103 protein-coding genes, 3 pseudogenes and 2 other annotated features (2 of these 108 only partly in view) are annotated in these 115,343 nt (G+C 45.4%); of the genes and pseudogenes, 89 read left to right on the top strand and 17 right to left on the bottom strand.

Going from position 1 to position 115,343, the window contains the following annotated elements:
• The 28 genes from V6669_RS06295 to V6669_RS06430 form a co-directional block, all read left to right on the top strand.
• Positions 1-638, top strand: the 3' portion of a protein-coding gene (locus V6669_RS06295; RefSeq protein WP_338591848.1) for a tail fiber protein. The gene continues 601 nt to the left of window position 1, outside the view; only the last 638 of its 1,239 coding nucleotides appear in the window; its start codon lies beyond the left edge, outside the window; it ends in the stop codon at positions 636-638.
• Positions 639-803: 165 nt separating this feature from the next.
• Positions 804-1,235, top strand: coding sequence for a DUF6838 family protein (locus V6669_RS06300; protein ID WP_338591851.1), 432 nt, complete (start codon positions 804-806; stop codon positions 1,233-1,235).
• A gap of 49 nt (positions 1,236-1,284) precedes the next feature.
• A complete protein-coding gene (locus V6669_RS06305) occupies positions 1,285-1,494 on the top strand; it encodes a hypothetical protein (RefSeq protein WP_338591854.1) in 210 nt (69 codons plus the stop codon).
• A complete protein-coding gene (locus V6669_RS06310; protein ID WP_338591857.1) occupies positions 1,494-2,810 on the top strand; it encodes a phage tail sheath family protein in 1,317 nt (438 codons plus the stop codon). The genes V6669_RS06305 and V6669_RS06310 overlap by 1 nt, the downstream gene beginning before the upstream one ends.
• A gap of 1 nt (position 2,811) precedes the next feature.
• Positions 2,812-3,270: a phage tail tube protein gene (locus tag V6669_RS06315; RefSeq protein WP_017690162.1), complete on the top strand. Its 459-nt coding sequence runs from the start codon at positions 2,812-2,814 to the stop codon at positions 3,268-3,270.
• 170 nt (positions 3,271-3,440) lie between these two features.
• The gene (locus V6669_RS06320) at positions 3,441-3,863 is read left to right on the top strand and encodes a phage portal protein (RefSeq protein WP_036668857.1); all 423 of its coding nucleotides are present in this window, start codon (positions 3,441-3,443) and stop codon (positions 3,861-3,863) included.
• 201 nt (positions 3,864-4,064) lie between these two features.
• Positions 4,065-6,038, top strand: coding sequence for a hypothetical protein (locus V6669_RS06325; RefSeq protein ID WP_338591868.1), 1,974 nt, complete (start codon positions 4,065-4,067; stop codon positions 6,036-6,038).
• The gene (locus V6669_RS06330) at positions 6,039-6,734 is read left to right on the top strand and encodes a phage baseplate protein (RefSeq protein WP_036668863.1); all 696 of its coding nucleotides are present in this window, start codon (positions 6,039-6,041) and stop codon (positions 6,732-6,734) included.
• 13 nt (positions 6,735-6,747) lie between these two features.
• A complete protein-coding gene (locus tag V6669_RS06335) occupies positions 6,748-7,758 on the top strand; it encodes a hypothetical protein (protein ID WP_338591872.1) in 1,011 nt (336 codons plus the stop codon).
• Positions 7,759-7,764: 6 nt separating this feature from the next.
• Complete coding sequence (locus V6669_RS06340; RefSeq protein WP_338591875.1) at positions 7,765-8,022, top strand: DUF2577 family protein; 258 nt, start codon at positions 7,765-7,767, stop codon at positions 8,020-8,022.
• Complete coding sequence (locus V6669_RS06345; protein WP_338591877.1) at positions 8,019-8,432, top strand: DUF2634 domain-containing protein; 414 nt, start codon at positions 8,019-8,021, stop codon at positions 8,430-8,432. Before V6669_RS06340 ends, V6669_RS06345 begins: the two co-directional genes overlap by 4 nt.
• On the top strand, positions 8,425-9,483 hold the full coding sequence (locus V6669_RS06350; protein WP_338591879.1) for a baseplate J/gp47 family protein: 1,059 nt from the start codon (positions 8,425-8,427) through the stop codon (positions 9,481-9,483). The genes V6669_RS06345 and V6669_RS06350 overlap by 8 nt, the downstream gene beginning before the upstream one ends.
• On the top strand, positions 9,480-10,025 hold the full coding sequence (locus tag V6669_RS06355; protein WP_338591882.1) for a putative phage tail protein: 546 nt from the start codon (positions 9,480-9,482) through the stop codon (positions 10,023-10,025). Before V6669_RS06350 ends, V6669_RS06355 begins: the two co-directional genes overlap by 4 nt.
• Positions 10,026-12,359: a hypothetical protein gene (locus tag V6669_RS06360; protein WP_338591885.1), complete on the top strand. Its 2,334-nt coding sequence runs from the start codon at positions 10,026-10,028 to the stop codon at positions 12,357-12,359.
• Positions 12,359-12,967 carry a hypothetical protein gene (locus V6669_RS06365; RefSeq protein WP_338591887.1) on the top strand — a complete coding sequence of 203 codons (609 nt, stop codon included), beginning with the start codon at positions 12,359-12,361 and terminating at the stop codon, positions 12,965-12,967. The genes V6669_RS06360 and V6669_RS06365 overlap by 1 nt, the downstream gene beginning before the upstream one ends.
• Positions 12,968-13,387 carry a hypothetical protein gene (locus V6669_RS06370; protein ID WP_338591889.1) on the top strand — a complete coding sequence of 140 codons (420 nt, stop codon included), beginning with the start codon at positions 12,968-12,970 and terminating at the stop codon, positions 13,385-13,387.
• 78 nt (positions 13,388-13,465) lie between these two features.
• Positions 13,466-13,906: a hypothetical protein gene (locus tag V6669_RS06375; RefSeq protein ID WP_338591891.1), complete on the top strand. Its 441-nt coding sequence runs from the start codon at positions 13,466-13,468 to the stop codon at positions 13,904-13,906.
• 54 nt (positions 13,907-13,960) lie between these two features.
• Entirely contained in the window at positions 13,961-14,098 is a 138-nt protein-coding gene (locus V6669_RS06380; RefSeq protein WP_179088497.1) for a hypothetical protein, read from the top strand.
• Between the two features lie 78 nt (positions 14,099-14,176).
• Positions 14,177-14,677: a phage holin family protein gene (locus V6669_RS06385; protein ID WP_338591899.1), complete on the top strand. Its 501-nt coding sequence runs from the start codon at positions 14,177-14,179 to the stop codon at positions 14,675-14,677.
• Between the two features lie 505 nt (positions 14,678-15,182).
• Complete coding sequence (locus V6669_RS06390) at positions 15,183-16,130, top strand: glycoside hydrolase family 25 protein (protein WP_338591901.1); 948 nt, start codon at positions 15,183-15,185, stop codon at positions 16,128-16,130.
• Positions 16,131-17,055: 925 nt separating this feature from the next.
• Positions 17,056-18,702 carry an ABC transporter substrate-binding protein gene (locus V6669_RS06395; RefSeq protein ID WP_338594862.1) on the top strand — a complete coding sequence of 549 codons (1,647 nt, stop codon included), beginning with the start codon at positions 17,056-17,058 and terminating at the stop codon, positions 18,700-18,702.
• A gap of 207 nt (positions 18,703-18,909) precedes the next feature.
• Positions 18,910-19,914 (top strand): ABC transporter permease, encoded by a 1,005-nt coding sequence (locus V6669_RS06400; protein ID WP_017690144.1) that lies wholly within the window; start codon positions 18,910-18,912, stop codon positions 19,912-19,914.
• Positions 19,915-20,144: 230 nt separating this feature from the next.
• Positions 20,145-21,044: a nickel transporter permease gene (nikC, locus tag V6669_RS06405; protein WP_253431493.1), complete on the top strand. Its 900-nt coding sequence runs from the start codon at positions 20,145-20,147 to the stop codon at positions 21,042-21,044.
• 730 nt (positions 21,045-21,774) lie between these two features.
• Positions 21,775-23,655, top strand: coding sequence for a molecular chaperone HtpG (htpG, locus tag V6669_RS06410; protein ID WP_074093900.1), 1,881 nt, complete (start codon positions 21,775-21,777; stop codon positions 23,653-23,655).
• Between the two features lie 705 nt (positions 23,656-24,360).
• The gene (gene dgt, locus V6669_RS06415; protein ID WP_076209597.1) at positions 24,361-25,776 is read left to right on the top strand and encodes a dGTP triphosphohydrolase; all 1,416 of its coding nucleotides are present in this window, start codon (positions 24,361-24,363) and stop codon (positions 25,774-25,776) included.
• A 42-nt stretch (positions 25,777-25,818) separates the two neighbouring features.
• Entirely contained in the window at positions 25,819-26,823 is a 1,005-nt protein-coding gene (locus V6669_RS06420) for an MsnO8 family LLM class oxidoreductase (protein ID WP_338594864.1), read from the top strand.
• 287 nt (positions 26,824-27,110) lie between these two features.
• Positions 27,111-28,823 (top strand): methyl-accepting chemotaxis protein, encoded by a 1,713-nt coding sequence (locus tag V6669_RS06425; protein WP_338591911.1) that lies wholly within the window; start codon positions 27,111-27,113, stop codon positions 28,821-28,823.
• A gap of 341 nt (positions 28,824-29,164) precedes the next feature.
• Complete coding sequence (locus V6669_RS06430; protein WP_338591914.1) at positions 29,165-30,142, top strand: methyltransferase domain-containing protein; 978 nt, start codon at positions 29,165-29,167, stop codon at positions 30,140-30,142.
• A gap of 178 nt (positions 30,143-30,320) precedes the next feature.
• Here the strand turns inward: V6669_RS06430 and V6669_RS06435 are convergent, their stop codons facing one another.
• On the bottom strand, positions 30,321-31,277 hold the full coding sequence (locus V6669_RS06435) for a D-2-hydroxyacid dehydrogenase (protein ID WP_338591916.1): 957 nt from the start codon (positions 31,275-31,277) through the stop codon (positions 30,321-30,323).
• A 207-nt stretch (positions 31,278-31,484) separates the two neighbouring features.
• Between V6669_RS06435 and thpR the strand changes: the two genes are divergently transcribed.
• A complete protein-coding gene (gene thpR / locus V6669_RS06440) occupies positions 31,485-32,087 on the top strand; it encodes an RNA 2',3'-cyclic phosphodiesterase (protein ID WP_338591918.1) in 603 nt (200 codons plus the stop codon).
• 130 nt (positions 32,088-32,217) lie between these two features.
• Complete coding sequence (locus tag V6669_RS06445; RefSeq protein WP_338591920.1) at positions 32,218-33,075, top strand: cell wall hydrolase; 858 nt, start codon at positions 32,218-32,220, stop codon at positions 33,073-33,075.
• Between the two features lie 274 nt (positions 33,076-33,349).
• On the opposite strand, the gene V6669_RS06450 is transcribed toward V6669_RS06445, so the two are convergent.
• Positions 33,350-34,564: a glycosyltransferase gene (locus V6669_RS06450; protein ID WP_338591923.1), complete on the bottom strand. Its 1,215-nt coding sequence runs from the start codon at positions 34,562-34,564 to the stop codon at positions 33,350-33,352.
• A gap of 382 nt (positions 34,565-34,946) precedes the next feature.
• Between V6669_RS06450 and V6669_RS06455 the strand changes: the two genes are divergently transcribed.
• The 4 genes from V6669_RS06455 to V6669_RS06470 all read left to right on the top strand — a co-directional run bounded on the left by V6669_RS06455 (position 34,947) and on the right by V6669_RS06470 (position 43,673).
• Positions 34,947-35,528, top strand: coding sequence for a TetR/AcrR family transcriptional regulator (locus V6669_RS06455; protein WP_036611349.1), 582 nt, complete (start codon positions 34,947-34,949; stop codon positions 35,526-35,528).
• A 206-nt stretch (positions 35,529-35,734) separates the two neighbouring features.
• Positions 35,735-38,017, top strand: a complete 2,283-nt coding sequence (locus V6669_RS06460; protein WP_338591927.1) for a YhgE/Pip domain-containing protein — start codon at positions 35,735-35,737, stop codon at positions 38,015-38,017.
• A gap of 671 nt (positions 38,018-38,688) precedes the next feature.
• Positions 38,689-43,287, top strand: a complete 4,599-nt coding sequence (gene gltB / locus V6669_RS06465) for a glutamate synthase large subunit (protein WP_338591929.1) — start codon at positions 38,689-38,691, stop codon at positions 43,285-43,287.
• A gap of 230 nt (positions 43,288-43,517) precedes the next feature.
• Positions 43,518-43,673: a hypothetical protein gene (locus V6669_RS06470; RefSeq protein ID WP_221819112.1), complete on the top strand. Its 156-nt coding sequence runs from the start codon at positions 43,518-43,520 to the stop codon at positions 43,671-43,673.
• A 97-nt stretch (positions 43,674-43,770) separates the two neighbouring features.
• Here V6669_RS06470 and V6669_RS06475 read toward each other — a convergent pair whose 3' ends face one another.
• Positions 43,771-44,139 (bottom strand): helix-turn-helix transcriptional regulator, encoded by a 369-nt coding sequence (locus V6669_RS06475; protein ID WP_017690127.1) that lies wholly within the window; start codon positions 44,137-44,139, stop codon positions 43,771-43,773.
• Positions 44,140-44,517: 378 nt separating this feature from the next.
• Here V6669_RS06475 and V6669_RS06480 point away from each other — a divergent pair, with 378 nt between their 5' ends.
• The 28 genes from V6669_RS06480 (at position 44,518) to V6669_RS06615 (ending at position 71,782) form a co-directional block, all read left to right on the top strand.
• Entirely contained in the window at positions 44,518-44,922 is a 405-nt protein-coding gene (locus V6669_RS06480) for a hypothetical protein (protein WP_338591932.1), read from the top strand.
• A gap of 155 nt (positions 44,923-45,077) precedes the next feature.
• Positions 45,078-45,836: a CpsB/CapC family capsule biosynthesis tyrosine phosphatase gene (locus V6669_RS06485; RefSeq protein ID WP_105597655.1), complete on the top strand. Its 759-nt coding sequence runs from the start codon at positions 45,078-45,080 to the stop codon at positions 45,834-45,836.
• Positions 45,837-45,874: 38 nt separating this feature from the next.
• On the top strand, positions 45,875-46,624 hold the full coding sequence (locus tag V6669_RS06490; RefSeq protein WP_017690124.1) for a Wzz/FepE/Etk N-terminal domain-containing protein: 750 nt from the start codon (positions 45,875-45,877) through the stop codon (positions 46,622-46,624).
• On the top strand, positions 46,605-47,282 hold the full coding sequence (locus V6669_RS06495) for a CpsD/CapB family tyrosine-protein kinase (RefSeq protein ID WP_221819114.1): 678 nt from the start codon (positions 46,605-46,607) through the stop codon (positions 47,280-47,282). The genes V6669_RS06490 and V6669_RS06495 overlap by 20 nt, the downstream gene beginning before the upstream one ends.
• Before the next feature lie 187 nt (positions 47,283-47,469).
• Entirely contained in the window at positions 47,470-48,372 is a 903-nt protein-coding gene (galU, locus tag V6669_RS06500) for a UTP--glucose-1-phosphate uridylyltransferase GalU (RefSeq protein ID WP_338591940.1), read from the top strand.
• Positions 48,373-48,407: 35 nt separating this feature from the next.
• Complete coding sequence (locus V6669_RS06505) at positions 48,408-49,067, top strand: sugar transferase (RefSeq protein WP_047844154.1); 660 nt, start codon at positions 48,408-48,410, stop codon at positions 49,065-49,067.
• Between the two features lie 34 nt (positions 49,068-49,101).
• On the top strand, positions 49,102-50,478 hold the full coding sequence (locus V6669_RS06510; protein ID WP_338591943.1) for an O-antigen ligase family protein: 1,377 nt from the start codon (positions 49,102-49,104) through the stop codon (positions 50,476-50,478).
• The gene (gene pssD, locus V6669_RS06515) at positions 50,475-50,933 is read left to right on the top strand and encodes a PssD/Cps14F family polysaccharide biosynthesis glycosyltransferase (RefSeq protein ID WP_036668906.1); all 459 of its coding nucleotides are present in this window, start codon (positions 50,475-50,477) and stop codon (positions 50,931-50,933) included. Before V6669_RS06510 ends, pssD begins: the two co-directional genes overlap by 4 nt.
• A complete protein-coding gene (gene pssE / locus V6669_RS06520; protein WP_338591949.1) occupies positions 50,930-51,409 on the top strand; it encodes a PssE/Cps14G family polysaccharide biosynthesis glycosyltransferase in 480 nt (159 codons plus the stop codon). The genes pssD and pssE overlap by 4 nt, the downstream gene beginning before the upstream one ends.
• A gap of 37 nt (positions 51,410-51,446) precedes the next feature.
• Positions 51,447-52,514, top strand: a complete 1,068-nt coding sequence (locus V6669_RS06525; protein ID WP_338591952.1) for a glycosyltransferase family 4 protein — start codon at positions 51,447-51,449, stop codon at positions 52,512-52,514.
• Between the two features lie 21 nt (positions 52,515-52,535).
• A complete protein-coding gene (locus V6669_RS06530; RefSeq protein WP_338591954.1) occupies positions 52,536-53,480 on the top strand; it encodes a glycosyltransferase family 2 protein in 945 nt (314 codons plus the stop codon).
• Between the two features lie 11 nt (positions 53,481-53,491).
• The gene (locus V6669_RS06535; protein ID WP_338591956.1) at positions 53,492-54,514 is read left to right on the top strand and encodes a glycosyltransferase; all 1,023 of its coding nucleotides are present in this window, start codon (positions 53,492-53,494) and stop codon (positions 54,512-54,514) included.
• A gap of 43 nt (positions 54,515-54,557) precedes the next feature.
• A complete protein-coding gene (locus V6669_RS06540) occupies positions 54,558-55,463 on the top strand; it encodes a glycosyltransferase (protein ID WP_307539070.1) in 906 nt (301 codons plus the stop codon).
• An 8-nt stretch (positions 55,464-55,471) separates the two neighbouring features.
• Positions 55,472-56,848: an oligosaccharide flippase family protein gene (locus V6669_RS06545; RefSeq protein WP_338591963.1), complete on the top strand. Its 1,377-nt coding sequence runs from the start codon at positions 55,472-55,474 to the stop codon at positions 56,846-56,848.
• Entirely contained in the window at positions 56,835-57,863 is a 1,029-nt protein-coding gene (locus V6669_RS06550) for a polysaccharide pyruvyl transferase family protein (RefSeq protein ID WP_338591965.1), read from the top strand. The genes V6669_RS06545 and V6669_RS06550 overlap by 14 nt, the downstream gene beginning before the upstream one ends.
• On the top strand, positions 57,860-59,242 hold the full coding sequence (locus V6669_RS06555) for a sugar phosphate nucleotidyltransferase (protein WP_133386719.1): 1,383 nt from the start codon (positions 57,860-57,862) through the stop codon (positions 59,240-59,242). The genes V6669_RS06550 and V6669_RS06555 overlap by 4 nt, the downstream gene beginning before the upstream one ends.
• A 32-nt stretch (positions 59,243-59,274) precedes the next feature.
• A complete protein-coding gene (locus V6669_RS06560) occupies positions 59,275-60,606 on the top strand; it encodes a UDP-glucose/GDP-mannose dehydrogenase family protein (protein ID WP_338591969.1) in 1,332 nt (443 codons plus the stop codon).
• 13 nt (positions 60,607-60,619) lie between these two features.
• Positions 60,620-61,540: an LCP family protein gene (locus tag V6669_RS06565; RefSeq protein WP_338591972.1), complete on the top strand. Its 921-nt coding sequence runs from the start codon at positions 60,620-60,622 to the stop codon at positions 61,538-61,540.
• 21 nt (positions 61,541-61,561) lie between these two features.
• Entirely contained in the window at positions 61,562-63,721 is a 2,160-nt protein-coding gene (locus tag V6669_RS06570) for a hypothetical protein (protein WP_338591975.1), read from the top strand.
• Positions 63,722-63,737: 16 nt separating this feature from the next.
• Positions 63,738-64,316, top strand: a complete 579-nt coding sequence (locus V6669_RS06575) for a VanZ family protein (RefSeq protein WP_338591978.1) — start codon at positions 63,738-63,740, stop codon at positions 64,314-64,316.
• Positions 64,317-64,400: 84 nt separating this feature from the next.
• On the top strand, positions 64,401-64,922 hold the full coding sequence (locus V6669_RS06580) for a hypothetical protein (protein WP_338591981.1): 522 nt from the start codon (positions 64,401-64,403) through the stop codon (positions 64,920-64,922).
• 251 nt (positions 64,923-65,173) lie between these two features.
• Positions 65,174-65,425 carry a hypothetical protein gene (locus V6669_RS06585; protein ID WP_143023589.1) on the top strand — a complete coding sequence of 84 codons (252 nt, stop codon included), beginning with the start codon at positions 65,174-65,176 and terminating at the stop codon, positions 65,423-65,425.
• A 32-nt stretch (positions 65,426-65,457) separates the two neighbouring features.
• A complete protein-coding gene (locus tag V6669_RS06590; protein WP_047841976.1) occupies positions 65,458-66,366 on the top strand; it encodes an ABC transporter ATP-binding protein in 909 nt (302 codons plus the stop codon).
• Positions 66,359-67,150, top strand: a complete 792-nt coding sequence (locus V6669_RS06595; protein ID WP_338591987.1) for a DUF2705 family protein — start codon at positions 66,359-66,361, stop codon at positions 67,148-67,150. Before V6669_RS06590 ends, V6669_RS06595 begins: the two co-directional genes overlap by 8 nt.
• A 174-nt stretch (positions 67,151-67,324) precedes the next feature.
• Entirely contained in the window at positions 67,325-68,398 is a 1,074-nt protein-coding gene (locus tag V6669_RS06600; RefSeq protein ID WP_081745953.1) for an AI-2E family transporter, read from the top strand.
• 216 nt (positions 68,399-68,614) lie between these two features.
• Positions 68,615-69,010, top strand: coding sequence for a GntR family transcriptional regulator (locus V6669_RS06605; RefSeq protein ID WP_264931832.1), 396 nt, complete (start codon positions 68,615-68,617; stop codon positions 69,008-69,010).
• A gap of 23 nt (positions 69,011-69,033) precedes the next feature.
• Complete coding sequence (locus V6669_RS06610; RefSeq protein WP_338591993.1) at positions 69,034-70,134, top strand: DUF5808 domain-containing protein; 1,101 nt, start codon at positions 69,034-69,036, stop codon at positions 70,132-70,134.
• 58 nt (positions 70,135-70,192) lie between these two features.
• Entirely contained in the window at positions 70,193-71,782 is a 1,590-nt protein-coding gene (locus tag V6669_RS06615; RefSeq protein ID WP_338591995.1) for an alpha/beta fold hydrolase, read from the top strand.
• Between the two features lie 121 nt (positions 71,783-71,903).
• On the opposite strand, the gene V6669_RS06620 is transcribed toward V6669_RS06615, so the two are convergent.
• Positions 71,904-73,262 (bottom strand): hemolysin family protein, encoded by a 1,359-nt coding sequence (locus tag V6669_RS06620; RefSeq protein ID WP_091033797.1) that lies wholly within the window; start codon positions 73,260-73,262, stop codon positions 71,904-71,906.
• A 376-nt stretch (positions 73,263-73,638) separates the two neighbouring features.
• On the opposite strand from V6669_RS06620, the gene cls reads away from it, so the two are divergent.
• Both cls and V6669_RS06630 read left to right on the top strand, forming a co-directional pair.
• Complete coding sequence (cls, locus tag V6669_RS06625; RefSeq protein ID WP_047841979.1) at positions 73,639-75,078, top strand: cardiolipin synthase; 1,440 nt, start codon at positions 73,639-73,641, stop codon at positions 75,076-75,078.
• 348 nt (positions 75,079-75,426) lie between these two features.
• Positions 75,427-76,338, top strand: a complete 912-nt coding sequence (locus tag V6669_RS06630) for a YitT family protein (RefSeq protein ID WP_036611290.1) — start codon at positions 75,427-75,429, stop codon at positions 76,336-76,338.
• Between the two features lie 55 nt (positions 76,339-76,393).
• On the opposite strand, the gene ligD is transcribed toward V6669_RS06630, so the two are convergent.
• From ligD to V6669_RS06655, 5 genes are all read right to left on the bottom strand, one after another.
• Entirely contained in the window at positions 76,394-77,284 is an 891-nt protein-coding gene (gene ligD / locus V6669_RS06635) for a non-homologous end-joining DNA ligase (RefSeq protein WP_133386729.1), read from the bottom strand.
• A gap of 40 nt (positions 77,285-77,324) precedes the next feature.
• Positions 77,325-78,275 carry an RNA ligase family protein gene (locus tag V6669_RS06640; protein WP_338592001.1) on the bottom strand — a complete coding sequence of 317 codons (951 nt, stop codon included), beginning with the start codon at positions 78,273-78,275 and terminating at the stop codon, positions 77,325-77,327.
• Between the two features lie 35 nt (positions 78,276-78,310).
• Positions 78,311-79,423: an endospore germination permease gene (locus V6669_RS06645; protein WP_338592003.1), complete on the bottom strand. Its 1,113-nt coding sequence runs from the start codon at positions 79,421-79,423 to the stop codon at positions 78,311-78,313.
• 178 nt (positions 79,424-79,601) lie between these two features.
• Positions 79,602-80,471: a VOC family protein gene (locus tag V6669_RS06650; RefSeq protein WP_338592005.1), complete on the bottom strand. Its 870-nt coding sequence runs from the start codon at positions 80,469-80,471 to the stop codon at positions 79,602-79,604.
• A gap of 317 nt (positions 80,472-80,788) precedes the next feature.
• Positions 80,789-81,703, bottom strand: a complete 915-nt coding sequence (locus tag V6669_RS06655; RefSeq protein WP_338592007.1) for a Ku protein — start codon at positions 81,701-81,703, stop codon at positions 80,789-80,791.
• Between the two features lie 263 nt (positions 81,704-81,966).
• On the opposite strand from V6669_RS06655, the gene V6669_RS06660 reads away from it, so the two are divergent.
• From V6669_RS06660 to V6669_RS06690, 7 genes are all read left to right on the top strand, one after another.
• Complete coding sequence (locus tag V6669_RS06660; protein ID WP_338592010.1) at positions 81,967-82,263, top strand: hypothetical protein; 297 nt, start codon at positions 81,967-81,969, stop codon at positions 82,261-82,263.
• 4 nt (positions 82,264-82,267) lie between these two features.
• A complete protein-coding gene (locus V6669_RS06665) occupies positions 82,268-82,444 on the top strand; it encodes an H-type small acid-soluble spore protein (protein WP_026081228.1) in 177 nt (58 codons plus the stop codon).
• 270 nt (positions 82,445-82,714) lie between these two features.
• Positions 82,715-83,197, top strand: coding sequence for a tRNA (adenosine(37)-N6)-threonylcarbamoyltransferase complex ATPase subunit type 1 TsaE (tsaE, locus tag V6669_RS06670; RefSeq protein ID WP_338592012.1), 483 nt, complete (start codon positions 82,715-82,717; stop codon positions 83,195-83,197).
• Positions 83,198-83,199: 2 nt separating this feature from the next.
• Positions 83,200-84,048 (top strand): tRNA (adenosine(37)-N6)-threonylcarbamoyltransferase complex dimerization subunit type 1 TsaB, encoded by an 849-nt coding sequence (tsaB, locus tag V6669_RS06675; protein WP_338594867.1) that lies wholly within the window; start codon positions 83,200-83,202, stop codon positions 84,046-84,048.
• An 18-nt stretch (positions 84,049-84,066) separates the two neighbouring features.
• Positions 84,067-84,588, top strand: coding sequence for a ribosomal protein S18-alanine N-acetyltransferase (gene rimI / locus V6669_RS06680; RefSeq protein WP_036668955.1), 522 nt, complete (start codon positions 84,067-84,069; stop codon positions 84,586-84,588).
• Entirely contained in the window at positions 84,585-85,640 is a 1,056-nt protein-coding gene (tsaD, locus tag V6669_RS06685) for a tRNA (adenosine(37)-N6)-threonylcarbamoyltransferase complex transferase subunit TsaD (RefSeq protein ID WP_338592017.1), read from the top strand. The genes rimI and tsaD overlap by 4 nt, the downstream gene beginning before the upstream one ends.
• Positions 85,641-85,731: 91 nt before the next feature.
• Positions 85,732-86,090 (top strand) — a binding site (T-box leader).
• Positions 86,091-86,157: 67 nt separating this feature from the next.
• Positions 86,158-86,497: a binding site (T-box leader), on the top strand.
• 331 nt (positions 86,498-86,828) lie between these two features.
• Positions 86,829-88,388, top strand: coding sequence for a 2-isopropylmalate synthase (locus tag V6669_RS06690; RefSeq protein WP_338592020.1), 1,560 nt, complete (start codon positions 86,829-86,831; stop codon positions 88,386-88,388).
• Between the two features lie 650 nt (positions 88,389-89,038).
• Here V6669_RS06690 and V6669_RS06695 read toward each other — a convergent pair.
• On the bottom strand, positions 89,039-90,997 hold the full coding sequence (locus V6669_RS06695) for an ABC-F family ATP-binding cassette domain-containing protein (RefSeq protein WP_338592023.1): 1,959 nt from the start codon (positions 90,995-90,997) through the stop codon (positions 89,039-89,041).
• A 279-nt stretch (positions 90,998-91,276) separates the two neighbouring features.
• Between V6669_RS06695 and V6669_RS06700 the strand changes: the two genes are divergently transcribed.
• The 9 genes and pseudogenes from V6669_RS06700 to V6669_RS06740 all read left to right on the top strand — a co-directional run bounded on the left by V6669_RS06700 (position 91,277) and on the right by V6669_RS06740 (position 97,723).
• On the top strand, positions 91,277-91,915 hold the full coding sequence (locus V6669_RS06700) for a 5-formyltetrahydrofolate cyclo-ligase (protein WP_338592026.1): 639 nt from the start codon (positions 91,277-91,279) through the stop codon (positions 91,913-91,915).
• 15 nt (positions 91,916-91,930) lie between these two features.
• Entirely contained in the window at positions 91,931-92,434 is a 504-nt protein-coding gene (moaC, locus tag V6669_RS06705; protein ID WP_223869015.1) for a cyclic pyranopterin monophosphate synthase MoaC, read from the top strand.
• A gap of 37 nt (positions 92,435-92,471) precedes the next feature.
• Positions 92,472-92,957 (top strand): MogA/MoaB family molybdenum cofactor biosynthesis protein, encoded by a 486-nt coding sequence (locus V6669_RS06710; RefSeq protein WP_017690080.1) that lies wholly within the window; start codon positions 92,472-92,474, stop codon positions 92,955-92,957.
• 207 nt (positions 92,958-93,164) lie between these two features.
• Positions 93,165-93,413, top strand: coding sequence for a twin-arginine translocase TatA/TatE family subunit (gene tatA / locus V6669_RS06715; RefSeq protein ID WP_036668966.1), 249 nt, complete (start codon positions 93,165-93,167; stop codon positions 93,411-93,413).
• 78 nt (positions 93,414-93,491) lie between these two features.
• Entirely contained in the window at positions 93,492-94,274 is a 783-nt protein-coding gene (gene tatC / locus V6669_RS06720) for a twin-arginine translocase subunit TatC (protein ID WP_192133095.1), read from the top strand.
• A gap of 400 nt (positions 94,275-94,674) precedes the next feature.
• Positions 94,675-94,956 carry a co-chaperone GroES gene (gene groES, locus V6669_RS06725; protein WP_017690077.1) on the top strand — a complete coding sequence of 94 codons (282 nt, stop codon included), beginning with the start codon at positions 94,675-94,677 and terminating at the stop codon, positions 94,954-94,956.
• A gap of 73 nt (positions 94,957-95,029) precedes the next feature.
• A complete protein-coding gene (gene groL / locus V6669_RS06730; RefSeq protein WP_036611259.1) occupies positions 95,030-96,664 on the top strand; it encodes a chaperonin GroEL in 1,635 nt (544 codons plus the stop codon).
• A gap of 145 nt (positions 96,665-96,809) precedes the next feature.
• Positions 96,810-97,058, top strand: a complete 249-nt coding sequence (locus tag V6669_RS06735) for a site-specific integrase (RefSeq protein WP_338592045.1) — start codon at positions 96,810-96,812, stop codon at positions 97,056-97,058.
• Positions 97,059-97,228: 170 nt separating this feature from the next.
• A pseudogene (locus V6669_RS06740) lies at positions 97,229-97,723 on the top strand (site-specific integrase).
• A 142-nt stretch (positions 97,724-97,865) separates the two neighbouring features.
• Here V6669_RS06740 and V6669_RS06745 read toward each other — a convergent pair.
• Entirely contained in the window at positions 97,866-99,263 is a 1,398-nt protein-coding gene (locus V6669_RS06745; protein ID WP_338592047.1) for a HEPN domain-containing protein, read from the bottom strand.
• Between the two features lie 1,105 nt (positions 99,264-100,368).
• On the opposite strand from V6669_RS06745, the pseudogene V6669_RS06750 reads away from it, so the two are divergent.
• The 3 genes and pseudogenes from V6669_RS06750 to V6669_RS06760 form a co-directional block, all read left to right on the top strand.
• A pseudogene (locus V6669_RS06750) lies at positions 100,369-100,560 on the top strand (tyrosine-type recombinase/integrase); the annotation flags it as partial.
• Positions 100,561-100,808: 248 nt separating this feature from the next.
• Positions 100,809-101,609, top strand: a complete 801-nt coding sequence (locus tag V6669_RS06755) for a hypothetical protein (protein ID WP_338592050.1) — start codon at positions 100,809-100,811, stop codon at positions 101,607-101,609.
• A complete protein-coding gene (locus V6669_RS06760) occupies positions 101,579-101,944 on the top strand; it encodes a hypothetical protein (RefSeq protein WP_338592052.1) in 366 nt (121 codons plus the stop codon). The genes V6669_RS06755 and V6669_RS06760 overlap by 31 nt, the downstream gene beginning before the upstream one ends.
• A gap of 269 nt (positions 101,945-102,213) precedes the next feature.
• Here the strand turns inward: V6669_RS06760 and V6669_RS06765 are convergent, their stop codons facing one another.
• The gene (locus tag V6669_RS06765) at positions 102,214-102,576 is read right to left on the bottom strand and encodes a hypothetical protein (protein ID WP_338592054.1); all 363 of its coding nucleotides are present in this window, start codon (positions 102,574-102,576) and stop codon (positions 102,214-102,216) included.
• Positions 102,577-103,287: 711 nt separating this feature from the next.
• Complete coding sequence (locus V6669_RS06770; protein ID WP_338592057.1) at positions 103,288-103,644, bottom strand: helix-turn-helix transcriptional regulator; 357 nt, start codon at positions 103,642-103,644, stop codon at positions 103,288-103,290.
• A gap of 237 nt (positions 103,645-103,881) precedes the next feature.
• Between V6669_RS06770 and V6669_RS06775 the strand changes: the two genes are divergently transcribed.
• The 5 genes and pseudogenes from V6669_RS06775 to V6669_RS06795 all read left to right on the top strand — a co-directional run bounded on the left by V6669_RS06775 (position 103,882) and on the right by V6669_RS06795 (position 107,314).
• Positions 103,882-104,907 carry a DUF4062 domain-containing protein gene (locus V6669_RS06775; RefSeq protein ID WP_338592059.1) on the top strand — a complete coding sequence of 342 codons (1,026 nt, stop codon included), beginning with the start codon at positions 103,882-103,884 and terminating at the stop codon, positions 104,905-104,907.
• A gap of 89 nt (positions 104,908-104,996) precedes the next feature.
• Positions 104,997-105,203 (top strand): annotated as a pseudogene (locus tag V6669_RS06780) (TCP-1/cpn60 chaperonin family protein); the annotation flags it as partial.
• A gap of 170 nt (positions 105,204-105,373) precedes the next feature.
• Positions 105,374-105,610, top strand: a complete 237-nt coding sequence (locus tag V6669_RS06785) for a hypothetical protein (protein ID WP_017690072.1) — start codon at positions 105,374-105,376, stop codon at positions 105,608-105,610.
• Positions 105,611-105,826: 216 nt separating this feature from the next.
• Complete coding sequence (locus tag V6669_RS06790; protein WP_338592064.1) at positions 105,827-106,891, top strand: NAD(P)/FAD-dependent oxidoreductase; 1,065 nt, start codon at positions 105,827-105,829, stop codon at positions 106,889-106,891.
• Between the two features lie 75 nt (positions 106,892-106,966).
• Positions 106,967-107,314, top strand: a complete 348-nt coding sequence (locus tag V6669_RS06795; protein ID WP_338592066.1) for a hypothetical protein — start codon at positions 106,967-106,969, stop codon at positions 107,312-107,314.
• Between the two features lie 278 nt (positions 107,315-107,592).
• Here the strand turns inward: V6669_RS06795 and V6669_RS06800 are convergent, their stop codons facing one another.
• The 3 genes from V6669_RS06800 to V6669_RS06810 form a co-directional block, all read right to left on the bottom strand.
• A complete protein-coding gene (locus V6669_RS06800) occupies positions 107,593-108,279 on the bottom strand; it encodes a hypothetical protein (protein ID WP_338592068.1) in 687 nt (228 codons plus the stop codon).
• Between the two features lie 166 nt (positions 108,280-108,445).
• The gene (locus tag V6669_RS06805; protein ID WP_338592070.1) at positions 108,446-109,873 is read right to left on the bottom strand and encodes a VanZ family protein; all 1,428 of its coding nucleotides are present in this window, start codon (positions 109,871-109,873) and stop codon (positions 108,446-108,448) included.
• 174 nt (positions 109,874-110,047) lie between these two features.
• Positions 110,048-113,167 (bottom strand): glycoside hydrolase family 2 TIM barrel-domain containing protein, encoded by a 3,120-nt coding sequence (locus V6669_RS06810; protein WP_338592072.1) that lies wholly within the window; start codon positions 113,165-113,167, stop codon positions 110,048-110,050.
• Between the two features lie 105 nt (positions 113,168-113,272).
• On the opposite strand from V6669_RS06810, the gene V6669_RS06815 reads away from it, so the two are divergent.
• Positions 113,273-114,127 carry an AraC family transcriptional regulator gene (locus V6669_RS06815; protein WP_338592075.1) on the top strand — a complete coding sequence of 285 codons (855 nt, stop codon included), beginning with the start codon at positions 113,273-113,275 and terminating at the stop codon, positions 114,125-114,127.
• A gap of 5 nt (positions 114,128-114,132) precedes the next feature.
• Here the strand turns inward: V6669_RS06815 and V6669_RS06820 are convergent, their stop codons facing one another.
• Positions 114,133-115,343, bottom strand: the 3' portion of a protein-coding gene (locus tag V6669_RS06820; RefSeq protein WP_338592078.1) for a helix-turn-helix domain-containing protein. 844 nt of this gene lie beyond the right edge of the window; the window shows 1,211 of its 2,055 coding nt (coding positions 845-2,055); the start codon falls outside the window, past its right edge — the gene reads right to left on this strand; its stop codon occupies positions 114,133-114,135.

The following is a 115,343-nucleotide window of genomic DNA, read 5'->3' on the forward strand; positions in this document are numbered from 1 at the left end:
GTTGGGGAGGTTTTTCGTCCAATTCCTCTGGTTTAGCCTTGTATGGTAGTAATTGTTATTTAGATGGTCCCACTTATCGCTTTGAAAATACTCATGCAAACTTTGGTGCTCGCGGAATGGTTATGCGGTTTGCAGGTGGAAGTAATCCTGAAATTTATATTTTTGACACTGGGCTTATCGCTACCACTAACGGAGTTTCATTTACACCAACACTCAAACGGGTTCTAAATCAAACAGATTACGATACACTTTTTCAATCTGTCAGTAGCGGGAAAGCAAGTATTGCTGCCGCCATTACTGGCAAGGGAGTAGCAGCATTAGGCAGCGATACATTTCCTCAATTAGCGACGAAAATCGGGCAAATCAATACAAACAAGCGATTCTATGAAAGTTATCATACAGGAGAGGATGCTTATATTAATGTCAATTTTGGATTTACAGCAAGTATAGTTAAAATAGCCAATTCTTATGGTTCTCTTTGTATCGCTGGGAAATCTTATAATGGTGTCTATGGATACGTTGGTGGTGGTAACTATATGAGTTCTCCATATTACCCAAGTAGTTTTACAGGTGCAGGCTTAAAGGATTTTTATCTCTATAAAAACGGTGGAACGTATTCAATTCAGGCATGGGAATAACAAAAGATGTATTAAAATGATTAAAGTAAATTACGTCAAAATGAATTCCGTCTTCAGTATACAAGGTCTAAACGTATAGTGTGCGACCAATTAAACCTATTTATTCTGGAAAATACGAACTATAAAGAATTAATATGAATATCAAATTTCCAGAGGAGGTGAACCATGACCACAAATCAATCAACTATAGCCGTAGCAAACACGCTAACCCAGTATTTTCCTAACGTCCCAATATACGCGGAAACCGGTAGCAACAGCACCGGTCCTGACAGCGAAGGTATCACCTACCGCTTGCTATCCGCCCAACTTACCCGGGAACGCAGCGATCGCTTCGTGCAATCTCACGCCTTTGAAATCCGGTGGCTCGGTCCAAACGATATCCCGGCAACCCTTCCGGATGAACTGTTTGAAGCGTTGGAAACCATCGACGTGGAGGGCACACCCTATCGCGCAACGGAGATGCGTTGGGAGACGGAGAATGATACTCCGCGAATGCTGGTGTACTACACCATGCGAACCACCAAAGTGTCGGAGTCCGCCGCTACCATGCAACAACTGGAACAGCGACCTACCGCATTTAAAGCTACAAGAGAATAACTAACCAAATGAGGGGATCAGTATGAAAGGAATAGGAGGCGCATTGGCGATGTTTACGAAAAAAGAACCGGAACCTAGAACACCGGAAGCTCAACAGAAAACTAACCAAAAATACAGTAAAGCACAGTTCGCCGAATCCCGGCAACTCAGCCGAATTGAGAAAGATATTTTGGCAGCAGTTCTGCTGGAACAAGAAACATACACCTTGCAAGAAGCGCAAGAACACATCCAACAATTTATGAATGGGGAGGCACAATAATGGCTGGAGGAACATGGACAACACAAAACAAGGTACGCCCCGGCGTATATATGAATTTTGCATCAGAGGGCGCATTGCCAGGTACGGTAGGGGAGCGGGGAACGGTGGCATTGGCCCTTTCATTGTCATGGGGGCAAACAGGCTCAATCCTGACGGTACAAGCAGGTGAAGATGTACAAGCCAAATTGGGCTATGACTGGACAGCACCGCAATTGCTGCTGATCCGCGAAGCATTGAAACGGGCGCAGACCTTGCTTCTTTACCGACTCAATGCAGGTACCAAAGCCAAGGCAACCTTGGATAAACTGACAGTGACAGCCCAACACGGTGGTGTGCGTGGTAATGATCTGTCTGTTGTAATCTCCGCCAATATCAATGAACCGGAACAATTGGATGTCTCCACTTTGCTTGCGGGTAAAGAAGTGGACAAACAAACTTCGTCCACCATCGAAGCTCTGGAATCCAATGCATACGTTACATTTACTGGTGAAGGTGCACTCACAGCTACAGCGTCACTTCCACTAACAGGTGGATTAGATGGCACAGCAACGAACCAGGAGCATTCCGATTTCCTGACGAAGCTGGAAGTACTGGATTTTAACGCAGTCGGTCTGATTTCAGACGATGCCACACTCAAGTCAGTCTACACAGCTTACATCAAGCGTTTGCGTGATACCGAGGGCAAGAGGGTACAACTGGTTCTGTCGGATTATCCGGCTGCAGACCATGAAGGCATTATCAGTGTCAAAAATGGTGTTGTTCTCGCAGACGGTACCGTTCTTACGCCGAAACAAACCGTAGCATGGACTGCAGGCGCAACAGCGGGAGCTAACCTGAATGAATCCCTGACGTTCCGTGCCTATGACGATGCCGTGGATGTGAACGGACGACTGACGCATAGCGAGACAGAAGCGGCATTGCGTAATGGCGAGTTTGTGTTTACGGCGAGCAGCAACCGCGCAGTGGTGGAGCAGGATGTGAATACGTTCCGTTCGGTGACACCGGATAAGGCACGTCATTTTGCCAAAAACCGTGTTGTCCGTGTACTCGATGGCATCGCTAATGATATGAAACGGATTTTCGAATCCTATTATATCGGCAAAGTGAACAACAACGAAGATGGGCGCAGTCTTTTCCGTTCCCAATGTGTCACTTATCTGAAGCAACTTCAGGATATTGGTGCCATTCAAAATTTTGATTCCAAAACAGATATCACTGTTGCTCCGGGCAATGAAACTGACAGTATTCTGATCGAGATTCAGGTCCAACCTGTGGATTCCGTTGAAAAAGTATATATGAAAGTGAAGGTGGTTTAAGATGGCATTTTTGAAAGCAAGCGACACAATCTCCGGCCAGGAAGGCCGCGCATACGCAACGATTAACGGACAGACGGAAGAAATGTTCTATGTGAAGACGCTGGAAGCAACAGTGGAGAAACAAAAAGCAGAGGTCAAAACGTTGGGCCGTCGCGGTGTACAGCACAAAGCAACCGGTTGGTCTGGTTCGGGTTCCATGACGATCTTTTATACCACTTCCCGTTTCCGTGAGCTGATGCTCCAGTACATGCAGAATGGTGTGGACACGTACTTCGACATTGAAGTGACCAACGAAGATCCTTCCTCTACAATTGGCAAACAGACCGTGACCCTCAAAGGCGTCAACCTCGACAGTGTGATCATGGCATCCCTGGATACCGAGGCCGAGGCGTTGGAGGAAGAAGTGAGCTTTACCTTTGAAGATGTCGATATGCCTGTATCGTTCAATCTGCCGAAGTAATGTAGCGTGAAAACATAATGATTTGAGATTTATAAAGAGTATTAATTAGCAGCGGGTTTGTAAAAGAAACCTGTTCAACTTGCCTGTGTTACGGGCTATTTGGCGTGTCAAAATACTGTTCTTCGCCGCTTCGTGCGGCGGGGGACCTAACTTTAGAGGAGGAACAATACATGAGTGGATTGAGTATGTTTTTTGCCCAAAATGCAGCAACAGATACAACGGAGGAGTTTACCGTATCCCCCCGATTTAAAGATGAGAAAGGTGAACCAGTGGCATGGAAACTGCGCAGCATGACCGAGGACGAAAACCAGGAATGCCGTAAGGCAGCTACCCGCAAAATTAAGGGTAAGAACGGTGTCTACACACCCGACATCGATGCGAATGATTACATGGCTCGCCTGATGAGTGCAAGTGTAGTTTATCCCGATTTGAAAAACGCAGAACTCCAGCGGTCATACGGCGTGATGGGGGCGGAATCGCTTTTGCGGAAAATGCTGTTGCCTGGGGAATTTGCTTCGCTCGGTGAACAGGTTCAGAAGCTGAACGGCTTCAATCAGGATATGAACGAACTGGTGGATGACGTAAAAAACTAATTAAAGAGGGCGATTCCGAAGCCAATCTGGCTTATTACGCTCTCCACGAATTAAACATTTTGCCGCATGAGCTAATGGCCTTCTCCATGCGAGAACGAGCCGCTATCTATGCGATGATCTCCATCCGGGTGGAGGAAGAGAAGAAAGAGCGGTCCAAGAATCGCGCCCGGAAGAAATAAAAAGGAAAGGAGGGAGAAATGAATGTATGCCATGTTTGCAAGACTGTACCTTACTTCAACACGTATAGTAACGCAATTTCAACAATTACCTGCTGCTATAAGTACCATGTTTAATTCTGCTCGACTGAACAGTATTGCAATGGCATCCAAATTGCTACAGGGCGTATCCGAGGAACAAGCCAAAGTGAACGCGGCTTTTGCAGAAGGAGCCGGGCGTGTAAGAGCCTGGATCAGCATGATGAAATCAGCAGGACAAGCGGTTCTTGTTCCAGCAGCACAAGAAGAGGATTTGAAGCATCGCTATATGGCTGCTACGGGTGATGATGCTCAGGGGGAGACGATCTTCAATCGCTACCGTGCGGAAGCTTTCAAGAGCGGAAAGAATGTTTCGGATGCGTTGAAAGGTGCGCTATCGTTCATCCCGTATGCACAGAATACGGACCAGGTTGATCAGCTGAGAGACATGACTAAACGGTTGAGCATGCTTTCTCCAGACGGGAAAAGTATCTCGGATGCATCAGGTGCTTTGGTGGCCGCAATGAATGGTGATAACGGTGAACTGGCAAGCTCTTTTAATATTCCAGAAGAGATTTTGAATGGAGCAGGTCTGCAACAAAGTATTGATTCATCCAATCTGAATGCTTTTATACAAAAGCTTGATGTCATTTTACAAAAACAAGGCTATACCCAACAGGCTTTTGACACCATGTTGGATTCACCGTTGCAGAAGTGGAATGCACTGGTGAATCAGTTTAATGGGGTTCTCGGCCAGATTGGACAGGTAGCTCTTGTTGCCTTGACGCCTTTATTAGATCGATTAAATGAGGCTTTTGCCAATGGTGAATTCACTGGCATTATTGAATGGCTTAGCAATGCATTTACGGTTGCGGCAAACGCGCTGACGATGCTGGTAAATGGCATTCTGTATATAGCAAGTGTGATCCAACAAAACTGGGATATTATTCAGCCGATCCTTATGGCGCTTGCGCTTGTGGCTCTGGCTTTGGTCATTATCCAAGTTTACAGTTTGATTGCAGCCTGGTTATTACTGAATTGGCCTATTCTGCTCGTCATTGCTGCCATCGCAGCTGTTATCGGTGTTTTAAGCATGATGGGAATATCGGGAACTGAGATTTTGGGAGCAATTATCGGTACATTTATGCTGCTTGGAGAGATGGTAAGGGTTGTGATTGCCACGATGTGGAATCGATTTGCTATATTCGCAGAGTTCATAGCCAATGTCTTCAAAGACCCATTCTATGCATTCCAAAAATTGCTTTACGATTTGGGAATGTTCGGGATGCAGATATTTTACAATCTTATTGTAGGAATTGAGGACTTTCTGGGCAAAGCGATGGGGGCAATTGGGAAGGTAGCTTCCTTTATTAATGATATCTTTGGTACAAATTTAGCTGTCATGTCCGAAGCCGATATCAACATTGCTAGTAAAAACGTCAAGGGTTGGATGGATACATTGAAATCATTTGAGCCACAGAGTGACAAAGATGTATTCCACATGAATCGAATGGACGGAGAATTCGATCCAAAGGTTTCTGACAAGGGACAAGATGCAGCAAAAAAACTATTATCAAAAATACCTTCTCTGCCTGATCCAAATTCCAAAGAAACAAAATTACCCGGAAACTTCGGCGGCCCAACTCCCAAAACACCTTCCATGCCTTCGATGCCAACTGCACCTGCTCCCACCGTTGTTCCCAATAGCAACATGAGTAACATCAACAAAATCAACAATATCGGACAGGTGGACAAGATCGGTGACGTGGACGGCACAGTGGATGTAACGAGCGAGGATCTGAAACTGATGCGTGAGCTTGCAGAGATGCAGGCGATTCAGCGATTCGTCAGTCTGACGCCAACAGTTCAGGTCACCACAGGGGATATCAACAGCGGACATGATGTGGACAGCATCATCAGCAAAATCACCGATGGACTGAACAGTCAGATCGTCTCCAGTGCTCAGGGGGTGTATGGATAAGTGGAATATTATATTCAACTAAGCTTCAATAACCGCTCCGAATACATGTTTTTCCCGGTGACACCCGAGAGCATTGAGTTTTCGGATTCGGGAGACGGTAGTACGTTTAACGTTAGCGCTTTGGGTGAAATTAACGTGATCAAGTCGCCGAAGCTGCGCGAAGTCAGTTTCAGCGGAATTTTTCCGGCAGATTACAGCCCTTATCATCTGAACTACGATGCAAGACATCCGGCAATTCAGAAGCAGTTTTACCGTGATCCCTATGAATATGTGAAAAAGATCATCCGCTGGATGCAGACGGGCAGACCCGTCAGACTGTTCTTTTCCAGTGCGAGGTACACCATTAATATGGCAGTTTCCATTGAGAGTTTTGACTGGAAGGAGACTGCGGGTACGGTGGGGGATATCCAGTATGATATCAAGCTGAAGCAGTTCATTTTTTATGCCGCCAAAAAAGTAGTGCCACTCAAGGACAGCAAGGATACGGCTGCTTCGAAAACAAAAACCAAAGCCTCTCGGCCCAATGAAAAAATTCAGCCAAAGACCGTCACACTCAAAGCCGGAGACTCCTTGTGGTCTGTAGCTAAAGCCCATCTGGGAGATGGATCTCGCTGGAAAGAGTTGCAAAAGCTGAATAGCATCAAAGATGCACAACTGAAGAAGCTGCCGATTGGACTTGTGATCAAGCTTCCGTGAAAGGAGAGGGAATATGCAAGAGCAGATCAGGCTGGATGATAAGCTGGCAAACATGAAGGAACGGTTATTACTGGATGACAAGCAGGGTAACATCTGGGACATTAGCGAGATTGCCGGTGACATTACGTACAAAACCTCCCGCATCGGCAAGCCTTCCTCTCTGGAATTCACGTTGATCAAGGGCAGTCTGTACCAGAATAAGAAATTCACATATGAGAATGGATATGTCGTGAAATATATCAGCAACGAGGTAGGCATATTTTACGGATATATCTTCTCGGTGGATAGTGGCAAGGACGAAAGTGTCAAAATCAAAGCCTACGACCAGACTCGTTATCTAACCGCGAATCAGACGTACAAGTTCGTTAATGCCACTGCTGCGGATGTGATCAAACGAATTGCCAAAGACTTTCTGTTGAAAACAGGTGATCTGATTCAGCCAAAGTATGTTATTCCGCGCATGTTATTTGATAATAAAAAGCTGATTGACATGATCTGTGAGGCGTTGGACCGAACGTTGATCTATGGCGGAAAAAACTACATCTTCTACGATGATTTCGGCAAACTTGTGCTTCAGGATGTGGAAGAGATGCCTTACGGCTTTGTTATTGGGGATAACAGTCTGCTCACGGATTACAGTTATACGCGATCGATTGACGACCAGACGTATAACAAGATCAAGCTGTATCGGGATAACAAGGATACGGGAAAAAGAGAAACGTTTGTTCATCAGGATTCAGGCAGCATCCGTCAATGGGGGCTGCTTTTTTTGTACCAAAAAGCGGATGATGGCCTGAACGAAGGTCAGATTGATGCCATGCTGAAGACCCTGATGACCCTCCGTAACCGCGAGACGCAGACGTTGAAAGTGGATGCGCTTGGTGATTTCAAGGTAAGGGCAGGTAGTTTTGTCAACATCCAGATCGATGAACTGAAGATTAATCAATATTTTCTGGTAGACGAATGTACGCATAAGGTACAGGGGGGCGTGCATACGATGTCACTGGATTTGAAGGTGGTGTAACGATAAATGATGCTGGACGTGATTAAAAAGGCGGCGGTGGCCGCTGTAGATGCCAAGTCTCCCGTTCAGATAATGTACGGAAGCGTGACAAACACCCAGCCTTTGGAGATCACCGTTGAACAACGGCTGGCATTGGCTGAGCCTTTTCTGGTACTGCCGGAATCCGTAGTGAACAAAACTTGGACCGTGGGTGACCATGTTTTGTTGTTACGTGTTCAAGGTGGAGACAGCTTTGTTGTGCTGGATCGGCTGGTGAATCCATGATTCCACAGGGTGCGCAGATTAGCGCAGAAGATCAGGAAGAAGCTGCTGTGCTTCCGAGTCTAACTTATGTGTTTCAAGCTTCTGGACAGCGAATTGGAAGACTGCAACTGGATGGAAAAGATGCGGTAAAACAGGCGGTGTATAAAGCATTGTCCACACGCCGCTATGAGCATCTAATCTATTCCTCGGATTACGGTATGGAATGGTCCTGGGAAGGAATGGCCGGGAGATCCATGGTTGAATCGGAACTGGAACGCTGGATTCGCGAAGCGTTGCTTCCAGATGATCGCATTTCGGATGTAACCGAGTTCGATTTTGTCCACGGGGCTGACGGGGTACGGGTTTCTTTTACCGTGGAAACGGATTTTGGCAGCTTTAGGGAAGAGACGGAGGTGAACATGGATGTATGAAAAGCAGACGTTTGAAGTTATTTTAAACCGAATGCTGGACAGGGTACCAGATGGTGTGGATAAACGTGAAGGCAGCATTATCTATGATGCGCTTGCGCCAGCGGCAGTGGAAATGGCTCAGATGTATATAGAGCTGGATGTGAACGCCAATCTGAAGTTTGCGGATACAGCGTCTGGAGAGTATCTGGATCGTGCGGTGGCTTGGTCTGGCATTAGTCGGAAAGCGGCCACGAAGGCACGTTGGGTTGGCAGTTTCCGGGATAACGAAGGTAAGCCTGTTGAGGTTCCTTTGGAGATTCGTTTTTCCACGGGGGATCGGGTGTATGTTGTTGTGGAGCGCGTCGCGGCAGGGCGATATGTGTTGGAATGTGAAGTCGCGGGAGCGGAAGGTAATGAATATACGGGGGCACTGCTACCCATAGATTATATTGCCGGCCTGACGACGGCTGAATTGACAAAGTTGCTGGTTCCTGGCGAAGACGAGGAAACGGATCAGGCCTTATATGATCGCTATCAGGACAAAGTTTCTCGTCCGGTCACGAGTGCGAACAAATATCAGTATGAGCTATGGGCACGGGAAAACTCCGGGGTTGGCAAAGCGAAGGCTTTTCCACTGTGGGACGGGCCAGGTACAGTCAAAGTGGCATTGCTGAATAACGAAATGCAAACACCTGCTGAGGCGGTTATCGAGGCGGTGCAGGAATATATCGATCCATCCCAGGATGGAATGGGCGAAGGTGCTGCTCCAATTGGACCCGTGGTCACAGTAGTAGGAGCGCAAGAGATACCTATTGATGTGGAGGTACAGGTCACGCTTGCTTCTGGTTCGACGTACGAGGGCGTGAAGACACTGATTGAAACGGGAGTTACGGCGTATCTGAAAGAACTGGCTTTTGCCGATCCGTTGGTTCGTTGGACACGTATTGCCAATGTCATTCTGGATATCCCGCCCGTGATTGATTATAGCGATCTGCTGGTGAATGGTGGTATGTCCAATCTGGAGATCGCCCCCGGCGCAGTAGCCGTTCTCGGGACGGTGAAGGTGACATGAGTAAAGCAGAGATATTAATGACTCTTTTGCCCCCGTTGTATGAAAATGTGCTGGAGATGCAGCTTCTTACGGAGACCGAAGGTGTTGAGCTAGACAAGCTTACGGTGGGTTTGGAAAGTGTGCTGGATCAATTCTACCCGGAGTCAGCGACCTGGGCATTGGAACGTTATGAGCGGGATTTACAGATTCCAACGAATCAAGCCAAGCCAGACGACCAGCGAAGATCCGTAATCATTTCCAAAATGCGCGGCAGCGGCAAAGTCTCTGGCTCGATGCTCAAGAACGTGGCGCAGGCCTACGAAAGTGGCGGGATTGATGTATCCGTGTCACCTGAGGAATACTTGATCCGAATCCGCTTCATCGACACATGGGGCTTGCCGCCCAATCTGGACGACCTGAAGGCAGCGATTGAGGATATTAAACCGGCACATATGACCGTTGACTATCGTCTGCGGTATTTGACGATTGCGGAGGTTGAAAGCATGACGCTGGATGAGATCGAACAGACCCGACAGGATAAATTTGCAGGAGGTGGAGCTTAAATGAATGAACCAAAAACACCAAATTTGGGGTTGAATAAGATTGATCGTTCCTCGCCATCGACGACCTATTTTGATCTGGATAAATATTTGGATCAGAACTGGGAGAAGGTTGATGAAGGTGTAGGGCAAGTGGAAGAAAAGGCTGAGGAAACCGCAGCACAGGTGAGTAGTATTCAGGAGCGGTTGGATACCGAGAAGCGTAGATCGGTGACGTTGGAGCCTGGATTGCAGATTATCAATGCGGAGCGTGTCTCGGCGTTTAAGTTGGAAGCATTGAAGGGACGGACTCTCATGAATTTGTTGGGAAGGGATGGTGGGTGTGAGCGTATAGGTGCATTTTCTTCGTACCAAGCAACATTGTCTGCAGATACTTCAAAAAAGGCACAGGGCAGTCAATCTCTAAAAATAACGACAACCGCAACCCCTTCAGGATTAAGTACGTCTACCGTATTTACGTTGAAAGCAGGAAGCTACTACCTTATTGCTGCTGATGTAAAGCTAGTATCTGGGACGTCTCTAGGGGTGTACCTTAATGGAATAACATCTACAAAAGGTAATGTAAATTCTATAGATTCAACGAAATTTAATACTGTATGGAAGGCGTATAGCGTTTCAGCTACTGAAACCTCGTATGCCGTGGGTGAAGTTGTTGGCCCTGTTGGGAGTAATGGAAATGTTGATGCGCTTCGTGTTTACGAGATCAGCTCAGAAGATTACGTTGCATTGGACAACATGACGACGGAGCAGGTAAACGCTAAGTATCCTTACGTTGATAGCGTTCAACCCGTGCGAAATCCGTATGCGATTCGTTATGGGGAAAACTTATTACCGCCGTTTTATGATGAATGGCAAAATGCCCCTCGTAACGATTCTACAGGAAAAGGATCTATTTCAAGTCCTTACGAGTATACGGTGGTAGCCAACGCAGCAGAATCATGGATAGGCTCTCCGTGGATTCCTGCAATTCCGGGTAAGGCGTATACGTTTAGTGCCGAACATAATGGTCAAATACATCTTGTATTCGCTGATAAAGACAAGATAGCGATTAGCGGGACTGGATATGCCGCCGGACAAACTGCAACTCTCGTAGCCCCTGTCAATGCGGCATATGTTGTTGCCTATTTCAGAAATACAGGAAGCGCAGCGGGGACGTTCAGCATTAAAAACCCAATGCTCGTTCTCGGCACAACAGCCAAACCGTTCAAACCGCGTGAAGACGCTATACTCGCATTGCAAACGGATTTATACGCTAATCCACTAACTGGGGCGAATGCTGACGAAGTATTCGAGAAGGATGGGCAGTATTTCAAACTGGCGAAATGGAAAAAAGCTTCAATCATTCCTACAGATGATTATGGCGTTAATGCGTCGAGTTACACGGGATACAAACAAGTAACATTGTTCATGCCTAAAAATGTCGATACGTCAAATGTCGCCGCGTACATGACTAAGTATGACGGTAATTTACTTGAATTGGATAGAGTTAGCTCGCCTTTTCCTAAATCAGATTTATTTAACGTAGGCAACGAATCAAATAAGGGTTATGTATGGATGACAGTTTCCAACGCCGACAGCGGATGGGGAGACTCATACAATCCGACAGCAGCCGAGATTAAGGCGTATTTCATGGGTTGGCGTATGTACAGGGGCGAAGACGGCGCTGCCTTTACGCCTTACAACGGAACGGGTACTAAATACTGGGCGAGAATAAAATCGGATGGAACCTTCACTGGTGGGGAATTAACATTACCGACAACCCGCGCTGTCGATTACACGCCGTACCAACTCGTATATCAGCTTGCAACGCCTACTGTCGAACCGATCACGTCAGAAGGACAATTGACGTTAATCGAAGGCAATAACCAAGTTGAAGTGGGAACGGGTTTGGTGGTGCGCGAAGGAACAAAGCCTGCATTATCAACTCTTTACAATACGTATGAGATAAATTCAATTAATGCAGTCGGAACAGTGGCCTCTAATCCCCTGAAATACAAAGCCAAAAGAGTACTGACAATTTATAAGAACAATCGACAAGACAAATGGATGAGAATTTCAGACACGAATAGTTACGGATCAGAGCGCGCCTTTTTAGATTCGGCAATGTTCGATCCATCGGCAACTTATACCGTAACGTACCTCATGCTGGACACGTCTCCGGCTGCTCCATTCGTCGGATCGGTAGCCGAGAACGAAAAGGCGTTACTTACGGATATGAACGACGTCGTACGTCAGAACGCGGCAGCGGTATCCGTGGTCGAGATGGCGGTTAACGAGGCTGTTCGTCAATTGCTGCAACAAGAAAATAAACGAAACGTTTGGGGTGAAATTTTATAATGGCTGACACGATTAAATATATGTATGAAGATGCTGTACCTACAACGGCAACCGCCGTATATACGGTTCCTTCTGGTAAATGCGCGGTGGCAAAGTCGTTTGTTATATCTAATCCGGGAAGCGTAGCCCGTACGTTTAGATTAATCGTGGGCGGAATTGTCGTCGCGTATGACCACACAATAAAGGGATATGATACGATATTTATAGATGACTTAGATATCCCTCTATTACCCGGAGAAACGATAATCATTATGGGATCTACGGCAACTATTAAGGCGTATGTAACAGGGTTTGAACGAGATTACGTTACAAGCGAATATTCGTATCAAAAGATCAATCACCTTTTGAATGGAAGCATCATGACGCCCGCTAATACTTTTGACGCCATGATAAAGGCTATCGTGATCTGTAATCCTAACGCCGTCGATACGCAAGTGGGCGTTACTCTTAAAGATTATTTGATTGCTCCTCAAAAGGTAGTGAAGGCAAATGATTCGTTGATTATTCCAATGCCTAAATTATTTTTACCTAAAGGACGACAAATAACGCTCAGCGCATCAGGAAGTAACTGCCACGTCGGAATCATATTAGAAAAGGTGGTGCAGTAAATGCCGTTAATTGATAATTACTTGCTGAACAATTACGGGTTGGATGGGTTTGATAAGGATAAGGAATTGAAAATGATAGCCCAAGGCGCTTTAACATCATCCAATTCCGGGATTGCAGGCAATAGTTTTGACACAAGAGGATCAACCGCAAATAGTTATTATATAAATCTTGGATTCGCGTTCCCTGTATTACCAAAATTAGTGATCGTTAAAACTAACTCCGGTAGTCCGCAATGTGTGTTTGTTCAAGACCTCAAAAATTCATTTGGAGATTCAATTTGTTTTACTCCGAGTTCAGGAGGTCTTTTCCTTGCTGTATCAACGACTACGTCGGCGTTTTCTTTTTTTGTAACTACTTCCTTAATGAAATTACCTACTGCCTTAAGTAACACCAATCATACTTGGGAAGCTTACGCATGATAGAGAGATAGCAGGGGGGAAAGCTTATACCGCATTTTGGCACACCAAAAAAATTAATCAACGAAAGGTAGTGGAAAAATGAACGAACAAGAGCCGAAAAATAAAATCGGTATGAAGGTTTACTACGACTTGCAATCCGGTAACGTCATCGTTATTACGCCAGAGAGCGCCGGGATCGTCGTCGAAACCACGCGGGAACAGGATTTCAAGTTATACAAAGCGTTGGACGATAAAGTTCCCGATAGTGTCGGTATGATCCAACTGGAATACGGCGCGTACATGTTGGACCGTGCCGAAGGCGGTACGATTGCACGCGTTGATCTGGAAACATTGGAACCACTCTTTGACTACCCGCCAAAACCCGACGAAGAACCACAACCACCAATGATTTCGTTCACTTTTCAAATTGCCGAATTGGCGGCAGAAAATCAGCGATTACGGGAAGAAAACAACACGAATCAATTGGCGCTCATGGAATTACACATGATGCTGCTTAGTTTGATGCCTAATACGGGATAAACTTGCAAGATTGTTAATCCGTTGGGCTGTAACACTCACGAAAGGGGTGAGAATATGTTGGCTGTATATGTAATGATGATTCATAAAGGATTGATCGGTATTGACGATGTTCCGACTGCAAACGGTAATCGTGATAAAGTGAAGGCTGCTCTGGAAACAGCAGGGATGGACCAAAACGGAAGTATTGTGTAACAAGCGTTCCGAATACGGAGCGCTATTTTTATGCCTTCTGGAGCATTTAGTATTTCAATATTAAAAGGAGGTGAAACCATGGAAAGATGGGACACCCTATGGAAATGGGGAATTGCACTAATGAGCAGCTCAGTAACCTACTTCTTCGGTGGTTGGTCAGGCGTACTCGGCGTACTACTTGTGTTCGTCATCCTCGATTACCTAACGGGCATTGCGGCAGCAGGCATGAGTGGCAAGCTAGAAAGTAACGTTGGGATGTTCGGCATCGCACGAAAGGTATTTATATTTGCAATGGTATCGGTGGCTCATCTGGTGGACGGTGTTCTGGGAGACGGACATTTGTTCAGGGATGCGGTCGCCTTTTTTTATATCGCAAATGAGTTGTTGTCCATTATCGAGAATGGAGGCAAGTTGGGCGCTCCCATTCCTCCAGTGATCCGGCAAGCGATTGAAGTGCTAAAGGGCAAAGGGGGAACCGGGGAACTCCCCGGTAACTTCTCCCCGAGTGCCAAAGACTCTTTTTCACAGGCAGATCCGGATGACATAGATTCACCGACAACAGAAGATAACGTTAAGTAGCGTTTAATATTGCGAGTATATAGTTATATTGAACGTTTGTTGATCAGTATGAATGTCGGATTAAACAGAATTAATCTATAAGTAAGCAAAGCTATATAAGGCATCAATACAGATTGAAACTAAACATTCCACACAATAACGGAGAGGACAGAAAAAACCTGAAAAAGCGAAGCGGTCGCCTTTATCCCCGGATTTTCCCCTTTATAAAGAGAATCAAAAAAATCCGGGGATAACAGCGATTGGAAGGTTATTCTGTCATCGGAGTGTCCGTGTGAACAAGATTAAGTTGATCTCAAACACATCAGGGACACGCACACAAGCAACCCCTGATCCAACCGCATTAACTATAGGAGCATTTTGCATCAATCCAGAGAGTGACATCCAATCAGCAATGTATAGATCAGAATGCTCTAATCTGTCTATACTTGTACCCGGGAACGCTTGAATCGAATGATGTAAAATGCTGATACAAACGGCAATTTGCCGCATAAAGGGTGTGAGAAACATGCAAACGAGGAGTTCAGGCAACACACAGGGCATTGACGTCTCCCGGTATCAGGGCAATATTGACTGGGCGAAAGTGAAGGCAAGTGGCATGACATTTGTATTCATCAAGGCAACCGAGGGACAGACATATACCGATCCCAATTACCAGAAAAATGTAACCGGTGCACTTGCTGCGGGCATGCTGGTCGGAACGTATCACTTCTTCCGTGCGACATCGACCGATGGTGCCAAGGCAGAAGCGGTACATTATGCCAATACACTTAACAAAGTTGGAGGCGCCAAAGCGTTACAGCTGCCACCTGTTATGGACTACGAGAACAACCCCGGCAACCTGAGCAAAGCGCAGATGAATACAGTTGCCAAAGCTTTTTTAACCGAATTACAACGTCTGACAGGTGTAAAACCGATCATATACACGGGCAATTCATTTGCCGGGAATTTTGACACATCACTCAGCTCGTACGATCTTTGGATCGCGCGTTACAGCAACACCCGTGTACCGGAAGACCAACCGGCATGGAAGCGTTGGACGTTCTGGCAGTATACGGATTCAGGCAAGGTGAATGGCATTAGTGGCAACGTGGATATGAATGAATTCGAGGGAACAGCGGCACAGCTCAGAGCAAGATACGCAGCAGCCACTCCGAAACCCCCGGAGCCATCCAATCCGACGAATCCAAGTCATCCGAATCCACCAACTGAACCACCGAAAGGGGGCGAACCGATGACAGCCGAAGAGAAAGCAGCGTTTGATGCGCTCAAATCCCAGGTCGACAAACTGCAGGCGCGTCAGCAAATGGAAGTTCCAGTATGGGCGAAGGCAGCTGTGGATGCAGCACTGGCATATGACACCAAAAATCCATTGTTCAGCATCGATAATGGGGCGAGTTATGATTTTTACCGTTTTATTACCGTGATGCATCGCAGAGGTTTGTTTAAAAAGTGAGCTGATTCTTAGCAAATTAAAATATTGATCTTATCTGAATGTGGATTGAGAAGAGAAGGGACACGGGATGCTTTTTGTCGAACTGTGTTCCTTTTTTGTGTTTTGTGTAAGTGATATTAACACATATAATAAAGTTGAAGACTTATGTCTGTAAATCTCTTGTCTAATTGATTAATGTGATGTAAAGTAAGTTACACGAAATTGTTTTTCACCACAGTTTATTTACACAATCCTCCTCATCATGACAAAACCATAACATATGAAGTTATTGTAATGTCTCCCTGTTGTACAATCCAACATCTCAAGATGACTCGTTCATACATTTTACACATCCAATTTGCAAGAGAAAACCACCGTAATAAACAACTTACACATCCAAACAACCTAGCCTATGTTGAGTTTCTTTCATCCGTATTGCAAACGAACGGTACCTAGTCCGGTTCCCACATTCTATGCTCAAGACGACACGCTCAAGGAACAGACTTTATTGCGTAGCCAGCAGCGTAGTATCCATATGCCCATCTGTATTTTTAATCTACTGACTTAAACTTGCTCTTACCGGTCCGTAACCATGTGCTTTTGCTTATTGACCTTAGTTCAAATAAAACGCAACAATCTCATTCAATTTCATAGATTCATCTCACAAGATACGTTGTTGAACCTTTTTCTTTTTCTATAAAAGTAGTCAATCCATGTCCTGACTCAATGTGCACGATCTGATATTTACCTGTATCCCATACGTGTCCCATGCTGTTTTTACATTTCATATACATGCCGTACTTACCCCAGAACTTTAATTCAGGTATCGCAGGCATCTAAAGCCTTTTATATGATACATAGCACCAAACCGATTGCCAACATTGGAGATCTTTCATGCCAGCATCACACACATTATGAGACAGGGAAGGGTGTTGTACGTATGCGAATGAGAAAAAAATGGATGTCCGGTGTTCTAACGATGGCTTTGAGTACCGTATTGGTGTTGTCCGGTTGCTCCAGTAACGAGAGTGGAGAGACTACGCCTGCTCCGGCGGAAGGAACCGACCCTCCAACCGAAACGGTAGCACAGGATACGATGATTATGGGCCGTGGTGGGGATTCCGTAGCGCTCGACCCGGCGATTGTAACAGATGGGGAGTCGCTGAAGATTGGGCATCAGGTGTTTGATTCTTTGCTGGACTACAAGGAAGGCGGAACAGAGGTCGTTCCTGGACTGGCAGAGAGCTGGGAGATTTCGGCAGATGGGCTGAAGTATGTGTTTAAGCTGAAGTCCGGTGTGAAATTCCATGATGGAACGGACTTCAACGCGGAGGCTGTTGTGTTCAACTTCAACCGCTGGGGCGATCCGGCGAGTGAATATAAATTCGAAGGAGATTCCTTCGATTATTACGACTCCATGTTTGGTCCAGAGGACGGACGTGTGATCAAGGAAGTGAAGGCGACGGACGAGACTACGGTGGAGTTCACATTGAACCAGCCACAAGCGCCTTTCCTGCAAAATATTGCGATGACGCCATTTGGCATTGCCAGCCCAACCGCGATTCAGGAGAAAAAAGAAAACTTTAAGAGCGAGCCTGTGGGCACCGGCCCATTTGTATTCAAAGAGTGGAAGCGTAACGACTCCATCACCCTGGAGAAAAACGCGGATTATTGGAAAGAAGGACTGCCAAAGCTGAACAAAGTAATCGTTCGTTCCATTCCGGATAATACCGCTCGCTTCAATGCCCTGCAAAACGGCGAGATTGATGTCATGGAAGACCTGAACCCAGACGATCTGTCCATCCTTGAAGGCAATAGCGAGTTGCAGAAGATCGAGCGTCCACCGTTCAACGTGGCGTATATCGGCTTTAACTTCAAGAAGAAACCATTTGATAATGTCAAAGTCAGACAAGCCCTCAACCATGCGGTGAACAAGCAGGCCCTGATTGATGCATTCTTTGCTGGACAAGCTGAGCCTGCTGTCAACCCTATGCCGCCAACGCTGTGGGGATACAACGATACCATTGAGGATTACCCATATGATCTGGAAAAAGCAAAAGCTCTACTGGCCGAAGCAGGCTTCCCTGACGGGTTGCCTGATCCGATAACCATCTATGCGATGCCGGTATCCCGCCCGTATATGCCTGATGGCAAGAAGGTTGCGGAAGCGATCCAGGCCGATTTTGAGAAAATCGGAGTGACCGTCACCATCGAATCACCGGAGTGGGCAACGTATCTCGAAGATACAAAGGCCGGGGAGAAGGACGACATTTACATGCTCGGATGGACAGGTGACAATGGTGACCCAGATAACTTCCTGTATACACTGCTGGATAAAGATGCCATTCCAAGCAACAACCGCAGTTATTATGTAAACGAAGAGTTGCATGTGTTGCTGACGGATGCGCAGAAAGAAACAGATCAGGAGAAACGTGCGGAGCTTTACAAACAAGCGCAGGCAATTATCAAGGAAGATGCACCGTGGATTCCTCTGGTACACACGACGCCAATTCTGGCAGGTAAAGCCAACCTGAAAGGTTTCGTCCCTTCTCCACTGGGCACCGAATCCTATGCCGGTGCTTATTTCGAGTAAGCTGTAAGCTGAACTTATCCATTTCAGGATAACTGTGATCTGAAGATGGCACTACAGTTCGGAGTGATTACGTTTTAATTCTTTCTCTCAAAGCGCTGGTGAGACGCAATGCTTGGCAGAACCCACATCCGGACGTAACTATCCAAAGCATGCGTGTCTGCCGGCGCTTTTTATTTTGCACGATATGTCGAAGGCAGGTGAACAGGATTGAACAGCTATATTGTCAAACGTGTGCTTGTGTTGCTACCCGTACTGCTGGGCATGACCCTGATTGTTTTTTCCATCATCCACGCCATTCCGGGTGACCCGGCCGAGACCATACTTGGGCAAAAGGCAACCGAACAATCCAAGCAGGCCCTTCGTGACCAGCTAGGTCTGGATAAACCCTGGTTCCAGCAATATTTCGCCTACTTGGGCGATTTGCTCAAAGGCGACCTGGGAACATCCATCCGCACCAAGGTGCCTATTGCCCAGGAAATTGTCCCTTATCTGACAGCAACCCTTGAATTAACGATGGCGAGTATGTTGTTTGCTGTCATTATTGGGGTGAATGCCGGGATTGTCAGTGCATGGAAGCACAACTCTTGGTTTGATTATTGCTGTATGGTCATTGCTTTGGTGGGTGTATCGATGCCGATCTTCTGGCTCGGTCTGATGGAACAATGGTTGTTTGCGAACAAGTTACAGTGGTTGCCATCCATTGGACGCATGAATGCGCGTGATCCGGTGGAAGCCATTACGGGTTTATATGTGCTGGATACGATGATTGCTGGACAATGGAATCAGTTGTGGACCGTAACGAAACATTTGATTCTGCCAAGTGTTGCACTGGGAACGATTCCAATGGCTGTTATTGCCCGGATGACCCGTTCCAGCATGCTGGAAGTGATGAGTTCCGATTACATTCGTACAGCAAAGGCGAAGGGACTGGGTCCGTTTTTTGTCGTATATGGACATGCGCTCAAAAATGCGTTTATACCCGTGCTTACGGTTATCGGCATCCAGACCGGATCGTTGCTCGGGGGTGCGGTGTTGACCGAAACGATCTTTGCTTGGCCGGGTGTGGGACGGTATATATATGAAGCGATTAGTTCGCGGGACTATCCGGTGATCCAGAGTGGCATTCTGATCGTGGCGTTCTTTTTTGTGGTGATCAATCTGATTGTAGATTTGCTCTATGCCGTGTTTGATCCTCGTATTAGTTATAAATAGTTACTCCATAAAGAACCAATCTGCAGAATCGAAGCTAAAAGCTTTCTGAAAGAAAGCTACATTGGAAGCATAGGCTGCGCATTTATCACTGAATTTTCACCTTTAAATAGGGGGATCAATAAAATCTGGGGATAACAGCGATCGGAAGATGGTACTGCAATCGCAGTGCTTGAGTGTAATAGAACTCGTTGATCTTGTATTTCAATCATATCCAGGAAAGGGGACGCCGCATGGCCAAATTATCGACCAATACCGGACCATCCATTGATGCTGCAACAGCGAGTACATCCGGTCCATGGCGGGAAGCGTGGAGAACGTTTCGGAAAAATCGGCTTGCGCTTGCTGGTCTGATTATTATCGTATTTTTTATACTGTTGGCCTTCCTCGCGCCATACATCGCACCTTACGATTACAAGGAACAGGTGCTGGTGGATCGGCTTCAGGCCCCTTCGGCAGAGCATTGGTTTGGTACCGATGATCTGGGGCGTGACGTTTTTTCCAGAGTGCTGCATGGGGCGCGTATTTCCTTGTGGGTGGGCTTTTTCTCCGTCATTGGTTCCATTATTGCGGGCACGCTGCTGGGTCTGATTGCCGGATTTTATGGAAAATGGGCGGACATGCTCATCTCGCGTTTATTTGATATCTTGCTCGCATTTCCCGGGATTTTGCTAGCCATCGCCATTGTGGCGATATTGGGCCCGTCGTTGCAAAATGCACTGCTCGCCATCGCCATCGTGAACATCCCGACCTACGGAAGGTTGGTGCGTTCACGGGTACTTAGCTTGAGACAGGAGGAATTCATAACGTCGGCACGGACACTTGGAGCGGGCAACGGGCGAATCTTGTTTCGTCACATCTTGCCCAACAGCCTTACTCCGCTGATCGTGCAGGGTACACTTGGAATTGGGACGGCGATCATCGAGGCCGCTGCACTCGGATTTCTAGGCATGGGTGCGCAACCACCCGACCCGGAATGGGGCAAAATGCTGTCGGACTCCCGTCAGTTTATACAAAAAGCCCCGTGGACGCTGATTTTCCCCGGCGTTTCCATCATGTTGACCGTGCTTGGCTTCAACCTCATGGGTGATGGACTACGCGATACCCTTGATCCAAAAATGGCCAAAAAGTAGTAGTTTCTAACTCTAATCGTAAATGTCTTTCACCATGCCGGTTCGAACTTTGGTTCGAGGCGGCTTTTGTTTTACCTCCGGGATTACGTTAAAATGATTGGTGATGTGCAAAAGTTGAAGGGGTATTCAATCTTTTTGTTAAAATAACCGCCTGCGTATTGACACCCAATTTTCCCATATGTTATATAAAAGGAAGGGTTTAGCACTCCGATCATTAGAGTGCTAACAAATGATGTTTTTACTATACGCCTACATATGGAATGATTCTGTTTTTGAAAATAGATATTGAACCTGAGTCAGACATGCGAATTCCAAAGGGGCACAACAGACCTGAAGCGGCATTCCACGTTTAATAAAAGATATCACTTCATTGATGATCTCTATCCTAAAAAATCAGTCGCTGATCAGATGCAAAAATAGTGCAGGGGACGAAATCGATTTGGAGGAAGCAGAGCGTTCGCCTTTATCACCGGATTTCTCCCTTTTTAAAAAGGGAATTAAAGAAATACGGGGATAACAGCGATCCGAAAAACGATTCGTAATCGGAACGGCTATATTGCAGAACGTCATGCACTTATTTTTTATAATGAGCCATTAGAGTGAATCACATATCTGTGGACTAGAGCGATCAAGGTTTTTGAGTCTACTAATGGCCGCAGGATTATCTCAGTTACTTCCTATTTTCAACTCAATCATTCGATATCCCAATTTGAAAGGAGTCCAACCATTCATGGCTAAAAAAGAATTCCAGGCAGAATCCAAACGTTTGCTGGATATGATGATCAACTCCATTTACACCCAAAGAGAAATCTTTTTGAGAGAATTGATCTCCAACTCCAGTGACGCCATTGATAAAATTTATTACAGAGCACTAACTGACGATTCACTCGTTTTCAACAAAGAGGACTACTTCATCAAGCTGACAATCGATAAAGAAAACCGCACGCTCACACTGACGGATACCGGAATCGGGATGACGCAGGAAGAGCTGGAGAACAACCTGGGGGTTATCGCGAAGAGTGGTTCCCTGGCGTTCAAGAAAGAAAATGAAGCAAAAGACGGCCACAACATCATCGGACAATTCGGGGTTGGTTTCTACTCGGCATTTATGGTGGCGGACAAGCTGACCGTAACAAGTAAAACGCTGGGCAGCGACGAGGCTTGGAAATGGGAGTCCGAAGGCGCGGATGGTTACACGATCACACCAGCTGAGAAAGATTCCGTAGGTACAGAGATCGTCCTGACGATCAAAGAAAATACCGAAGAAGATTCGTATGACGAATTTTTGGAAGAGTACCGCCTGAGATCCATCATCAAAAAATACTCCGACTTCATTCGCTACCCAATCAAGATGGATGTAACGGGTCAACGTCCGAAAGAGGGCACGGAGAACGAGTTCGAGGAATACCAAGAAGAACAAACCGTGAACAGCATGGTGCCGATCTGGCGTAAAAATAAAAGCGAATTGACTGAAGAAGACTACAATAACTTCTATATGGAAAAACGCTACGGTTTTGACAAACCGCTCAAACACCTGCACATCAGCGCAGATGGCGCGGTGGTATACAATGCAATCCTGTTTATTCCGGAGAATACGCCGTTTGACTACTATACGAAAGAGTATGAAAAAGGCCTTGAGCTATACTCCAACGGTGTACTGATCATGGATAAATGTGGGGATCTGTTGCCAGATTACTTCGGATTTGTCAAAGGTATGGTGGATTCCGAAGACCTGTCCCTGAACATTTCCCGTGAGATGTTGCAACATGACCGTCAGCTTAGCCTGATCGCGAAGAACATTAAGAACAAAATCAAGAGCCAACTGCAAAGCCTGTTGAAGGACGAGCGTGAGAACTACGAGAAGTTCTACCAAGCGTTTGGACGTCAGTTGAAATATGGCGTATACAGCGACTATGGTGTGAACAAGGATACATTGCAGGATCTGCTGTTGTTCACGTCTTCCAAAGAGAGCAAACTTGTGAGCCTGGACGAATACGTCTCCAGAATGCCGGAAGATCAGAAGTACATCTACTATGCATCCGGTGAATCCATTAGCCGTATTGAGAAGCTGCCACAGATCGAGGGTGTTCTTGAGAAAGGGTACGAAGTATTGTACTTTACCGATGACATCGATGAGTTTGCCATCAAGATGATCACGAACTACAAGGAGAAAGAATTCAAATCCATCTCCAGTGGTGACCTGGGTATCGAAGATAGCGCGGACAAAGAAGAAACGGACGCTCAGGACAATGACAACAAAGAGTTGTTTGAAGCAATGCAAGCTCAATTGGCTGGTAAAGTCAAAGCGGTTAAAGCTTCCAAACGCCTCAGAAGCCACCCGGTATGTTTGTCCACTGAGGGTGAGCTGACGATTGAAATGGAGAAAATCCTGAAAGCTATGCCAAACAGCGAAAACGTACAAGCCGACAAAGTGCTGGAAATCAACGTGAATCACGATGTTTTCAAATCGTTGAAAGACGCTTTCGCGCAGGATCAGGAAAAGCTGAACCTTTACACAAGCCTGCTGTATCATCAAGCATTGCTGATCGAAGGATTGCCAATTCAGGACCCAGTAGAGTTCACCAACGATATCTGTAAGGTTATGGTTTAAACTTTCGCAATATCGCAGTGATATAATAACGGTGCACTGAATCAAAGTGATTGAATGTTCCATGCGGTTTCCGGGTGAAAGGCTCAGAGCTTATATAGCCTGGAAACTACAAAATACGGTTGCACCCACTATCTCCACCCCGACAGGGCGTTTCAGTCCTGTCGGTTTTTTTTGTTTTTACCTACAACGGGGAGGGAGCGGGGAGGCAGACTATCATTGAAGCGATGGATGAACATCGTAATGAAATTCTTTAGCCTTTCAAAGTTTTGAAGAATTCCTCCTTTATAGGGAATGTGATGTCATTTAAATTGGGAGTGAATCAAACAGCAAAAGTAGTGAGGGGGACGGAATCGATTCTGAAGAAGCGAAGCGTTCGCCTTTGTCTCCGGGTTTTTGCCTTAGTGAAGGGAATTCAGAAAACCTGGAGACAACAGCGATCATAAGAACGATCCGTAACCGGAACGGCTACGCAAACTGTATAAGTCACTTTTTTTCATCATTAGTCACGATAGTGTGAGTTTAATATGAATCATTGTCATTTAGATGCACGGATGATAGTCTGGCAGGGTATAATAAGAGAAGATGACTGTTCATTACAAGTTGATGTAAGAAGAGATGACAATCGCAGACAGGTTTTACTTTTCGAAACCACAGATGTTGTGTATAATCACTCAAAATAGAGACAGTCGGCTAGGAGTGATCCCCATGCAATGGAACGATCTGAGAGAACATAGACAATATCCTGAATTAACCAAATTGGATGGATCTCGTGCAGCGTATGAACGGGACTATTCCAGACTCATTCATTCACCGACCTTCCGTCGGTTACAAGGCAAATCGCAGGTGTTTGGCGCAGGAACGGGTGATTATTATCGTACTCGTTTGACCCATTCCCTGGAGGTGGCACAGATTGCACGAGAGGCTGCCCGAAGTCTGATTCGCCGTTTTCCCGAGGTGGACTGGGACCGCGCGGACAACCCCGGCCTTATTATTGATTCAGAAGTGGTGGAGTGCGCTGCAATCGCACATGATTTTGGTCACCCGCCGTTTGGACATAAAGGTGAAGAAGTATTGGATGGCATTCTGGATGACCTCATTAACACCGAGGCTAAGAAAATCATGAAAAAAAGCCGCAGCGCCAAAGTTCCCAAGGTCGAGTCTGAAGTACGTGCCGAGTTAAAACGGAAATACGAGCATTTTGAAGGCAATGCGCATAACTTCCGTCTCATTATGCACTTGGAGAAGCGTGAAGATATCGACGGACTGAATCTGTCTGATGCGGTATTACTAGGAATCAACAAGTATCCGTACCCTGGGACAGAGAGCAAAAAAGGCATGTATCATCATGAGTGGCAATATATTCGGGAGATCCGTGATCGCTGGAACGTGCCGGCAGGCAAGAAGACGCTGGAAGCACAGCTGATGGACCTTTGCGACGATATAGCGTACTCCTCACATGACCTGGAGGATGGCATCAAAGCAGGCAAAATTGAAGTACATGAGCATTTCCTGCAAGATCCGCATGTGAATCGACTGATTGTGGATAAAATTACAACGCTGGAGGATCTGTTCTGGAACGGATGGACCCGAGAAGCGATTGGGCAAAAGGTAGAAGAGGTACTCGCTTCGTTCCTGCGCATCTGGAATGAAAAGATGCCGTTCTGCGAACATGATTACTCGCGTACCCGTCGTGAAGTGAAAGCCTATTGGGTGAGCTTTTTTGTAGGCAGCCTGGGCGTTATTGACGATGGCGACTGGAAGAAGGTAACTTTTGTCCGTGAAGGGGCTGAAGACCTTGATATGCTGCGTACGGTGAGTGTGCTCAAGAGTTTTGCCTGGGTGACCATGATTCGTGACCTGCGTGTACAGCGGCTACAGAAGCGCAGTGAGTGGATGATTAAGCGATTATGGGATGCATTCCTCGATCCGGAAACGTCCAAATCCATTATTCCATCCGACTGGCTGCAGCGGTATGAGAAGGATCAAGCCAAAGCCCAGCCGATCTGGACTTGGGAGCACATGGTGATCGATTATATCGCAGGAATGACGGATGCATTTGCCGAGAAAATATATAATGAACTCTACGGTCTGAAGGTGGGTTCGATCTACGATCTGGATTAAAACTAACCGATATAAAGGGAGATGAGACGCGTGGCTAAGCGAATGAGTGAGACGTTCAGTCTGGGCGTACTTGACCTTGTTCCAAGGTTAAACGATGCCACAGCGGAACAGGCACTTCAACAATCGGTGACACTTGCACAACATGCTGAGGCATGGGGATATGCCCGATACTGGACATCAGAGCATCATGATATGGCTGAACTGGCATCGGCCTCTCCCGAAGTACTGTTATCCCATATCGGAGCAAGGACAACAACAATTCAACTTGGCTCTGGTGCGGTCTTGTTGCCGCATTATAGCCCGCTCAAGGTTGCGGAGTCGTTCCGCCTGCTGGCTGCGCTCTATCCGGGGCGCATTGAGCTTGGGCTCGGACGTGCTCCTGGCGGTGGACCTCATGCCACGATGGCACTCAGTGGCAATTACTTGCAGCATGTGTCCAAGCTGCCTGAATCGCTCGCAGCACTCACGGAACTGCTCGAAGACCGCTACATGTACGAGGATCATCCCGTGACAGCTCGTCCGATTCCCAAGCTTCCGTTATCACTCTGGATGTTGGGAACTAACGTGAAGAGTGCAGAATTTGCGGCACGGTTTGGCATGGGATATGTCTTTGGTCAATTCATGAGTGATGCCGATGGTACAGAGGCTGTAAGGCGATACCGAGAAGGATTTATTCCCAGTGCAACGATGAAGGAGCCTGAGGTTATGGTGGCAGTCAGCGTATTGTGTGCCGAGTCAGAGACGGATGCTTTGGACTGGAGTCGTGACATGGCGGAGAGGCGCAAGCTGGATGGGAAAGAACGTTCAACGGAGCCGAATTCAAGTGGTATCGAGGTCTCTAACACGAGTGATGAAGCCGTTAGTGATCAAAATGAATCGGTACGGCACTATGCAGGTACACCTGAGCAGGTATGGGCTCGATTGCAACAGGTGAGTCGCAGGCTGGATTCGGAGAGGTTGCTTCTGGTTACGGCAGGACCAGATTATGAGCGCAGGTTGGATTCATATCGATTGCTGGCTGAGCATAAGACAGCAATACTGAACTAGGCTGATCGCTTTATGATGTTAGCCGTTGGAATCCGAACAACCCGAAGAGCTGCAGATCGGGGGACTTTACCTTATGCTGCAGCTCTTCGGGTTGGACTTTGTCAAGATTCAACAATGTTTTACAAATCCAAGCATCTCAATGACAAAATAATGTTATAATACTTTACGTCTATTTTCCTATCGATATAATATAGATAAGCTCTTTTGACAAGAGGTCAAAAGAAGGGGAAAACAATGACAAAAGCACCTGAATTCGGGATGACCGAAGAGGTCAAGGGGGAAATCATATGTTCAGCAGATTTAAGATCAAGAGTATCGGTCTGCGTATCAGCATCGCGTTCTACTTGTTAATCCTCTGTTTAATTATTTTGAGTGTCACGATTGTCACCCGGATGAATTCAATTGAAACCAACACTAATGAAATTACGAACAATTGGATGCCATCAATCCAGCAAATTAACCGGTTAAATTATACCACAGAGCATGTCCTGTCACTAAGTTATCGTCACTTTGACGCGGAAGAAACAGACAAGGCATCCTTGTCAGAAGAGCGTACCAAGTATATTCGTGAAACGACGCAGGCGATTAAAATCTATGATCAGCAGGAGAAGTCTCCGGAAGAGCTCGAACACTGGACTGCGTTCAAGAACAAGTGGGAAGCATATCTCAAGATTAATACGCAATCGATTAAGCTGAGTGATGAGGGTCAGACACAGCTGGCGAAGGAAGTAGCTGATAAAGGTGCTGATTCCTTTGACACCATGCAAGTCGATCTCGATTATCTCGTGGAATACAATCAGGAACAGTCCAATCTTGCGGCGGCCCAAACGATCAGATCGGTGCAGGATGGTAGGTTAAGCATCATTATCGGTGTTCTTGTCATGATTGTCATTACAGCGATCAGCATTCCGATTATTCGTTCACAAGTCGTGAAACCACTGCTACGTGTCATTAGTGCGGTGAAACTGATTGCAGAAGGCCAATTGAATGTTCAGGACATACATACCAAACATGAGGATGAAGTCGGTGTTCTGGCCAAAGCGGTGAATGACATGAAAGGTAACCTGACTTCCATGGTTCTGAGCGTCAGACGAATTGCGGAAGCTGTCAATCTGCAAAGTGGGGAACTGGCAATATCCTCAGAAGAGGTTAAGATTGGTAGTCGCCAAATTGCTGTGACCATGGAAGAGTCAGCCAAGGCCGCAGAGAGCCAGGCAGAGACAGCCGTGGAATCAGCCCGGACGGTTGAAGCGTTGAATGATCACATTCAAAATCATACGGAACAAGGCAGCCAGTTGCGCGTCATGTCGGATCTTGTTCTGGAACAAGGGCTGAATGGTCGCAAGGCGATGGAACAGTCGGTGCAGCAGATGCAACAGATTTCCGGTTCGGTCTCGGCTTCCATGAACAAGATGGAACGGTTGAATCGTAAAAATGAAGATATTTCCAAACTGGTTCAGGTCATACATGACATTGCACGCCAAACCAATCTGCTTGCATTGAATGCCTCTATTGAGGCAGCACGTGCGGGAGAGAGTGGACGTGGATTCGCTGTAGTTGCATCAGAAGTGCGGAAGTTATCTGAGGCTGTGCAGACTTCGGTCGAAGAGATCACGGCGATTACCGAGGATATTCAGCAAGAGTCACAAGGGGTGGTTTCGGAATTACGTACGGGCGTTCAGGAGACCGAACTGGGTCAGGAACATGTGCTTGCTTCAGGTCAACTCTTCCGTACAATTAACGAATCGGTGGAAGGCATGGTTGGTGTCATCAGCACGATGACAGATGGACTGGCAGGCATGCAGGAAGCAAGCGGACGAATGAATGATTTCAGTCAGCAGATTTCCGCTGTTTCGGAACAATCGGCAGCGAGTGTGGAAGAAGTTTCTGCATCGGCGGAAGAGCAAGTAAGTTCCATGGAAACGATTAGCGGCAATATTCAAAGTCTGAAAGAATTATCGGAAGATTTGCTTACATCCATTGAAAAATTAAAAATATAACCTTCTTCTTATAATAGAAGAAGCTGGAATCACGCAGGCGGCGATTGGTGAGAAATCAGTATGATATATGAGCTGTTGGCCTATAACGTTTGCTGGCAAGAACGATTAGATTTCCAATGTTATAATCTCAAAATAAAGTAAGGCGTTCCTCAATAATGGGAACACCTTATTTTTTTCTTTCCAAATAGATACGTGCAAGGAAATGGATAGTTGTCTAGCGGTCTAACATTGTATACAATGACTACCTGAAGCTTTCGTAACAGCCGATATTTGATATGTCTTCAATGAGCTTACTATTTATATAGAAGAAACATGATTAATGAAGGAAGGGGAGGAGGATTTTGCCTGATGAAACACTGGGTACACACGGTACTTCTGGGAAACACCTCTACACCTTTGCTTGCCACGAGAACGAGCGCGAATTATGCATGCTGGAGCTGAATACGCTGCTTGAACCGAGTTCAGAGATCCGTATGGATATGGGGTCGTATGTGTGGTCTGAACGATGTATTCCACCTGGACGCAGTCCTTTTATCCACGGCAGACTGGACGTGATCGGCGAAGGGGGCAGCGTGACTGATCTGCTTCCTCTTGCCAAAGAGATTCATCTGTTGCCAGAAGAGACATTTAAGGTAGTTTGTCTGAAAGAAGGCGATCATGCCCCTGATTATGAACAGTCTCGCCAACTGGAAAAAGAAGTTGGTATGTGCATTAAAGGCAAGGCACAGATGAAGCAACCTAAGGTGACTTTCGGCCTAATCCGAACAGGAGAAAAATGGATCTTGGGCCAGTGGACAGAAGCTGATCGATCATGGCAGGTTCATCGGCAGAAGCCGCAAAATTACTCAACTGGATTTGGCATCACGCTTGCGAGAGCGCTGGTTAATATTGCTGTTCCGAACGTGGAAAACAACCGATTACTTGATCCGTGCTGCGGTATGGGAACGGTTGTCATTGAGGCTTTATCCATGGGAATTGATGCAAAAGGTAACGATCTCAATCCTCTGGCTGTCCGAGGTGCGCGAATTAATCTGCCGCATTATGGATATGATTCGAATCGAATCACACTGGGGGATATGAATGAACTGCAAGATCTGTATGATGCAGCAATTCTGGACATGCCTTATAATCTCTGCTCTGTACTTCCAGATGCTGAGCAACGAGCCATGCTGGAGAGTTTGCGCAGATTGGCAAAACGGGCAGTGGTTGTTTCCACAGAGTGGGTAGAAGAGCACTTGTTGGAAGCGGGATGGACTGTAAAAGAGTACCGAACAGTACACAAAGGCACGTTTATACGTCATATTTGGCTGTGTATGTAAGCGCAAAAAAACAAAAACTCTACCTCTGAGGAAATTTCCAGAGGTAGAGTTTTTTTATTGCTTACAATATCCTTTGACTAACTGTTTAGACGAGAACGTAGAGGACAGAAATATTCTTTAGTTCAATGTATATCGTTGATCTGATTTGCACAATATTGCATGGGAACGGGTGTTTGTGTTAATATTTATGACTATAATCCACAAGGTTCACCGGCAGGGTCTTGCCAGCGACGTAAGCTTCCAGATTTTTGACGAAAATATCGACTGCTCGATCCGCGTATTGCTCTGTACTTCCTGCGATATGAGGCGTAATTAACACGTTATCCATGCCCCATAGCGGGTGGTCTGCAGGAAGAGGTTCTTCTTCGAACACGTCCAGTGCGGCGAAGGCAACTTGGCCGCTTTGGAGTACATTCAGCAACGCTTCCGTATTCACACTGGGGCCACGGCCGACATTGACGAAGCAGGCACCGGATCGGAACTGCTCAAATGCAGTTTGATCATATATATGTTTGGTTTCATCAGTTAGCGGTAAAATGTTAATTACATAATCGCCCTGGCTCAAGGCTTCATGTAAACCGGTCATGTCGTACATTTTGTCCACATTGGGGACATCCTTACCTGAGCGGCGAACTCCGATCGTACGCATGCCAAGGGCTTTGAGAATACGGGCTGTTTCCGTGCCAATCTCACCTACACCAACGATGACTGCTGTTTTGCCATGCAGTTCCGGCAGTGGTTTGGCAGGAGCTTTCCATTCGGCCTGCTGTTGATGCAGCATAGCTTGTCTCAGCCAGCGACTGTGGGATAACATCATGCCCAGAATAATTTCGGTGATTGGAATCGCGTGAACTCCATTTGCACTGGTGACCTGAACGTTCTTTTGTTGCAAATCTGCGAAGGGGAGATTGTCCACACCGGCAGACCAGACCTGAACCCACTTCAACAGGCTGTCCTGTTTCAATGCATGTTCTGTGACGAGTGGGGACCAGCCGAGAATAATCTCAGCTTCTTTCAACTCAGCAGGGTCCAATTCCTTGGCTTTTCCGAATTTCAGGGTGTATCCCGGTGCAGCATGCTGAATGCGTTGTTGCTGTTCTTCGGATAGAGATGGAAAACATACAATTTTACCCATAATGTGTGGTCCTCCTGAGATAAATAGTTTGATGAGTTTGATAATTAAAGTGTATCAGATTTGGTGTTGGATGTGCATTAAGGTGGGAAATGCAGGAATCTAGCCTTATTTGCAAATGGTTATATTTGTGTCACTCTATACTTACCCAACTTGAAACGATATGTATAGTCATGAAATAATAGAGCGAACTTTAGAGAGGTGTATGCAATGAATAACCAATCACATCAGGATCATTCATCCCGACGGGAAAGATTGTTTGTGGCAATTCGTCTTCCTGTTGCTGTTCAGCAGTCTCTTCAGATGGATGCAAGGCTTGTACAGAACAAGCTAGATTTTCGTAAATGGACAGATCATAGAGATTATCATATAACCTTGCAATTTCTGGGGGATACGTTAGTTAGTGACATCGGGCACCTGCGAAAAGCATTGCGCTCAGCAGCAAGCGGATTGCAGCGGTTTGAACTTCAGCTTTCCGATTGGGGCACATTTGGACTTGAAGAAGCACCTAAGGTGCTTTGGAAGGGTGTTAGCGGAGAGATAGAGCACTTGTTTTCATTGCAAAAACAAATCGTGCAGGCGACTTCGCCCCTTGGGTATGAAGCTGAATTAAGACCTTATGCTCCCCACATTACCATTGCCAGAAAATATCTGGGACAGCTTCCAGGTAATGATAATAAAGGGGTATCTGGAGTGCTTCCGGAACATTCCACAGGTGCTAATTCATGGATGGTGGAGGACATTGTACTTTATGTGACAAGGCTGGGCCAATCGCCAATGTATGAGGTCGTGGATACGTTCGCTTTTTCCTGATAATCATTTTTATGCCATAAAATCACATTGACATAACGTTTATCCCTATGTAATATTAGCCATCGTTATTCAAATTCTTTTTTTTGGGTTACTTAGTTAAGGGAATTGTTTCGACAGGAGGAATCTTCGAATGAACATTATAAGCAAAAATCGTTGGGTAGCACCGATGTTATCAGTGCTGCTTGTATGTATAGTGGGGGTAAATGTCGTTCAGGCGACGGGGAAGTGGAATGAAGCTAGTGATAGTAAACAGATGACCGAACTTGCGGCTTCTGTGCAAAATAACCAAACATCTACGCAAGAAGAGAGGCGCATGATGGAAGATGGGACAAGTCTGTCTTCTAATCTGTCTGCCAAAACCGTAGCGTGGACTGAATCTCTGCCAGCGAAGAACTGGCTTACGACTGCTCAAGAAGAGCAGGAACTGCAAGAAGCCAAGGCCAAGAACAAAGCTAGAGCGGTAGCTGCGGCCAAAGCCAAAAAAGAAGCTGCACTGAAATTGGCCAAAGTGAAACGTGCCAAAGAAGTCGCTGCTGTAACAACTCCCCCCCAAAAACTATACTTTACACGGACCAAACTTCTGAACCAGGAAGACTCGAAACTCGCAACCTGGTCATACAGTGTGTCCGATAAAGAACTGCATCTGCTGCAAAAAATCGTCATGGCAGAAGCGGAAGGTGAACCGTACGAAGGCAAAGTGGCAGTTGCCAATGTTGTCTTAAACCGGCTGCGGTCAGCCAATTTTCCCGATACCATTTACAAGGTCATCTATCAGAAATCCCAGTTTAGTCCTGTAGCGAACGGACGTATGAAACGTGTGGTTCCCAACGAGGACAGCATCAAAGCAGTGAATGCTGCATTGAACGGGAAGAAGGAAGTTGCTGATGATACGTATTATTTCTTATCATTGACGCTTGCCGACGATCTGACAGTTGCCCGCTCGCAGAAAAAAGTAAAAACGATCGGTCATCATACTTTTTACAAGTAATCGACCCGTAAATTCTGCAAACAGGCAGGGTAGTTAACTGTGTGTGCATCACACGGCCCTTTAAAAAGCCTGAATCGTAGTTTTATTTCGTTATTTAAAATATCGTTATACTCTAAATTACCCTTTTTTCTGCCAAATCATACGGTGGAATTAGTGAAAATAAAAGAAGGTTCCCTTCCAAAAATTCGGAAGGGAACCTTCTTTGTATATCGTGAGCAATTGTCTTGTCCCCTATAACACCTCCTGAGAGCTGTTCTATAGGTCCATAGAGGCATCAGAATGGTATTCTGGTACCTGACAAGGACGTGGAAGCAATTCCGGCTGTGAAGCGCTCCACGGAGGTTGTTGTGACTTCGGCCGTAGTCGGGAACAATAAGTTATGAACAGCTTGAGCACAGCACTTCGGATCATAGGCCGAATGGTTACCTGAAATATGTGCTACGTTCAGCGGGCTTTCAGTTTGAGTAGATGCCTGTTCCACTAATTGTCTGAAACGATTGGTGATCACATCGGCAGAGTGAATGACCTGGCCGTATCCGGCTTGTACAAAGTATTCACAGTTCTCTTCCTCTTGACCTGCAATCGGAGGAATGAACAACATCGGTAGACCCTTGGCCAGCGCTTCAGTGCATGTCATGCCACCTGGCTTGGTGATCAGCACATCGGATACATCCATCAGTTTGCTTACTTCCCGTGTATATCCCAGAATACGAATATTCGGATGCTGGAAGCAAGGCATTTCCTTCATTTTTGCGATCATTTTTTCATTGCTTCCTAGACAGAAGACCAATTGAACACGATCTGCCCAGGACGTGAGAGCTTTCATATGATCCTCATCAAACGAAAGTCCCCATCCACCACCCATAAGAAGCGCCGTAGGCATGTTCTGAAGCCCCATCTCTTCCCGTAGCTTCACCTTATCTCCTGCTTCCCAGAAGTCTGGATGCACAGGGATTCCCGTGATCTGAATATGGGAGGGATCGACACCCCGGATCTCAAGCAAAGCTTTGACCTGAGGGGTAGAGACCAGATATTTGTTCACTTCCGGATTAATCCATGTTCCGTGCACGTCATAATCCGTCACAACGGTATAGAGTGGGATATTCAGACCCTGGCGTTTGAGCCGGGAGATGACAGCATTCGGAAAAGGATGGGTACAGATCACCGCATCGGGTTTCAGTTGGGATACTACCTGTGCCGTCTGTGTATAGAAAATTCGGTGCAACGCCAGCTTGGTAAAACCATTTAATGATTTGTTGTACTGTGTGCGGTACAACAGGCTGACCAGTTTGGGTTGAACCGATAGTGTCTTTCGATATGCAGAGAAAATTAGTGGAGCTACGGTTGGGTTCAAAAATTTGCCTAGTTCAATGACACGACTGTGAACATGTGGACTGACTTTTTTGATGCCATGTGCCAGCGCATGAGCGGCCTGAGTGTGACCGGTACCGAAACCTTCCGATAATAAGAGCACTCTTGGTTTTCGCATGAGTTCACCTTTATTCATAAGTTTTAATTCAAAATGAAGATATTCATTGTTTATTCTAGCTATGGAATGCGTTACTACATGAATATACATTGAAGCGCAAAATCATGTTTCTTCTATGAATATTTACACCATATATCTTACAATGAGACAACCTAAACTTCATTATATATACGTATTATCTGAGTCATCTTACACTATAGACGACGACAGAAGGAGTTTCCACTGCATTTAGGTTAAAAAATATTAACACAATTTTTAAAATGTTAGGGTTGCAATCTGTTTTCGAAGGTGGTATTGTAGTTTTTGACCGAATGACTGAATTGTATTTTTGGTCATTTATGTAGAGCGATTGAACAATGAGTGCGATTAAAGGAGGGATTAGATGGCTCCGATTGACAGGAGACAGCAGGTTATTCATGCAGCAGCCCAGTCGTTTGCCATGTTTGGATACAAAGCAACGACGATGGATCAGGTCGCCAAGATTGCGAACGTTGGCAAAGGAACGATCTATACGTTTTTCACCAATAAGGAACAATTGTTTGATCAGATCCTGGTAGAAGTGATTCAGGAAATGAAGAACATCGCGCATCGTGAAGTGCATCAGGAAAGTGCATTTTTCGATAATCTGTTTCGAGTATTGGATGCCTTGTTAGAGTTTCGTCGTGATCACGATCTGCTTGTTAAGTTATCTCAGGAGCTGAAGGACTTTGGAACGCTGCAGGCCAAGGAAGGTTTGGACAAGGTGGAGAAAGTAATCTCCGACTTTCTGGCTAAGGAGCTTGAGAAAGCAAAAGACAATGGAGAGATTCGAGATTGTGATCCGCAAGTCGTCGCATTTATGATGATTCGCCTGTATATTGCATTAACCTCAGACTGGAGCAAACAACATCAACCGCTGAGCAAAGAGGAAATTAAGACTTACTTTCGCCTTTTCTTAATGGAAGGAATTGCTGCTGTAACGTAATCCGAATTTAATCTACTATAATATAAGGATTTTTACGCGTATCAAGCAGGGAGGCTTGTCGGAAGACAGGTTGTTTTTTTGCCCTGAAGTGACCGTTTGAGGAAAGTGGTCACTTCGTGTTTCAGTATGTTTTCTGGAATGCGACATTGTATTTCATTATGGTTATTCCTGCTCATGGAGCAGAGAGATTAAGGGGAGAAAATGACATGAAATCTTTATCCGTGTTTTTCAAGGATGTGGGATCGGCCGTGAGAAACCCGAAGGTGTTGATCCCTGTTATTGCAATTATGTTTATACCGATCCTGTATAGTGGCATCTATCTGGCGGCATATTGGGACCCGTATGGTCATGTGGATGAGATGCCGGTTGCCGTTGTCAATCTGGATAAAGGTGCTGAGCTGGAGGGCAAATCCCTCCATGTAGGTAGTGATCTGGTGGATGAACTGAAGAAAAATGCCGATTTCAAATGGGATTTTGTCAGTGCAAGCCAAGCCAAAGAAGGCATGAGTAATGACAAATATTATATGCAAATTACGATTCCGGAGAACTTCTCATCCCAAGCAACAACATTGCTCGACGACAAGCCGGAGCCGGCTGATCTGATCTATGAACCGAATGGCAATTACAGCTTTGTCGGTGCACAGATCGGTAAGACCGCTATTAAGGACCTGAAGGCAAAAGTCTCAGCCAAAGTAACGGAATCCTATGCAGAGACATTGCTCGACAAGTTCTCCGAAGTATCGGATGGCTTGGCTGAGGCAGGCGATGGGGCAGGTGAACTGAATACCGGCGCAGGCAAACTGGATGATGGTGCTGTTAAGCTCAAGGATAACCTGGCGAAGCTTGCATCCGGAACGCTTGAACTTCAGGAAGGACTTTCTCCGTTAAGTGATGGTGTTAACGCGCTGCACACAGGGGCAACCAAGCTTGAAAGTGGAACATCGAATCTTGTATCCGGTCTTCAACAGCTTCAGGCAGCTGCTTCGAGCCAGCTTCAGAGCGGGGCAGATCAGTTGAAGGATGGCAGCGCCAAGTTGGAAACCGGACTCCAGTCTTCACTGGATGGCACAAGTAAGTTGCAGTCTGGCCTGAAATCGTCAGAACAGGGCAGTGCGAAGCTGTCGGATGGTCTGCAAAGTGCTGTTCAGGGCAGCGGTACACTTGCAACAGGCTTGCAATCGGCTGTAGATGGCAGCTCCAAGGTTGCTGATGGTGCACAGGGCGTAGCCGCCGGATTGAAACAGCTTGCTGCATCGAACCCCGAACTGGCCGAAAATGCGGATGTACAGAAGCTGCTTGCGGCAAGTGAGGCTGTCGCTGATGGCAGTGCACAACTGCATGAGAGCGAGCAGAAGCTGGCGCAAGGTGCAGATCAGCTGCATCAGGGCAACCAGCAACTGGCTGCGGGTGCAACCGAGCTTCATGGAGGCCAGGAGCAACTTCTTGCTGGTGCGAACCAACTGGTGGATGGTCAGAAGCAATTGCTGGCTGGTGCCGGACAGCTTAGTCAAGGAGGAGCGAAGCTCTCCGATGGCCTGAAGCAGTTCAGCGGCAAGCTGGGCGATGCTGCAAGTGGCGGTACATTGCTTGCAGATGGTGCCAAGCAGCTGGGCTCAGGGACAACAGCTTTGCAAACGGGTGTAGGTAAACTAAGTGGTGGCGTTAGTTCACTAACCGATGGTTCCAAGCAACTGGGTGATGGCGCGGGCAAACTGGCTGACGGTCTTACTGAACTAAAAGATGGCTCAAGTGAACTGGAAACCAAGCTGAATGATGCCGCACAGAAAACATCCGAAGTTAAGAAAACGGATGATGTAGTGAACATGTTCGCTGAACCGGTGAACTCCTCGGAGAACACAGCAGAGAACGTAAGCAATTATGGTACAGGATTGACACCGTTCTTCCTGTCGATCGGTCTGTTTGTAGGATCGTTGATTTCCACGATTGTATTGAAAATGCGGGAAACGTCCGTACCTGGTGCAACAGGCTGGAATCGTTTTGTCAGCCGGACACTGGTATTTGGCTCGGTGAGCATTTTCCAATCGGTTATCGTGGCAAGCTTCATGTTATATGGTCTTGGACTGGAGACGCACAGCGTAGGGCTGTTCTATCTGTTTACCATTATTACGGGGCTGACCTTCATGTTGATCGTTCAGGCGCTTGTAACCTGGCTGGATCTGCCTGGACGGTATGTTGTCATTCTGCTGCTGGTCTTCCAACTTGCGGCGAGTGCAGGAACCTTCCCGGTAGAACTGATTCCATCATGGCTTCAGGCATTTAGCCCTTGGTTGCCAATGACACACAGCATTATGGGCTTCAAAGCCGTGGTATCGAGTGGTAATCTGGATGTGATGTGGCATCAGGCAGGAATTCTCAGCATCTATGCAGGTGTATCCATTCTGCTGACGCTTGCTTACTTCCTCTGGAATGGCAGACGTCCGAAAAAAGAAGTCGAACAGGCTGATTCTGGTCAAGTTGTGACGGCATAAGTCGAACCTGATCTTCAGCAGGGTCATATTTTTGAAAAAAACTTTATTTTCTTGTAGTGGAATTATGCAATATAGTAGTCAAATAGTGCAAATAGCCTGTGGCCCCAAAAAGGGGTTGCAGGCTATTTTGTATACAAATGCATAGAGAAGTAAAGTTTCGCTGGCTTAAGCAGTGAAAATTTGGTGGAATTATGGATAAACCTAGGCCGCACATGGAACGATTTTCTTCTGTCAGCAATTTAATTCAGTTGTACTCTGGCATAAAAAGTGTATAATTATTCGAAAAAGAGATGAATTTAAACGTCACTACTGTAAAGCTGTACTGCAAAACATTTCTTATCAGAGGTATTAAAAAGTTTAAATTGCGCTGATGTTAGGTCGGTGTTAAAATAATAGAACTATATCAAAAAAACGTCGCTCCATTTCAGTAGCCGTGCCAGCGGCTGCGTGTTGATTTATACATGCTGTTTGCCGGATCGTCCGGATCAGCTCATCTCATTCAATTGCTTCTGCCCAATAGCAGGCATTATTTTTGACAGTCTCATACTGTCACCTCTTCTATCTAGCAGGCTCTATCGCAAGCGAAAGGCCAGCTCCTCCCGTTTCATTGTTGCCTGTTGCCTATGTTCTTGATCTTTCCGAAATACTTCATTATAGAAAGGTTGCGTTCCATGAGACACATCGGATTACCTCCAAAACAGGGTCTGTATGACCCGCAGTTCGAAAAAGACGCATGCGGAATGGGTTTTGTTGCCAACATCAAAGGAGTACCTTCACACGATATCGTTAGTCAGGCGCTCACCATGCTCAGTAACATGGAGCACCGTGGAGGACAGGGAAGTGAACCGAATTCCGGCGACGGAGCAGGTATCCTGATTCAGATTCCACATCGCTATTTTGCACAGGAAGCGGAACGTCTTGGTTTTGCATTGCCAGAACAGGGGTTCTATGGCGTAGGGATGTTGTTCCTTTCCCAAGACCCTGCCATTCGTAGTGCACATGAAGAGAGCCTTAAGAAGATTATTGAAGAAGAAGGACAGACGTTCCTGGGTTTCCGGGATGTTCCTACTTTTGATGAAATGCTTGGCCGTTCTGCGCTTGCAGCGAAACCTTATGTACGTCAGGTGTTCATTGGAAGATCCGCAGATGTGAAAGATGAGCTTGGATTCGAGCGTAAGCTGTATGTTATTCGCAGACGCGCTGAGCTGGCTATTCGTTATTCGGCAGATGAAGCAGAAGGCGGTTCATTCTACCTTCCAAGCTTGTCTTGTCGCAAAATTGTATATAAAGGCATGCTGACAACGGAACAGGTAGGAGAGTTCTATCTGGATCTGCAGCAAGACCTTGTTGAATCGGCTATTGCACTTGTGCATTCCCGTTTCAGTACAAACACCTTCCCAAGCTGGGAACGTGCCCACCCGTATCGCTTCATGATCCACAACGGTGAGATCAACACGATGCGTGGTAACGTGAACTGGATGCATGCTAGACAGTCCTTGTTCGAGAGTGAATTGTTTGGTGACGACATCGCCAAAGTAAAACCGGTCATCAATCCGGACGGTTCGGATACAGCCATGTTTGATAACACACTGGAGTTCCTGTATCTGAGCGGCCGTTCTCTGCCACACGTGGCCATGATGATGGTTCCTGAACCTTGGAGCACAGATGAAGGCATGGACCCTGCCAAAAAAGCATTTTATGAATATCACAGCACAATGATGGAGCCTTGGGATGGACCAGCAGCAATGGCCTTCACAGATGGTTTGCAAATTGGTGCAACACTTGACCGTAACGGTTTGCGTCCAGCTCGTTATTATGTAACCAAGGATGACCGTATTATCCTGTCCTCCGAAGTTGGGGTACTTGATATCGCACCGGAAGAGATCCTGTATAAAGATCGTCTGCGTCCAGGTCGGATGTTGCTTGTGGATACACAAGAAGGCCGCATCATCGCGGATGAGGAAGTAAAAGCAATCATTGCAGCCGAGAATCCGTATCAGGATTGGCTTGATGAGCATTTGATGGATCTGAGCGAGTTGCCGGAAGCACCGGAACTTCCTGATCCAAAACATGATAACGTGACCCAGCTTCAGCTGGCATATGGTTATACATTTGAAGAACTGCGTAAAATCCTGGAGCCCATGGCAACAACAGGTATGGAAGCTACGGGTTCGATGGGTTATGATGCACCGCTGGCTGTGCTGTCGGATCGTCCGCAGCGTCTGTACAACTACTTTAAACAGATGTTTGCCCAGGTAACCAACCCGCCAATCGATGCAATCCGTGAAGAGATTGTGACGTCTACGGCAACAACCATTGGACCTGAGCGCAACTTGTTGAATCCAGAACCGGAGAGCTGTCGCCAGATCCGTCTGGATACACCGGTATTGTCCAATGAAGACTTTGCGAAGATTCGCCATGTGCGTCGCCCAGGCTTCCGCTCCATGACGATTCCAATCTTCTTCACCGCTGCGGAAGGAGCAGAAGGACTTCGCAAAGCGATGGATTTGCTCTTCGAAGCTGCGGATCGTGTCATCGACAAAGGTCATAACATTCTGATCCTGTCTGACCGCGGTGTGGACGCAGAGAATGCTGCCATTCCTGCATTGCTTGCTGTAGCAGGTCTGCATCACCATCTGATTCGCCAGGGAACCAGAACCAAAGTCAGCATTATGCTCGAATCGGCAGAACCGCGTGATATTCACCACTACGCGTTGCTGCTGGGTTACGGTGTAAGTGCCGTGAACCCTTATCTGGCTTTTGAAACGCTGGATGACATGATTCAGCAAGGGTTGCTGCGTGGTATCTCGCATGAGAAAGCAGTGAAAAACTACATTAAAGCAGCTACCAAAGGCGTTACTAAAGTGTTGTCCAAAATGGGGATTTCTACGATTCAATCGTATCGTGGAGCTCAAATCTTCGAAGCGGTAGGTCTGAAATCAGACTTCGTTGACCGTTACTTTACCTGGACACCTTCCCGTATCGGTGGAATTGGGCTGGAAGAAGTGGCAGCCGAAGCGTTGACACATCATAACCGTGCCTTTACGGAAAAAGACGGTAACGATAAAGTATTGGATTCCGGTGGGGATTATCAATGGCGTAACGACGGAGAAGAGCATCTGTTCAATCCGCAAACCATTCATACCCTGCAACATGCGGTACGCACTGGGGATTACAAGCTGTATAAAAAATATTCCAAACTTGTACAAGGTGAGAATGATCAATTGTTGACCATTCGCTCCATGCTGAAACTGAAACCGGTGGGAGCTTCCATTCCACTCGAAGAAGTTGAATCCGTAGAAGATATCATGCGTCGTTTCAAAACAGGTGCAATGTCCTTCGGTTCGATCAGTAAAGAGGCGCATGAAGATCTTGCCATCGCTATGAACCGTGTTGGAGGTAAATCCAATACTGGTGAAGGTGGAGAAGATCCGGCTCGCTTCATTAAAGATAGCAACGGGGATTCCCGTCGCAGTGCGATTAAACAGGTAGCATCCGGACGTTTTGGTGTTACATCCAACTACTTGGTTAATGCCGACGAGATTCAGATCAAAATGGCTCAGGGAGCTAAACCAGGTGAAGGTGGACAACTGCCAGGACGTAAAGTGTATCCTTGGGTTGCTGAAGTTCGTGGATCTACACCGGGTGTAGGTCTGATCTCGCCACCACCGCATCACGATATCTACTCAATCGAAGATTTGGCAGAGTTGATCTATGACTTGAAAAATGCCAATCCGCGTGCTGAGATTAACGTGAAGCTTGTATCGGAAGTGGGCGTGGGTACCATTGCAGCTGGTGTAGCCAAAGGCCGTGCCGATATTATCCTCGTCAGCGGTTATGACGGTGGTACAGGTGCATCACCGCAAGGTTCGATTCGCCACGCAGGTATGCCTTGGGAACTAGGTCTTGCAGAGACACATCAAACGCTGATGCTGAACAATCTGCGTGACCGTGTTGTCCTCGAAACAGACGGCAAAATGCTTAACGGCCGTGACCTGGCGATTGCTGCCTTGCTTGGAGCAGAAGAGTATGGATTCTCTACAGCACCGCTCGTTGCACTTGGCTGTATCATGATGCGTGTCTGTCAGATGGATACCTGTCCGGTTGGTGTAGCGACACAGAATCCGGAATTGCGTAAAAATTATATGGGTGATCCAGCTCATGTGGTTAACTTCATGCGATTTGTTGCTGAAGATGTGCGTGAGATCATGGCTGATCTTGGGTTCCGTACCATTCAGGAGATGGTTGGACGTACAGATTGCCTCGAAACGGTAGAAGCCGTAGATCACTGGAAGAAAAAAGGTGTGGATCTGTGTGTATTGCTGCACGTGCCTGAAATGCCGGAAGGCTCTGCACGTTACCGCACACAGCATCAGAACCACCAATTGGAAGAAACGCTGGATATGCAGCAATTGCTGCCACTGGCACAGTCTGCTATTGAATCGGGTCAACCGGTTGAAGCGGTACTTCCAATTACAAACGTTAACCGTGCAGTAGGTACCATTTTGGGTAGTGAGATCACACGTAAATATGGACTCGCAGGATTGCCTGAAGATACGGTTAAATTCAAATTTGTCGGCTCTGCCGGACAAAGCTTTGGGGCCTTTGTACCTAAAGGTATGACCTTGACCGTTGAAGGGGATTCCAATGACTACGTAGGTAAAGGACTGTCCGGAGGTAAACTGATCGTGATGCCTTCTCCGAAAGCAACGTTTGAGGCGGAAGATAACATCATTATCGGTAACACGGCTCTCTACGGAGCAACAAGCGGCGAAGCGTATATCCGTGGTATTGCGGGTGAGCGATTTGCTGTACGTAACTCGGGCGCCAAAGTCGTCGTTGAAGGTGTAGGCGACCATGGTTGTGAGTATATGACAGGTGGACGTGTCGTTGTACTGGGCGATACAGGTCGTAACTTTGCAGCAGGGATGTCCGGAGGTATTGCCTATGTGTATGATCCGGAAGGCACATTCCTGAAACGTTGTAATCTGGAAATGGTTCTTTTGGAGCGTATCGAAGATGTGGCCGAAAGTGCAGATCTGCGAGGCATGATTCAACGTCATGTTGCCAATACAGGAAGTGCTGTCGGTCAGCGCGTTCTGGATAACTGGCAAGATGCGCTGAATCAGTTCGTTCGGGTTATTCCGAAGGACTTCAAACGTATGACAGAACAAATCGAACGGATTCAGGCAACAGGTTTGACGGGAGAAGCAGCGCTGCTTGCAGCATTTGAAGCGAATATGCGTGAACTTGCACGTACTGGAGGTTAATAACTTCCTTGTTCAAAGGTATAAGTGCATGAACAGGTTGTATTAAGAATAATAGGAGCAATGTGGTTGCCATTCCGGCACCATATTGCTCCTATTTTGCTTTCGACAAAATTAGAACCCCTTCAAAAAACGTTATCGCCATGAGACGACAACATCGAAGAACGTTCTCAAGTATAATAAGGCTAGTTTTGGAGGGCAGGGAAAGTATAAAGATAAGAGAGGTTAGCGGAATGAATATGAAGCATCCAAACAGGGACGATCGTAGGCCGACAGGTAAACCAGTCGAAGCAACCCAGATGGACATCATGAAAGTTTTACTGCAATGCGGAATCGACCCGGAGCGTTGGACCCATTTCGTATCCTCCGTCAACAACAAGCGTCCTTGACACAATAGACAAGCATGGAATGAAAGGGAATTAAGACACAAAAAAAGCCCAGAAGCCAGAGAGGTTATCTCTCAGGAACTGGGTCCTCTTTTCGGGTTTAGTCCATACTGCGTTCCATTCGGACAAACGCAATAAAACGACGTGCCTCTTCTTCTGTTAAGGACTTCCCATCAATCATCAAATCGAAGCGTTCCAACACTTCCTTATCCGATAACTCCAAGGTATCAACGAATTCACGTACGTCTTCATCCATCACGACATCGCTTTGCTTTGTACGTCCTATAAGATAATCAATAGACACCTCAAAGATGTCAGCAAGTCTCGTTAACACTTCGAAATCCGGTTTACGACGGTTCTTCTCGTAGTGGGAGAGAGCAGCTCTGGTGATATGAATGGAGCTCGCAAGTTCTTCTTGAGTAAGTCCCCGCTGTTCCCGTAATTCAGCAATGCGATTTCCGTAGCTCATAAGCTATTTCCCCCTGAACGACATCAAATATATATTGAAACAATCCTGAGCCAAGTGTTTGATCAGGGCAGCTTTCCTGCAAAAGAGTAACTCCTCATGTGTTTCCTTTAACCCATTTCCATTTGTAAATAGGTCTGTCTAAGGACATCTCAAATTGTCGTAAATCAAAAGAACCATGTCCAAATACCGCTTGACATGATACGTATTGTATCGTAAATTGGACGTATGGAGTTACAAAATGTATCATTTGGAATATTTTAAGTATCTCCTTGTTGCCTGGACCATATACCTGTGAGAAGGAAGTAGAGGCAGTCCATGTAGGCTAATCCATTCTAAAGGAATGAAACCATGTATTCAATAATTCAGGAATGGGCTGATATGAAATTAAATGTCCATATGTACATTCAGGAGTTTCATGGGAAAATGGTAGACCGCAAAAGACGCCCTGTTCTGTTACTTGGAATGGACACTCAAGCAATCACCTTCCTGAGCGACCTGAACTTGCCAGTATCATCAGAAATGCTCATTGGTTTGGATGTTGAAGATCATCATGTATGTGTAAGACTTCACGCAAGGTTGCAATGGAAACAGCCCTTCGGAGAACTCACAATGTATCATTCAAACTTGCATATTCAGCACGAACAGAAACTATATATAACTGGACAGTTAAACACAATGCTTACTGAAGTTCAGTTTCCCGCGGTTTCCCGTTTTCAGTATGAAAAGGCAACAGAGCAAAAGACTCAGCAGGAACCCTATCATTACATTGATTTCACCATATAATTCCAAGTCGATTCTTAACATTTTCTGAACAAAACATGTACTTAACGCCATTTTACTATATTTCATAGCGTTATGCATTAGTTCTTTAACACCAAAAGCATTTGCGCAATGAATAAAGGGGCGAGGGGGCTCATACTATTTCAGGAAGTTTGGATATGGTTGAAATGCACTGCCACATATTATCCGGCCTGGATGATGGTCCTGTTCGAATGGAGCAGTCCGTTGCGATGGCTGAGAAGGCGGCAGCCTCAGGAATTACCTCCATTATTGCTACTCCGCATCACCTGAACGGGCAATACAACAATGAACCGATGGTGGTCAATCAGGCGGTGAACCTGCTTCATGCAGAACTTCGCAAACGTAACATTCGCCTGGAGATCCGTCCCGGACAGGAGATCAGGGTGCATGACAACCTGATTGGAGACTTATATGCAGGAAAGTGCTGCACACTCGCCGGAAGTCGTTACATGTTGCTGGAACTGCCCTTTGGTCATATTCCCTCACAGTTCCCCAGGATACTGCATGAATTACGAATAGCGGGAATTACCCCTATTATTGCTCATCCGGAACGCAATCGTGTCATTTTGAAGAAGCCAAGGTTGTTGGCTGATTACTTGAGTCAGGGCGGACTATGTCAGCTCACAGCTCAATCTTTCACTGGGCTTTTCGGACGGAAAGTTCGGCAGTGGTGTTTTCATTTTTGTAAAGAAAACGGGTTTCATTTCATTTCATCAGATGCACATGATACGTGCAAAAGGACATTTGCCATAAGTGAAGGGGAGCGGGCCATCGAGCGTCGTTTTGGAGCTGAAGCCGTTAAGCGGCTGGCAGAGAATGCGTCGCACATTCTATCGAATTCGTGTCTGGTCACTGAACGCTGGAAACCTCGCAAATGGCTACTGTCCATCTGGTAGTTACATAGGATAGATCACAACGTATAGGAGGAATGAAAGTGGAACTGAAAGGATATTTTCGACTCTTACAAAAGAAACTGTGGTTGATTGTTGCAATTGCTTTGATAGCCGGTGTGGGTGCAGGGGTCAAAAGCATTTTCTTCACCCAGCCCATCTATGAGGCAAGTTCCAAACTGATCGTGAACCAGACCTCTAACGTTCAAGGCCAGGCGATGATGGACTTTAGCATGATTCAAACCAATATCAAACTCATTAACTCATACAGAGAAATTATTAAATCTTCGGCCATTATGGATAAAGTCGCTACTACGTATCCGGACTTAGGCTTAACCTCTGCTCAACTCATGAATAGCACCTCCGTCTCTACAGCCAGCGAATCCCAAGTGATGAGCATAACTGTACAAGGGACTACCTACGAAAAAGCCGCCAAAACGGTCAATGCCATCTCCAACGTGTTCCAATCTCAAATCCCCCTAATTATGAAAATCGATAATGTGGCTATCCTCAGTGAAGCAAAAGTGGATAGTAACGCATCTCCAATCAATATGAAAACCACATTAAGCATCATTGTCAGTCTGTTCGCAGGTCTTGTGCTCGCGATTGCACTCGTATTCTTGCTGGATTATCTGGATGACACATTCAAATCCGAAACTGAACTTGAAAAAGAGCTGGGCCTGCCTGTGCTTACCGTGATATCCAAAATGAAAAAAGATGATCTGAAAAATACGAAAAATTACGTGTCTCAACAGAAAGTGGGGGATGGCAAATATGTCGCGGCAAACCAATGAAAATAACAGTCTGGTGACCTATTTTAACTCCAAATCTCAAATCTCGGAGGGATACCGTAAATTACGGACGAACATCCAGTTCTCCTCAATCGACAGTCATATCAAAAAAATCATGGTGGCTTCCGCTGAATCCGGCGAAGGCAAGACCACAACCATTAGCAACCTGGCGGTAACCTATGCCCAGGAAGGCAAAAAAGTTCTGCTGATCGATGCGGATCTGCGCAATCCTTCCTTGCACCAGGTGTTTTCCGTACCGAATCATATCGGTCTGAGTAGTGTGCTGTCTAATCAGTACAGTGTGGAAGACGTGCTTAGAGAGAGCTACATCGACAATCTCCAATTATTCACTTCTGGCCCAATTCCGCCGAACCCTTCCGAGATGATCGGTTCCAACCGGATGAAAAGGCTGATTGAGAAGTTAGAGGATCAATATGATGTCATCATGTTTGATACACCGCCGGTGCTCGCTGTAACGGATGCACTCATTGTGAGTTCGCTGTGTGATGGTGTGCTGCTGGTCGTGAACTCGGGCAAGGTCAAGAAGGAACTGGTGAAGAAGACCAAGGCTGCTCTGGAGCATGTGAATGCTCGAATCCTGGGCGCAATCCTGAACAATATCAAAAACGTTGCAGTTCCGGTGGGTTACGGAGAGAAGTAAATCTTCCATCCAATGCTCCCAAGTAAACAGGTAATGTCTACTGCACCTTTATCACTGTAGGCACTCGGTCATGCTGTGGGTTCAATGAACCTTAGACGTTAATCGTCGAAGGTATGACGTGAGGACGGGTTAGATGCCCTGGTTCAACTTTTATCAAACTAAAAAAAAAGAGGATAGGGTGGTATTTATGAAAAAAGTGAGAAAAGCAATCATTCCTGCAGCTGGACTAGGTACACGATTTTTGCCAGCCACAAAAGCGATGCCCAAAGAAATGCTCCCTATTGTGGACAAACCAACTATACAGTATATCGTTGAGGAAGCCATTGCCTCTGGAATTGAAGACATCATCATCGTAACCGGTAAAGGGAAACGGGCAATTGAAGATCATTTCGACAACGCTTTTGAACTGGAGCACAACTTGCTGGAAAAAGGGAAACTGGGCTTGCTTGAAGAGGTCCGCAAATCTTCTAACGTGGATATCCACTACATAAGACAAAAAGAGGCCAAAGGACTTGGTCATGCTGTCTGGTGTGCACGTAACTTTATCGGTGACGAACCTTTTGCCGTGTTGCTCGGAGATGACATCGTCGTATCGGAAGTGCCATGCACCAAACAATTGATTGATCAATATGATCAGGTTCAACATTCCATTGTTGGCGTACAAACCGTACTTGCTGAACAAACAGACAGATACGGCATTGTGGACCCGCTTCAATCGGATGGCCGTTTGACAGAGGTTCTCAGGTTCGTAGAGAAACCTGCCCAAGGCACAGCGCCTTCCAACCTGGCGATTATGGGGAGATACGTACTGAGTCCAGAGATTTTTGATCATCTGGAGCAACAAGAGATTGGTCAAGGGGGAGAGATTCAATTAACAGATGCGATTCAGCGCTTAAATGAGACACAAGGAGTGTATGCTTACGATTTCGAGGGAGTACGTTATGACGTGGGCGAGAAACTGGGATTCATTTTGACAACCATCGATTTCGCTCTGCAAAAACAGGAACTTAGAATTCCAATGCTGCAAGCTCTGCAACAGATTCTGGAAAAAGAGTCGGTAGAACATGTAGCCGGGGGGGAGTTTGAATGAGTCCATCTCCCCAAACGAAGGAAGCGGAGATTGTTATGGACCCAAGTCTGGGGTACAATGCATCAACGATGTCAGGACAAAATGCGGATAAAGTGTATCTATTTATGAAAAGAATGCTCGATTTGCTGGGTTCTTTCATAGGTTTGATCATTTTGTGCCCCTTGTTTGCGGTCATCGGATTACTGATCAAAATCGAGGCCCCGCAGGGGTCTGTTTTTTTTCGTCAGGTACGGGTCGGACAGAATGGAAAAGAGTTTCATATGTACAAATTCAGGTCCATGGTTGCGAATGCAGAAGATCTGCTGGAACAATTGATTGATCAGAATGAAGTGAATGGAAATATGTTCAAAATGAAAAATGATCCCCGCATTACCCGGATTGGCAAGTTCATTCGGAAAACCAGCCTGGATGAACTGCCTCAGTTGTGGAACGTATTCAGAGGAGAGATGAGTCTCGTTGGACCCAGACCGGCTCTGCCCAGAGAAGTGAAGAACTACACTTCCTATGACAGACAACGCCTTCAGATGATCCCGGGATGTACGGGATTATGGCAAGTTAGCGGTCGAAATAGTGTTGGTTTTGAGGAAATGGTGGAGCTGGATCTGACGTATGCCCGTGAGCGCAGCATGATGGTGGATATCAAAATTATCTTCAGAACGTTCAAGGTGCTGGTAGGTTCGAAGGATGCGTTTTGAAACACGATTCTGGCTTTGAGGTGGCATAGCAGATATGCAAAAGACCGGTATACTTGCTGCATTAAATATGAAGTCGTTTAATATCATTCTTTTTTCGCTGGTAATTGTCTTCGCAGCAATCTATCTTCCGCTAGTCTCGGTTGTTGCACTCATAGCTGTGATTCTGCTGGGCGTTTATATTAAACAGCCCAGCTGGATTTTTATGATTCTCATTGTAAGTTTCTCATTGTCCATTGATAAAATATTTAGCATTCATCTGGCAGGACTGGATTCGCTGTCCTTCTACAAGCTGGCGATTCTGGGTTTTGTCGTCTCTCTTTTTTTACGCTTTGGTATTCGCAAAGAGTTGATATATCCTGCACTGGCGATTGGTTTTTTATTTGTAGAGAGTTATTTTCTATCTGATCTGCCCAGCAAGGTTAGTCCGCTCGATCCATTCAAGGCCTTTCTGGGAGTCATTGTTCCTTTTTTGTTGCTGATGCCCCATTTTTCAAGAGAGATCAGTCAACGAATTATACGTGTACTCGCATGGTTGCCGCTGTTCAGTCTTGCTGGTGGTTATATTCTGCAACTCGCCGGCATATTGTCCATTACTAACCTGGAGATGTCGGGTGTAACCCGGTTACAAGGAGCTAACATCGCCGCGCATCTGGCCATGTTGTGTTTTATCTCCATCTGTGTCTGTCTGATTCAGATCAAGCAAGGCCATCAGGTTGTTCTGTATTACATGCTTACCTTGACACATCTGGTTATTCTGGTCCAGACGGGAACAAGGGGGCCGCTTATTGCGCTTATTCCGATTATACTGGTCTATCTTTTTGATCAACTGAAAGCCTTCATCAAAGGCAGAGTCAGTGCCATTATTCCTCTCATTCTGTTCGTTGTCGCTGTGGCCTATATGGTGATTGCGCAGTGGGACAATTATGAGATGAGGTCAGAGAGCAAAGGCTTGTCGGGAAGGGATGTAGCCTGGAATTATTTTATTGGCAAAGCAAATGAGTATCCGATATTTGGACGTGGACTCGGCTCAACTCTCGTAGCGAATGATGGAAGTATCTTTTCTGGATTCGTCGTTCCGCATAATGAATACATTCGTTTTTATTACGATGGCGGTTTAGTTGGAGCCATCCTGTTGTTTCTAGCGCTGCTGCTGGTGTTCCGGGCCGTGTACTTCCGGTTGAGCGGCATGATCCGGTTGTATTTTGCCGGAATGATTATCGGTTTCCTGACCTATTCCTTTTTTGACAATACCCTGTCCACGGTTCATCTGATTGCTCCATTCTGTATCTTCCTGAACGCGTTATATGCTACGGGAAATGGAGTTCATTCCAAGTCAGGGGCTGAAGCAGAAGTGGATATACAGATACAGCGAGCCAAGGACGTATCCTTTTCAAAGGAGATTAGAACATGAAGGTCTGTTTGATCAGTTCTACAGGCGGTCATTTTGATGAATTAACCAAAATTATTCCTGCGGTTGAAGAACATGATTATTTCCTGATTACCGAGAAGAATAAAAGCAGAAAAGTAGAATCGTCTCAGGGCAAAGTATACTTCTTAATGCAGCAAGAGCGTAAAAATGCGATGTTCTTGCTAATCTTTGTGGCTAATATTATCAAGTCGTTCTTTCTATATCTGCGTGAGCGTCCAAAGGTGATCATTACAACAGGGGCGGGAGCTACCTATCCTTTTTGCCTCATCGGTAAAATCTTCGGTGCCAAGCTGATTTATATCGAAAGTTATGCCAAGATCTATTCCTCCAGCGCAACCGGGAGATTGATGTACAAAATCTCGGATGAGTTCTTCATCCAATGGGAAACGTTGCAGGATAGCTATCCCAATGCGAAGTACAGGGGGGCTTTGTTTTGATATTTGCTATCGTTGGAACCCAGCGTTTCCCCTTCAATCGGATGTTTGAGCTTATTGATGAGGCGATTGAGGCAGGAATAATTGAAGAAGAGGTTGTTGCCCAATCCGGATATACCGAGTATCAGCCGCGAAATTTCACTATGATTCCTTTCCTCACGCAGGAAGAGATGAATGAATATGTGGAGCGCAGCAGATGCATTATCTCTCATGCGGGTGTTGGCTCCATTACGAATTCGCTCGAACGTGGCAAGCCGGTGATCGTCATTCCACGCCGGAAAGAATGGGGCGAGCATGTGGATGACCATCAGCTTGAGATCTCCAAGGTTTTTCAGGATAACGGCTATGTGGCCGTCGCGGAGAGTCAGGCTGATTTGCAAAAGCTAATTCCTTGCATAGAGGAGCTGACGTTCCAGCCCTATATAAGAAAACAGTCTGATCTGATCTCATCCATTAAAAATTACGTGAATAGTCTGTAAGTGGTCTGAAGATTAACGATGAAAAAAGGAGTCTATCATGAAACCAAAAGTATTGGTTGTTGGATCATCCTTGAAGGATATGGGCGGAATTGTGAGTGTCATCAAAAACATTGAGGATTCCTCCATCTCGGAAATGTACGCCATGCAGCGGGTCGAAACGTATATCACGGGCAGCGTGTTCTCACGACTGCTTATTTTTATACGGGGATTCATTCAATTCTGGATGAAGCTGTACACGTTTAAGCCGGATATCGTGCATATTCATATGGCGAACAACGGGAGCTTTTATCGGAAGTCTCTATTTCTGCTAACGGCACGAAAGTTGTTTCGAAAGTCAGTCATTCTGCATATTCATGCGGCCAGCTTTGATGATTTCTACAATCAATTTGCTCTGCAGCGCAAGTATTGTCACTACATTCTGAATCAGGCAGACAAGTTGATTGTCTTGTCCCAGACGTGGAAAGAATACTTTGCTACGATTGTGCCGGAGACAGCGATTGAGGTTCTTTATAACGGGGTCTTTGTCAAAGAACCGTTTGCGAGAGAACAACAGGCAGCCGTTAATGCTCTCTTCATGGGCAGACTGGGTGAGCGAAAAGGAGTCTACGATCTGCTTCAGTCCATTCAGCAATTGAAGGCGCTGGGCGTTACTGCCACCTTTAATCTGGCAGGGGATGGTGAAGTCGAAGAAGTCAAAGCAATCGTGCAGCAGTATGGAATAGAGGATCGTGTCAATGTACTCGGCTGGATTAACGGAGAGCAAAAGGAAAAGCTGATGCGGGAAGCGGATCTACTGGTCCTGCCTTCTTATCATGAGGGATTACCTATGGCCATACTTGAAGCAATGAATTGTGGCTTGCCCATTATATCGACCACCGTCGGAGGCATCCCCGAAGTGATTACATCCGGTCATAATGGGCTGTTAATCGAGCCGGGAGATGTGCACGGGCTGACATCAGCGCTGGAATATCTCATCATGGATGAAGAGGTTAGAGCAAGAATGGGTTCACATAACAGAGCGATTATATCGGATAAGTTCGATATGAATCTTCTCGTGGGCAGATTGTCAGGAATATATGATGCACTTCAAGTGAAGGTATCCTAGTGAACAGGAAAAGGTGATGAAATGAACCCCTTGGTATCTTGCATCATTACGACCCATAACCGGGCCGAGTTATTGAAAAATGCGTTGAGAAGTGTACGGGAGCAAACACATCCGTATCTGGAGATTTTCATTGTGGATGATGGTTCAGAAGATCAGACGCCAGAAATCTGTCAGGCGTGGACCCGGGAAGATTCACGGATTCGGTACATCCGGGTTCCATATCCCAAAGGAGCCAACCATGCACGGAATGTAGGGATATCCCAAGCCAATGGCAAGTACATTGCCTTCCTGGATGATGATGATGAATGGATGCCTGACAAAATAAAAAACCAGGCGGAAGTGCTGGAGCGTACACAGGAATCATTCACCTTTTGCAGCAAGTATCTCGCATACACGAATGAGCAGCATCAGGTGGTCAAACGGAAATTGTCGGTGGAACCTCGCGATGTTATTCGGTATGAGGATCTGCTTACATTCAACTGGATCGGGGAAACGTCCAAAATCATGGTACTTACCTCACTGGCCCGTGAAGTTCGATTCGATGAAAATCTGACATCCGCTCAGGATTATGACTTTTATCTGCGCATATTGAAACGAGGCTACATCGCCGTGAATGTGAAAGAACCGCTGGTGGATATCAACATCCACAGTGGACCACGAATTTCAACCTCTACAACGGCCAAGTACAAGGGCCAACGCAAGATTATTTTGAAATACTACAATGACATGTCCAAGGAACAGAAGCGCCGTCAGTTACACCATTATCGAATGCTGGAATGGTCGAGAAATACGCTTCGCAATAACGTTTATTTGAAAAAAGCACTGTCGCTGTATCCCTGGTGGAAAGATTGGGTACTGCTCAAGCGTAACACCAAAATTATGCTGCAAGGATTTCTAATGAGATTTCATGCAAGGCGCGCAGTTGGAACGTATACAGAGGAACCTGTGCGAATGAAACTAAAGTAAGAGGTGCCTGGATGGAAAATCCGACGGTGTATATGCTGCCCAAGATGATTGAGAACAATAAATTCAATGAGCTGTTATCCGATTCCATTGAGAACAAAGGATGGGAAGTGAAACAGTTTACCAAAAGAGATCTACTCAAACTGAAAAAAAATGATGTGCTGCATTTTCATTGGCCCAGCTTCTATTACAAAGGTTCTTCACTGCTGACAACAGTGATCAAGTCCATTCTGTATGTATTGATGATTTGTTTTGCGCGCTTGCGTGGGGCCAAATTGTTCTGGACGGTGCATAACATCTGGCCTCACAACAGCGGCAAGACGCGGTTTGATTATTGGATGAGAAAAATACTGGTCCAAAATTGCTCCAAGCTGATTGTCATGGGTAAACCCCTGATCTCTGAGATCTGTTCGACGTTTGGGATTGACTCCAGCCGGATCGAGGTTATTCCGCATGGACATTACAAGGGAGTGTATCAGGGGAAAGGCGTGAATATCCGCTCCCGGTTTGGCATCCCGGAGGATAGTTATGTGTATGCGTTCTTCGGTCAGGTGTCGCCGTATAAGGGCGTGGATGATTTGCTGGAGGCATTCAAGGATCTGGATTCCGAACAAGCCCATCTGTTGATTGCCGGTAAAAAGGTAAAGGATTATGACCTTGGAGATGAATTTCTCAAGAGTGGACATATTCATACCCATTTTCATTTCATCGAAGATGATGAATATTCGGATTATTTTGATGCAGTCGATTCGATCATTCTTCCATACAAGCAAATTGCGACTTCAGGCAGTGCAATTCTGGCATTGACCTTCTGTAAACCTGTGGTGGCACCACGGATTGGCTTGTTGGAGGAATACCTGCCCGAAGATTGTGCGGTCCTCTACGAACCTTCTGATCCGGATGGATTGCTTAAAGCGATGAATATGATCCGATTAAAACAATCGGAGTTTCAGGAAGGCAGTGGTTTTGTCAAAGCGTTGGAGCGGCTGGATTGGCCAGTGATTGCCCAAAGGACACTTACCCTGTACTCCAGTTAGTGCAGAAGAATGGGTGGACCTAATTGAAAAATATGGGGATGAAATGATGAAGGTAACCGTCGCGATCTGTACGTATAACCGTGCACATGATGCGGTAGAGGCCATACGAAGTGCAATACAACAGAATTACGCAAGCAGCGACTATGAGATCATACTCATTGATAACAATTCGAAAGACAACACACGGGAAATCGTGCTTCAAACCATCTTGCAGCATGAGAACCATTCGATCCGGTATGTGTTGGAAGAAAAGCAAGGCTTGTCTGTAGCCCGTAACCGGGCCATTCACGAGGCGCGCGGCGAGTATATCCTGTTCCTTGACGATGATGCCTTTGCTTGCAGGGATTGGATTCGCCAGATCGTTAGCGTGTTTGAGATGAATGAAAACATCGGTTGTGTCGGAGGCAAGATTGACCCGATCTGGGAAGTACCTGAGCCAATGTGGATTCCACCGGAGAACAGGTCGCTGTTCACCATTCTGGATTTTGCAGATGAAGTCACTGAAATGAAAAGTCCTTATATTCCATTTGGTGCAAATGTGGCTTTTCGCTTATCCGTCTTTGATCAACTGGCTCCCTTCCGTGAGGACCTTGGAAGAGTGGGAAATAATCTTCTCTCTAGTGAAGAGAGTGAGTTAATTGCAAGAATACGGACAAAGTTCAAGGTTTATTACACGCCGTATGGTGCGGTACAACATAAAGTAGCCAAAGAGCGAACAACGAAGAACTGGTTTCTGCGCCGAATCTATTGGCAGGGTGTGAGTGATGCTATTCGGGATCAGGATCGTGGTGTTGTGCGTACAGCCAAACATGGCATCAAGCTTGCCCAGGGGATCACAACCTCTCTGATCTACATTTATAATGCAGATCGGTTCACACGTCAGCTTGCCAAAGTATGTTACCGAAACGGCATGATCGTTGGGTCGCTTCGTCAAAACAGTAAGGGATGAGGATCGCTATGGCGCAAGTTGCACTTCGCAAAGTATTCAGAGGAAACGGCTTAATGAGTGCCATATTCCAGACAAGTGGAACCAATCTGCTGGTCATGACACTGACGATGTTGTCTTCCATTTTGACGTCACGCATGTTCGGGGTAGAGGGAAAGGGTGCGTTTTCGGCCATTCTATTCTGGCCTGCGCTCTTAACCGGATTGGTCGGATTTGGACTACCAACTTCTATTATTTATAACATCAAACAGAGCGCAACCGAGAAGAGTGCACAGTATGTTCGGTTAAGCTTTCTTTTTCAAGTTCCGGTGTGCATCATCATTGGTGTTGTGGCCTGGTTTGGATTACCTTTCTGGCTCTCCAGCTTTCCGCCGGAGGTCGTGCAGATATCCAGATGGTATACGATTGCTACCGTTCCTGTACTTATTGTCATCAATCTCATATCAGCGCTCTCGCAGAGTCGGGAGAAATTCGCTGTATATAATGGTATCCGGTTAATGATCCCCCTGTTTAATGTAGGCGGGCTTTTTGTGTTATGGGGCCTGGGCATGCTGAGCATTCAGCTCGCGGCTGCGATCTATTTTGTAACCAGCTTCTCCGTGGTGGCGTGGGCTATCTATGCCAACCGTAATGAATTGAGACTGAGATGGTTCAAGGATCGGGTGGACCAGAGTTCAGCCAAGAAGCTTTTTGGTTATGGCAGCAAGGTGTATGGTGTTGAATTGTTAGGAACGCTGTATACCCAGTTTGATAAAATCATTATTTTGGCGTTGCTCACCCCGCGTGATTTTGGACTGTATTCCGTCGTATTTGCGTTATCCCGAATCTACAATGCCGTTCAGACGGCGATTAGCAATGTTGTTTTTCCAAAAGTGACCGGATTGCCCCAAGAGCAGATTATTCGAACGGTTGGCAGAGCCTTCCGCATCTCGCTCATGGTCATGATGATCATAGTAATACCCACCATGTTTGTGGGGAACTACCTGATGGGTCTTCTGTTTGGCTCCGAATTTTTGGAAGCAAGCGTAGCGTTTTATATTTTGGCTGTGGAATGCATCATTGGTGGTGGCTCCTGGATTCTGGCATCCGCATTTAATGCACTTGGTCGGCCAGGGCTTGTGATGATCAGACAGCTCATTGCACTCTCGGTGACGGTGGCTTTGTTCTTTGTATTCACCCCGCTGTGGGGGCTCAACGGCATTGCAATTGCCTTATTGATCGGGTCCATTGTACGAATGGTGGTTACTGTGGCTGCGATGAAGATTGTATTTAAGGTGAAGTTTGCCGCCATGTTCTATGACAAGGAAGATATACCGTTTCTCTATGAACGGTTAAACAAAAAAAGAAGAAGAGTCACCCAAGGAGGAGATGGAGATGCTGGGCACTAACAATATTCATCCAATGGAAGAGTTGAAGGGACATTTACGTCAGATTTTGAAGGTCATTCCACCGCGTACCGAAATCTATTATTTGGATTACCCGGTGCATAGCAATGGTGGCGACTTGTTGATTATGAAAGGTACTGAGGCTTTCTTCCGAGACAATGATATTCATGTACGTGCCAGATACAGCATTCTGGATTGCCCTTTGTCCCTCAAGGTACCGGAAGGTATCACGATTGTGTTGCACGGGGGAGGTAACTTTGGTGATCTGTACCCTGCCCATCAGAAATTGAGAGAACGAATGATTGCTCAGCATCCCAATCACCGGATTGTCATTCTGCCACAGACGATGTTTTACAAGAGTGATATTGAATTGAAAAAGACAGCCCAAGTATTCAATCGTCATAAGGATGTACACTTTTTTGTCCGGGACACCTTATCTTATGAGATAGCCAGTAAAGAATTTCAACAAACCAATGTGTATCTCTCTCCCGATATGGCGCATCAGTTGTGGCCTTTGAAGTCCAAGAGCAAGCCTACGGCAGAGATGTTGTATTTCTTCCGTAAAGACATTGAGAAGACTCAGAATCAGGTGCATTACGAATCCGTCAGTGGACCCAAGGCTACGTTTAAAGACTGGGAGACATTGTACAACCGGGTAGACCGGAAGATCATTCGCATGATTACATCCCGGTTGAAGTCAGGGAAAGGCAGCTCTTTTGCCCGCTGGTTGTGGTACAAATACTCTGATCGGATGGTACATACGGCCATTAAGGAATTCAATCAATACCAGACCATCACGACATCCCGTCTGCATGGACATATTCTGGCCTGTCTCCTGGATCAACCGAACATCCTGCTGGATAATTCATACGGCAAGAACTCGAATTATTATGCAGCTTGGACCAAGAGCAATCCGGCAGGCAGACTGGAATCCAATCAGACCAGCACATATAACAAGCCAACCGAGACCAGCAAGGGAGCGAGTACGGTTGTGCTGTCGGATGGTGCAGCGCTATGAGAAGTATTCTGTTATCCGGCGGTTCTGGCAAGCGTCTCTGGCCGTTATCCAACGATTCCAGATCCAAGCAATTTCTTAAAGTTCTTCATGGGCCTGAGGGGAATCCGGAATCCATGGTACAGCGGGTATGGCGACAGCTGAATCATGCCGGACTTGCATCAAAGGCGCTTATCGCAACCAGTTTGCCACAGGTTGAGATTCTGACTTCTCAGCTGGGAGACGATGTGAGACTGGTTGTGGAGCCTGAGCGCAGAGATACGTTTCCTGCGATTGCGCTGGCAGCCTCCTATCTGTATTCCGTAGAGAGTGTGAGTCTGAATGAGACGATTGCAGTGTTGCCGGTAGATCCCTTTGTTGAAAAAGAATTCTTCGAAGTGCTGGCAACCTTACCGGAGATGCTTGATAAGTCTGGTGCTGATCTGGCCTTGATGGGAGTTGTGCCGACATACCCGTCAGAGAAATACGGATACATCATTCCGCAATCCCTATCTTCCAGTGAAAATAACAATGAATACGTGAATGTAGCGAAGTTCCAGGAGAAACCCTGCGAATCCGATGCGGTCCTTATGATGGAGCAGGCCGCATTATGGAATTGCGGGGTTTTTGCTTTTAAGCTGGGTTATTTGATTAATCTGCTCATTGAGATGGAGCTGCCGATCCAGTATGACGAAATGCTGAAGCAATACGGAAGATTGAACAAGATCAGTTTTGATTACCAGGTTGTCGAGAAGGCGAATCAGATTATCGCTATTCCGTATAACGGCTTCTGGAAAGACCTAGGCACGTGGAACACACTCACGGAAGAGATGGGAAGCTCAGTAGTAGGAAAAGGGTGGATTACGGGAGATTCCCTGAATACGCACCTGGTCAATGAATTGAACATTCCGGTTGCCATATTGGGATTGTCGGATGTGGTGGTCGCCGTGAGTCCGGATGGCATTCTGGTCAGTGACAAAGAAGCCAGCCCACGTATCAAGGAAATCTTGAAGAATGAGGATCAACGCCCCATGTATGAGGAGCGTAGGTGGGGGTGCTACAGGGTTCTGGATTACACAAGAAACGAAGCTGGCGGCGAGGTTCTCACCAAACGAATCTGCATCAGTGCCGGGAAAAACCTGAGTTATCAATACCATTTGCTTCGCAATGAGGTATGGACGGTTGTATCGGGAACAGGGGAATTGATTCTGGATGGGCAGAGCCGAATGATCGGGCAAGGAGATACGGTGATCATTGACCGGAGTATGCTTCATTCTGTCAGAGCCGTTACGGAACTGGAGATCATCGAAGTACAGATCGGCAGTCAGCTGATTGAGGAAGATATCGTTAGAGTGTCTACCGAATGGCAGGACATTGTTCAGACATATGTGAAGCACGCGTAACCAACACATTAGGACATGGGGGAGATTATGGAATGAATATTACGGTGATTGGCACAGGGTATGTGGGTTTGGTATCGGGCGTATGTTTTTCGGAACTGGGAAATAACGTGATCTGTGTCGACAACAATGTGGAAAAAGTGAATATGTTAATGGACGGTCATGTTCCGATCTATGAACCGGGTCTGAAGGATATCATGAATGCCAATATGAAAGCAGGAAGGCTGTCCTTCACCACCAACATTCAGGATGCCATCAGTCGTTCGGATATCATCATTATCGCGGTGGGTACGCCATCCCTGCCTAATGGCGAAGCAAATCTGAGCTTTATTGAGCTTGTCGCGCGAGAAATAGGTTCTTATATGGATAATTATAAAATAATAATGACTAAAAGCACTGTTCCTGTCGGAACCAACGATCGTATTCAGGAATGGATCAGCAGTCTGACGAATCATCCATTCGACATGGCATCGGTACCGGAGTTCCTGCGAGAAGGTACTGCTGTCCAGGATACGCTCTATCCTGACCGGATAGTCATTGGGACACATAGTGAGCGGGCAGTCGCCACGTTGAAAGAGCTGCATCAGCCATTAACCGATCAGATTATTGTTACGGATATTCGCTCGGCCGAAATGATTAAATATGCATCCAACGCTTTTCTGGCAACCAAGATCTCATTTATCAACGAAATCTCTAACATCTGTGAAAAAGTAGGAGCAGATGTCAGCCGCGTTGCCGAAGGCATGGGCTATGACAGACGAATCGGTGCCTCCTTTCTCAAGGCAGGCATTGGTTACGGAGGTTCCTGTTTCCCTAAGGATACACAGGCTCTGATACAAATTGCAGGTAATGTGGATTATGACTTCAAACTGCTGAAGTCCGTGGTGGAAGTGAACAAAGATCAACGCTTCAACGTCATTCGTAAACTGGAAGATGCACTAGGCTCACTCGAAGGGAAGGAGATTGCCATCTGGGGGCTTGCTTTCAAACCGGATACCGATGACGTTCGTGATGCTCCGGCGATTGAGATCATTCAGCGTTTGCTTGAGCAGGGAGCAGTGATTCGGGCATATGACCCCATCGCTACCGAGAACTTCCGCAAAGAGGTGGATTCCCCATCCATTACGTGGGAGGATCGTGCCATGAACGCGGCGGAAGGTGCTGATGCACTCTGCGTTCTGACGGAATGGAAAGAGTTCATGGAGGTTAATCTGACTGATTTGGCAGCGCATATGAATCAACCCATCCTGATTGATGGAAGAAACATCTACGGAGCAGATCAGATTAAAGATACGTCCTTCCAATACTACTCCGTTGGTCGTCCAGGTCTAACCAATATCGATGGAAGAAAAACGGCAGTCATCTAACGGAGGCCATAACATGAGACGCGGGATCAAAATAACATTAGGTGCCCTTTCCCTTGTTGCAGTTGTCATGATTGGATATTCGGTGTATCTGTATCTGCATGTTAAATCTGCGGCGGATCAAATGTATGAACCCCGGGAACCCATCAAGCAGGTATCTATTGTTGACCAGCGGGGTGGGGGAGATTTCCCTGTGGACATGGAGAATGAAGAACCTTTTAATGCTTTGATCCTGGGTGTGGATGAACGTTCCAATGATCGGGGGCGCTCCGACACCATGATTGTATTAAGTATTAATCCTGCGAAACAATCCGCACTTATGTTTAACATCCCCCGAGATACCAGAACGAATATTGTTGGTCACGGCACGGAGGATAAGATCAACCATGCCTATGCTTTTGGGGGCGTTAACATGTCTGTGCAAACGGTGGAACAATTGCTTGATGTTCCCATACATTACTACATGAAAGTGAATATGGAGGGCTTTGCACAGGTCATCGACATGGTGGGTGGGGTGGATGTGAATAACCCGTTTGCATTTGACTATGAAGGTTATCGGTTCGAGCAAGGAAATATTCATCTGGATGGTGCAGCAGCTTTGGGATTTTCGCGAATGCGTTATGATGATCCGAAGGGGGATCTCGGGCGGAATGACCGTCAGCGGGAGATTATCAAACAAGTGCTGAAGAATACGGTTCAGGTATCCAACGTGTTGCAACTGGAGACGTTGCTGGATGAAGTGAGTGCTCACGTGAGAACTGACGTTACCTTTGATGAAATGAAGCAGATGTTCTCCAATTACCGCCCGGTGCTGAATCATATCGAGTCTGTTGAGATCAAAGGCACGGGCAAGAAAATAGACGGAGTGTATTACTATATCGTGGAACAGTCAGAGCGAGACAGAATACATCAGATGATTGAAGAACATTTAAAATGATCGGATAGGGCGGTGAACCAGATGCGTATCTCCAGGCTATTGAAATTATCTCTGATTGTGCTCCTAATGTATATGCTCATGATACCTGCAAGTACAAACGTTGTTCAATCAGCTCAAAACTATCAATGGAAGAATATACCTATTGGTGGTGGGGGGTACGTTACAGGTGTGGTTATTCATCCGACTGAGCCTGATCTGGTTTACGCTCGAACTGACGTTGGAGGAGCCTATCGGTTGGATGCAGCCTCAGGAGATTGGGTCCCGCTACTGGATCATTTCGGAGATGAGGACAGCAATCTGTACGGTGTGGATGGGATTGCACTGGATCAGCAAAACCCTAATATCGTGTATATCGCTGCTGGGAAGTACGGGAATGTGGGGCCGAGCGATATTCTGAAATCTACAGACCGGGGAGAAACCTGGATTCGAACCGGACTTAATCTTCGGAATGAATCGAATGGAAATATCCATCGCGCCATGGGAGAGAGCATCGCCGTCAATCCCACGAACTCCAATTACCTGCATGTTGGTACACGATATGATGGATTGTACACTTCCAGTGACGGGGCAGCAACATGGAGCAAGGTATGGGATGTACCTAGCGGGCTGTCCGGTGAGGGAATACGAAGTGTAGCTTATGGATTGAATCCCGTCACGAAGCAAGGTCAAGTTGTGTATGCGGGGGTTCGCGGCATTGGTGTGTATAGCAAAGCACCAAGAAGCAATGGGCAGACCACCTGGCAACTTACCGGAAGAAGTCCCGAATATCCTGCACGTATGACTGTGGCGAAGAACGGGACGTTGTATGTGACCACGGATAATCAGGGCGTCTACAAGTTCAATGGTGTGCAGTGGACGAATATAACACCGAGCCCCAGTTACTCATCTTATTATGGAATCACGATTGATCCCAATAATGATAATCACATCCTGGCAGCCGTTCGAACAGGCGGAGATAATCTGCCACTGTATCGTTCCGTTAATGGCGGACAGAGTTGGACAACAGTGAGCAAAACGCTGGTATCCAAACCGTCATGGTGGACACCCAACATGTTTTTCTCAGCGACATCCAGTATCAAGTTTGACCCACATAACCCGGGCACGGTATACGCTACAGACTGGTTTGGCGTGTACAAGACGGAAAATATCAATGGTACCAATGGATTGACCGGTAGTACTGCGAGTACTTGGGAAGCCATTACCGATGGTCATGAAGAAGTCGTCGCACTCACTGCATCCACACCACCTCAGGGTGTTTCATTCTTTAGTGGTTTAACGGATCAAGTCGGATTTAGACATGAAAATGTAAACGATGTTCCTCTTAATAAAATCCCGCTCGCAGGTATGCGAGAAATTGTGAGTATTGACTATCATGAGGCAAATCCGAACTACATGATATTTCTGGGAAGCAGTGACTGGTATGGTACGACCACACGTTTATTTGTTTCTTCCAATAACGGAGTTACGGTAACGCCGGTAAACGTTCCAGCAGGTTCTACACTGGGGCGGGTGGCCTATTCAGCCATTAATCCAAATGTAATTGTTTATTACCCCCAGACAGGTAATCCGGTCAGAAGCACGAATCGTGGCGCAACATGGCAAAATATGAATGGTGCCCCTTTTCAGGCTATCGGGGGAAATATGGTCTTCGCCTATAATCATCCACTGGCTGCCGATCGCATCAATGGATATAAATTTTATATGTATGCTGCTGGTTATATGTATCGCTCAACGGATGCTGGTGCCAACTGGTCCAAAGCCAATACGGTTCGCCTTCCTATTAATACGGATATTAATACGAGCTTCATTAAAGTCGAGGCTGCACCTGGTGTGGCAAATAATGTATGGGTGAGTCTGGGAACCGATGGATTATTTGCATCCACGAACTCAGGAACTACATTTTCCAAAATCCAAGGCGTACAAAACTCCAAATTATTTGCCTTTGGTAAAGCTCAGCCCGGCAGATTGGTTCCAGCTGTTTATGTATATGGCACCGTAAATAACGTGAATGGATTCTTCCGTTCAGATGATATGGGGGTAACCTGGAACAATATAGGTCCTTTAGGTAATGGAATCGGGCTGGGCAATGAACCGCAAATTATGGCGGCAGATCGTCAAATCTATGGTCAGGTATATGTAGGTACAAATGGCAGAGGTATGTACGTTGGATCAATAGAATAACAAGAGAGATATGAAAGTGGTGAAGATCAAAATGATGGAGGAGGGCTCCGGGCGCACGAGACAAAAGCATGTACGAAGAACGTACGGATTTCTCATTGCTCTGCTGCTGATTGTGATCTGGATTCTGGTTATCTGGTCCATGTCCACACAATCCTCTCAACAGCAAGACATTCAGCCTTGGCTTCATAAATGGTCTCAAAAATTGCACATCGGTTTTACGCTTCCTGATGTGCAATTCACTTACGGGGAGTATGAGTATTCGCTGAAGCAGAGGCCGTATGATTTTGCAGAGTTCATCTTTCGCAAGAGTGCGCACTTATTTGTATACGCTGTGCTCGCCGTGCTTGTGTACGGCGGGCTGCGGTACAGAAGAACAGCCCTTGTGACCAGTATCGTTTCTGCTCTGGCTGTGGTGTTTGTTATAGCCTCCATTGATGAGTATATTCAGCAGTTCAGCCCGGACCGGACAAGCTCGATACGTGATGTTGGAGTAGACTTGCTCGGCGGCTGCTGTGGGATTGCCATATATGCAGGACTTCAGTCCATTATACGAAGGATCAGAAAGGGAAAGCGTACTTCCATTCACAGTGAGTGATTTCCCAGGAAATTAGATGTATCGTTCAACTTCTACTTGTCTGCCATCCATCATAAGTATGGAGTAGGACAAGGAGGACTGGACATGCTGCGAAGAAGGAACCGGAATGCTTTGCTCAAAAAGATCGGGTTCATCGCGATCATTGTATTATTGCTGTGGTTGATTGCCAGAACCATTCCGTATCTGTTTCAGGCAGATACATCGGATGAAGCTGCTGCTGTTGCCGAAGAGTTTTACAAATATGAGCAGACGGGTGACTTCGGCAGTTCATGGGAACTCTTTCATCCCCTGATGAAAGAGCGGTTTCCCAAGAGTGCTTACGTACAGAACAGAGCACATATATTTATGCAGCACTTTGGCGTGGAAACGTTTGAGCTGGAGATGGAAAAGCCGGAGCGCGAGTTTGATGTAACCGTGATCGATGGCGTTAAGCCATTTTCTGAAGCCTACAGAATCCGGGTCACCCAGAAGTACACAGGTACCTTTGGCCAATTCGATATTGTGCAGACCTGTTATCTTGTAGAGGATGGCGATGTGTGGACATTACTCTGGTATTATCCAAATCAGAAAAATGAGGATACCTCGCAGGTCGACAATAGTGACTGATCAGGAAATAATATTAACCCATACGTTGCACCGAATTGTATCATTTACCTTACATGAAGCTCTGTAAATGCGAGACTTTTGTCGCATTTATGGAGCTTTTTTTGTGTTTTTCTTGTTTTTATGCCTGTAAAGCCTTGACAATAGTCCCGGTGTCAAGTAAATTACGAGATAGATACAAAATGTATCAATTTTCAGCGTCTAACGACAAATAACAAGGACTTCTAAGCTCCTTGTGAGGGGAAGGAATATCATTGATCGAAACGGGCCGCTTTTACTGTGTCAGTTGTGGGATGATTGTGTCGGTCGCTAGAAGCTCTGTCGAAATGAAGGAAGAGGGCAATGGAGGCAATCACGTATTTCGCACCGGATTCTACCGGAGTGAAATGCCGCTTGGATGCTGTGAAGCGTGTGTAGTTGAAGCGAAACGTCAGGGGAAATCCCAGTTTGCGGGACAATATACTAAAGATTATGATACACTATGTGCATATGAGAAACGGGCATGAAGTATATGCTCGTCCATGAAGGAGGGGATTGAATGCAGCAGGAGCCGGTCGTCCGGATTCAGGGCGTCAGCAAAATCATATCCTCCCGATCATTGGTCAGCGACCTGACTCTGGATATTTCTCCGGGGCAGGTTTTTGGTTTTTTAGGACCTAATGGCGCGGGGAAAACAACAACGATTCGGATGATGGTTGGACTGATGTCCATCAGTAAAGGTGATATTTTCATCTCGGGACACAGTGTGAAGAATGAATTTGAGAAGGCGGTAGCCCAGGTAGGAGCTATTGTGGAAAATCCGGAAATGTACAAGTTTCTGACCGGGTACCAGAATCTCGTTCACTTTGCCCGCATGTCGCCGGGAGTTACGAAGGAACGTATTGCTGAGACGATTGAGCGTGTGGGGCTTACGGCCCGTATTCACGATAAGGTCAAAACCTATTCACTGGGCATGCGCCAGCGTCTGGGTGTCGCGCAAGCGATATTACATAAACCGAAGCTGCTTGTACTGGATGAGCCGACTAATGGTCTGGACCCACAGGGTATACGGGAACTGAGAGATTATTTGCGTCAGCTTACCCAAGAGGAAGGTATTACAGTCTTTGTATCCAGTCATTTGTTGTCAGAGATGGAGCTGATGTGTGATACGGTGGCCATCATCCAGAATGGCAAGTTAATCGATGTAAGAAACCTTCGGGCTGAAGCCGGTTCGGATGCATTAATCGAAGTTGCTTTTGAGCTGAATGATGCAGATCGTGCTGCGGATCTGATTCAGGGTGCTGTCGTACAGGGCAATGTCCTGGTGATGCGGGTGTCTCGTGAGCAGATTCCGGATATCAATGCCAAGCTGGTTAGCGAAGGGTTTCAGGTATACGGTATTCGTAACGTGACTCACACCCTGGAAGAACAATTCTTGCAAGTCACTGGGGGTGGAGGCATTGGGTAGTTTTGGTAATCTGATATTGAATGAGAATATGAAAATTTTCCGTCGTCCCCGTACCTGGATCATGTTATCGATTCTGGCGCTGATCTCGCTATTAATGCCAGTGTTACTGCGAGAAGGCATGGGGTCCAATGAAGTGTTGTACTGGGAAGCGGCTGTAACGACCATCCAGATTACGTTTTTCCTGAACACGATCTTCTGTGTCGTGATTGCAGCGGAATCGGTTGCGGGCGAATTTACGTGGGGAACCATTAAGCTATTGCTGATCCGTCCATGGTCACGAAGCAAAGTTCTCGCTTCCAAATATCTAACCGTCATTGGCTTCAGTATTGTCAGTACATTGCTGGTCATCGTGATGGCCATGCTAACGTCTTATATCCTTTTCTCGCATGATGCGCCGGGAGGAAGCAGTAGTCCGGCTACGAATGCTCTGACGTTATGGGGATATTTGTACGTTGATCTGTTCATTACGCTTGCGATTGCCTTTATGGTGTCCTCCGTATTTCGTTCAGGTGCACTTGCGATTGGATTATCCCTGTTCATTATGTTCTCACAGAGTATCTTCTCACTCATATTCAATCCGGTCCGTTATGAATGGGCCAAGTATGTTCTATTCAACAACATGGATCTTAGCAAATACATGACCTCCGGGGCGGATTTTGCGTTAATGGGTGGTCCAAGTGCAGGAATGACACTGGGATTCTCTATTGCAGTTCTGGCGGTGTATTACGTTATTTTCATGGTGATTTCCTGGGTTGTATTCAGCAAAAGAGATGTGGCAGGCTAACGCCTGCTTTTTTTTTTGCTCCAATGCTGTTTTGGAAAGAAAAAAGGGTATATTCAACATCGCCTGTGGCATGACTGTCATTTAAGGGTACTTAGTATCATAAGTAAATGACTAGATATACATATGAACGCCGCAGTCACTTTGGCAGAGCAGCGCATGGAGGGATCACGTTTCTTGATAAATAACAAGTTCTACCGCATATGCACAGCGATTATTCTGCTGCTGCTCATCGTGTATCTGGGGGAAAAAGTGAACTTTATTTTCAGCCCCCTGACCTCACTGATTCACATCATCATCATTCCGCTGCTGATTGCCGGTTTCTTCTATTATCTGTTGCGTCCGCTCGTCGATTATATGGAAAGGCATAAGATCAAACGTGCATTGTCAGTTCTGATTATTTATGTCGTAATTGCATTAATACTTGCAGGTTTTAGTGTGCTTGTATGGCCTTCCCTGCGTGAACAATTGATGAATTTCGTGGAGAATGCTCCAGCGTTGGTTACTTCACTCAGCGATCAGTTGAATGCACTTGAAAAGAGCAATGTTGTATCCAGATACCTGCCTGATGATTCCAATCTATTCTCACGATTATCCGATGTTCTGAGCCAAGGGATCACTCAGGTAACCAATTATGTCTCCGGGTTATTCTCCGTGGTATCCAATCTGGTTATTATTCTGGCAACGTTCCCGATCATGTTGTATTACATGCTCAAGGAAGGCAGCAAGTTTGGAACGAATCTGACCTTATTGTTGCCAAGGCATTATCGAAAGGATGGGGAAGAAACCGTCCATGAGATTGATGAAGCACTAAGCAACTATATTGTTGGCCGGGTTATTGTTAATGTAGCCCTGGGGATTCTGATGTACATCGGTTTTCTCATCTTAGGTTTGCCTTACGCATTGCTGCTGACTGTTGTATCGATTATTCTGAACTTCATCCCTTATGTGGGTGCTTTGCTGGCAGCTATTCCGGTTGTCATTGTTGCGTTTATCGAATCACCTTCGATGGCGATCTGGTCACTGGTCATCATTGTAATCGCACAGCAAATTCAGGATAACCTGATCTCACCTTATGTCTATGGCAAACAGCTCGATATTCATCCACTGACTACCGTTATCCTTTTGCTCGTGGGTGCTGACCTGGGAAATATCTTGGGTATGATCATCGTGATTCCCCTATATATGATTCTGAAAATTATAGTTCGCAAAATCCATTATCGGATTGTCGAAGATAAGACTGAAACTTAAATGGAATTTGAAATACAACGCTATCATGTGTAACTACTAATGTTTGTTCTTGAATCACATCGATAAGCTCAACAGGATAAGCCGCATATCAATGGTGAAGGGTCAGGTAAGTTTGCCCTCGCCATTGTTATGCGGCTTTTTTCTCATACATATTGCTCACTTATGTTATACCTGTTATACTTGATATATAACAGATAACAAAAAGAAGGTGAACTCTTGATTATTCAACTGGATATGCAATCCGAACTTCCTATCTATTCGCAACTTGTTTATCAAATTATTGAAGGCATTGCTAGTGGTGAGTTACAGCTAGGTGAGGCGTTACCTTCAGTTCGGAATTTGGCCGCAGATATCGGTGTTAACCTTCACACCGTCAACAAGGCTTATACATTACTCAAGCAAGATGGATACATCCTGGTTCATAGACAAAAGGGAGTTGTAGTGAACCCTGATGGAATGCCTGGTTTAACGGATGATTTTTTGAAAAAGCAGCAAAGCGAATTAAGACCGATTATTGCCGAAGCGATCTGTCGCGGAATGACCAAAGAGGAACTATCTGCGGTGTTAGACCAAATGTATGATGATGTGAAGATGGGTCACAACAGAGAATAACGAATCAAGGGAGTGTGTTATGTATGCAACTATTTAGTATATTACCTATCATTTTAATCTTTGCTCCATTAGCCTTACTTCTATCCTTTACACCATATGTGACAAGGGAAACCATTAGCTTTGGGGTTACGGTAAGTCAATATAATTACTACACACCCATCTTACGTAAGCTAAGAAGTACGTTTGCTACAGTAAGTCTGATCGGAAACGGGATGATTATACTTGTCTGTCTGTATTTTCTCCGATCTGCTAATGAAGATTCTACCGCAATGATTACCGGTGTTAGCACAATGATATTTATTGTGTACTGGGCAGCACTACACATATTATTTCATTTCAAGATGAAAAAGATAAAAGGATCACTTACAACTGTAGAAGCACCTCAAAGAGTTAAAATCGATACCACCTTCCGCCAAAATAAACTCACCTATTCCAACTATTGGTTTCTCATTCACATTGCTATTATTGCAGCCGTTGCGATCATTTCGATCCTGAATTATAAGGCACTCCCTAACGTCATTCCAATAAAATATGATCTTCAGGGTCATGTCACTTCCAGTGTGCCTAAAACCTACCTCTCGGTACTGGCTATTAATCTTGTACAGCTAGGAATCATTGCACTTATGATGTTGGTTAACTGGAGTATTAAATCAAGCAAACAACAGCTTACTACGTCTAATCCGGGCCAATTTGCTGCTGAAAATATTCAATTCCGCCGTAAATGGTCCCTATTTACGCTTGTAACAGGCTTACTTCTTACCATTTTATTTGCCTTCATTCAGATCAATATGTTCGTCCCTAATCTGGTCTTGTTAACAGCTATTAGCTTCATCACTCCTGTGGTGATCGTGTTAGGTGTTGTATGGCTGTCTCTCACAGGCAGACAAGGCGGTGGGAAAATTCGGAATCATCAGGAAGATCGCGAACGATCCAAAGAACAGCCTGTGAATGACGATGATTATTGGAAGCTTGGGTTTATTTACTTCAATGCCAACGATCCTTCTTTAACCATAGAAAAGCGTTATGGAATAGGCTGGACGATTAACTTCGCTCGTCCACTATCTTGGGTCCTGCTGTTATTCATCATTGCTATTGTTGTTATAAGCATAGTCCTAAGCCAATAAAGGCTCATAATGCTATGCATATAATAGATGAAATTAATTATTAGGAGGAGTTATTACAATGAACAATTGGAAAAAGCTATTACTTTCTCTTACTTTCGTAGGTCTCATCCTTCCGGTAACATCCATCTCAGAAGCTGCTGAAAAATCCGCTGGTAGTGAAAATCTTGTTCCTATTCGTGAGATTGCAGAAAAGAATGGGGCAGAGGTATCTTGGCAACAAAAGACAGGAGAAATCACAATACGAAAAAGTGAGCTTACGATTGTAGTTAAGGTAGGAGAGAAACAGGCGATGGTGAATGGGCAAGCCATATCCTTAGACAGTCCTGTTCAGTTAACGAAAGGAGTTACCTATATGGATGGGACATTTCTTTCCGAGACGTTGAAGGCAGAACCTGAGGATATATTCATTTCCCTTATTAGTGAGGGCGATGGCAAGGAGGCTGCCAAGTATGTTCATACCTCTGTGAGTGGCGTGTTGTCACCCACGTTGTTGAGTCAGCTGTGGGGAGCTTTAGAAGGACAAAATGGCAAAATTACAAGTGAAGCCATAGCTAAACACGTAGAAAATAACACAGTGCATCGCAATGTCACCTATACGTTCAAAACAGAGCTGACTCGTATAAATATTACGGTCAGAATGAATCATAACGGACTTGTGGATGATTTGCATATTGCTGCCGCTACGCCAGATGTGTATCAAAAACCAAGCTACGACGACCCATCTGCCTATACAGAACAAGACATTACGGTTGGTCAGGGTGATTTAGCTTTGCCAGGGACATTAACTTTGCCCAAGGGAGAGGGACCTTTCCCGGTTGTCGTTCTGGTACACGGATCCGGGCCTAGCAATCAAGATGCTGCCATTGGTGGTGCAAAGCCGTTTCGCGATCTTGCGGTAGGTTTGGCTTCACAAGGAGTTGCTGTATTAAGATACGATAAGGTCACGTATGAGCATACCTATAAGGTGGCTTCACAGCCTAAATTCACATTAAAACAAGAGAGCGTAGATCAGGTAAACGATGCAGTGGAATTGCTTAAAAAGAATGCACATATTGATTCTACAGCGATTTTTGTAGCTGGACATAGTCAAGGCGGGTTTGCAATGCCGTTAATTATTGCTGAGGATAAACAACATGATATTGCAGGAAGTATTCTGCTTGCTGCACCGAGTAGTAGCTTTGTGGATGTGCTTACCGAGCAGCAGGACGAATTGGTAGAGCGGATGAAGCAGCTTGGTTTAGACACGGATGTCATTCAAGGGCAAGCTGATTTTTATAAAAATGTGGCTGCGATGGTTAAAGATCCAAAATATTCTGTAGATCATCTTCCTGAGGCGTTTCCACTTCAACCTGCTTATTGGTGGTTTGAGCAGAGAGATTATGTACCTGCGGAACTGGCTAAAACACAAAATACACCTATGCTTGTTATACAAGGCGAAAACGATGTGCAAGTGTCTATGAATCAATTCCAAACCTGGAAATCGTCTCTTCAAGGTCATTCCAATGTAACGTACAATAGCTATCCAAAGGTAAATCATCTGTTATCCAGCTATGATGGACTTTCAATCGGTCAAGAGTACGCTGAGCCATCTAATGTCTCCAAAGCCATTATCGATGATATTGCGAAGTGGGTATTAAAATCAAACTAAAACGGGAGTTCCATTCTTTGGTCGAGTGATAACATGGGGAAGTGACACATGGGGCGAGAAATAAGAAAAGGAGCACTTACCATTATAGGCAAGTGCTCCTCTTCTTATTTCTAAATTTGCTTTATTTAGACCAATTGGACTCTTTCTCGTCTTCATCGGTATAATCAGACATGGTCAGTGGTTCCTTGGGAACAACGGCCACTTTGTAGAACCGATTCTTGTCTTTTTCCAGCAAAACAAAGATTAGATTCTCGAACTCATATTCTTCCTGTTCATTCATCTCGGGACGATGGCTGTAGAGCCATCCACCAATGGTGTCCCACTCATCTGCATCCAGGCTGGACATAAACATGTCGTTCACCTTCGATAAGGAAACCTTGCCATCCATAATGACATAGTTCTCATTGATGACTTGAATATCTTCCACTTCGTCTGCGTCGAACTCGTCGCGAATCTCACCAACAATCTGCTCAAGCACATCCTCAATGGTTACAATTCCGGAAGTTCCTCCATATTCGTCGACAAGTACGGCGATATGTACGCCATCCTTCTGCATTTTCTTGAGCAAGTCCTTCACAGGAGTTGTTTCGTGAACAGCCGATACAGGCTGAATCAGGGAGGATAGATCGACAGGTTCATCGTTTCCGTATAGTTCCAGGAAGAATTGTTTCGTATTAATGATACCGATGATATCGTCTTTACTCTCATTCACTACTGGAAAACGTGTATATTGTTCTTCACGAATGATCTCCAGGTTTTCCTCGTTTGTTCTATTCACATAAAGGCAGACCATATCGGTCCGGGGTACCATAATTTCTTTGGCTAACATCTCATCAAAAGCAAAGATCCGGCTTACATAACCGAACTCGGCTTGGTTGATTTTACCACTTTCAAAGCTTTCATTAATGATGATCTGCAACTCTTCTTCGGAGTGTGCATCTTCATGTTCAGAAGCAGGTTTGATTCCGAACAGTTTTACCAGTTGGTTCGCTGAGCCGTTTAACAGCCAGATAAAAGGATACATAATTCGGTTAAACCAGATGATAGGTGTAGACGTCAGCAGTGCAACAGTCTCGGCTTTCCGGATTGCAATCGTTTTTGGAGCGAGTTCACCAACCACAACATGCAGATACGTGATGGAAGCAAACGCAATAACAAACGATAAGAATGAAGAAACCGCCTCAGGAATTTGCATGCTTTCGAACACAGGGTGGAGAATCTTCTCTACCGTTGGTTCTCCCAGCCAGCCCAGTCCCAGAGATGTGATCGTGATTCCAAGCTGGCAGGCAGACAAATATCCGTCCAGATTGGCAACGGCTTGTTTAACAGCCAGCGCACGCTTGTTTCCTTCTGCAATCATTTGGTCGATCCGGCTCGGTCTAACCCGTACCAGAGCGAATTCCACTGCGACAAAAAACGCCGAAAGTCCTATCAAAATCGCAACCAATACTAAATTTAACGCATACCTCTCACTGTCCATTCACTACTGTTCTCCTTTAAGTAATAAGTTTTTAACGATTATTATATCTAATTTTACGTAAGAAGACCACCTCCAGACAAAGAAATGAGGAAGAGTCTGGAAGGCGGAATGAGCAGATTGGCGTCACAATGCGAATCTGCTCCATCATTAAACTGATATGTAGAAGGTAACACAGTCAGAATATACAATGAACAAAGTAGAAATTTGAATTTCCAGAATGAAGTATTCCGTCTGCTTATGTAAAGTTTTATCTAAGCAAACGTTACGAATAGGGGGTACATTGGGTATCTATGATTAGCTGTATACATAATCGTCAAAGATGTGTAGGTGAGAGAAAGGCAAGGTCATGAAGCTTGCCACTTGAGGAGGAAGCCGAATGTTCTGGCTGGTCATTATATTACTCGTATTTATTTTCCAGGCAGCCACAATTCTTTTGCTGGAATTTCGTAATCCGGCTAAAGCTGTGGCTTGGCTGTTTATTTTGTTCTGCGTGCCTTTGATCGGTTTTGTAGTGTACTATTTTGTGGCGCAGGATTATAACAAACGAAAAAAGCTCCGCAAGGGTGGATCGCGCATCTTCCGTGAAATGAAGGAAACGATCTGGGAACAAGCCCACATCATTGGAGATGTCGAACAGATGCCGGGCGATCGTTTCAGTCACCAGCATCGATTGTTTAACCTGTTATCTCATCTGTCGGAGAGCCCGATTACAGGTTGTAACCACAGTACGGTGCTCACAAATGGTGAAGAGGCATTTGCGGCAATGCTGAGGGAAATGGAAAAAGCAAAGCACCATCTGCATGTGGAATTTTACATTTTCCGTGATGATGTGATCAGTACGAAGTTTCAGGATGTCATGATTCGCAAGGCACAGGAGGGCGTGAAGGTTCGGTTTATATGTGACGGTCTCGGCAGTCACAAGATGAGCTGGAGTTTTATCCGCAAACTGCAGGATGCAGGTGTGGAGTTTCATTATTTTCTACCGCCACTGATTGCCACGATTGACCGAAGAGTCAACTACCGGAATCACCGTAAAATAGTCGTTGTGGATGGACAGGTTGGCTTCGTGGGTGGCATCAATGTAGGCGATGATTACCTTGGACAATATCCGGAGGTGGGTTTCTGGCGGGATACACATGTGCAGATCGAGGGAGATGCTGTATATTTCCTGCAAAGTACGTTTCTTAACGACTGGAAATTGGCTTCCGGTGAGCGAATTACCGAACCCCAGCTTGCGGAATTGTTTCCACCTCATATCTGTAGCGGGGAAGAACGAATTCAGATTCTGGCCAGTGGGCCGGATCAGGACTGGGATGCGATTCAGGAAATGTGTTTTGGGGCCATTTCGGTAGCCTGTGACCGGATTTACATTACCACCCCTTATTTTATTCCTGATCCTGCCCTGTATGAGGCACTCAAAACAGCTGCTGTCAGTGGCGTTGATGTGAAAATTATCATTCCGTATCAATCCGATTCAAAGCTTGTTCATTTGGCGTCCCTTTCATACGTAGAGGAGTTACTGCGAGCAGGTGTTGAGTTTTTCCAATATCGCAAAGGTTTTGTACATGCCAAAGTGATGATTGTGGATGAGTTGCTTGCAACGGTAGGCACGGCCAATATGGATATGCGCAGTTTTTTTTGCAATTTTGAGTTAACGGCTGTCCTGTTCGAGTCCTCTCCGATTCGTCGTTTGATCACTGACTTTGAACGTGATCTCGGGGAATGCAGTCAGATCGATGGGGAGGTATTTCAGAAGCGTTCACGACGGCAAAAAGGTGCAGAAATGCTTTCTCGGATGCTTTCTCCGCTTCTTTAGCCGATTTAGGGCAGATTTCTGAAGATAAGTTCACTTTTTGTGAATTTATCTTCTTTTTGCTAAGTATTTTGCGCAAATTTGATCTTTTATGATATAATAGATATATAAATCATGTCTTGGCGAAGGAGGGGAGTCTGCGGGAAAACAGGCTCCCTTTTGCTCTCTTTTGAAAGTGCAAACCGGGATGAATAACATTTTGAATCCATTTTATATCGCCTTTAGATGCTTGCGCTGTATAGCCAGGGTACATATAGAACGCAGTTTGCTGTTCTCCATATGTAGATTCACCCTGAGTATTTAAATGATTTATAAAATGGATTCACACACTGATTTAACGGGGGGGATACCATGTCTAATGTAACGGTGAAAGAACTAACAGCCAAGCAAGCTGACCGCGGGGTCAAAAGCTCGGTGTTTACATTAAAGCTGCTGCAACGTATTGTGATGATTCTGATCGGTGCTGCACTAATGGCTGTATCGCTTGAAGTGTTTCTCGTACCGAATGGTGTTATTGATGGTGGGATTACGGGGATTTCAATTATGGTGTCAGAACTTACAAATTTGCCACTCGGAGTATTCCTGACCTTGCTCAACTTGCCTTTCCTGATTCTGGGTTACAAGCAGATTGGTAAAACATTTGCGTTATCCACGTTGCTGGGGATTGTGGTCATGTCCATCGGGACATCATTATTGCACCATGTTCCTGCATTAACACCAGGGGAGCCTTTGCTCGGAGCTGTATTTGGCGGATTGATCCTGGGTGTGGGTGTTGGACTTGTCATTCGGTCTGGCGGTTCACTGGATGGTACGGAGATTGTGGCCATCTTGCTTAGTGAGAAGTCACCTTTGTCTGTAGGACAGATCGTATTGTTCATTAACGTGTTTATTTTCGCAGGTGCAGGATTTGTATTCGGCTGGCCGAATGCCCTGTATTCCATGATTGCATATTATATTGCGATGAAGATGATTGATATTGTGAATGAAGGACTTGACCAGTCCAAATCGGTATGGATCATTAGTGAGAAATATCGTGATATCGGTTCAGCCCTGACAGACCGTCTTGGTCGTGGTGTAACTTTCCTCGATGGAGAGGGCGGATTCAGCGGGGACGAGAAAAAGATCATTTTTGTCGTGATCACCCGTTTGGAAGAAGCGAAGCTGAAGACCATCGTTGAAGATTGGGACCCGCAAGCCTTTGTGGCTATCGGTAACATTCATGACGTGAAGGGCGGACGTTTCAAGAAAAAAGGTATCCATTAGCGAATTATATACGCATGAATGATAATAGCCGACACCCTTGTGATGAGGGAGTCGGCTATTTTTTCTTCAAATGTTTGAGAATGAGCTCTACCGGTTGGGGTTCAACAGCTGCGATTAAATCACCGGTTTTGTTCAAACGTTCAATAATGTTCATCAGATGGTAATCCTGGATGGAGACGTTACTTCTAACCTCTTCCCAGGTAAGGGGTGTGGAGACAGTGGCGCCGGATTTGGCACGTGGTGTATAGGGAGCGGCAAGGGTCTTGCCACCATAATGCTGGAGGTAGTCAAAATAAATGCGATCTCCACGGTCCTTTTTAAGTCGTTCCAGTGTGAACAGATCCGGGTGCTTTTGAGTGACATATTTGCCCACAAAATAACCGATATCTCGTAATTCATCAAAGGTTACACCTTGAATAATCGGAACGATGATCTGAACGCCTGTTGCGCCCGAAGTTTTGGGAATCGACCTCAGACCAAGGGAAGTCAGGGTTTCGCCAACGATGAGTGCAGCTTGCATGATCCGGGGTTCATGTTCCTGAGAGGGGTCCAGATCAATCATCCATTCACTGGGAAGATGGCTCCCCACAGCATGCAGTGAAGGATGAAATTCAAGTGCGGCCAGATTGCCAAGCCATAACAATTCGGGAAGTCCATTCATGACTACATAGCGGATGCCGTCGTGAACTTCAGTCCGCACATAATCTGGTACAGGCTCAGGGGCATTCTTTTGATAGAAAAATGTCCCTCCAGCACCGTGAGGATACCTTATTGTGGTCAGAAGTCGATTGCTCGTATACGTGAGCAGATAAGGAGCCAGAGCGGCCAGCTTTTGCAGATAGATGGCTTTGGTGACACCTGCATCCGGCCATAACAGCTTGTCTGGGTTCGTGACCGTCAGTTCTATGCCTTCTATTATGATGGTTCCCTGGATCTTGGGGGCCATATGGAATACCTCCTATACGTGTAATCAATCTTGGACTGACTCATTGAAGAAGCTGGTTCGCCAGACAATCCTCACGGGTTACATCCGCGAAGGTCTGAATACTGGGATGGCGTAGAGTATTATGATGAGTTAGCTCCATATATTGCACTTTGACTCCTATTCGCGGTTCGACCCAGGTGGTCTCTGCACTGCGCTCGGGTACATTATGGAACGGCCTGTCCTGCCTGATCAGAGGCTCGACTTGATGTGTGAGTTCCCGCCACGTATTGGAGTTCAGTTTGCCAGTCCCAACATGACCAATATAGACAAAATCAGGCCCATCATATACACCAACCGCGACGGCATTTACAATACCGCTCCGGTACGTGACTCCCCCGATCATGGCGTATACATCATGCATAATTTTGACCTTCTGCCAGCGCTGGTCCTTGCCCTGTATGCCATAACTGCTGGTGAGATCCTTGCAGACAATGCCTTCCATCTGATGTTGTCTCATGACCGTAAGCAGGGAAGAGGCATCAAGTGTATTGGTGACCTCCTGAACATGGGGAGCGGTGTTAAGGACCTCGTGCAACAGGCGCTGTCGATCTGCCAAAGGCTGATCCGTCACCCATTTCCCCTCATAAAACAGGATATCAAATACCATATATGTGACTGGAATCTGATGTATGGCTTGGGAGATACCTTCGGGTCTGCTCATCCGATCCCGCCGCAGAACGTGATAAAACGAAGGTTTTCCGGTGTCCGGGTCCAGCGCAATAACTTCTCCATCCAAGATATAAGAGGTTCCTGAACATAAATTGCGTGGTGTTACCAGCTCGGGATACTGTGCGGTTCGATCATGTAATCTGCGATTCACCAGGCGCAGCTCATGCCCGTCCTCATAGGCAAGCATGCGGACTCCATCCCACTTGACCTGGGCAATCCATTGCGGACCTGTGGGCAAAGTATCTCTGGAGATAGGTTCGAACGGAATCAACGGTTTGAACATGGGGAACTCCTCTCTCGTACACCAATTAGCGCAGGTTAATTCGGAATTTTACTATATTTTTTGAAGCGGGATCTCATATGTTGCACCAGAATTAGAAGTAACGGAAGTGCTATGCCACAGGTCAGATCCCAATCAATCCAATAGGGAATAACGACCTTGAGATAAAAGTTCTCGTTCGGAGAGATTAGAATAGACATGGCGAGAATAAGCATGGCACCCGGCAGGATCAGAGAACGGTGACTGGACAAGCGAAACAGGTGAGCGACGCCCAGGACAAAACCATAGAAGAACAGAGCGGCTTTGAAGAAAACAGCGATAATCCAGACCGATGCTATGAAGGCTTCGATGCGTTGCATAAAGTTTCCGATATTGATTTTCTGTGAAAGAATGAATGAAGCGAACCAGTGATGCTGGGTCATCCATGGTCCCATAACGAGCAGACACATACTGAGCGTCAGTGTGAGTAACAATCCGCCAATCATCCCTGCTAACAGGATGTCCTTCTCCAGATGGGGCTCTTTTTTTGTGTAGGGAAAAAGCATCATGAAGATGCATAGTTCACAGTAGGGATATGTAAGTACAGCAACAAAACCTTTGAATGGATCAAGAAATCCTTGTGCAAGCACAGGTTGGATGTTGGCCAAATGTACATGGGGGATTAGACATACCGTCAGAATAAGCAGAAACAACACGATCAGAGGAAGAAAGACCTCAGCAGTTTTACCAATGCTCTCCAGACCCGACAGAAGCCCCCAGACAAGCGCACACATAAAAACCAAATGCAGAATCAGTAATGGAGATTCCGGCAAGATCTGGGTAGACATAAAATCGCCAATCTCCCTAATGAACGTCGAGGTACTGAGCAGGAAATAAAAGAGATAAAAAGAGCCAAACAAGGTTCCGATCCAGGGTCCCAGTGTTCGAAGGGCATTTTGAATCAGATTTAACCGGGGATGCAGTTTGTAGGCAACAAGCATAATGAAGAGTATGCCAAGGCCCCCTGCGACTCCCAACAAGGCTGATAACCAGGCATCCTGATGAGCGTAGGATGTGATCATGGAAGGGAAGACCAGAATCTGCTCCCCAATTGTGCACAGGAACATGAGTGAAGCGAGCTGTCTAACAGTCAAACGTCCCTTTTCGATCATGAGGTATCTCCTTAACATATCTTGTCTATGTATTGGTTAGAATGCACCAATTGTGCCAGTTTTATAAAAGCCAACTCAAAAAGCCCGTGCTACCGATCTCTCTGTGATGCAGAGAAATCAGTTACCCGGGCTTAATAAAATGAGGTTAAGCAAACATATTCTAACGCCTAAACAAAATTCAGTTCGCAGTTGTCAGACGGATACGAATATTTTGTGGGTCTACCGTAAACCAGGTACCCTCCACTTGTGTAACGACTGCACCGGATTGACGCAATTGTTCAAGTGCCTGATCCAATTGTTCGTTTGTGGCGTACACAATGGTGAAGTAGTCAATTCCTGTAGCGTTATCTGGATTAACAGGTGCATTCACTCCTGCCCAGATATTAAGTCCCAGATGATGATGATAACCGCCTGCGGATACAAATAGTGCTGACATGTTCGCGAAGTTACCCACGATATCAAAACCGAGTATGCCGGTGTAATAGTTGCGGGCTTCTTCCAGGCTGCGGACGTGGAAATGTACGTGACCAATAACGGTGCCAGCAGGCAGACCCTGCCAAGGTTCATTCTCCGATATGGCAAACAAGCTTTCCACATCAACAGGATCACTTGCCATCACGTAGTTATTGTCGCTATCCCGTTTCCACGTATCACGTGCACGGTCAGCGTAGATCTCAATCCCGTTCTGATCGGGATCGGAGATATAGAAGGCTTCGCTGACCAAGTGATCGCCTTGGCCGATATCGATACCGGATGCAGCCAGATTACGAAGAGATAGACCCAGGGACTTGCGGTCAGGCAGCAGAATGGCGAAATGATACAAGCCAGCGTGTGAGCGTTCCGGCAGGGTAATTCCATCGGTGAGCTCTTCCAATCGCAGCAGGGACTGTTTTCCGTCGGCTGTCAACGTTGCGACTTTGCCGCTACGCTCCAGTAATTTCAATCCAACGACATCGGTATAGAACTTAATTGAACGCTCTAGGTTCATAATTCGTAGACTCACTTCACCCAGATGGGTTGTCGCAGGGATTTGATACGTTGTATTCATGATTGTTTCCTCCTGAGAATAGATAATATGGGTTCTCGTTTGATTGTGTATATGCGTTGAAAACGGATTATTTAATTGCATATTGTTGAAGCAGAAGTACAGGGTGACTGTATATTCATAAATAAGTTACTTTTCATAAGTTAATATAAAATATAAATCAGCTTTCGTCAATCGTATTCTGCAATTATAGCTGTAGTTGTATTGACAAGAACTGCTTCGATAGTTCTGTAAAACAAAAAAATCCGACTGTGAAGCCGGATCGGAGTAAACATCATTACATGAGTTATATAACGGAAACGGTCTTGCCTGGGTGACAGTCAAACTTTTGGTTTGGATGTGGCCTTTTTTCTTTTGGCTGGTGCAGCAGGTGTATCGGATTCTCCTCCGGCAACCGCTTGAGCAGGCGTTTTTCGCGGTGCACGTTTCTTAGGCTTGGCCGTTGTTGTTCCAGGGTCAGCCGGAATAGGCTTCACGGCCTCGATGCTTGCCTGCAAGGCAGCCATCAAATCCATCACATTGGCTTCAGGTTTGGCTGGAGCAATCTTAATTTCTTCGCCTGCCACTTTGTGCTGGATAAGATCCAGCAGTTTGCTGCGATAGTCATCGGTGTATTTAACGGGTTCAAAAGGCGTGGACAATTGATCAATCAGCAACTTTGCCATCGTAAGTTCCTTTTCATTCACGTTCTGAACTTCCGGCAAGTTGGGCACCTGGGAGACAGGACGAATCTCGTCCGGATAGAAAATTGTCTCCATGGAGAGGCAATCTTCCAGCACGCGTATGGCAGCCAGACTGCTCTTCGAGCGAATGGAGATTTTGGCGATGCCAATTTTGCCGGTATCCCGCATCGCGTTCATCAACAGTTGGTAGGCATTTCCCCCAGCCTGATCGGGCGATAGGTAATATGTTTTCTGAAAATAGATCGGGTCAATCTCAGTCAAGTCGACAAAATCCAGTATGGTAATGGTTTTGCTGGTGGAATCATTTAACGCTTCCAATTCATCTTTCTCGAAGAGTACAAACTTTCCTTTTTCATATTCATAGCCTTTGGTAATCTCTTCCCACTTGACGTCCACTTCACAGGATGGACATTGACGAACATAAGCGAGCGGGCTGCCGCAGACTTTATGGATGTATCGCATGGAGATGTCTTTGTCTTCGGTAGCCGAGAACATTTTGACAGGGACATGCACAAGGCCAAAACTGATTGCACCTTTCCAGACGGTATGCATAGATCGGCTCCTTTCATTGAGGTACCTTTTAGAGGTTGTTCAAAAATTCCATCTTCTCGGTACTGAAACCGGACTTTTTGAACACGGATTTATATTTAATAGTATGGGCATCTGGCGCAAGGGATAATCGTCTAATGGACGAACGAATTCGTATGGTTCGGCGAGACTCGGGGATGATAACAGAAACATGCTTGGATTCCGACAGGATGACGAGCATGGGACAGGTAGTTATTCTCGCAGCACATATGCCGGGAGGTGCAATATTGAAAAACAGACGTGATGAAGAAGAAGCACACAAGCATGCATTTTCTCCGTACCCTCTTGGGGAAGCCGAAAGCGCTGAAGAATTTTATACACCAGCAACAGATGTGAATTGGGAAGCGGTCACTTCTGAAGAATTGCCCCTTGATCGGGAGTCGTTCATGCTCGACATTGACCGGATGGTGAATGAAGGGTTAGGCGGGGGACAGGTTACGGAAGATAACGGTTATATTGGTGAAAGTACAACAGATAGCATGGTTCGAGAATCACATGATGATCCGGAAGGGGAGTATGAATAAGATGATGGATGCAAAGCGCGCCAAAGCGATCTATGATTCCAAGGATACCATTGCCGTTACATTGGAGGGAGATCCAGTCTGGATCGAGAACGTTGATGAAGCCAACGGCATGGCGACCGTTCAGGTTGGCAGCAGACCCGGAAATACTCAGACGGTACGTGTGGATCGTTTGGAGGAGTAGATAGAGGTAACATGTAGTAGTGATTGAGAATTCGGAGAATGAATAAAAGCTGAAATATGTGCATAACACGGCCGGTACCGAGAGGTGCCGGTTTTTGGTTTTTCCTAATAGGTGTCTGAAACTTCGAAGGAAGCGAGTTTTGAGACACGTCTAATCATGCATGTTTATATTTCGGCTTGCCTCCTTGGATGTTGCGGGGGAAGAAAGGGACCGATATAATAAGGTTCAAAGTGAACTCAGGCGGCTAGACCGCCAAAGGTGGGGCGAATATTGAATCAGACGCACGAGCAGTGGGTGTATCACTCCCATGGCATTGCAGATACAGAAGCACTTGCTTCCGCACTCGCCAGACAGGCAAACGCCGGTATGGTGATTGCTTTGGATGGTGATTTGGGCGCGGGAAAAACGGCATTTTCACAGAAATTTGCCTGGCATTTGGGTGTACGTGATGTGGTAAGCAGTCCCACATTCACGCTAATCAAGGAGTACGAAGGGCACCTGCCTTTATATCACATGGATGTATATCGCATTTCGCTGGAAGAAGCGGATGAGCTTGGACTTGATGAATATTTCTATGGAGCCGGAGTCAGTCTGGTGGAGTGGTCAAGTATCATTCCCGAATTGCTGCCGCAAGAGCATTTGCATGTGCAGATTGAAACAACGGGCCTGGAGGATCGAACGATTACACTGGATGGGTACGGCGAGATTTATGCAGCCATGTGCCGACAGTTCAGACAGAATGGAGTCAAATGATGATGGAAGATTTACAAAAAGAGCCGCGTCAGCGGTTTTTGGCGTTGGATACATCCACCGCAGTGATGGCAGCAGCGATGATGGAAGGTCATGCGCTACTGGAAGAACGCAATGAACGGGCTGAGCGCAACCATTCGGTACATGTTGTACCGGTGATGGAGCAGCTGCTGGCCGCCAGCAACACACAGCCTGAGCAACTTGACGGCATTGCCGTTGGCGTTGGCCCAGGCTCGTACACGGGCATCCGCATTGCGGTGACCGCGGCGAAGACACTGGCCTGGGCATGGGACATCCCCGTAGCCGGGGTGTCCAGCCTTCAGGCCATCGCCTGGGGCGGCTGGCACAGCGGCCTCGCCGCCAAGGCGGAAGCTGCGGCAGAGGATGCCGCAGCAGGGGCTGGCGGAACGCCATCCGCGGACCAGGGCAGCACAGGTGCTGCCCCTGTCCACTGGATCGTTCCGCTTGTGGATGCACGGCGCGGTCAAGCGTGCACCGCGCTGTTTGCCTCCGCCGGGAGCGATGCGCCCCGGCGTCTGGCGCCTGATGCCATCCGCAAGATGGACGGATGGCTGGAAGCCCTCGCCGCCCGCATGGCGGAGGCGGCGCCGGAAGAGCGGCCCGCAGCCGTCTGGATCGTCGGCGAGACGGGCCCTCATGCTGCGGCAGCGGCGGAGCTTCGCTGCCCCGCAGGAACGGCGCTCCAGCTCGTACCTTATGAGCTGGAAGGCCGCTGGGTTGGGCGCCTTGGCGCCGCCGCGCTGCTTGCAGGTCAGCGTGATGACGTGCATGCGCTGGTGCCGAACTACACTCAGCTCTCTGAAGCGGAAGCCAATCTTCTGCGCAAAAGCTGAAGGGGGAGGGGAAAGCAGATGGACAACGTGGCGAATAATAAGCAGGAAGCAACGCTTCAGTTCAGGTTCATGACACTCGCGGATATTCCCGATGTGATGGAGATTGAACATGAGGCCTTTACCCTGCCCTGGACGGAAGAAGCATTTCAAAATGAATTGACACACAATCATTTTGCTAAATATATGGTGATGGAATTGGAAGGCAAAGCCATTGGTTATGCCGGGATGTGGACGATTATGGATGAAGCCCATATTACCAATATTGCAGTCAGAGGCGCGTATCGTGGACGCAAGCTTGGTGAAAAGTTACTGGATGAATTAATGAGTACAGCGGCTTATCTCGGGATGGAACGAATGACGCTGGAGGTCAGAGTTTCGAACAGCATAGCTCAGCGTTTATATCAGAAAAAAGGGTTTGAATCGGCAGGTCTTCGTAAAGGGTATTACTCCGATAATGGGGAAGATGCGATGATTATGTGGGCGAACTTGCCGTCTGCAGGCCGGAGCGGCGAAGAGGAAGGAAGCGTACTGGATTCATGAACGAACTCAATGAAAAAATAAATTCTGCACCATCATACATTTTGGCGGTGGAGACAAGCTGTGATGAGACATCGGTAGCTGTAGTTAAGGACGGACGGGAAGTGCTGTCCAATCTGATCTCAAGTCAGATCGAGACGCACAAGGCATTCGGCGGCGTTGTACCTGAAGTGGCTTCACGCAAACACGTTGAAGTCATTACGTTGATGCTGGAACAGGCGATCGAGCAGTCCGGCATTCGTCCGCGTGATCTGAGTGCGATTGCTGTGACGCAAGGCCCGGGACTGGTTGGGGCATTGCTGGTAGGCATCGTTGCGGCCAAAACGCTGGCGATGGCACTGGGCAAACCGCTTATTGGTACACATCATATTGCCGGGCATATCTATGCCAACCGACTTACTCATGAACTGAAATATCCAGCGATGGCATTAGTCGTATCCGGTGGACATACAGAACTCGTGCATATGGAATCCGAAGGCAAGTTCAAACTGATTGGTCGTACGCGAGATGATGCCGTAGGTGAGGCGTATGACAAAGTAGCACGTGCACTGGGTTGTCCTTATCCGGGAGGTCCGCATGTGGACCGGATGGCGTCTGAAGCGGAGAACGTGGTGCCACTACCACGGGTATGGCTGGAAGCAGGTTCGTATGATTTCAGTCTCAGTGGCCTGAAGTCTGCTGTACTGAATGCGCTCAATCAGGCTAAAATGCGCGGAGAAACCTTGGAGCCGTCTGCGGTTGCACGTGGTTTCCAGGAATCTGTCGTAGAAGTGCTGGTGGAGAAAGCGGTAAGAGCAGTTCGTGAGTATGGTTCACGTCAACTGTTATTATGCGGTGGTGTTGCAGCTAACCGGGGGTTACGCTCGGCATTACAGGAGCGATGTACGAAGGAAGGGCTTGAACTGTTAATCCCGCCAATGGAATATTGTACAGATAATGCGGCCATGATTGGAGCGGCTGCGTATCTGAAATGGCAGCGGGGAGAAATTGCTGAATTTGATGCCAAAGCTGATCCTGGACTTTCTCTGGAGGAATGGTCCGTTCAATCTGTATAGTAAGGCAGTTTGAGATTAAGAGTTGACAGCTGGGATGTAAAGAATGTATATTTAGTTACAAATTTAAACAGGAATTCAGATTCCTGAACTGATAAACGCGATGAACAGGAATAGTAAGGTCAATCCCGGTCTTAGAGAGCTGCGGTATGGTGCAACGCAGTCGAAGGAAACCTGAAACTCACCTGGAAGCGGAACGATGGAACACGGTGACTCCCCGGGAGAATCCGAAGGCCGATTATGGCCCAAAGTACATGGTTACGGGTTGCCTCCGTGAATGGGCCGTTGTCGGTAGGACCGTTATTATAAGGATCAACTGACGATAACTGAGGGGGCTTTCAGGCTGCTTCAAGTGATCCGGATATGCGAAAGCATTCAGGGGTTGTCTTGAATGAACAGGAAGGAAGTCAACAAGAGTGGTACCGCGAAGGTGAACAGCCTGTCGTCTCTTGCATTATTGCATGAGGTGGCAGGCTTTTTTTGATTTTCAAAATAAGGATGAATGAAGTTAGGTCATATTATAAATGTGATGAACGGGAGCAGTAGAACGATAAAGCGCTCAGAGAGCTGCGGGGTGGTGCGACGCAGTGGCTGGAATCATTCGAATCTCGCCCGGGAACGGAGCTGTGGAAGCGTGGGGACGATATCAATCGCCCAGTTGTCCTGATGGACAACAACATGTGTTACATAGCAACGGTTAACCCCCGTTATAGGGTGTTTCTCCGAATTCCAGTGGTGTCGTGTGCACATGCACAATCCATTGGATCTCGGAGACGACGAGGTGGATGGAGTCTGGCGCAAGCCTGGCCCATCAAGCAAGAGTGGTACCGCGGAGGGGATAATAACCCGCCGTCTCTTATATGAGATGGCGGGTTATTTGTGTTTGCTGCCGGCAGCAGGGTGGGCATGGGAAGAACCATATGGAGATTGAAAAGTCAGAAGGTCAGGGTGTAAGTCGACGTACACTCTGTTATGAGGGTAAGCAGTATATGCAACGAGTAATGAACATCGAACATCAAGTATAGGCACTAAAAATTCAACAGGCTTTAATGATTACCAAGGACTAAGCTACAAACAACATACGCGTTTACAAACAAAATATATAACAACAGTGACGGCGATTAGCGGGTGTTCTGTGGCTCATGGATCGTAACGAAAATATTTATAAAAATTTGATGGAGGTTGATGGACATGACAACAACTAATAACAAACGCATGATTGAGATTTTTGATACAACGCTGCGCGATGGAGAACAGGCACCAGGAGCAAGTCTGCAACCCGAGCAAAAGATTGAACTGGCACACCAACTGGCTTCTCTGGGTATCGACGTCATTGAGCCTGGATTCCCGATCTCCAGTCCAGGTGAGTTCGCGGCGGTTCAGGCGATTTCGAGACAGTTGCAGAACGTGGAGATCTGTGGATTCGCGCGGGCGGTCAAAGGGGATATCGATGCTGCAGTTCAAGCAACAGCGGATGCAGCACGGCGCCGAATTCACCTGTTTATCTCTTCTTCGGATATTCATATTGAGCATCAGCTGCGTCGTCCACGTAGTGAAGTAGTGGCTACGGCCCGTGAGATGGTGTCTTATGCACGACAGTTCACGGACATCGTAGAGTTCACAGCCATGGACGCTGCTCGCACCAAGATGGATGATCTGATTGAAATGGTTGAAGTCGCCATTGAAGCAGGGGCCACCATTATCAATCTGCCGGATACCGTTGGTTATGCTCTGCCACATGAGTATGGCGAGATGTTCCGCCGGGTACGTGAGGGTGCAAGAGGTGGCGATCAGGTTCGCTATAGTGCCCACTGTCACAATGATCTGGGCCTGGCCGTAGCCAATAGCTTGGCTGCGATTGCCAATGGAGCTACCCAGATTGAAGTGACCATCAATGGTATCGGAGAACGGACGGGGAACTGTGCACTGGAAGAGCTGATTATGGCGCTGGAGACTCGGGGAGACGCAATTGGTGCAACGACGAACATTAAGCTGAATCAGCTGTATGAGACTTCACGTCAGATTAGCCGGGCGATGCACTTCCCGATTGCGTACAACAAACCGGTGGTGGGACGTAATGCGTTCCAGCATGAATCTGGCATCCATCAGGATGGCCTGCTGAAGAATCGGAGCACCTATGAGATTATGGACCCGGAAGCGCTGGGTATCCCGCGCAGCATGATTATTCTGGGCAAACACTCCGGTCGTCACGCCCTGAAGGATCGGGTTCGCAAATATGGTTTTGAGCCGGATGAGCAACAGATGGAGCAATTGTATGAGGTGTTCAAAGAAACCGCAGACCAGCAAAAAGTGGTCAGTGATGACCAGTTATTACAGATGGTTAGCCAGACCATGAATATTCCTGCACAGGACTATGAACTGGTTGAATTGCAGGTGACGGCGGGCAGCATGACGGATCGAATGGCCGCTGTACGTATTCGCACAAGCGCTGGAGAACAATCTTACTCCGCTGTTGGCGGTGGACCCGTGGATGCGACCATTCGTGCGATTGGTCAGAGCATTTCCGATGATATTGCATTTGTTGATATGGAGATGCATGCATTGAGTGGGGGAGAAGGTGCAAGTGCAGAAGCTGTAGTTACCGTGGAGCGTGCAGGGCGTGAGTTCCGGGGGACGGCAACACATAATGATATCGTCATGGCTGCCGGTCTTGCTTATGTAGCGGCTTGTAATGCTGCTGGGCTGAAGGCGGAATCTTCCGAACATCATGAACAAGAAGCACATGCGTAAAACATCTTTGCCAGATCGCATCTACAGCGACAATAGTAGCAATTGCAATTCGATGTAAATATGCATGGCATATAGTAAATAAATGACGGGCAGGCCTTGAACAACAAAGGTCTGCTTTTGTCTTATTATGGAGGTGCATTGAGTAGCAGGAGAATACATTTGTCAAGGTGTGACTATAGTTATCCACATATCCAGTGTAATTTGTGGGTAACTACCGCAAAGTCAAACCAGTATAGTTTTCGAAAGGAAAAGGGTTTAGGGGATAGAATGACTCCTTACTATCCACAAAGTTGTGGATAAAGTGGATAACTTGGTGGATAAATATGGTTTTTGTGTGTAAAAGGCTATTCTACCGCTGTATAATTAAGCTTATTAATGTGCTTGCTATCTTGCTTTCTTGTGGATAAGTGTGAGGAAAAGGGGGATAAAAATATTTCTCTTCATTCGAGTAAATTTGACAAAAGCCAAAACAGCTTCCTAACCTTCGTAGGTTAGAGTTCAATCTCAAGGAACATACAGAACATAAGGTGCATGGCTTCAATACTCGTCCTCAACAAACAAAAAGCTGATCCCAATAAGGAATCAGCCGGTGGTACAACTATACTTGTATTGGAGTGATCAAGCCATGGTCTGAGTCTGTACTATTCGTACTATTCCATAGCTAGTTCTTCCCAGTCCTCGTATGCCTTGGTGAGTTCTGCTTTGTGTTCCTCCGATTGTTGCTGGAGTTCTTGCAGCTTCATGTAATCCTGATAGATTTCAGGCAGAGCCATCTGTGACTCAAGCTCTGTAATCTTCGTTTCCAACTCCGCAATCTGTTGTTCCAGAGCTTCTTGCTTGCGTTGCCGGTTACGCTCTTCACGCTTCGCCTGTTTTTCCGCTTCGAATGAAGCCGCTCCGGATTTTTCGGTTGTGACTGTGTTCAGATCGGATTTGGACGAGTTCTTGGCTGAAGCCTGACGTGCCTCAGCAGCTTCACGTGCGATGTCCTCAAGCTCCTGTTTTTTCTCCACATAATCATCATAATTACCGAGATAGTGCTCCGTGCCGCCTGGATGAAGCTCGACTATCCGTTCAGCCATTTTATTGAGGAAGTACCGGTCATGGGAGATGAACAGCAGGGTGCCTTCATAATCCATTAATGCCGCTTCCAGCACTTCTTTGGCAAACAGGTCGAGATGGTTCGTAGGCTCATCCAGAATGAGCATGTTGGCTTCCTTCAGCATCAGCTTGGAGAGAGACACACGTGCCTTCTCACCCCCGCTGAGGGAGGAGATCTTCTTGAGTACATCGTCACCGCTGAACAAAAAGTTCCCCAGTACGGTCCGAATGCGTGCTTCTTCCATCCCGGGATAGGCACTCCACAGTTCTTCCAGAACCGTGTTGGACGGATTGAGGCCAGTCTGTTCCTGATCATAATAGCCAATCTGCACTTTTGTTCCCCATTGGATATCTCCATGTACCGGACGTAAACTTCCGGTCAGACACTTCAGCATGGTGGATTTACCAATACCGTTTGGTCCAATCAGAGCAACGGTTTCCCCGCGCCGCAGATCGAAGGATACGTTGCGGAACAATGGAGAAGCCTCATCATAAGCGACAGACAGCTGATCCACTCGAAGCACTTCCTTGCCGGACATAACGGCGGTTTCGAAGGAGAAATGGGCTTTTTTCAGATCTCCCATCGGTTTATCAAGCCGCTCCATTTTGTCGAGGGCTTTGCGGCGGCTTTGCGCCCGTTTGGTTGTCGAAGCACGTACGATATTTTTCTGAACAAAATCTTCCATCTTGGAGATTTCGCCCTGTTGTTTCTCATATTGCTTCATCTGAGTTTCATATTCGGCAGCTTTGAGTTCCATATAACGGCTGTAATTGCCCGTATATTTTTTGGAGCGGTGCCGTTCGATCTCAACGATGGTCGTTACGAGTCGATCAAGGAAGTACCGGTCATGGGATACCACGAGCAGTGCGCCTGAATAACCCCTTAGATAATCTTCCAACCAAGTAAGGGTGGCGATATCGAGATAGTTGGTAGGCTCGTCCAGCATGAGCAGATCAGGTGCCTGAAGCAAAATACGAGCTAGCGCAAGGCGTGTCTTCTGCCCGCCGCTCAGAGTAGCTATGGGGGTGTCTGGCGAAAATTCGCCGAATCCCATCCCGTGCAGTACGCTGCGAATGCGGGTTTCCATCTCATAACCGCCATGGTCCTTGAACCAGTCGGAGCGTTTCGCATAACGTTCCAGCAGGTCCGCGTACTTTTTCTCGTCATCCATCTGGGCAGGGTCGGCAATGTCGCGTTCCATCTGACGCAAATCGGCTTCAGCCTGTGTCAGGTGAGCAAACACGTTCATCATTTCTTCCCAGATGGTGCGGTCGGATTGCAGCCCGCTGTTCTGAGCCAGGTAACCGAGCGTCGTTTCTTTGGATTTGAAAATCTGTCCCCCGTCATAGGACATTTCACCCGCCACAATTTTGAGCAAAGTGGATTTTCCTGCACCGTTTACACCAACGAGGCCGATGCGCTCGCGTTCTAATATTTGTAAGTTCACGCCGTCCAGGATTGGATCGACACCAAAACGTTTGATAATTCCGGATACTTGCAGCAGCATAAAATTAAGTTCCTCCATAGGTCCAGTTCTTGATATGACAACTATATCCCAGTTTACATGAAATACAGAGCAATTGCACCGATTGGGAACGCATGGGGCATGTAGTCTTTTTGATCAATCAATGATAAACTGAAAGAAGGCATGTTATTACATGAGGATTTTGCAGAAAATGAATCATTTTAACCATTTCAACAAGATGACAACTGGTCATAACATATAAATTGTTTTTAATGAGAGCTTTTTTCTACCTTCCCTATCAACAGGAGGTTATTCAAGGATATGCAGGATCATGCGGAACTGAAAAGTCAGCTTCGATCCAGACTCAGACAGAGCCGTGATTTGATGGATGCAAGCATGCGTCAGCAGGCAATGACTAAGATTAACGCTGGAGTGAAGCGGGAGCTGGAGCGCCTTAGACAGGCCAAGAGTAAGGTCGTGAACAGACCACTCGTTATATTCAGTTATTTGTCCTATGGAAGCGAAGCATCTACAGCTTTTCTGTTTCAAGAGGGCTGGAAACATGGAGATGTGATGCTTGCACCAAAAGTATTGGCGAATCCACCCCGAATGGAGCTACGGCGAGTGACCGGAGAACGTGATCTGGAGCCAGGCATATGGGGGATACCGGAACCCAAGGATTCCTGTGAAGTCCTGACGCCTGAAGATTGGCCGGATATCGATCTCATTCTGGTACCTGGGCTTGGTTATGATCTTCATGGAGGGCGTATTGGTTATGGTGGCGGTTATTATGATCGTTTTGCCGAGACGCTTGCAGCAACATGTGCGATGACGGGTAAGAAACCGTTGATGGCTGCGATGGTATTGCCGGGTCAGCTACAAGAGGAGATCCCGATGGACCTGCTCGATCTGCGGATTGATCTGTTGATAACAACCGAAGGTATATTACATATCGAATAAAGGGTTGTGATGTGATTGAGTTCAGAAGTGAACAACGGCCAGGCTTCCGGTGGCAAACTGACCCATTTTAATGAACAGGGGCGGGCCCGGATGGTTGATATTTCGGGTAAGGAAATTACCGTACGTACGGCTGTGGCCGTAACCAAAGTGACGATGAATCCAGATACACTGGAAGCGATTCGGGAGGGCCGAATCGGCAAAGGTGATGTTCTGGCTGTGGCTCAGATTGCCGGGATTCAAGGCGCGAAGAAAACGTCGGACTGGATTCCGATGTGCCATCCGCTGGCACTGACGGGTGTGGATATTCGTTTTCATGATAACGGAGTGGATGAATTACACATTGAAGTTACTGTCAAAACCGAAGGCAAAACGGGTGTTGAGATGGAGGCGCTCACGGCTGCCTCAGCTGCAGCACTGACGGTCTATGACATGTGCAAGGCCATGCAAAAAGATATGATTATCGGTCCAACCATGCTGAATTCCAAGAGTGGTGGCAAAAACGGTGATTACAGCCGATAGGCAATATTTATTTTCATAGAGGAGAAGGGTGATCTTTATGGTGTGGAGAACAGCAATCCTGACAGCCAGTGACAAAGGAGCCCGCGGGGAACGTGAGGATACGAGTGCACAAGTCATTCGGGAGCTGGTGGAAGAAGAGCTGGGTGGTCAAATCGTGGAGTACCGTATCGTTCCGGATGAACCCGATGAGATTATTGCGGCTTTGATTGAGATGACGGATTATTTTCACGCCGATCTGGTGCTGACTACCGGTGGCACGGAGCTGGCCATTCGTGATATTACTCCGGAAGCGACCCGGCGCGTAATTGAGCGGGAAGTTCCCGGGATGGCAGAGGCCATGCGGTACAGTGTAATGAGCAAAAACCGTTCTGCAATGCTGTTCCGTGGGGTATGTGGCATTCGTGGACGCACGCTGATTGTTAATCTGCCAGGTACACCAAAGGGTGTGCACGAACATCTGGCTGCCATTATGGATCAGCTTCCGGAAGCGCTGCTGATGGTTACGGGTCAGTTCAAGCAATAATCGAGCATGGACTCTGGGCAAGATATCCGATTCGCCATGACTGTTGTTAGATTGTTCTAGTGACATCTCTTATTTGTGAATTTTGCGGGTTATGTAAGTGGTTACATCTATGGTATGATGGGCTTAAATTAAGAACGCAGCAGAGACATCTATGAACATCTGGCCGAGTATGCGCATCTTCGAAGCTTGAGACGAGGAGGAATATCAATGTTTAGTTCCATTGGACCAACGGGTTTTATTTTGCTGGCCGTGATTGCATTGTTGTTGTTTGGACCCAACAAACTTCCGGAACTGGGACGTGCAGTTGGGCGTACCTTCCGTGAATTCAAAGAGGGCGCTCGCGAGATTATCTCTGAGGATGACTCGTCCAATCGCAAAGAGCAGGAGAAGGCGAAACCGCTGGCGGCTGAGAGCACACCTGCAGACAAGCCTGCTGATAAACGCCTGCCGGAATAATCTTGACGGCAATGAAAGAGAAATCCCTTCCTGCCGGAAGGGTTTTGTATTTTAAGCTGGCAATAATGGGGGGCAGGCATGACGCAGCAAATGGAAGAAATGTCGATTACGGAACATCTGAGTGAGCTGCGGAAGCGGCTGATCTACGTATTAAGTATTTTTGTGCTGGGACTGATTGCAGGATTTTTTGTGGCGGACCCGGTATACCAATATCTGACCAAGGCAGAGTCGGCAAAAGGTTTTGTGTTACATGCCTTCTCGTTCTGGGACGGGATTGGCATCTACATGAAGATTGCCGGTTTGTTTTCACTTATTATTACGCTGCCGTTTACGGTGTATCAGATCTGGAAGTTTGTTAGCCCAGGGCTGAAACCGCGTGAGCGAAAAGCAACGCTGAAGTATGTGCCCTATGTGTTTCTTTTATTTCTGACAGGTATGGCTTTCTCGTATTATGTTATTTTTCCGATGGCACTCGCCTTCACAACAGCGATAACGGAGAAGATGGGACTTGTGGAGACCTACGGGATGAAGCAGTATTTCAGCTTCCTGTTTGGCATTGTGCTGCCTGTGTCCCTGTTATTTGAACTTCCTTTACTTATTATGTTTCTGACAGGACTGCGGATTCTGAATCCAATTCGTCTTCGCAAGATGCGCAGAGTTGCTTATTTTGTTCTGATCTTCATTGCAGTGGTCATTACACCTCCAGACTTTATATCTGATCTGCTGGTGATGATTCCTTTGCTCCTGTTATATGAGATCAGTGTGTTATTATCCGCAATCGTATATCGCAAGCAGCTTGCAGCCGATGAAGAGATCGAATCCCGCTACGTTCGTGCCGAGGATAAGAAACATGTGGGCTGAATGAGGATAAGCTGTAATGTGCCCGGAGAAGACGGTATGTTCTTATCCGGGCTATTTCTGTAGACTGCCGACCAACACGACAGGACAAGCAGGCATATTATGTTCAACAATGGATACAATGGGGAAGGGACTGTCCGCTAACGTTGCAGAAGGGCTAAACAATTTCGTAGAATAAGATTAGTGAATTGCAACATATAACCAGGCGCAGCGGGTGTAATTTGGTTATGTTCGTGTAAATTCAACGTAAATTCTCGCAGGAATTCGTCAAAAGGACTTGAAATCATGCTTCAAGTTGAGTATCATAAAGTTGGTTGTTAGCACTGAACACTGTCGAGTGCTAATACATATGGCTACAACCTACAATGTAACGTTATATAATTTCAAAAGGAGGCTATTTTTCATGATCAGACCTTTAGGTGAACGCGTATTGGTAGAACCACTGGAGCAAGAGCAAACAACTTCTTTCGGGATCGTACTCCCGGACTCCGCCAAAGAAAAACCGCAAGAGGGTAGAATCATTGCAGTTGGTGCTGGAGTATTGAAAGACGGCGTACGTGTAGCTCTGGAAGTGAAAGAAGGAGATCGCGTTATTTTCTCCAAATATGCCGGTACAGAAATCAAATTCGAAGGTAAAGAATATTTGATTATGAAAGAGAGCGATATTCACGCGATTCTCGACTAATTCAAATTTAATCGGATAACCGAACCATATAGCACGACCATTTTCCAACAAAAACTAGGGAGGTTTTCTTAACATGGCTAAAGACATTAAATTCAGTGAAGACGCTCGTCGCTCCATGCTTCGTGGTGTGGACGCATTGGCTAATGCAGTAAAAGTAACACTCGGTCCTAAAGGCCGCAACGTGGTTCTGGAGAAAAAATTCGGAAGCCCGCTCATCACTAACGATGGTGTAACCATTGCTAAAGAAATCGAACTGGAAGATGCATTCGAGAACATGGGTGCACAACTGGTTAAAGAAGTAGCAACGAAAACGAACGATGTTGCCGGTGACGGTACTACAACAGCAACTGTATTGGCACAAGCGCTGATCACAGAAGGTCTGAAAAACGTAACTGCAGGCGCTAGCCCAATCGGTATCCGTAAAGGGATCGACAAAGCGGTTAAAGCTGCGGTTGCTGAATTGCAATCCATCTCCAAACCAATCGATTCCAAACAATCCATCGCACAAGTTGCAGCAATCTCTGCAGCTGACGAAGAAGTAGGCGAATTGATCGCTGAAGCTATGGAAAAAGTAGGTAAAGATGGCGTAATCACAGTAGAAGAATCCAAAGGATTCGCTACAGAGCTTGAAGTGGTTGAAGGTATGCAATTCGACCGTGGATACATCTCTCCTTACATGATCACTGATACGGACAAAATGGAAGCTGTTTTGGACAATCCGTACATCTTGATCACTGACAAAAAAATCTCCAGCACGCAAGATATCTTGCCATTGCTTGAGAAAATCGTTCAACAAGGCAAACCGCTGGTATTGATCGCTGAAGATATCGAAGGCGAAGCACTGGCTATGCTGGTTGTGAACAAATTGCGTGGTACATTCAATGCTGTAGCTGTTAAAGCTCCAGGATTCGGTGACCGTCGTAAAGCAATGCTGCAAGACATCGCTGCCCTCACTGGTGGCCAATTGATCACGGAAGAACTGGGTCTGGACCTGAAATCCGCTGTTGTGGAACAACTGGGTACAGCTCGTCAAATCCGCGTAACAAAAGAAAACACAATCATCGTTGACGGTGCTGGTAACAAATCCGATATCGATGCACGTGTTAGCCAAATCCGTACACAACTGGAAGAAACAACTTCCGAGTTCGACAAAGAGAAACTGCAAGAGCGTCTGGCTAAATTGTCCGGCGGTGTAGCAGTAATCAAAGTTGGTGCGGCTACTGAAACAGAATTGAAAGAACGCAAACTTCGCATCGAAGATGCCCTGAACGCAACTCGCGCTGCGGTTGAAGAAGGTATCGTATCCGGTGGTGGTACAGCGCTCATGAACGTATATAGCGCGGTTGCGGCTGTAGCTCTGTCCGGTGACGAGCAAACAGGCGTAAACATCGTCCTGCGTGCTCTGGAAGCACCAATCCGCACAATCGCAGCTAACGCTGGCGAAGAAGGTTCCGTAATCGTGGAACGTCTGAAAAAAGAACAAACAGGAATCGGCTTCAACGCTGCAACTGGCGAGTGGGTTAACATGATCGAAGCTGGTATCGTTGACCCTGCGAAAGTAACTCGTTATGCATTGCAAAACGCGGCTTCCGTAGCAGCAATGTTCTTGACTACTGAAGCAGTTATCGCTGACAAACCAGAACCAGCAGGTGCTGGTGGCGGAATGCCTGATATGGGCGGTATGGGTGGAATGGGCGGCATGATGTAACAAAGGTGTAAAAACCTTTAAAGCATCATTTGCCTGGCAGAGTGAATTTTTGGTCAATTTGATTGAGGGTTTGTGAAGCAGTCACTGTTACAAATTATAATTGAACCAATGACCACTTCTTAATTTCTATTAAGGAGTGGTTTTTGTGTTGCTAAAGTTTACTTTTCAGGATTTCTTGGATGATCGTAAGTTTAAAAATACAACAAAAGTAAACATCCGTAATTATCAGACTATGCTAGGCGAATTTTTTGATTACTGCAATGAGAATCAGATTATGAATGTAGAGGATATTACGTCTTCAACCATTCGAAGTTATTTATTGAAATGCCAAGACAAAGGTAACAACGCAGGGACAATCAACACAAAACTGATGAGAACTAAGAGCATTTTTTAACTATATGGTTGAATGTGAAGTTGTTAAAGCCAGCCCAGCCAAGAAGATTAAGTTACTCAAAGAAGATGTAAAAGTTGAGGTGTTTAGTGACGAGCAGATCAATCAAATGTTGAACTTTTATCGAAGAAATTAAGCGGAGAGAGAAAAGCTACTGTGCTTATCGTGACTACATGATTATAGTAACCATACTCGGTACGGGGATTAGGCGTGGAGAGTTAATTGGATTAAAGTGGTCAGATATCGATTTTGAGAACCAAGCGATACCCGTCTTTGGGAAGACTAGAAGAAGAGAGACGTTGCCACTCACGAACAAGCTTACAAAGGAATTCTTGGCGTATAAGACCTATTGTAAATAGCATTGGGGCAGAGAGAGTGAGTACGTCTTCACAAAACGTGATTATACTAAGCTTACAGAGAATGCATTAATGCTTGTGTTTAAATATCTTCGTCAAAGGATGAATTTTCCGAATGTCCGAGTGTCACCGCATACATACAGACATACTTTCTGTCATAGACTTGCTATGTCAGGGATGAGTGCATTTGCCATTCAAAAGTTAATGAGACATCAAAATATATCCGTAACGATGAAATATGTGGCTATGTGGGGAAATGAGCTTAGGGAACAAAATGATAAGTTCAATCCATTGAATAATTTGAATATCTAAATTGAGTAAATATGCTTGTAGCCTTAAGATAAGTCCCCTTGAGGCTACAAGCAGTACGCCATTTTAACATTTTTCAAGTGAATGTTTTCATTCATCTGTTATGAAATACATACCCGCTTTTATTTTTTTGGTGTAGAAACAATTATTCAGGTGAGTCTGACAAGTAATCTGAAAGTTCTTTTAATGAATTGTCTTCATTCTTCAATATGATACCTATACTTCTAGAATATTTAATTATTTGAGTATTAACTGTTTCCTCATCAAAGCCAATTTCATGTAGTAGGCAAGCTAATGTAAGTATTTTAAGTTCTTGTGTTACGTTATGCAAATCCATTCTTTTTAAAGCTTTTTTCTCTGAATTAATATCATAATGAGTATAAAAATTTCGCGTATTAACTACTTTCTTAACAAAAATATCTTTTCCTTCTCCTAAATACTCTTCAATTAATGGGAAACCAGTCAGTAATTGATGGATTCGTTTTTTTAAAGATATTTCATTACTAAAATGAAGTTTGCTTTTTAACCATTCTAGATGCTCGTTACCATTAAGAGTTTCGTAAATTGAATCTAAGCGTTTTCTATGATCTTCTTTTGGGAATTCTGTACCTTCTCTAGTTCGTCTATGAAATACTTCTAAGGCATTGATTATATTTAGAAATTTCTTTTCAGGGATGAGTTGAGGTCTTTGTACAAGTTCTAAGAATAGACTAGATACAGGTTTTATGATTTCACCTTTTTCAAGCCAATTTAATATTAACTGACCAAACATATCTTTTACATCTGGATAAGTGAAGAGCATATCATAAGAGCTAATTTCTCTATCATCTTTACTTGAAAGTTTAAAATAAAGTTGAATTTGTTTGCCATTACTTATACCAGTCATTTTAGTAGGGAAAGCTAATTTCTGTTTCGTGATCATTGAGAGCGTAAAAAAGTTCTCAATATCATGGCTAAGCAAAAGATACTCTTCTAACTTTAAGGATTCTGATTCTATAAGAAAGGCAGTTTTTTGAACCATACTGACTTCACTTTGTACAATGTATTGAGTAGGTGGTGTTGCCTTAAAAGTGAGGGATAGACAATATTTTTCGGTTTTAAGAACTTCTATAGGCTTAGGTAATATGTAATTAATAACAATAGACTTTTCATCAAAGTTGGTTTCAAATCTAAATCCATGTCTCATAATCCAATCATTTAAGTTTGAATACTCAACTTCTAGAGTATCTATTTTTACTTCTTCCTTAGAATTAAAGTGGCATCCTTTAATAATTAAATTAGAATAATATTTGCTCGTGCTATTCTCAAGTTGAAATGGATTAAAGCTCAGTAGAAAACAATCCATCAACGTTACTAGTGTACCATCTCTTAATTCACCGATAATAACGAAAAAATCAGATTGATACTCTTCGGACTGAGGAAAGCATCCTTCAATTTCTAAAACTCCTCCACTCTCTTGAGAAAAACTAAAACTTCCTTTGATGCGTTCGTGAGGTCTATTAGCCCTAAAAAATATGCCTTTTTGTTGAGTTATTGTTTCCAATGTTCACAGCTCCTTTTTTCTTTATTTGTATTGTAAATATAAGGATATATATTCTGAAATGAAAAAACAATGTATATTTTTAAATGCATGTTTAGACGAAAAAAGGATGAAAACATAAACAAAAACGTTGTTAGGACTCGAAGAGTAAGTTAATAGGTGAGAGGGAATAATTGCACAAGACGTATGGGTTAGGATTAACCATTTTGCGCCTTGTTATGTTATTTTGTGAAAAATGATTGCAAGTTGCCGTTAAAATAACTTTCCATATTTAATAATTAGCTTATTTTCCAGTTTACATATTTTAAGCAGTATGACTGTAAAAAAAAGTAAAGTAACTTGTATAATTCTTTGGAAGGAAACGCCCTCAGCATTTTTCACAACTAAAGGAATGATGGTGCCTTAATATGAAAGTGCTTACAAATATAAATGATAACATATAGAAAAGGAGAAAATGTATTGAAGTGTACAAAAAAGAGACATATCAGTAGTAAAGAGATACATCTCAAGAAGGCGAAGGGATCACATTGGACGAAGAAAAACTAAGCCTTTTGTAAAGAGAAGCTAAAATCCATCCAGCTTCAACAAGACAAGCTTACGTTAACATCTAATGATTTGATGTTAACGCTAGTATTGCTTTTGAATTCGTGCAGGAATTCAATTTTCAGAGTAAAGGACAAGAGTAAAAAAACGTATTTTGGGAAGGAACATGGATTCAATAACTCTAGTGAGATGGCTGAAGCTTTGATAGCTTAAAGAGAATTTCCTGATAGAATGGTTTAGATGTTGCGAGTTGTACATTGCAAATGGCTTTAAGCTAGAACATAGACCTACTCTGGGCAGAATAGACCATGATCTTGGCTATACTTTAGAAAATTTTGAGGTGCAAGGGTATTCAATCAATACATCTTCGAGAATGAGAGAGCGTTCATCTATAGAATGTGTAGCTATCGTTGTGTTAAAGGCTTCAGAGAAACTGATTCTTTTGGAGTGTTCTAGCGCTAAGAATGCGATTCAAAGGATCAATGAAGTTTCTGATTTAGAACTAACAAGAAACATGCTAAAAGTAAATCTATCAAATGGGCAAAGGTTCAATAATGAAGAGTGTTCTGCCTTTGGAAAGCCTTCGTTAACAGTTCATTCTCTCAGACACTCCTTTGCAACACATTATCACCTTGAAAACAACGATGTACCTAGACTCAAGAACCAACTGGGGCATTCATCTATTCAAACAACGATGATATACACGCACTTAACTGATGAGGAGATGAGAAACGCAGTAGATAATATGGATCGTTGAAGCCGCATCAATAGCTGTTTTGATAACTGCAAAGCAATGATAGTGGGGCACACCAGCAATTATGGAACTTCCTTTTCCGGTAACCACGATCCACGATGAGCAACATAATAGTCTTATTCTCACCTAGATGATAGCGTTACCAAAATTAGAGTCTACATAGATGAAAAGGATACTATACGTATCGACTGGATTCATAAACAACATACAATTAATTATGTGAATATAATAAAAGGAGAAGAGTAAGCACAATGGCAATAGTAAACATAAATGCAAATAGTGCAAGTTACAACTATATTTCGGTTTCTGCTAGTTTCCAAACTGGTGGTGGACTAGCGAAATACTTTAGGTTTTTCAAGAATGGAGTAGGAAACTCAGGACTTGAAGCACTTAGTAGCCCAGTAGAATCGACAACAAAATACTGGACGTACTCAGGGCTATCAGAGAACACGTACTACAGTCTGAGCGTCACGTTCTATGACTCGAATAGGAATGTTCTTGGGAGCGCATCAACAGGTCAGAGGACTACTGTAGCGCCTGATACAACGCCACCAACAATCAATAATTGGTTCATGAATGGTAGTGCATCTAGAAACTCAATTCCAATGTATGCATCGGCATCAGACAACAGGGGAGTGAGTGGGTTCTACTTCTATCGAGAAGGAGTATATGATGGCTCTATGTATGGTTCAAGTGTTGGATATACATTTACAGGACTGAATCCTGGTACTAGATATTCTCTTGGGGTGAAGGCTTTCGATACCAGTGGGAACACATCGATTATGAGACAGTACGGAGCCACTACAGCGTATGATTATGCTCCAAGCATCTTATCTTGGTCTGTATCCAACACGGGCGTAAACACTGTTCAGATGTATTACTCAGCGTCAGATGATTATGGTGTAGGCTATGTACTATTTATGTCAATGGTGTTCAAACAGGGACGAGTTATAGTTCGAGTGGGTATTACACCTTTGCATCCTTGCAAGCAGATACGAATTATACGCTGGGGATCAAAGCAGTGGATACAGCAGGACAGAGTTCTACAATAGGGACATCAGCTGTGAGGACAAAGAAGGCAAGACCAGCAAATTTTGAATGGGACACTGCCAAAAATGCAGGATCAGACTTCAATATTACTGCTGCGGAGTGGAATAGATTAACGTCGAAGGTGAATGAATTCAGGTTGTATAAGGGGATATCGAATTATACATTTACTAGAGCTGTTCAAGGCGCTGATTTTAAGGCGACCTACTATAATGATGTAATTAGTATCATTAATACTATGAGTCCAACAACGGCAATTCCAAGTAGTAAAATTGCTGGAGACAGCATTCTTGCAAGTGACATTAATCGTATTCGTAATTCAGTAAACTCAATAAGCTGAGTTTGTATGTTGGGAGCAACATTCTGATTGCGGTACTAACGTATGTAGATAAGAAGAAGAAATAACCCACTCACTGGTTAGCGCCTAAGTGTGGGTTATTTCTATCTCTACAAGATATTAAACGGAGATGGGAATCCCTACTCAATAAGAAACTGTGCAGAGAGACGGTTGGCGTACCGTATTACCTCTCTATTTGCAATTATATACCAAACATGCTGGGATTTGAACTCAACGGGTTTCTTTCGATTAAATAGTTTCCCGTCGATGACTTATTGAACAACAGGTGTAGAGTTATTCTGTTTATATTGGTTAAGTTTTATCTGTACTTTCAGAGCATTTCTTGCAGATAAACGTTCGTCGAGACCTTCCAACTTAGCATACATGCAATGTACTATTTTCTTGGTGTTCATTTCTTTTGGCAATTGTAGTAATCTTTTTCTCATGTCATAGCTATGAGAAACGAAGAACTTTCCATCTTGGTTTATTGAGACAATTATACCTGCCGTATTCGGCATTCTCCAGTAAGATTCCACTTGAAATGGCTTGCTAAATGGTAACTTGTCAGTAATGTCATGAAGCCGTGGCTCTAGCTCAGAAAACGTTAAATCAGTTTTTGTTGTGCTAATTTCCATTCAAATATGGCTCCTTTAAAGTTAGTTTCTTATGTTCCTCCTCTGAAATGAGGAGATGTTGGAAATGAAGATTACTTATCATTTCCTAAAAGTAGAATCTAGTTGAGGGGGATTAACGACTTCGCTTAGGTGAGGATTGAGAGAGTGCACTTGCGGCAAGAGATTTTGTCAATTTACTAGTGGACTTGCTTCTTAATGCCTTAGATGCTTTAGTAGCTACAGAAGATGATGTTACTTTTCTAGCGCTAGACTTAGCCATGAGTTCAACTCCAATCTGAAAATGGTATATACTGCATAATTACATATTATAATACTATATGTAGTATGTCAATTCGTATTTTATGTGTACATATTGTGTTTTGTATCTGGGGAAACAAACGGATGACTCATACTTTGGACTTGTTAATAGATGCAAATTTCAAACAATGACGAGTGAGGAGTTCAAACTTTAAAATTGTGATTTTAGGAAGTCGAGAACATTCCAGAATCCTTACGTTTCCACTGCCCTTTGATAAACATGTTGTAGACAACCTTCCTTCATTAAATATAGATTGGAATCATGTGACCAGTGGGAGGCAGTCAGAATTGAAAACGATATTTGATCCAACTAGAGCGCATCGTGAGCTGTCTGCTACTGAGGTTGATTGGCTGTTGGGAGAATGCAAATATCGAGGCTAAAAAGGAAAGCACATAGTCAAACGACCATGTGCTTTATCCATTCTTTTTGAAAGTTTGGATTATATCGTTCAGTACGCGATATACCATTTTGACTTCATCATCATTGCATAACTCTAACTGATTGTTTATCGCCGTTATTGTATCCTGTTTGTTAGTTTCTCCTTCAAGAACCAACGTGTCAGCGAAGTTTAATATTTGCATTGGATTAATTTCTAGCGCTTCGATAATCTTTCCCAGACTTTCTAAGGACATGTTGCGTCCTCCGCGTTCCAATGACGAAAGATAACTATAATGTAGGTTTGCTTTCTCTGCCAGTTGTTCTTGTGTCCAACCACACTGCTCATGTAAGGATCTGATCCTGTTTCCTACTGCTATAGAGAACTCTGACAAGCTAATAACCTCTATTTAAAGGCGGGTTAGCAAAAACATTTGAAACATAAAGAAGCTTTCCAAGTCCACTTTTATGTGGTGAGGGAGTGTCTGCTTCACTTTAAACCTACTTTGTGTTGAAGCTTTATCGTCAAAGCTGTAGAGTAGAATGTGAACTCCATCCCACAGAGTGTGAATGATAATATAAAGGAAGTTCTGAATCATAAAATCTTATTATGCGCTAAGGAGATTGTTTGTATGGAAAAGAAGTTACAAGTATTTATATCTTCAACATATTTGGATTTGAAAGAGGAACGTCAAAAAGCAGTTGAAGCAGTGCTAAGGGCTCGTCATATTCCTGCGGGAATGGAATTATTCACAGCTGCTAGTAAAAGTCAGTGGGCAGTAATAGAAGGTTGGATTAAAGAATCTGACACTCTTATGCTTATTTTTGGAGGGAAATATGGGAGTGTAGAACCTGATAGTGGGAAGAGTTATACTCAACTAGAATACGAATTCGCATTGAAACACAATATTCCTGTATTTGCTATTATTTTAGACGATAAGTTTTTAGCGCGTAAGAAGTATGAGAACCACGAGCAAAAAATATATGAGAGCGAAGTTGACAAACCGCAAACTGAAAAGTATCAGGAATTTAGAGAATTAGTTTCGGAAAATCTGTATAAATCAGTGACAAATATTGACCAAATTTCTACAGAAGTAACACTCGTACTTAAGGAACTTATTGATAGAGATGAAACTGAATACAATTTTAAAGGTTGGGTCAGGGCGCAACAGATTGAAAAGGAGAACAATGTCTATACAATTAGTCCTAAGTTGCTTGAGAAGGACGAGAGTTTATTAGAAAAGGTTATCTTTAAAATTGAGAGTGGATCTTTTATCGAGAATATTGAAATTATAGACAATTATTGTGCTTATCAGTCAGAAGTAAGACAAGATATTGAAGACTTCATTATCTTTTCAGAAATACCTTCGAGCAGATTTTATACTGAAGGGCTACAAGAGCTATTTGAAGAATTGATTGAACAGTTAAAAACATACAACTTATTTTTGGTTACACATTTCTTTACTAGAAGAGGTGTGGGTTCAAGAGATGGCAGGAAATACCTTTATCCTGATTTAAATATAGATTTATCAAATGCCAGTCTAGAAGCAATGGAAAGGTATGACGGGTATTTGTCCAAATTAAATGCCTTGTCTAGAAAAACTATTTCCTGTATAAGAGAATTTGTTCATCAGTCAGGATTTAAACTATACCAATAATCGGAACGAGTAAGCCATTATAAAAGAAGTGGTCATTGTATATCAATTTAATATAGTAAGAGTGACAATTCAGCTTAACATTTCTGTAAGTAGGGGTAGGCTTCAACGCTGCAACTGGCGAGTGGGTTAACATGATCGAAGCTGGTATCGTTGACCCTGCGAAAGTAACTCGTTATGCATTGCAAAACGCTGCTTCCGTAGTGGCAATGTTCCTGACTACTGAAGCAGTTATTGCTGACAAACCAGAACCAGCAGGTGCTGGTGGCGGAATGCCTGACATGGGCGGCATGATGTAATAGAGGTGTAAAAAACCTTTGTAATGCCGATTAGATGAAAGGCTCTCGAGAGGGAGTCTTTTTTTATATAATTAGATTTGAAGCCCTGAGATTGAAACCTCGTTCCTATGGTTTCGTATGTACTGTGATACATAGAGAGCTTATCAGTAACGACTTGAGGAGGAAATGATTTGAGAAAGGGTACAAAGTGGACATTATGGATTCTGGGCTTGATGCTCGCTGCAATATTTATCAACTTTTTTATGAATCTATATAGCTTTGCTTATGCACTGATTACTGTGCTTATACTTGCCTTTATGGGGTGGGGTTTCTTAGCGAAATTAAAGAACGACGTTCGTCAGCATGAAGATTATCATAGAAGAGAGCATCAGTCTGCGAACGATGACATCGATAGATACACCAGGTAGAATTCAACCAACCTATCATACTTAGCACGTAGCATACATGAGAAGGTATAAGAAACTTGCACTGAAATGATTAAAAGGCTCCCGTGAGGGAGTCTTTTTAATGGCTGATCTTGTAAAAGGAAGTAGTGATGTTTTTCTATTGCTAAACAGATAGTTGTTAAGTAAAATAAACACATGAATAAGTACTCATATATTAATATGTAGACGATATTGGAGATGATACATATGTACGATGTATTGGTTATAGGAGCTGGGCAAGCAGGCTTGGCAGCAGGTTACTATCTTCAACAGTCGGGGTTAACCTTTTTAATCGTTGATGCTGCCTCATCTATCGGGGAATCTTGGCGTAAACGGTACGATTCCTTGCGTCTTTTTACCCCACGAATGTATGATGGGTTGCCGGGAATGCCGCTTAGTGGAAATGAAAATAGCCTGCCAAGCAAAGATGAAATTGCAGATTATTTTGAAAACTATGCTAAACAAATGGAGCTTCCAATAAAGTTAAACTGTAAAATCTCCCGTCTCTCGAAGCAAGATGAGGTGTACTATGCTGAAACCAATGATGGAACGATTGAAGCGCGCAATATTATCGTTGCCACGGGGCCTTTCCAGACCAAAAATGTTCCTCATTTTGCGAAAGCATTATCCGAGAATGTGGTTCAGCTTCACTCATCAGAATATAAAAATATCTCTCAATTGATCCCTGGAACAACAGTAGTTGTGGGCGGAGGAAATTCAGGTGCCCAAATCGCCGTAGAGTTAACATCAGATGATAAACAAACCGTATACATATCTATAGCTCGAGCTATTACCTTTAGGCCTTTGCATATCATGAAACGAAGTATATTCTGGTATTTTGAAAAGCTCGGCGTATTACGTGCAAGTGCAGATCGTATGGTTGGAAAATGGTTGCGAAATCAGCCAGAGTACGTCTATGGTTACGAGTTAAAAGAGTTGATGATCCAAGGGAAAGTTAACATGCGCCCACGTGCTATTAATGCAATAGATGACCGCATCCTATATGAGGATGGTAGTGAGACAACAATAGACAATATTATCTGGGCGACTGGGTTTAAGCGAAATGATAGTTGGATCGATATCAATACTGCTTTTGATGCCCAAGGTGTAATTATACACGAGAGAGGCGTATCACCGGTTGCTGGACTGTACTTTGTAGGGTTACCTTGGCAAACATGTCGGGGTTCAGCACTGTTGGGATGGGTTAAATACGATGCTCAGAAGATCGTTAGTCATGTGATTCAAAGGAAAGACACATTGTAGTAGAGCAGATGCTCGGCATGATTAGCAAATATCATAACTCACATTTTTGGGTATATTCCTAAAAGGAGGGGTTTTATGAAATTATTTAAAATGCCAATCATTCTTTGTACTATATTACTTTTATCTATTGTCTCAGCTTGTGGTGCGGATGATAGGCTACATGGAAAAAGCGATAACTGGGATGTGTCTCTTCAGAGGTCAACAGGGATCTATAGTATCATCTACATCGGTGATGAAAAGCGTATAAAAGATTTTGTGTTTGACCTTACCGGCAATAATATAAAACAACAGGGGAAAGCGCTTGAGGAACAAGGGGTACCGTTCAGTATGTCGGGAACGGCTACTGAGGCGGAGAAAACGAAAGACCCGATTACCTTTAAAATGAGTTGGAACAATCAAAGCGAGACTGTAACTTTTGAGTGAATCTCGCATTCGGGAGGTGTTCATCATTGGTTTGGTGGCAACTATTAATTGCGTGGATATGCATTATTTGTTTGATGATCACGTTCAAAGACAGGATCAGTAAATGGATATTGTACCCCGTATCGCTTTTTTGTATCGTAGTTACTTTGATATTAGGAATCTTTAAACTCTAAAAAGAGGAGATTACAAGTAAATTACTCAATCATTTCTATAGTACACAGTACATATCACACCTTAGGCCGTTCCTTCATGGAGCGGCCTTTTTGCACAATCGCATCTTATTTCGCAACAGTTATTTCAAAAGTAGAGTGATCATGATCTTGAATGTTGAAGCGATATTCCAATCCATTTCGAACTGTCGCTCCATTAAAATCAGACTGATTCACATCACGACCCAATAGACCGATATCCTGGATGACATCTTGTGCATCGTTATACGTGTACTCGCTGTTGGTTGTGAGAATGAGTGTAGCGATAGCGGTCAAAAAAATTCCACCCATTGGTTCGCTCGTATCACCAGTTCCATATAACTTGATTTCCTGTACGCTCTCATCCGCATTCAATACACCACCCAAACGCAATTCGTCATTAAATACATACTCGAAAGCACCACTGCCTTGCTCCGAAGAGTCTTGTATATCCAAGCGGGTAATACTCAAACCATTCAGTCGGTATTTGCCCACGGCACCATTAAACTTGTTTTGGAATTCATCGGTAGTCATATGAAGACCAGAAAGTTCGATCTGAGATGAAGGGGGCTGATCTTCTCCAGACTGAGAAGAGTTCGAAGATAAAGTCAGCATGCCATACAACCCAATTGAAGCAATGGCAAAACAGGCCGTTGTAAAAAAAATGTATTTGATCGGCAACCTATTACCTTTGCGCATAGATAAGATCATCAGAACAAGAAATCCCAAGAAAGCAATGAAACCAAGAATGAAGAGAGCGGTAAACAGATATTGCAAATTCTCACCTCGTAATCAAAATAATTTCATCGTTCGAGCACCTCATTTATTATAATGTTCTCATGAAAAACTTCAAACTCTACTACGTACCACTCACCAAAAAAAAGCCAATGTTTGTCAAGCATTTCAGGATGGTATGCTTCATCAAGGCAGGCAGAAGCTGAAATCAATTCATTACTGCTGGGATCAAGGCATCCCAATGCTCTCCATTGATCTCTCCTTCAAATCGATAAACTGGCTGATAATAACCTTTCGAATCATAGGTGTAAGTCAGTTCATACTTGTTCACATGTAGTTTGTACCCTTTTTTTAAGTTGTTATAGATCGAAAAGTTTCCCTTGGGAATTTCTTCGTATGCCTCAGCCGGACTGATAATATCAACCACTCGCACATAAATATTTTTATTCATAGAGTACAATAAATTCTGAGGAATCATAGGTTCTGCTGATGGGACAATCATAATTAGTCCGGTATCATAATCGCTGTCACCCTTCGCGATATCTGTAACTGTTTTTTCGATATCCCATCGAACCGTGTCTCCATTTTGCGTGCTGAATATCGCTTTCTTAGGCAATAAGTCATTCTGAGTCAACCAACGGCCATACTCTTGTCCTTGTTTGATTAAATCTTCCGGCTCTACAGGAGTGCTTGCTTCGATATTAGATGCCAGCCACCATGTGCCTGTACTGACGTCATAATTAAAGGTATATTCTGTTCCCGTATTGTCAAGAAAAGTCCAAATTCGGTTGTATCCATCAATAGATATGCTACCTTTCTGATGTAATTCAAAATAATCCTTCATTAGAGAGGCAACTCGCTTGGCATATTCCAGGTTGTGAATTTCACTACTGCGATAAAGAGACACTTTCTCGGCCTCATCCGGTAACCTTGTGTTAAGCGTGATTTCGACTTGATTCATATTTTGAGAAATAGCTGGACGTATGGAGAGATTACCAAGTTCTTTCTTGTGATAAATGATAAAAGCACTAGAAAAAAGCATCGTAAAAACTAGTGGGATGCAGAGTGCCTTCCATAGTGACCTTAAGGTGATCTTTCTTTGCTCAACACTGTCGAGGATCGCTCTCATCAACAAATATCCTGCCATACTACCTAGTGTATTATGTAGAATATCATCAAGTTCAAATATTCCCCTGCCGGTGCTCATTTGTAAAATTTCTATACCCAACGTTACCAACAGCGATATGAGTAGCACGCGCTTAACGTGACGCGTTTTCATTCCGATATGCGGAAGTATGAAACCGAATGGTGCGAACATCAACATGTTAAAAATGATGAGCTGGAATTCGCTCAAGGACCATTGATTCCATGCGTTTATATAGCCACTGAATAGCTCTAAATTGATCCAACCCTCATAATTAGCTCCTCTGCTAAGTGTGGTTAAAGTCATGACAATGACAAACCAACCCAAGAGCAAAAATGACGCTATAAATTGCCTGCGGGTTATGCTTCGTTTACCCCCTCTTTTTTTGTATGCAATATATACGGAATAAGTAATACCGATTACAACAACTCCCGCAGCCAATGCAATAGCTAAGATAGGCAATATTCTGCCTATAATCTGTATTAGATCCATTTGTAACCCCTCCATTTATTTTATATTCATTGTCAGCATCTTGTTGGTTTAAAGTATAATCAATGTTAGTTGTAACTCCTATGTATCTATCTTTCACGAATCTTTCAATAATGTAAGATCGTATGAATACAAAAAAAGCACTGCCGGCATATAGCCAGCAGTGCTTGCTTGATGTTATACAGGTTTTACCGTAAAGGTGAAATGATATGCGCGGTTGGCTGGCAAGGTGTACTCAGCGTGGGTACGTGCGCCCCAGCTGTCATCTCCGCCAACACCCATTTGTTTGTAATTGATGCGGGCGACAGTCTGTGTGCTCTGAGGTAATTTGTACACATGGTCGTTTGCTTCCAGTTCCTCCGGTGTCCACGGCAACGCATTGATTTCAAATGGTATGGTGGCTTCTACATGCAGGCCACTTTGACCATCCGTTGACGTTATTTCAGCGAAGCGTACATCCGTTTTGTTACCACACTCTTGTGGTTTCAGATATGGAACAAATTGATCTCGAACCGCACCTGTGTAATAGCCGAGACGTGCACTGGTTAGACGGTCTGCATAATTGTCATGCGGGCCTCTGCCGTACCAAGAGATTGTATCCAAGCTGTTATTCAGTTGCAGCAACATGCCGAATTCCGGAAGATCGGGTAGGCCCTCGCCTGGAATAAGAGTTTGACTGATTTCCAATACACCATCCGGATCGATTCGGTACGTAATAGACAGCGTACATCCCGGATGTTGATCCCACGTATAATCGGTCGTCACGAGAATGCCTTGCTCGTCTGCATTGTGCTCGAAGCGAATTAATCTGTTGGTAGCGTGAGCATCTCTCCAGAAGGCAGAACGCTCATTCAGGCGGTTCCCCATATCATTGTCTGTCATGGCTCTCCAGAAATTCGGCCGGACAGGTGCGAGCAATTGCTCCTGATTATTGATCTGATAGGACGTGAGCGTGCCAGTAGCTGGATTGAAGCTCAACGTGACTTGGCCTGTAGCCACTTTCAATTCATCCTGCAGATCCTGTACCTGCGTTTCATTGTCTTGTCCTTGACGCATCGGTTGGATTGGACGCAATCGCGGAGATACCACGAATTGATCCCAGGCAATCTCATGACCTACTCCTGCCCATTTGGTTGCGACTTTCGTAACCAGAGATACAGTCAGCACCGCTTCGTGGAACAGATCGGACGATGGCGTATATGGGATGCGGACTTCAACCGATTCGCCAGGAGGTACCGCGATATCCAGCGTACCGTTCTCTACAGATACACCATCGTGTGTTACTGTCCATACGAGCGAATATTCACTCAGATCCGTGAACAGGAACTGGTTTTTGATGCGCAGCAGGCCATCTTTTACATCAACGGTTTCCATACGAACGTTCTGATAACATTTCTTCACTTCTTCCAGCTTCGGTGTAACCGTCTTATCTGCCAGAATGAGTCCGTTCCCGCAGAAATTGCCATCATGAGGGGATTCACCGAAATCTCCGCCATAAGCGAAATATTCTACACCGTCTGCCGTAGTGGTACGAATGGACTGATCGACCCAGTCCCAGATGAATGCACCCTGCAACACATCATATTTATCGAACAAATCCCAATACAGATGCAGACCTCCACAGGAGTTACCCATGGCATGGCTGTATTCGCAGATAATATAAGGTTTCTTCGGACCCTTCATGCGAGCATAATTCTCTACATCTTGTGGGCTGATATACATTGTCGATTCAATGTCACTTGCCGAATCAGAAGGGCGATAATGGAAGGTGCCTTCATAATGAACGAGACGGGTTGGATCGACCTGTTTCAGATAATCGTACATGGCGATGAAGTTATCGCCGCCGAAGGATTCATTACCCAGAGACCAGATAATAACGGACGGATGGTTTTTGTCCCGCTGGAACATCGAGTTACAGCGATCGATTACGTTATTACGCCATTCGGGCTTGCTCGCGGGAATATTGTTCTCGTTCATTTCCTTTTGCCCATATTCCCAGGTACCGTGAGTTTCCAGATTCGTTTCGTCAATGACATAGAGGCCATATTCATCACACAGTTCGTACCAGAGTGACTGATTCGGATAATGGGATGTGCGCACGGCGTTAACGTTATAGGACTTCATCAACTCGATGTCACGGATCATGTCTTCCCGCCCAATGGCTCGACCCTTATCCGGGGAAAATTCATGACGATTGACGCCTTTAAACACAATGCGTTTGCCATTGATTTGCATCAGGCCGTCCTTCAGTTCAAACTTGCGGAATCCGATCCGGCTGCGAACAGCCTCAAACGTTTCGCCCGATTCATTCTGAATGGATAGTACAAGTGTATATAGATGAGGGGTCTCGGCGCTCCATAGAAGCGGTTGAATAACCTCTGCTGACAAATTAAATGAAAGTTCATCCTCACCTTGGAAAGTAACGGCCGCAGTAAGTGGTTGCTTCAGCACAGTCTGTTGCTGTGCATCATAGAGCTGTGCCTGAACGGACAATCCGTCAGTATTCTGCGCAGCATTATGATTAAATAACTTCAGGTCCAGCAGTAGCTCCGCATCCTGATAGGCGTCATCCAGTTCAGTACGAACAAAGAAATCCGCGATCTGAACCGGTGAAGGTGAATGCAAATATACACCACGGAAGATGCCGCTTAACCGCCAAAAATCCTGATTCTCCAACCAGCTCGCATCACACCAGCGATATACCTCCACAGCGAGCTTGTTCTCACCTTCCGTTAGATACGAAGTGATATCGAATTCTGCGGGTGTGAACGTGTCTTCACTATAACCGACCAGCTCTCCGTTCACCCATACATAAAAGGCAGATTCAACGCCCTCAAAGTGCAGCAAGACAGGACGGTCTTTCCAGTCAGCAGGAACAGTAAACGTGCGGATGTACGAACCCACCGGATTATAAGTTGTTGGTGCAAATGGTGGCTTCAATTCAGGCTCACGCTCGACCCACGGATACGTCATATTTGTATAGTGGGGATAATCGTAACCTTGCAGCTGCCAGTTGGAAGGAACGGCGATCTCGTCCCAGTCACTGGCATCATAATTGTTTTCATAAAAGGATGTAATCCGTTGTTCTGGAGTCTCCGCAAAGGCAAACTTCCATTGACCATTCAGTGATTCGTACCATGGCGATGCGCTGGAATCATTGGACAATGCTTCTGTTATAGATGGAAACGCTACCATAGACGCATGTGCGGGTAGACGGTTTACTTGAAAAGTCTCGGGATTGTTGTTCCATTCCGGGTATCCATTTGCCGGAGGGGTGTGTACCAGTTTCTTTCGCATAACAGCAACTCCTTCTGAAATGTTATAATATTGTCATTATAGAATTGAATGATGACTTAGAGAATAAAGAATATTGCCCATATATATCACAATATGAAACTAACGATGAAGAAAGTGGTGTACTGGATGGATACCCGGATTTTTTTTGGTAAAACAGAAGAAGCTGCTCGCCTGCCGATCTATATGACCACGGTTGGTTACTGGGAACACCAATATGAAACCGAGCGTCCAGAGGGATTCCCGGATTATCAGATCCACCAGATTATTCATGGTCAGGGGAGACTGATTATACAAGAAGACGAGTATATCGTTGGACCGGGTGACGTTTTCTTTCTGTATCCCGATGTCCCGCATCAATATATGCCCATCAGTGACCGTTGGGAACTGGCGTGGGTCTCGTTTCAGGGGAGAGAAGCCAGCCAGTTATTATCTTATGCGGGGATAACCGGTTCACGCGTATGCAGACTCAGGACAGCAACGCTGCTGCGTGGCTTGGAGCAACTTCTGGTTAGAGGAGAGAATGGGGATACTACGGATTACGCAGATTACGATGTGGAATGCTCCAAACAATTATATGCCCTGCTGCTGGATCTGAAGCCACTACTTATCGCATCCGCCAATTATAATGATGAACTGGAGCGCTTGAAGCCTGTGCTGCGTTATATCGCAGAGCATCTGGATCGTTCGCTTTCGCTGAAAGAACTGGCCGATGTGGCTGTGGTATCTCCCCAATATTTGTGCAGGCTGTTTCAGAGGGCACTCCATACCAGACCTGTATTTTACGTGAACCAGGAACGGATCAATCGAAGCAAACAACTCATGTTCAGTGAGAGAGAGCTTCGAATATATGAAGTTGCTGATCGGGTGGGTTACGAGAATGCCAGTTATTTCTGTGCGATGTTCAAAAGGCATACAGGCATGAGTCCAGAGCGTTTTCGCAAACTGCACGGACTGAATTGATGGAATTACAATTTTAGTGCGCCACTTGCGGTAGGAGCAACAGAGTACACTTCACTTAAATGACATGCAAGATACACTTTCATCCAACCCTCGGAATCGTTCAGATCAATACCTAGAATCTCCTCTATTTTGCGCAGGCGCAGATACAGCGTATTGGTATGAATATGCAAACGTTCTGCTGTGGCTTGCACAGATCGATTCGCAGCAATATAGGTTTTGAGTGTGAGTTCAAGCTCTCCTGATTTTTGCTGTTGAAGAGGGGACAGAATTTCATGAATGTAATTCTCGATATCGGAAGGTTCCTGATTCAGAAACAGCCGATTGATCCCGATTTCTTCGTAGAGCATCACACCAGCTTTGTTTTGTTTCAGCAAAAAGGACAACGAGCGTGTAGCCTCATCATTGCTTTTGGACACATACTCAAGTCCTTGATAAAGTCCACCGATACCGATGGATAGGGCAGGAGTTTTGGAGGTGGTCCATTTCTCCACAGCCGTTTCCAGCCTGCTGATGATCCAGTGTCTGACCTTGGGCTCGGATGCAGCAGCCAAAATCGTAATTTTGTGATGTGCACTGAACAATAGATTTTCACGGGTGCCTAGTTCCTTTTCGATAAAGCCAATCAACTTGCGCACCCAAATTTCAGTTGTTTTCATATCAGGATGTTCCCCATAGAGCTGCAATTGTGCGACGAACAAGGACTGATGGGCTGGCAACTGAAAGCTGGAAAGTCGTGCCTCCAACTGCTGTGGTTCTCTATATTGCACGAGATCGCTGAAAAAATCATGGTTTTTCCGATAGGACATCTCGGTGAGTGAGTAGGTATTCACCATCTCCAGCATTACAATAGCTCCGCCTTGTTCCAAAATCACATGATCCAACTGGCCTAACGGATGATCTAACTGGATGGCAAAACAGCCCAGCACCAGAGATCCATTCACAATGGGATACAGGTAATAATCGCTATGATCATTTCCACCGGATAAGGTGATAGGGTTAAACTGACTGTCTAGAGCGGTATAAATATCGAGCTCACTTAGCAAGACACTTTCCGGGAGGAGCGGGTACCAGTCATTTCTCGCCATATCCACATAATAGGTGGGAAGCTTCAGCATCGATCCAACCGTCTCAATGATATGACCGAGGCTCACATGTTCAATGGAAAGTGCCGTGAATTGATTATGGATTTCATTGCGGCTAACGAGATATCTATTCG

The sequence above is a fragment of the Paenibacillus sp. Y5S-9 genome, assembly GCF_036894235.1.
In the GTDB taxonomy this organism is placed as follows: Bacteria; Bacillota; Bacilli; order Paenibacillales; family Paenibacillaceae; genus Paenibacillus.

What these genes read in the sequence shown, in the direction of transcription:
- V6669_RS06300 (WP_338591851.1), top strand. Translation starts at nt 804, where the DNA reads ATGACCACAAATCAATCAACTATAGCCGTAGCAAACACGCTAACCCAG.
- V6669_RS06305 (WP_338591854.1), top strand. Translation starts at nt 1,285, where the DNA reads ATGTTTACGAAAAAAGAACCGGAACCTAGAACACCGGAAGCTCAACAG.
- V6669_RS06310 (WP_338591857.1), top strand. Translation starts at nt 1,494, where the DNA reads ATGGCTGGAGGAACATGGACAACACAAAACAAGGTACGCCCCGGCGTA.
- V6669_RS06315 (WP_017690162.1), top strand. Translation starts at nt 2,812, where the DNA reads ATGGCATTTTTGAAAGCAAGCGACACAATCTCCGGCCAGGAAGGCCGC.
- V6669_RS06320 (WP_036668857.1), top strand. Translation starts at nt 3,441, where the DNA reads ATGAGTGGATTGAGTATGTTTTTTGCCCAAAATGCAGCAACAGATACA.
- V6669_RS06325 (WP_338591868.1), top strand. Translation starts at nt 4,065, where the DNA reads ATGTATGCCATGTTTGCAAGACTGTACCTTACTTCAACACGTATAGTA.
- V6669_RS06335 (WP_338591872.1), top strand. Translation starts at nt 6,748, where the DNA reads ATGCAAGAGCAGATCAGGCTGGATGATAAGCTGGCAAACATGAAGGAA.
- V6669_RS06340 (WP_338591875.1), top strand. Translation starts at nt 7,765, where the DNA reads ATGATGCTGGACGTGATTAAAAAGGCGGCGGTGGCCGCTGTAGATGCC.
- V6669_RS06345 (WP_338591877.1), top strand. Translation starts at nt 8,019, where the DNA reads ATGATTCCACAGGGTGCGCAGATTAGCGCAGAAGATCAGGAAGAAGCT.
- V6669_RS06350 (WP_338591879.1), top strand. Translation starts at nt 8,425, where the DNA reads ATGTATGAAAAGCAGACGTTTGAAGTTATTTTAAACCGAATGCTGGAC.
- V6669_RS06355 (WP_338591882.1), top strand. Translation starts at nt 9,480, where the DNA reads ATGAGTAAAGCAGAGATATTAATGACTCTTTTGCCCCCGTTGTATGAA.
- V6669_RS06360 (WP_338591885.1), top strand. Translation starts at nt 10,026, where the DNA reads ATGAATGAACCAAAAACACCAAATTTGGGGTTGAATAAGATTGATCGT.
- V6669_RS06365 (WP_338591887.1), top strand. Translation starts at nt 12,359, where the DNA reads ATGGCTGACACGATTAAATATATGTATGAAGATGCTGTACCTACAACG.
- V6669_RS06370 (WP_338591889.1), top strand. Translation starts at nt 12,968, where the DNA reads ATGCCGTTAATTGATAATTACTTGCTGAACAATTACGGGTTGGATGGG.
- V6669_RS06375 (WP_338591891.1), top strand. Translation starts at nt 13,466, where the DNA reads ATGAACGAACAAGAGCCGAAAAATAAAATCGGTATGAAGGTTTACTAC.
- V6669_RS06380 (WP_179088497.1), top strand. Translation starts at nt 13,961, where the DNA reads ATGTTGGCTGTATATGTAATGATGATTCATAAAGGATTGATCGGTATT.
- V6669_RS06385 (WP_338591899.1), top strand. Translation starts at nt 14,177, where the DNA reads ATGGAAAGATGGGACACCCTATGGAAATGGGGAATTGCACTAATGAGC.
- V6669_RS06390 (WP_338591901.1), top strand. Translation starts at nt 15,183, where the DNA reads ATGCAAACGAGGAGTTCAGGCAACACACAGGGCATTGACGTCTCCCGG.
- V6669_RS06395 (WP_338594862.1), top strand. Translation starts at nt 17,056, where the DNA reads ATGAGAAAAAAATGGATGTCCGGTGTTCTAACGATGGCTTTGAGTACC.
- nikC (WP_253431493.1), top strand. Translation starts at nt 20,145, where the DNA reads ATGGCCAAATTATCGACCAATACCGGACCATCCATTGATGCTGCAACA.
- htpG (WP_074093900.1), top strand. Translation starts at nt 21,775, where the DNA reads ATGGCTAAAAAAGAATTCCAGGCAGAATCCAAACGTTTGCTGGATATG.
- dgt (WP_076209597.1), top strand. Translation starts at nt 24,361, where the DNA reads ATGCAATGGAACGATCTGAGAGAACATAGACAATATCCTGAATTAACC.
- V6669_RS06420 (WP_338594864.1), top strand. Translation starts at nt 25,819, where the DNA reads ATGAGTGAGACGTTCAGTCTGGGCGTACTTGACCTTGTTCCAAGGTTA.
- V6669_RS06425 (WP_338591911.1), top strand. Translation starts at nt 27,111, where the DNA reads ATGTTCAGCAGATTTAAGATCAAGAGTATCGGTCTGCGTATCAGCATC.
- V6669_RS06435 (WP_338591916.1), bottom strand. Translation starts at nt 31,277, where the DNA reads ATGGGTAAAATTGTATGTTTTCCATCTCTATCCGAAGAACAGCAACAA.
- thpR (WP_338591918.1), top strand. Translation starts at nt 31,485, where the DNA reads ATGAATAACCAATCACATCAGGATCATTCATCCCGACGGGAAAGATTG.
- V6669_RS06445 (WP_338591920.1), top strand. Translation starts at nt 32,218, where the DNA reads ATGAACATTATAAGCAAAAATCGTTGGGTAGCACCGATGTTATCAGTG.
- V6669_RS06450 (WP_338591923.1), bottom strand. Translation starts at nt 34,564, where the DNA reads ATGCGAAAACCAAGAGTGCTCTTATTATCGGAAGGTTTCGGTACCGGT.
- V6669_RS06455 (WP_036611349.1), top strand. Translation starts at nt 34,947, where the DNA reads ATGGCTCCGATTGACAGGAGACAGCAGGTTATTCATGCAGCAGCCCAG.
- V6669_RS06460 (WP_338591927.1), top strand. Translation starts at nt 35,735, where the DNA reads ATGAAATCTTTATCCGTGTTTTTCAAGGATGTGGGATCGGCCGTGAGA.
- gltB (WP_338591929.1), top strand. Translation starts at nt 38,689, where the DNA reads ATGAGACACATCGGATTACCTCCAAAACAGGGTCTGTATGACCCGCAG.
- V6669_RS06470 (WP_221819112.1), top strand. Translation starts at nt 43,518, where the DNA reads ATGAATATGAAGCATCCAAACAGGGACGATCGTAGGCCGACAGGTAAA.
- V6669_RS06475 (WP_017690127.1), bottom strand. Translation starts at nt 44,139, where the DNA reads ATGAGCTACGGAAATCGCATTGCTGAATTACGGGAACAGCGGGGACTT.
- V6669_RS06480 (WP_338591932.1), top strand. Translation starts at nt 44,518, where the DNA reads ATGAAATTAAATGTCCATATGTACATTCAGGAGTTTCATGGGAAAATG.
- V6669_RS06485 (WP_105597655.1), top strand. Translation starts at nt 45,078, where the DNA reads ATGGTTGAAATGCACTGCCACATATTATCCGGCCTGGATGATGGTCCT.
- V6669_RS06495 (WP_221819114.1), top strand. Translation starts at nt 46,605, where the DNA reads ATGTCGCGGCAAACCAATGAAAATAACAGTCTGGTGACCTATTTTAAC.
- galU (WP_338591940.1), top strand. Translation starts at nt 47,470, where the DNA reads ATGAAAAAAGTGAGAAAAGCAATCATTCCTGCAGCTGGACTAGGTACA.
- V6669_RS06505 (WP_047844154.1), top strand. Translation starts at nt 48,408, where the DNA reads ATGGACCCAAGTCTGGGGTACAATGCATCAACGATGTCAGGACAAAAT.
- V6669_RS06510 (WP_338591943.1), top strand. Translation starts at nt 49,102, where the DNA reads ATGCAAAAGACCGGTATACTTGCTGCATTAAATATGAAGTCGTTTAAT.
- pssD (WP_036668906.1), top strand. Translation starts at nt 50,475, where the DNA reads ATGAAGGTCTGTTTGATCAGTTCTACAGGCGGTCATTTTGATGAATTA.
- V6669_RS06525 (WP_338591952.1), top strand. Translation starts at nt 51,447, where the DNA reads ATGAAACCAAAAGTATTGGTTGTTGGATCATCCTTGAAGGATATGGGC.
- V6669_RS06530 (WP_338591954.1), top strand. Translation starts at nt 52,536, where the DNA reads ATGAACCCCTTGGTATCTTGCATCATTACGACCCATAACCGGGCCGAG.
- V6669_RS06535 (WP_338591956.1), top strand. Translation starts at nt 53,492, where the DNA reads ATGGAAAATCCGACGGTGTATATGCTGCCCAAGATGATTGAGAACAAT.
- V6669_RS06540 (WP_307539070.1), top strand. Translation starts at nt 54,558, where the DNA reads ATGATGAAGGTAACCGTCGCGATCTGTACGTATAACCGTGCACATGAT.
- V6669_RS06545 (WP_338591963.1), top strand. Translation starts at nt 55,472, where the DNA reads ATGGCGCAAGTTGCACTTCGCAAAGTATTCAGAGGAAACGGCTTAATG.
- V6669_RS06550 (WP_338591965.1), top strand. Translation starts at nt 56,835, where the DNA reads ATGCTGGGCACTAACAATATTCATCCAATGGAAGAGTTGAAGGGACAT.
- V6669_RS06555 (WP_133386719.1), top strand. Translation starts at nt 57,860, where the DNA reads ATGAGAAGTATTCTGTTATCCGGCGGTTCTGGCAAGCGTCTCTGGCCG.
- V6669_RS06560 (WP_338591969.1), top strand. Translation starts at nt 59,275, where the DNA reads ATGAATATTACGGTGATTGGCACAGGGTATGTGGGTTTGGTATCGGGC.
- V6669_RS06565 (WP_338591972.1), top strand. Translation starts at nt 60,620, where the DNA reads ATGAGACGCGGGATCAAAATAACATTAGGTGCCCTTTCCCTTGTTGCA.
- V6669_RS06570 (WP_338591975.1), top strand. Translation starts at nt 61,562, where the DNA reads ATGCGTATCTCCAGGCTATTGAAATTATCTCTGATTGTGCTCCTAATG.
- V6669_RS06580 (WP_338591981.1), top strand. Translation starts at nt 64,401, where the DNA reads ATGCTGCGAAGAAGGAACCGGAATGCTTTGCTCAAAAAGATCGGGTTC.
- V6669_RS06590 (WP_047841976.1), top strand. Translation starts at nt 65,458, where the DNA reads ATGCAGCAGGAGCCGGTCGTCCGGATTCAGGGCGTCAGCAAAATCATA.
- V6669_RS06610 (WP_338591993.1), top strand. Translation starts at nt 69,034, where the DNA reads ATGCAACTATTTAGTATATTACCTATCATTTTAATCTTTGCTCCATTA.
- V6669_RS06615 (WP_338591995.1), top strand. Translation starts at nt 70,193, where the DNA reads ATGAACAATTGGAAAAAGCTATTACTTTCTCTTACTTTCGTAGGTCTC.
- V6669_RS06620 (WP_091033797.1), bottom strand. Translation starts at nt 73,262, where the DNA reads ATGGACAGTGAGAGGTATGCGTTAAATTTAGTATTGGTTGCGATTTTG.
- cls (WP_047841979.1), top strand. Translation starts at nt 73,639, where the DNA reads ATGTTCTGGCTGGTCATTATATTACTCGTATTTATTTTCCAGGCAGCC.
- V6669_RS06630 (WP_036611290.1), top strand. Translation starts at nt 75,427, where the DNA reads ATGTCTAATGTAACGGTGAAAGAACTAACAGCCAAGCAAGCTGACCGC.
- ligD (WP_133386729.1), bottom strand. Translation starts at nt 77,284, where the DNA reads ATGGCCCCCAAGATCCAGGGAACCATCATAATAGAAGGCATAGAACTG.
- V6669_RS06640 (WP_338592001.1), bottom strand. Translation starts at nt 78,275, where the DNA reads ATGTTCAAACCGTTGATTCCGTTCGAACCTATCTCCAGAGATACTTTG.
- V6669_RS06645 (WP_338592003.1), bottom strand. Translation starts at nt 79,423, where the DNA reads ATGATCGAAAAGGGACGTTTGACTGTTAGACAGCTCGCTTCACTCATG.
- V6669_RS06650 (WP_338592005.1), bottom strand. Translation starts at nt 80,471, where the DNA reads ATGAATACAACGTATCAAATCCCTGCGACAACCCATCTGGGTGAAGTG.
- V6669_RS06655 (WP_338592007.1), bottom strand. Translation starts at nt 81,703, where the DNA reads ATGCATACCGTCTGGAAAGGTGCAATCAGTTTTGGCCTTGTGCATGTC.
- V6669_RS06665 (WP_026081228.1), top strand. Translation starts at nt 82,268, where the DNA reads ATGGATGCAAAGCGCGCCAAAGCGATCTATGATTCCAAGGATACCATT.
- tsaB (WP_338594867.1), top strand. Translation starts at nt 83,200, where the DNA reads ATGGAAGATTTACAAAAAGAGCCGCGTCAGCGGTTTTTGGCGTTGGAT.
- rimI (WP_036668955.1), top strand. Translation starts at nt 84,067, where the DNA reads ATGGACAACGTGGCGAATAATAAGCAGGAAGCAACGCTTCAGTTCAGG.
- tsaD (WP_338592017.1), top strand. Translation starts at nt 84,585, where the DNA reads ATGAACGAACTCAATGAAAAAATAAATTCTGCACCATCATACATTTTG.
- V6669_RS06690 (WP_338592020.1), top strand. Translation starts at nt 86,829, where the DNA reads ATGACAACAACTAATAACAAACGCATGATTGAGATTTTTGATACAACG.
- V6669_RS06695 (WP_338592023.1), bottom strand. Translation starts at nt 90,997, where the DNA reads ATGCTGCTGCAAGTATCCGGAATTATCAAACGTTTTGGTGTCGATCCA.
- V6669_RS06700 (WP_338592026.1), top strand. Translation starts at nt 91,277, where the DNA reads ATGCAGGATCATGCGGAACTGAAAAGTCAGCTTCGATCCAGACTCAGA.
- V6669_RS06710 (WP_017690080.1), top strand. Translation starts at nt 92,472, where the DNA reads ATGGTGTGGAGAACAGCAATCCTGACAGCCAGTGACAAAGGAGCCCGC.
- tatA (WP_036668966.1), top strand. Translation starts at nt 93,165, where the DNA reads ATGTTTAGTTCCATTGGACCAACGGGTTTTATTTTGCTGGCCGTGATT.
- tatC (WP_192133095.1), top strand. Translation starts at nt 93,492, where the DNA reads ATGACGCAGCAAATGGAAGAAATGTCGATTACGGAACATCTGAGTGAG.
- groES (WP_017690077.1), top strand. Translation starts at nt 94,675, where the DNA reads ATGATCAGACCTTTAGGTGAACGCGTATTGGTAGAACCACTGGAGCAA.
- groL (WP_036611259.1), top strand. Translation starts at nt 95,030, where the DNA reads ATGGCTAAAGACATTAAATTCAGTGAAGACGCTCGTCGCTCCATGCTT.
- V6669_RS06755 (WP_338592050.1), top strand. Translation starts at nt 100,809, where the DNA reads ATGGCAATAGTAAACATAAATGCAAATAGTGCAAGTTACAACTATATT.
- V6669_RS06765 (WP_338592054.1), bottom strand. Translation starts at nt 102,576, where the DNA reads ATGGAAATTAGCACAACAAAAACTGATTTAACGTTTTCTGAGCTAGAG.
- V6669_RS06775 (WP_338592059.1), top strand. Translation starts at nt 103,882, where the DNA reads ATGGAAAAGAAGTTACAAGTATTTATATCTTCAACATATTTGGATTTG.
- V6669_RS06790 (WP_338592064.1), top strand. Translation starts at nt 105,827, where the DNA reads ATGATACATATGTACGATGTATTGGTTATAGGAGCTGGGCAAGCAGGC.
- V6669_RS06795 (WP_338592066.1), top strand. Translation starts at nt 106,967, where the DNA reads ATGAAATTATTTAAAATGCCAATCATTCTTTGTACTATATTACTTTTA.
- V6669_RS06805 (WP_338592070.1), bottom strand. Translation starts at nt 109,873, where the DNA reads ATGGATCTAATACAGATTATAGGCAGAATATTGCCTATCTTAGCTATT.
- V6669_RS06810 (WP_338592072.1), bottom strand. Translation starts at nt 113,167, where the DNA reads ATGCGAAAGAAACTGGTACACACCCCTCCGGCAAATGGATACCCGGAA.
- V6669_RS06815 (WP_338592075.1), top strand. Translation starts at nt 113,273, where the DNA reads ATGAAGAAAGTGGTGTACTGGATGGATACCCGGATTTTTTTTGGTAAA.